This is a genomic window from Variovorax gracilis, from assembly GCF_030317115.1.
GTDB lineage: Bacteria > Pseudomonadota > Gammaproteobacteria > Burkholderiales > Burkholderiaceae_C > Variovorax > Variovorax gracilis.
The window spans coordinates 56,277-171,619 of the sequence record NZ_JASZYF010000004.1 but is presented as its reverse complement, the minus strand read 5'-3'; the positions used below and the strand labels follow the sequence as shown (position 1 = coordinate 171,619).

Here is a 115,343-nt window from a genome sequence, read left to right as displayed (position 1 = left end):
CGCGAGGGCGGAAACTGGCAGATGTCGACCAGCGTGGCATGCGAGAGGCTGCTGATGGGATTGAAGGTCAGGTTGCCCCACAGCTTGAGCCAGATCTCGGAGCGGATGTCGTCGAGCACCGGCGCCTTGAAGCCGGCGCCTGTCAGGCAGGCAGAGACGCGATTCACGCGCTCGCTCGACGAGCCGTCGAGTTCGCCCACAGGAAAGCGATCGCCCTCGATGTGCCTGACGATGCCGGGCGCCACCAGTTCCGAAGCCGGATAGACGACACACCCGATGACCCGCTCGGCCGGGATCCTCGCGGCGACCAGACCGTCGGGGTCGACGCTGCGAACCGGCGAGCCTTCGAGCGCGCCGCCATGTTTGTGGAAGTACCAGAAAGGGATGCCGTTCTGCATGGTGACGACCACCGTGTCCGGGCCGAAGAGCTTCGGCACGTCATGGGCCACCGCCTCGACCTGATGCGCCTTCATGGCGAGGATGACGATGTCCTGCGGACCGACCTCGTCATAGCGGTCGGTAGCCTTGACCTTGCGCGCCACTTCCTCTGCTCCATCATGCGCGATGAGCTTGAAGCCGTCGCGCGCGATGGCCTCCAGGTTCGCGCCGCGCACGACGAAGGTGACGTCCTCGCCGGCGAGTGCGAGCCTCGCGCCGACGAGTCCTCCGATGGCGCCCGCGCCAATCACAGCAATCTTCATGTCGATTCCCAGTAGTTGAATCTCTCGGGCGGGCTCACTCGAAATGGTTGCCCAGCCTGCCGATGCCGGCGATCTCGACCTCGACCAGGCTGCCGGACTTCATCGAACCGACGCCGATCGATGTGCCGCACAGGATCACGTCCCCGGGATAGAGCGTCATGTCGTAGGAGATCAGGCTGACCAGTCGCGGCACCGGGAAGCGCATGTCGCTGATCGGGTAGTCCTGGCGGACTTCGCCGTTGAGCCGGGTCGTGACGGTGAGCGTCGATGGGTCCAGCCCGGTCGCCACCACCGGGCCCATGGGGCAGAAGGTGTCGAAGCCCTTGGCACGAACCCATTGGGGAAAGGACGCATCGCGGTGCAGGATGTCGGCCGCCGTCACGTCGTTCGAGCAGGTGTAGCCGAACACGTGGCTCAGTGCGTCCGCTTCGGCGACCGCCGTGCAGGTCTTGCCGATCACGATGCCGAGTTCGCCCTCGAACACGATCTTGCGCTCGCCCTGCGGCTTGCGGATGAGTTCGCCGTGCGCCAGGTACGAGTTGGGCGCCTTCAGCAGATACAGTGGTTCCAGCGGCACCGGCAGGCCCAGCTTCTCACCCAGAGCATGGAAGTTGTTCCACAAGGCGATGACCTTTCCAGGCTCTGTGGGTGTGCGCAGCCTGAGCTCGGCAAGGGCCAGCACGCGGCCCGTGGGTTCGCAAGCGCCGAACATGTCGCCCCGGTGCTCCCGGACCTCATCGCCGTGAAGTGTGCCGAAGCCTGTCTTGCCGTCGTGATCGAAGCGGAGCCATTGGTGATGCATGTCGCGCTTTCAGTCAAAGGGGAGGTAGTCCGGCATGACGAGCGATGCCAGCAGCTTTCCGATCTCAGCCGGGTTGTGCGCGACGTGAATGCCGCACTGCTTCATCAGCGCCATCTTTTCTTCCGCGCTTGCGTTGACGCTGGTAGCGATGGCACCCGCGTCGCCCGCGCGCCAGTGCGCCGGCGCGGAAGCGCCGGCGACGAAGCCGACGACCGGCTTGCGCATGTGTTCGCGAATCCAGCACGCGCACTGCTCCTCGGTGTCGCCGCCGATCTCGCCGACCATGATCACCGCGTCGGTGCGAGGGTCGTCGTTGAACATCTTCAGCACATCGACGAGCTGGAGGCCGCCGGGCAGGTCGCCCCCGATGCCGACCACGGTCGACTGCCCGATGCCGAAGCTCCGGAGCTGGCTGGCAACTTCATGGGCCAGCGTGCCCGAGCGCGACACCACGCCGATGCGGCCTCTCTGGTGGATGTCGCTCGGCATGATGCCGATCTTGATTTCGTCCGGTGTGATGAGGCCCGGGCAGTTCGGACCGAGCAGCAGCGTGCGGCTGCCCTTGAGCCGCCCCAGCGTTCGGATCATGTCGCGGACCGGGACCCCTTCGGTGACGCAGATGACCAGATCCAGCTCGGCATCGATCGCTTCGTCGATCGCGGCGGCAGCCAGCGCCGGAGGCGCGTAGATGACCGAGACGCTGGCACCGGTCGCGGCGCGGGCATCCCTGACCGTAGCGAAGACCGGCACACCATCGAAGGACTCGCCAGCGTGGTCCGCGCTCACGCCGGCGACGAAGCACTTTCGGCCGTTTCCGTAGGCCCGGCATTGGGTCGTGTGGAAGCGCCCCGCTTCGCCGTCAATGCCCTGGGTCATGACCCTCGTATGCTTGTTGACGAGAATCGACATCTCAGGTCTTTCGCCGTGCCGCGGTCACGGCCAGTTCCGCCGCCTCCGCCATGCCGTTCGCGTTCATGATTGCGAGGCCCGAATCCGCGAGGATGGCCCTGCCGAGCCTTTCATCCGTGCCCCTCATGTGCACCACCAACGGCACGGCCGGTTCGGCCCTCCGGATCGCGGCGATCACGCCATGGGCCATCGCGTCGCACGACGTGACACCGCCGAAGATGCTGACGAGGATGGCCTGCACCTTGGGATTGCCCGACATCAGCCTGAATGCCTCGGACAGTTTCTCGTCGGTCGCTGCGCTGCCCACGTCGTGAAAGCCGGCCGGCGCTCCACCGTAGAACCGGAGCATGTCCATCGTCGCCATCGACGAGCCCGGGCCATTGACCAGGCAGCCGACGCTGCCGCTCGACGCTTCGAACCCCGTCGGGTCTTCCTCGTCGCAGTCGCGCATCGCGGCGATATCGGGCTGACGGAACAGCGCGTTCGAATCGAAGTCGAAGCTGGCATCCAGCGCGATCAGGCGGCCGTCGCGAGTCAACACGAGCGGATCGATCTCGAGCAGCGACGCATCGCTGGCATCGAAGGCTTGATAGAGCTTCCGCATGAGGACATTCGCCTCTGCGACCGACTTGCCTGCAAGCCCGATGCCACGCGCGAGCGCGTCCGCTTCGGCGGGCTTCAGTCCCGTGGCGGGATCGATCAGCAGTTTGTGGACCTTCTGCGGGGGGGCCGGTTTCTCGCGGAGTTCGATGCCCGGCTGTGCCGATGCCATCAACGCGACGCAACGGGACTCGCGGTCCACCGCCATGCCGAGGTAGAGCTTCTTCTCGATCTCGACGCCCTCCTCGACCAGCAGGCGTTTCACCACGCGGCCTTCGGGGCCCGTCTGCCGGGTCCTCAGCGCCGAGCCCAGCAGGCCCTCCGCGTGCCGCCGAACATCGGCGACCGACCATGCCTGCTTCACGCCGCCTGCCTTGCCGCGGCCACGCACATGCGTTTGCGCCTTGACGACCCAGGCCCTGCCGCCGAGTCGGGTGGCGGCTTCCGCCGCTTCGTCGGCCGAAGCGCACGGAAGGCCGCGCGGCGTGGCGACGCCGTATGTCCGCAGCAGTTCCTTCGCCTGGTATTCGTGGATGGTCATGACCTTCCGGAACGGGCGACCAGGAGTCGCCATGCGAAAGGCTTCAGATGACACCGCGGATTCCTGAACTGTCACTACCGTCTCCTTCGAGTCGAACGTTGCCAAGTCAATCAATCGGGACTACGCGGTCAACTGTAGGAATCTGCAGAAATAATTGATAGTTAAAGAATTCTTTGCAGAGCATTACGCATGAGTTATGCATGAGTGGTCATTGCTCTGCCCGATGGCGGATGACTCAGATCACGCGCTCTTCGCGCAATGCCTCGATCTGCGACTGGCTGTAGCCCAGTTGCGCGAGCACTTCCACCGTGTGCTCGCCCAGCAGCGGCGAGCGCTTCACCTGTGTCGGGCTGTCGGACATCTTGATCGGGTTGCCCACCGTCAGGTAGCGGCCGCGCGTCGGATGGTCGACCTCCACGATGGTTCCGCTTTCGCGCAAGGACGGGTCCTCCGCGATCTCCTTCATCGACAGGATGGGGCCGCACGGAATGTCGTAGGCGTTGAGGATGTCCATGGCCTCGAGCTTGTCCTTCGTCATCGTCCACTTCTCGATGCGCGCGAAGATGGGCTTCAAGTGCAGCAGCCGCGCCGCCGGCGTGGCATAGGCCTCGTCGGTGATCCAGCCCTCCTCGCCGATGACCTTGCACACCGCGGGCCACACGGCCGCCTGCGTGATGAAGTAGATGTACGCGTTGGGGTCGGTCTCCCAGCCCTTGCACTTGAGAATCGAGCCCGGCTGGCCGCCGCCCGAAGCATTGCCGGCCCGCGGCACGGCTTCGCCGAAGGTGCCGTCCGGGTACTGCGGGTACTCGTGCATCGTCCCGGTGCGCTCCAGTCGCTGTTGGTCGCGCAGTTTGACCCGGCACAGGTTCAGCACGGCATCCTGCATCGGCGCCAGCACCTTCTGCCCGCGCCCCGTGTTGTGCCGCTGCAGCAGCGCCGCGAGGATCCCGAGTGCCAGGTGAAGGCCGGTGCCGCTGTCGCCGATCTGGGCGCCGGTGACCATCGGCGGGCCGTCGTCGAAGCCCGAGGTCGATGCCGAACCGCCCGCGCACTGCGCGACGTTCTCGTACACCTTGCAGTCCTGGTACTTGCCCGGGCCGAAGCCCTTCACCGAGGCCACCACCATCCTCGGATTGAGTTCGTGGATGCGCTCCCAGGTGAACCCCATCCGGTCGAGCGCGCCGGGCGCGAAGTTCTCCACCAGCACATCGCAATGCTTGATCAGCGTCTCCAGCACTTCCCTGCCCTTGGGCTTCTTGGTGTCGACCGTGATCGAGCGCTTGTTGTGATTGAGCATCGTGAAGTAGAGGCTGTCCACGTCCGGGATGTCGCGCAGTTGTCCGCGAGTGGCATCGCCCTCGCCGGCGCGCTCGACCTTGATCACGTCGGCGCCGAACCAGGCCAGGAGTTGCGTGCAGGTCGGGCCCGACTGGACATGGGTGAAATCAAGGATTCGATAGCCTTCCAGCGCTTTGCTCATAACGGGTGTCTCCGGTCTCGGTCTGTGATTGCTTGCTTACTGATCCGCGGCCGCCAATCCTTCGAGTTCCGCCAGGCGTTTGCGAAGCGTGCGCTCGTCTTGGAAGCGTTGGGTCTCGTCACGAATGACGGCCACGACCGCGCTCACCGCCCCCTCGGGCGTGAAGAGCATGGCCACCGTGAAAGCGATGGACATCGAGCGCCCGTCCTTGTGGGTGGCCGGTACGCGCAGGAGGTCATTGCCGTATTTCGTGGTGCCAGTATCCATGGCCTTGTGGTAGCCGTCCCAATGGCGCTGTCGCAGACGTTCCGGCGTGATGAGGTCGAGCGAGCGGCCGAGGGCCTCGCTCTCCGTGTAGCCGAACATCCGCTCGGCACCCGCATTCCACAGGGTGATGGCGCCCGAGGCGTCGGACGCGATGATCGCGTCGCCCACCGCCGCGATGAGTGCCTGGCAGTCGATGCTCGTGTTCATGGGGCTGCTCCTTCTTCTTCGTCCAAACAAAAACGGCACCCATCGCGGGTGCCGCCCAAGGACACATCGACTGTGACGACGTGCCCCCGGCGGTCACACCGCCTTCGCTGTGCGCAACTCGCTGATCTGCGCGCTGCTGTATCCCAGTTCGGCGAGGACCTCGTCGGTGTGCTCGCCCAGCAGCGGAGAGGCGGTGATCTCGGGCTTGAGATCCGAGAACTTGATCGGGCTGCCCACGGTGTAGTAGCTCCCGCGTTCCTTGTGCGGCACTTCGACGATCGAGCCGCTGGCGCGCAGCGACGGGTCGTGCAGGAGTTCCTTCATCGTCAGCACCGGCGCGCAGGGAATGTCGAACTTGCGCAGGATGTCGACTGCCTCGAACTTGGTCTTGTCGGCCAGCCATGACTCGATCGTCGCGAAGATGTCGGTGATGTGAGGCTGGCGCGCCTTCGGTGTCATGTAGTCAGGGTCGGTCTTCCACTCAGGCTTGCCGATCGCATCGCAGATCGGCGCCCAGGCGTGGCCTTGCACGGTGAAGTAGATGTATGCGTTGGGGTCGGTCTCCCAGCCCTTGCACTTGAGGACCCAGCCCGGCTGGCCGCCGCCGCCGGCATTGCCGCCGCGCGGCACCACATCGCTGAAGGTGCCGTGGGGGTACTGCGGATACTCTTCCAGGTAGCCGAGCCGGTCCAGGCGCAGCTGGTCGCGCATCTTCACGCGGCAGAGGTTCAGCACGGCGTCCTGCATCGCGCAGGCCACGCGCTGGCCCTTGCCGGTCTGCTGGCGGCCGATGATCGCGGTCAGGATGCCGATGGCGAGATGCATGCCCGTGTTGCTGTCGCCCAGGGCGGCGGCGCTCACGGTCGGCGGACCATCCCAGAAGCCGGTGGTCGAGGCAGCGCCCCCGGCGCACTGCGCGACGTTTTCGTAGACCTTCAGGTCGTCGTAGTGGTGCCCGTCGCTGAAGCCCTTCACCGAGGCGACGATCATCTTGGGATTGAGCTCCTGGATGCGCTCCCAGGTGAAGCCCATGCGGTCCAGGGCGCCGGGGCCAAAGTTCTCCACGAGCACGTCGGATTCGCGGATCAGCTTCTCCAGCACGAGTTTTCCTTCCGGCTGCTTGGTGTCCAGCGTCAGCGAACGCTTGTTGCTGTTGAGCATGGTGAAGTACAGCGCGTCGACGTCGGGGATATCGCGCAGTTGCGAACGTGTGACATCGCCGGCGCCGGGGCGCTCGACCTTGATGACATCTGCACCGAACCAGGCGAGCATCTGGGTGCATGCCGGGCCGGCCTGCACGTGAGTGAAGTCGATGATCTTGATGTTGCTCAGTGGTTTGCTATTGCTGCTCATGTTGACGATCTCCTGGGTTAACTTGAATCACTTCTTCTTCGCCGCGCTCGGGTTCAGGCTGGTGATGCGGCCGCTCTCGGTGCCGGCGGTCTCATCGATCACGGCGTTGATCAGCGTCGGCCTGCCGGACGCGATGGCCTCGGCCAGGCCCCGCTGCAATTCGTCCGCCGTCGTGGCGTTCACGCCCACGCCGCCGAAGGCTTCCATCAGCTTGTCGTAGCGCGCGTTCTTGACGAACACGGTCGGCGCCACGTCGGCGCCGCCGCTGCCGTTGACGTCGGTGCCCCGGTAGACGCCGTTGTTGTTGAAGACGACGACGCAAACCGGCAGGTTGTAGCGGCAGATCGTTTCCACCTCCATGCCGCTGAAGCCGAAGGCGCTGTCGCCCTCGATGGCGATCACCGGCTTGCCGGTCACCACCGCCGCGGCCACGGAGAAGCCCATGCCGATGCCCATGATTCCCCAGGTGCCCACGTCGAGACGCTTGCGCGGCTCGTACATGTCGACGATGCTGCGGGCGAAGTCCAGCGTGTTGGCACCTTCGTTGACGACGATGGCGTCAGGCCGCGCCTTCACCGCATCGCGGATCACGCTCAGGGCACTCTGGAAGTTCATCGGCGAGGGCCGCGCCGCCAGGGTGACGGCCATCTTCGACAGGTTCTTGTCCTTGCGCTCGTCGATCGCGGCGGTCCATTCGGCCGGAGGCTTGGCCCAGCCGCTGCCCATGCCCGCCAGCAGGGCCGACACGCAGGAGCCGATGTCGCCGATCACCGGAGCGGCAATGGCCACGTTGCTGTCGATCTCCGTTGGCGCGATGTCGATCTGGATGAACTGCTTCGGCCCGCCCCAGGTCTTGCCCTTGCCGTGCGACAGGAGCCAGTTGAGCCTCGCGCCGATCAGCATCACGACGTCGGCTTCCTGCAGCACATAGGAACGCGCTGCCGCGGCGGATTGCGCGTGGGTGTCGGGAAGCAGGCCCTTGGCCATCGACATCGGAAGGTAGGGAATGCCGGTCTGCTCGACCAGTGCACGGATGTCGGCATCGGCCTGCGCGTAGGCGGCGCCCTTGCCCAGCAGGATCAACGGCTTCTTCGCACCCTTGAGCAGGTCGAGCGCGCGTCGTACCGCGTCGGTGGCCGGAATCTGCCGCGGCGCGGGGTCGACCACGCGGATCAACGACTTCTTGCCGGCGGCGGCCTCCATGGTCTGGGCGAACAGCTTCGCCGGCAGGTCGAGATAGACGCCGCCCGGCCGGCCCGACAGCGCAGCGCGGATGGCCCGCGCTATGCCGACGCCGATGTCCTGCGCGTGCAGCACTCTGAAGGCGGCCTTGCACAGCGGCTTGGCGATCGCGAGCTGGTCCATCTCCTCGTAGTCTCCCTGCTGCAGGTCGACGATCTCTCGCTCGCTCGATCCGCTGATCAGGATCATCGGGAAGCAATTGGTGGTGGCGTTGGCCAGCGCAGTCAGGCCGTTGAGGAAGCCGGGGGCCGATACGGTCAGGCAGATGCCGGGCTTCTGCGTGAGGAAACCGGCGGCCGCGGCCGCATTGCCTGCATGCTGCTCATGGCGAAACGAGATGACCCGGATGCCCTCGGCCTGCGCCATGCGCGTCAGGTCCGTGATCGGGATGCCGGGCAGTCCGAAGATCGTGTCGATGCCGTTGAGCTTGAGCGCATCGATGACCAGGTGGAACCCGTCGATCGTTGTCGGTTCTTCTTGTTCTTGCGAGGTTGCCGGCGGGGTAGCCAGGACAGCGGACATCTTGTCTCCTTGAGTTCAAAACCGTGTGTCGTGGCAGGACTATCATTCGGCGTCCCCTCTCCGGCCGTTGACCTCGGTCAACTTTCGGAAAATCAGAACGCGGGGAAAACCCCACGAGAGCGAAGTGACCCTTCTTTCGAATCATCCAGAACACAACGTCATTCGTGTCCAGCTTCGGCAGAACGTCCTGCTCAAGGATTTGAGCGACAGCGACCGCGCCGAGCTGGAGGCCCATCTCACCATCGTGGACGGCAACAAGGGCGAGTTCCTTCTCAGTCAGGGCGTGCGCGAGATGGAGCAGTACTTCATCCTCGACGGCATCCTCAAGCGGGTCGTGAGCAATGCGCAAGGCAAGGAGATGATCCTGCGCTTCGCCAACGAGCACGACATGGAGACCAGCTACGCCGCCTTTCGGCTGGGCACGCCGACCCCGTACGGCATCGTCTGCGTGACCAAGGCCCGCGTGGCGAGCCTGCCCCTGCAGGAATGGGTCGAGTTCCTGAAGAAGCGCCCGCACGCGAAGGAACTCTTCGAGTTCACGGTGATGCGAGGGATGAGCGAGATCATGGCGCACACCATCACGCTGCACCTGCTGGACGCACCCGGGCGCGTGCACCGCTTCATCCGCAAGCATGCGGAGCTGATGGATCGCATCCCGAGCAAGGAACTGGCCTCGTACCTCAATCTCTCGGCCGAGACGCTGAGCCGGCTCAAGAAGCGCGGCAAGATCTGATTCGCGGCGCTCGCGTCAGGTCTGCTTGGAGGAGGCAAAGCGCCTCGTGCTCGCCATCAGCTTGAGCTGGTTGTCGACACCGGTGGCGCCGGCGACGTCCGCGGCCACGCTCTCGGCCTGCGTGCGCTCTTCATCGTCGAGCACGATGCCGCGCAAGTTGATTCGCCCCTTGTTCGCCTCGACGGTGATGTTGATGGCCCGCGTCGCCGGATGGTCCTTCAATGCCACCCGCACGCGCGCCGCAAGGGCCATGCCGGACAGCAGCGCGTGCGACTCGGCGGTTTCGGCGAACTCGGGGCGACACACCAGCGCACTGATCTGCTCCACGCAGCTTTGCACCGAGATCCGATCGGTGTTGAGGACCAGGTCGTAGAGGAGCGGGTCGCCCCAGGTGACGCCGAACTGCTCGTGCATGCGCGACGCGTGGGCCTGGTCGCTGCGACGGATCTCGGCTTCGGCGAATTCGGCGTCATCGGTCTCGAGATCGCGCATCAGCCATTCCACGCGCTTGCGCAGGGAGCGTGTGATCCGCACCGACACGACATGCGGAACCGGGCGCAGAAGACAGGTTGCGCCCCAGCCCCGCAGGACGACGTTGCCCTGGTCGGCCAGGTCGTAGAGCTCTTCCGCGGTGTACAGGGCCACGCTGCGCTGGTCGGTGGTCAGGCGCTCGACCAACCCGGCCTTGCCTTCGCGCAGGCGGCCGATGAGGCTTTGCGGCACGTGCATGCGGCTGGCGACGTGCTCGGCAATCTCGTGGCGCACGATCCTCAGTCCGAGGGACTGTGCGAGCTCGACCGCCACGTCCTTGGCGAGCGAGCCCATCTCCTGTGTCATTGCGATGACTGGCATGTCGGCTTCCTGTTCAATCCAGCGGGCGCTCGGCGGCCAACTCGTCCACCTTCACGGGCCTGACCAGCGCCCAGGCCTTCGAGATCAGGGGCCAGAACAACAACGTCAGCGCGAGCGTCGTGATGGTGCCGACCAGCGGGTTCGAGAACATGATCATGACGTCGCCCTGCGAGACCAGCATCGCTTGCCGGAACGAGTCCTCGGCCTTGTCGCCCAACACCAGTGCGAGGACCAGCGGGGCCAATGGGAAGTCGAGCTTCTTGAACAGGTAGCCCACGATGCCGAAGCCCAGCATGAACCAGATGTCGAGCATCGCGTTGTGCACGGTGTACGCGCCGATGGCACAGATGACGATGATGACCGGCGCGATGATGGAGAAGGGGATGCGCAGGATGGATGCGAACAGCGGCACTGTGCTCAGGACCACGATGAGCCCGACGATGTTGCCCAGGTACATGCTGGCAATCAGGCCCCAGACGAAGTCCTTCTGCTCGACGAACAGCAACGGTCCGGGCTGCAGGCCCCAGATCAGCAACCCGCCCAGCAGCACGGCGGCCGTCGGCGAACCGGGGATCCCGAGTGCCAGCATCGGCAGCAGCGCGCTGGTTCCGGCCGCGTGGGCCGCGGTCTCCGGCGCCACGACGCCTTCCATCTCGCCCGTGCCGAACTTGGAGCCCTTGCGCGACATCTTCTTTGCCAGCCCGTAGCTCATGAACGAAGCCGGCGTGGCGCCGCCCGGGGTGATGCCCATCCAGATACCGACCACCGCGCTGCGAATGGAGGTGACCCAGTACTGCGGGAGCTGCTTCCAGGTCTCGAGCACGACCTTGGGGTCGATCTTGGCGGTCTTGCCGGAGAACTTCAGACCCTCTTCCATCGACAGCAGGATCTCGCCGATGCCGAAGAGGCCGATCACGGCGATCAGGAAGTCGAAGCCGCGCATCAGCTCGGCCTGCCCGAACGTGAGCCGCAACTGGCCCGTCACGGTGTCCATGCCGACACTGGCCAATGCGAAGCCGAGCGCCATCGACGCCAGGATCTTGAAGGGCGACCCCTTGCCCATTCCGACGAAGCTGCAGAAGGTCAGGAGGTACACGGCAAAGAATTCGGGCGAGCCGAACTTGAGCGCGAACTTGGCCACCAGCGGCGCCATGAACGTGATCATGACGACCGCGAGGAAGGCGCCCACGAACGACGAGGTGAACGCAGTCGTGAGCGCAGCCCCGGCACGTCCGTTCTGGGCCATCGGATAGCCGTCGAAGGTGGTCGCCACGGACCACGGCTCACCGGGGATGTTGAACAGGATCGAGGTGATGGCCCCGCCGAACAACGCACCCCAGTAGATGCACGACAGCATGATGATGGCCGAGGTCGGCGACATCGTGAATGTGAGCGGCAGCAGGATGGCCACCCCGTTGGCGCCGCCCAGGCCGGGCAGCACGCCGATGAGCACTCCGAGAATGATCCCGACGAACATCAGCAGGATGTTCATGGGGGTGAGGATCACCGAAAAGCCCTGCATCAGGGCACTGACTTCTTCCATGGTGTGCGTTCTCCTAGGAACTCAGTAGCCGAGAAAACGAAGGGGGTCGAGCGAGCCTTTGAAGAGCGGCACCTTGAACCACACTTCGAACATCAGGAAGAAGACCACGTTGACGGCCACCGCCACCAGGGTGCTCTTCAGGGGCGAGTAGTTGCCCAGGAAGATCATGAACAGCGCGATATAGATCGCCGATGCAACGTACAGCCCCAGGAAGGTGACAGCGAGTACGTACACCGTGGCCGGCACCAGCACCGACATCACCCGCTTCAACTGCACCGGGTCCACGAAGACCTCGGTGTTCCTGTTCTTGCCGAACAGCGCCTGGTAGAGGATGCCCAAGGCCGACACGACCACGACCACGCCGATCCAGAAGGGGAAGTAGCCCGAGCCCGGCCCATCGCTGGTCCAGCCGGCGCCCAGCCTGCGACTCTCGACGATCACCACGATGCCGATGGCCAGCAGGACGAGCGCGACGATGGCGTCGACGACATAGGTCGCGATGCCTGTGCGCGGGGCGGCGACGGAATCTTCGCTGTGCTCCATGGAGCCTCCAATTGATTGGGGGGGGAAGACGGGCGAGTGACTTTTGACACCCGCCCCTGTGGACGGCGGCGCGGACCGGGCGCTACTTGCTCGCGCCCGCCATGAATCCGGCTTCGGTCATGAGCGTGCGGTGGGCGGCCTCGGCCTCGCCGAGCCACTTGGTGAAGGCGTCGCCGGTCATGAAGGTCGGATTGAAGGCGCCCTTCTCCATGTATTCCTTCCAGTCGGGCGTCGCGGTGATCTTCGTGAGCAGGTCCACGTAGAAGGCCCGCTGGTCGGCCGTCACGCCGGAAGGCATGAAGATGCCGCGCAGCATCGTGTAGTCGGTCGGCACGCCGGCTTCCTTGCAGGTCGGGATGTCATTCCAGGATTGGGTCTCGGTGACCTTGCCCTTGTACGGCATGCGCTGGGCGTCGAAGACGCACAGCGGACGGAGTTGGCCCGCTCGCCACTGGGCCACCGCCTCGATCGGATTGTTCACGGTCGAATTGACGTGATTGCCCACCAACTGGACTGCGACCTCGCCGCCGCCCTTGAAGGGGACGTAGATGAACTTGGTGCCGGTCGCCTTTTCGAGCGCGACGGTGATGATCTGGTCTTCCTGCTTGGAACCCGTGCCGCCCATCTTGAACTTGTTCGGCCCTCCCGCCTTGACCGCCGCGATGTACTCGCTCGCGCTCTTGTAGGGCTCGCTGGCGTTCGTCCACAGGACGAACTGGTCGAGCGCCATCATCGCGACCGGGTTCATGTCCTTCCAGTTGAAGGGCACGCCGGTCGCCATGGGCGTGGTGAACAGGTTCGACAGGGAGATGATGATCTTGTGCGGATCGCCCTTGGCCTCCTTCACCGCCAGGAAGCCTTCGGCGCCGGCGCCGCCCGACTTGTTGACGACGATGAGCGGCTCCTTCATCAGCTTGTGCTTGACGATGATGCCCTGCATCAGTCGCGCCATCTGGTCGGCCCCGCCGCCGGTCCCGGCGGGAACGATGAACTCGACGGGCTTGGAGGGTTCCCACGCCAGGGCGGGCGCGGATACCGCAAGCAATGCGGCCAGGACCGAGACTGCGACGGCGGAAGTCCTTGCGGCGCGAAACTGCGGGCGCGAGAAGAGGCTCTTGATCATGTTGTCTCCTGTAAGTCGTGGAATCACGTTGTTCTTTTTCGCGGAACCTGATTGCAAGTTCCGATGGGTGCTGATGCTGCGACGCCAATGCGGAAATGCGGCTTGACCGTGGTCAATTTTCCGAAGAATCGGTATCGGGGTTACCCGCAGCGAGGCGGGTCGGCCGTGTAGAGCGAAAGCTCGCGGGCGAAGCGATCGGCGAAGCGAACGGCGTGAAGAGCCTAGGTGGCCGACGGGCTCAGCACGCGCTCGACGCGCTTGTCGAGCTGATCCAGATGCGAGAGCTCGCCCAGCCGGGCGTCGACCTGCGCGTCGGGCTGGCGCTTCGCAAGGAAGTGGGACAGCGTGACGAGGCAGTTGCGCTCCAGGACCGGAAATCCCATGCGCTGGGCTGCCGCGACGGCGAGGCGAAGCTTTTCTTCGGCCTCATCGCCGTGAGGACTCACCTCCGCTGCAATGAGGCCCGCCACGCGCAGCACCTCCGGCTCCTGCCATTGACCGCCTTCCGTCACGAGCTCGATGGCGCGCGCCCCGCTCGATGCCGCTTCGCGAAGACGCCCGAAGCGCCGCTGCGCATCGGCCAGGTTGGCGAGATGGCCCGCTTCGGACAAGCGGAACGACACCGAGTCGAATGCCGCCACGGCCTGCTCGATGGCCGCGATGCCTTGCGCGAGCTGGCCGCGCTGGCACAGGGCCCATCCGAAGAATCCCATGCCGTGCGCGCGAAAGCCACGGAGCCGATGCTCCTCGGCCAGTTGCAGCAGGCGCCTGGACTCAGCTCGCATCGCTTCGGTCGCGCCGCACATGCCGAACACCCAGCCGCCCACATAGACGAGCGGGATGGCGGTGGAGTGCGGATGGCGAAGCGCGTCGGCTGTCCGCAGCGCGTCGACGCCCACGACCAGTGCCTGATCGACGTCCCCGAGGCAGAAGAGCGTGAAGCTCAGGAGCGACTTGCTGTGGACCTCGGTGTTCTGGCCGAACATGCGCGTGGTCGCCGCGTCGCGCTCCGGAACGTAAAGCGCCAGCGACCGGTCGATCTCCGCGCGCGCTTCGACTGCCCTGGCCTGCACCATCAGGCTCATGCCGAGCATCCGGTGGCCGATCACCCGCCCGGAGTCGAAGCCGTTGCGCTCGGACAGGTGAAGGAACATGCGGGCGAGTTGCTCGGACTCCACGGCACGGCCAAGGCAGTTGACGTGGGTGAACTTGCCGAACGCAAGAGGGAAGATCAGCGGCGACGGCTCGCCCTCTGCGCACAGGGCAAGGCCGCGCTCGCAGCACGCCTGCAACTCCGGCGACGTCGCGCTTTGAGCGGCCAGGATGGAGCCCATCATGGTCACCTGCATCTTGAGTTCGAGCTCGCGCCTTTGCTTGGCGTCCTGGACCTTGTCCAGCAACGCGATGCCCCTGCGCAAGTGGTCGATGGCCTCTACATTGGCCGAGCGCCCCGCCGCGCTGGCGCCGGCCTCCAGCCAGGCCTGGGCGGCATCGACCGTGCGACCCGCCTCCGTGAGATGGTGGGCGATGAGCTCCTGGGGAATCGGCCGGTTCGCGAAGTGCTGCCGGAGCACGTCCACGATGCGGCCGTGCATCGCCTGGCGCTCGTCCTGCAGCATCGATTCATACGCCATGCGCTGCAGGAGTGCATGACAGAACTGGTAGCGGATCTCCACGCCGAATCTCTTGGGCTCCAGGATCTCGGCCGTGACCAGTTCCTCCAGCGGGCGTGCCACCTGATCGGCGCCCTGCTCCAGGATCGTCAGGAGAAACTCCGGAACGAAGGAGCGCCCGATGCAGGCGGCCGCCTGAACGATGCGCCGGCCGCCTGGCAGCCTGTCGAGACGTTCGGAGAGCATCTCGGCGAGCATCAGCGGCACGCCGCCAAGGCGGCGATTTCGCTGGTTGCCCTGCACGCGCTCGTCCAGCAGCGCCATCACCAGTTGCTCGACGAAGAGCGGAAGTCCATCGGACGAACGCACGGCCTGCTCGATGACATCGGCCGGCAGCATCTCCGCGCCGGGTATGGCCATTGCAATCTGCCGGCAATCGCTTTCCCCGAGCTTTTCGAGGTGCATGATTTCGTCAGCGGGAGGAAGGGCGGGACCCGGCGGGAAGGACCGCATGGTCAACAGCACGAGTGCCGGCGCGTCCTTCAAGATCGTCACGACCTCCTGCAGGAGTTCCGCCGTCGACGGATCGAGCCAGTGCGTGTCCTCGACCCAGAGCACCACGCTTTCCCGCGCACTCAGTGACTTGAAGGCGGAGGTCACGAACTCGTATTGCATGCGCCGAAGGATCTGGGGCGACGGTGCGATCGCCTCGGTGGCGCCTGGCGCGGCAAGACCCAGCAGGCTCATGGCGATCGCCGAGTTCTCTTCATCGCTCAGCCCCAGCGTGGCAAGCACCGCGGACACCTTCAAGGCGCTGTCGGCCGGGCTGTCTTCGACGGACAGGCCGGCCCGGGACCAGAGGAAATGGGCCACCGGGTACAGCGGAGTGCGCGAAAAAATCTCGTGGCAACTCACCTTCAGCACCATCGCGTCGGCAAGCTCGGCCCGGTTGGAGAACTCGAGGCCGAGTCGGGACTTGCCGGAGCCGGCTTCGGCCACGACCGCGATGGTCCTGCACTGCCTGCTGGAGCGCACGGCGTCCCAGTGTCCGAGCAGCAAGGTCAGCGGCTCGGCTCGACCCACCATCAGCGCGGAGCCACGTTGAAAGCTGGATGGAGGACGGCCGGCGGCGGAGCGTATGCCCCTGACCTTGTAGACCTCGATCTCCTTCGACAAGCCCTTGAAGCGACGGGGCCCCAGAGGCTCGCAGTCGGCCAGGCCCTCCACGAGGTCGAGCGTATCGCTGCTGATCAGGATGCCGCCGGGCGGCGCGTCGGCCTGCAGGCGCGCCGCCAGGTTGGCCGCCTCTCCGACGATGCCGGGTGCGCTGGCGCCGGCGCTCATGAGCTCCTGCGCCACGACGACCAGTCCCGAATGAATGCCGATGCGGGTGTCCAGCGCAGCGGGCTCGACAAGGCCCGGCTTCAACTCATTGAGCCGGCGGACCAGTTCGAGCGCGGCGCGAACCGCACGCTCCGCATCCCGTTCATGGGCGCGTGGGTAGCCGAAATAGACCAGGATGCCGTCCCCCACGAAGCGGGCCACGAAGCCTTCGTACCGCTCCATGGTCTGGAGGGCTGCCATCTGGTAGGTGCGCTGCAGCTTGCTCAGTTCCTCCGGGTCCAGCCGCTCGGAGAGGGCCGTGTAGCCAATCAGGTCGATGAAGACGATCGTGAGGAAGCGACGTTCGGGAGGTTCCAGAACCGGATTCGCAGTTGAAGGCGAAAGCATTTCAGGGTCCCCACAAGCAGGTTCACGAATAGCCGGCGTGCCAAGCCGATCTCATCGGCCCGGACCGGGGGCGCGGACATTCATGTCGTACTTTTGTTTCTTCTTGATGGTCGCGCTTGGGTTCGAGCGTATCATCGGCCGGCAAAACATTGCAGAAAATTGCGCAACGCAGGCGGGTGTTTCCGCTCGGGCGGCAGCCGCTGGACCTGGAGGGGAAATGTCGCCGCAGCCTCTTTCGCAGCAGTCCGTCTCAGCATCGCCTGCTGTCGAGGGCGCCGACCGTCCTCCCAGGCGACGAGCCCTCGTCATTTGCACCCACCTGCGTCCAGGCAGGGACAAGCGACGCTCCAACTACTACATGCAACCCATCACGGGGCTGCACATCGGCTCCCTGCTCGACCAGACGCTCTTCGAGGTCCGTCTCTATCACGAGGACTGGCATGGCCCCTTCGATCCGGCCGACAGCCCGGGCTATGACCTGGTGTTCCTCACCGGGCTTCAGCCGGACTTCGATCGCATGCGCCAGTTGTCGTACTACTTCCGCGCCCAAGGGGCGGTGGTGGTGGGCGGCGGAAGCATCTGCACCGCGTTTCCCGAGTTCGCGACGGAATTCTTCGATGTGGTCTGCGCAGGCGGGGTCGATTGCGTTCGGGATGTGGCGTCGGATTTCCTGAGAGGCTCTCTCCAAAAGATCTACCGCTCGCCGGCCGCGAGCATCTCCGACTATCCGGTGGACTACAGCCTCTTCACCCGGCACGGCATCAACCCGATGCTGCACCTGATGGAGACCTCCCGCGGGTGCAGCTTCAAGTGCTCCTTCTGCGTGATGCCCAACGAGGTGGGCGGGCATGCCACCTACAGCATCGATCACTTCAAGACGGGCCTGCAGGACACCCTGGCGAGCAGCGCACCGTGGAGCTTCAAGCGCTGGTACCCGCTCGTGATGCTGCTCGACAACAATTTCTCGGACGACCCGGCCCACATGCTGAAGGTGGCCGCGATCCTCGCCGCCAACCCGAAGGTCCGGGGCTGGGCCGCCCTGGTGACCCAGAATGTCCTGCAGGACCGCGATCTCATCGCCCACCTGGCGAGGTCCAAGTGCATCCTGCTGTTCGCGGGCGTCGAGTCGCTCGATCGCGAGATGCTCCGGCGCTACAACAAGAAGCAGAACCTCAGCCGCCGCCACAGCGTCGTCGATGACATCGCGTTCGCGGAGGGCCAGGGCATCGCCATCTGCTACGGCTACCTGTTCGACCATCGCCACCAGACCGCGGCGGAGATGGAAGAGCAGATTCGCGCGCTGGCCCGGAATCCCCTCATGCCGATGCCTGTCTACCTCAGCGTCATCGCCCCGCTGGCGGGCACGGCGACCTTCTGGGACGACCTGCGCCTGGGGCACCTGCGGCCGAACCTTCGGATGCGGGATCTCGATGGCGAGACCATGGCACACGTGCAGTTGGGGGATCGGCCGGAGGTGCTGGTCGACTTCATCGAACGCATGTTCAGGCGCCCCTGGACGGTGGTCTCGCGCCTGCTCATCCTCGCCAAGACGATCCGCCGCATCGTGCATGCGAAGACGCTCAACCCGATTCGCTGGTACGTGATCGCGTCGGCGAACTTCCACTGCTTCATCTGGTCGCGCGCAACGCCGGCGCAGCCGCGCACCTACCTGGCCGGCACCGATACCCTGGATCCCCAGTACTTCGAGCGGCCGGCCGACCTCTCGGACGAGGACGAACGCCGCTATTTCGATCCGATCGAACTGACGGACGACGACGGAAAGCCCTCCGCATGGCTCACCCCGTACATCCCATCCTCCGCCGGCCGTCAAGAACGGCCGATCTTTTTTGCGCCTCCCCCGATCGAAGCGGAGGAACAGCAACCATGAGCTATGAATCCACCCGCGACGCCGAGCAACTGCGCATGCTGGGTCCGTCCATCGAGGCCTTCATCGATCGCTACAACAACAACACCAACTGGCAGGCCAACGGCGTGCGGCACACCGTGTTCGTGCTTCCTGGTGGCATGGGATGCCGGCTGCGGCGCGCGAAGACGCCTTATGTCGATGGACTCGGCGGGACACAGACCTTCGACTACGACCTGGCATGGATCGACGCGGGCACCCTGCTCTTCGGGAACTCCGCGAAGCTCATGCTCGGCAAGGGGCCCGAGTACCGCGACAAGGGCGACCGGATCATCATTGCCGACGGAAGCATCGGCTTCCTGGGCTGCACTCCCTACTCGGGATTCACCGACTGGTGCGAGGAGGCAGGGCTGGACTATTTCGTCTACGGCTGGGACTGGCGCAGAAGGATCGAGCACGGAGGGCGGTTCTTCGTCGAGAAGTTCCTGCCTTTCTTCCGGGACCGGGTGAAGTCGGGATGCAACAACGCCGATCCGCTGCAAAAGTTCTCCGTGATCGGCCACAGCGCCGGCGGCATGGTGGTGAACTGGATCTTCCGCCGGAATCACGCCATCACGGCGACCATGTACCGCGCGATCACCGTCGCGACGCCGTTCTATGGCTACGCGTCGCAGTTGCATCGCTGGTTCACGGGGGAGCCCTACCTCAACAGCGGCGACCTCTACAGGGCAAAGATCATTCAGGCGATCTGCTCCATGCCGGCATGCTATGCGTGGCTCTACCTCGATGGAAAAACCTTCATCAAGTACGAGACCTTGCTCAAGAACGACCCGCAGTACCCGCTGAAGAGCTACCCCTGCGTCGACGCCACGGATCCAACCGTCTGGGCCGACCCGTACCGTCCGAAGACCAACGGCAGCCAGGTGCGCTACCCCGAGGGAAACTCGGGCTTCAGTCACGAGGAACTGCACCATGCGTGCAAGCTGGTGAGGCGTCTGGCATCGGATTTCGCCAGCGACCTGCCGCTGGACAAGTTCTACAACGTGCGATGCGACACGGGCCGGGACGATACCGCCGGCAGTTCGACGTGGAAGTGGACGCCGCCGACGCTCCCTTCCCCGATCGACGATGTGTCGAAGGTTCCGGGCGACGATACCCAGCCGGGCTGGTCCGCACGGCATGTCGGCCTTGCGAGCATTCGGCCCCTTCAGGTCGTGAGAGTGTTGGACCCGCATGCGGAACACGCGTTCACGATGAACTGCCATGCGACGATCGTGGAGCTTGCAAAGATTCTCGGCGCCCAGGTGCCGGCCGTGGCCGCCTCCTTGCCTGTGGAGATTGCCTCTTCCGAAGAGGCGTTCGCGTTCGTGCAGATGCTGCAGCGCAAGTTCTCGAAAAGAATCAGCGCCGCCGAGGCCAGGGTGCGGCTTCGCGCCCTGATCGCAAAGAAGCTGAGCATCGAGAAGCAGAGGGCCATCGCCAGGCGCATCTATGTCGACCTGCTGGGACCGCCCTTGCCCACGAAGTCCAGGCCGAAGTCGGCCAGGAAAGCGGCCCGAGCCAAGTGAACGCCTGGCCCCGATGCTCGACAGGATGGGGGACCGGAACCGCCATCGTCCATGGACAGGCAACGCCTGCGCGGGAAGAATGAAGGCCAAGGCCGGGCAGCGACCCAAGCGCAGTGATGGAGATCCAGCATGAGCTACGACGCGACCAGGGATGCGGAGCAACTTCGACGGCTCGATGCCGCGATCACAGCCTTCATAGCAACTCGCAACAACCTTCCGGCGCCTGCTGGCGGCAGGCAGACCATCTTCCTCTTCCCCGGCGGGATGGGCAGCAAGCTCGTGCGAGCCACCCAGGCCTATGACGAGAACCAGCCCCAGCCACAGCAGTTCGTGTACGAACCGGTCTGGCTCGCGCACGACACCTTTCTGGGCGGCGCAGCCCAACTCGAGATGACCAGGACAGGACCGGAGGAATACCGGGACCAGGACGACTGCATCGTCATCGCCGATGGCCTCGTGGACCTGGAGGGGATCTCGCCCTATTCCGGCTTCACCCGCTGGTGCACCACGAAGCAACTGGACTGCTTCGTGCTCGGCTACGACTGGCGTCGCAAGATGCAGCACGTGGGGAATTTCTTCGTCGATACCTTTCTCCCGCACTTTCAGCAAAGGGTTCGCGCCGAATCGAACGACGGATCGGACCCGCTCGCCAACTTCTCGTTGGTCGGACACAGCGCCGGAGGCATGGTCGTCAACTGGATCCTGCGCAAGAACGATGCGATCCTGAACGGGATGACGCGGGCCATCACCGTCGCGACGCCCTTCTACGGCTATGCGGGCCAGGTGCATCGCTGGTTCGAGGGAGAGGCATCTCTCAACGGACTGGACGATGAGCACAAGGCCGACATCATCCGCACGATCTGCTCGCTGCCGGCTTGCTACGCATGGCAGTTCATCGATGACCCCACCTACACGGCCAACAGCGCCGCGTTCGTGGCGGACGCACCATTCGGGCTCGCGTCCTATCCCAGCGTGGACAGCGGCGATGGGGCGGTGGCCGATCCGTACAACCCGCAGACCAGGGTCGTCAATGGCGTGACGCTCACTCGCTATCCGACCGCGGGATTCGACTCCCAGGAGCTTGCCGATGCGCGGGTGTTCGTCAACCAGCTCGTCGGCCCCCTGACGCCCGGCCAGGCGGCGAAGTTCTTCAACATCCGGGGCGTTCGCGGCTTGGAGGCGCTCGGAATCGTCGCACCCATACCGAGCACGACGGGCAGCGTGCGCTGGGGCTGGCTGCCGACCAATGGACCGAGCCCCGTATCGGATGGCCCTCGCGTTGCGGGCGACGGCACGCAGCCCGCATGGACGGCTCGTCACCTTGCGCTCCCGAAGGCCAACGTCCGCACGGTCACTGGGCTGGAGATGGAGCACGCCATCCTGATGAGCGTGCCCAGGATCCAGAACGCCATCGGCAACATTCTTGGAGTCTGAGGAGACCGACATGGAATCCAAACCAGGTGATGCGTATCCGGATCCGAAAGAGCCCGAGCCGCAGCCCTTCGTGGAAGAGCCGACGGCGTCATCGGAGGAAGCCATGGCCTTCGTCCGCGAGATGCAGCGTGAATGCGGCCACTATCGGCGCACGGACGATGACAAGCTGCGGCTGCAGGCGTTCCTGAGCAAGCACGACGAGGAGAAGCGCCGACAGATCGCCAGGCGCCTGCTGAAAGATCTGATGCAGGGAAGACCGCCGCCGGGGGACAAGGCAGCGGAGCCGGACCCCCAGAAATGACGCCCGCCGCGCGCACTGCGAGTCCCGCTGAGGGCCGCCAGGACGGCGATCCATCGACCGCTTCGGCGCAGGCATGGGAAACAGAAGGCCTGGAGACCATGGGAAGGCCCGGGCTGGCCACGCGCTGGTTCATGCGCGGCGTGTCCTTCGTCGAGAACCTCAATCGGCGCCGCGCGCTGCTCGGGACCCCTTGTGTCTACCCGAACGAGGTCTTTCCGTGGGCGACGAAGCTCGAGAGTGAATGGCGCACCATCCGATCGGAACTCGACGAGGTGCTGCTGCGCAGAGACGACCTGCCCAATGTGCAGGACATCACGCCGGACGCGCGGTCCATCACCACGGATGCGCGTTGGAAGGTGTTCGTCTTCACCGCCTACGGTGTCCACTCGCCGCTCAATTGCAAACTGTGCCCGCAGACCTGGAAGCTGGTCCGGCAGATTCCAGGCTTGCGCACGGCAATGTTCTCGATCCTCGCGGAAGGCAAGCACATTCCGCCGCATCGGGGGCCGTACAACGGCGTCCTCCGCCTGCATCTGGCCCTGAAGGTGCCGGAGCCCCGGACCGCGCTCGGCATTCGCATCGGGCACGAGCGATGCCACTGGCAGGAGGGCAAGGCGCTCATCTTCGACGATGCCTACGAACACGAGGTCTGGAACGATTCGACCGGCGAGCGTGTCGTGCTGTTCATCGACTTCGAGCGGCCCCTGCCGTTTCCGGCAGCCCTGCTCAATCGTGCCCTCCTCCGGCTTGCCGTCTACACACCGTTCCTGCGCGAGGGTGGCGAGAATCTGCGCCGCTGGGAGCGCGACTTCCACGGCCGGTAGGAACTCAATGCCCTGAGCCTGCGCCGAGGAATCGGCGGCGATGAGGTTGCGGAAGCGCATCGAGCGTCAGCAGCATGGGAAGGTCCGCGGTCTGAAAGGCCGTATCCCACGCGGGCAGGCCCAGCAGTTCGGCGCCGCAGCGCAGGTAGCCCTTGATGAGAGGCGGCGTGGCGACATCCAGGTCATCCCTCAGGCTTGCGAGCGGCAGCGGCTTCAACGGGCTGACTCTCCATGGCTCCGACGCGCAGTGCCGCTCCGACAAGCGGCGCCACAGGCTCGCCGCCCGGTGGCCGCCATCCCGAAGGTCCACGCTCGCGCACCCGAAGGCGACTTCGAGCCGGCGGGAGCTCAGGAACTCCCCGAGCGCACCCCAGAGCGCAAGGATCGCGCCGCCCGTTCGCCACGCCGGATGGATGCACGATCGCCCCAGCTCGGCCATCCGCGGGCGCATGCCTGCCAGTTGCTGCAAGTCGAACTCGGTTTCGCTGTAGTAGCCGCCTGCACGACGAGCGGCGGACGGCGTCAGGACACGGTAAGTGCCGACGACTTCGGGAACGCCATCGGACAACGGGACGGCGCGAACGAGCACGTGCTCGCAGAAATCATCGAAGCGATCAACGTCGAGGCCAGGCGGCGTCCCCGGAGGGACGACCAGGCGAGCGCCCATTTCGAGCGCGAAGACGCGGTAGCGCAAGCGCTGCGCCTCGCGCACGTCATCGAGGTGTCGCGCCCAGGCGGTTTCAAGGCGATGTGAAGAGCGGGCCCAGGAGGCAGTGGCGGGAGTCGCAGCGTCGTCTTGCGACCGGGACGACTGCGACTCGACGCGGTCCAGCATGGTCAGGCGGGGATCACGACGGGCATGCAGGCGAAGGGCAATGGCCAACACACGCCCCCCGGCACGAGGCTGTCGACCCGTGCCGGATCGGTCCGCAACTTCGCCATCAGAAGCCCTCCTGTCATTGCGTTGCCGGATTGTGCGCCAGCCTCGAGACGAGATCAACGCGAGGGCGCGCTGCGGGGGCTGTATGAGCATGCAGTACTCCATCCCGCATATCGCTTCAGGCGCCTTCCCAATTTTCACTGCGGTCCTAAACTGGCCTCCAATGAAATGAGTACCTATTCAGTACAAGGAGGCCATCATGGACCCGTTTGACGATGATGCAGCCCAGTTGAGGGCAGCGGCGACAAAAGCAGATGCTTTGGCCCGAAGGGCGCAGCGCGCAGCCAACGAGGCATTCAGGGTGTTCTTGAAGGACGACGGCGCCGCGGCGCCTGACCAGGCCATCGAAGCGGCGAAGACCAGCGCACGCGCCGCACAAGAGGCCTGGCGCAAATACGTGCAATACATCGCGCTGAACGGCGGGCACCTGCACCTCTGCTAGATGTCGCGTCGGCGGCGTGCCGGCGACCCTGCTTCCCATTACAGTCGGCGTCCAACAAGGAATCGAAAAAGCGCGGAACGGGAAACATGGCCCGCCCACCGTGCGCAGCACGACATTGAAGAAGCTTCGGATCACAGGCCCCGCAGGGGTGAACTACAGACTCGGCGATCCGATGCTCGTGCACGATGGCTCGACGCTGCTTTGCACAGTGGACCCGGTGCCGGTCAGCCAGTCGGGGACCGAGATTCGCGTCGAGCATTTCACGCCCTCCCTGGGAGAGTTCGAGCAGAGCCGCCATCTGGGCCGGCTCGTCTTCCTGGAAATCTGCGCTTTCGTCGTCGAGCGCTTTCACCAGGTGCAGGCGGTGAGCTTCGCTTTCTCGCGGCCCGTGACGCTGCTCGCCGGAGGGTCTCGACACGCGGCCGATCGGGCGGAGATCATGCATCGCATCGGTATCGACAACGTCCAGGTGGCGCCCCGGCCGTCAGCCACGCCGGGACATTTCGTCGTCACCGGCGTCTGGATCTACAGCGAACGAAACATGCTTGCCCTCAACGAGGTCCTGGGCGAGTTGCGCGAGCTGTATCGTGATCGGCCGATCGGCACAGACCCCAAGGGCGGCATCGGGGTGTTGCAGCGCATCGCATCGCGCTGGCGCAAACCGTAGCAGGGCTACGCTTTCGCACCGGCCGCTTGCTGGGTGAAGGAAAGCGCCAGGAAATCGACAAAGGCGCGCACCCTCGCCGCCAGCTGGTGGCGCTGCGGATACACCGCGTAGATGTCCGCGTCGGGAGTGAAGTACTGCGGCAGGACCTGCACCAGGCGCCCGTTGCGCAGGTAGCGTTCGATGTCCCACTCGGCCCGCATGAGAATTCCGTGGCCGTCCAGGGCCCAGTTCACGGCGATCTCGCCATCGTTGGTGGCGAGGTTGCCGCGCGTCTTCACTGCCTCGGTACTCGCGTTGCGGCCTCTTCCGCTCGCCAGGCGCCACACGCCATAGGCCTCCTCGCCTTGACGGATGCCGATGCAGTTGTGCTTCGTCAGGTCGTTCGGAACCTTCGGGATGCCCCGCTTCGCCAGATAGGCCGGCGCCGCGCACAGCAGGCGGCGGTTGGCCGCGATGTTCCTGGCGATGACCCGGCTGTCCGGCGGAGCGCCGAAGCGCACGCACACGTCGAACAAGTCCTCGGTCGGCGATGGCGGATTCACCGACAACTGCAACTGGACTTCCACTTGCGGGTACTTGCGAACGAACCTGGAGATCAATGGCGCCACATGGCTGCGGCCGAAGCCCAGCGTGGCGTTCACCCTGAGCAGGCCCTTCGGCGTCGCCTTGGAGAGGCCGAGCAGCTCCTCCATGCCGTCGATCTCGCCGAGGATTCGCCGCGCATGCTCAAGATACGTCTCGCCTTCGGGGGTGAGGCTCATCCGGCGCGTCGACCGGTTGACCAGCAGCACACCGACGCGTGATTCCATCAGCGCAAGATGCTTGCTCACCGCCGGGGTCGTGATGCCGAGCTCGCGCGCCGCTGCGCTCAGGCTGCCCGCGCTGGCAAGCGTCGAAAAGAAGCCGAGGTCTGCCGGCTGTATACCGTTGCTCATGCGCGCTCCACTGTTGAACTCAGGTTAACAATGGATTCACTTTAGCGCCGTGCCAAAAGGACGTCGAGTTTTTACAGTACCCATACCCCTTCACCACCACCCAACGGAGACATATTCATGAAGACGTACAAGATCGCGACCATTCCCGGCGACGGCATCGGCAAGGAAGTCGTTCCCGCCGGACAGCAGGTCCTCGAGGCCCTGGCATCGGCCAGCAGCAGTTTCAAGTTCGAGTTCGAGAACTTCGACTGGGGCGGCGACTACTTCCGCGAGCACGGCGTGATGATGCCGGACGACGGCCTGAACGCCCTGCGCGACAAGGACGCGATCCTCTTCGGCTCGGCCGGCGATCCGCACATCCCCGACCACATCACGCTCTGGGGCCTGCGCCTCAAGATCTGCCAGGGCTTCGACCAGTACGCCAACGTGCGGCCCACGCGCATCCTGCCGGGCATCGACGGCCCGCTCAAGCGCTGCGGCCCGGACGACCTCAACTGGGTCATCGTTCGCGAGAACTCCGAAGGCGAATACTCCGGCGTCGGCGGCCGCGTGCATCAAGGCCACCCGATCGAAGCCGCGACCGACGTGTCGATGATGACCCGCGCGGGCGTCGAGCGCATCATGCGCTTCGCATTCAAGCTGGCGCAGTCCCGCCCCCGCAAGCTGCTGACGGTCATCACCAAGAGCAACGCCCAACGGCATGCGATGGTGATGTGGGACGAGATCGCGCTGCAGGTCTCCAAGGAGTTTCCGGACGTCACCTGGGACAAGGAACTGGTCGATGCATCGACGGCCCGCATGATCAACCGCCCGGCCTCGCTCGACACCATCGTCGCGACCAACCTGCACGCCGACATCCTGAGCGACCTGGCGGCCGCGCTGGCCGGCAGCCTGGGTATTGCGCCCACCGGCAACATCGACCCCGAGCACCGCTATCCGTCGATGTTCGAACCGATCCACGGTTCGGCCTTCGACATCATGGGCAAGGGCCTCGCCAATCCGGTCGGCACCTTCTGGTCGGTCGTGATGCTGCTGGAGCACCTTGGCGAGACGGAGGCCGCCCGACGCGTCATGAAGGCCGTCGAAGCGGTGACGGCCGATGTGTCGCTGCACACCCGCGATCTCGGCGGCACCGCCACCACCGCACAGGTCACCGAAGCCGTGTGCGCACAGGTCACCGGCAGCACGCAGCGCAAGGCGGCCTGACAGCCCCATACCCCGGCCACCACGCGGCGGCCGGGTTTTCTTCCTTCCTGTACTGAGAGCCGCGCGGGCACGCGCCGCCTCTCAACCCAAAGCAGCCGCCAAGCGCTGCGGGGGCGAACTCGTGCCCACACATCCATTCAGGAGACAAACCATGCGCCGCTTCTTCGGAAAGCTGTACGTCCAGGTGCTCGTCGGCGTGTTCGCCGGCGCGGCCCTCGGCTTCTTCATGCCCAACACCGGCAGCGATTTCAAGCCCTTGGGCGACATCTTCATCAAGCTGATCAAGATGGTGTTCGCACCGATCATCTTCGCCACCGTGGTGCTCGGCATCGCCCGGATGGAAAACATGAAGGAGCTCGGGCGCGTCGGCGTCCGGGCTCTCGTCTATTTCGAGATCCTCTCGACCTTTGCCCTCGCACTGGGGCTTGTCGTGGTCAACGTGGTGGGCCCGGGCAGGGGCATGAACATCGACCCGACGCAGCTCGACACCAAGGCGATCGCGAGCTACACGGCGGCCAGCGCCAAGCCCGAGGGCTTCGTCGACTTCGTCCTGCACCTGGTGCCGACCAGCGTCATCGACGCATTGGCCCGCAACGACATCCTGCAGATCCTCGTGTTCGCGACGATGTTCGGCATCGCGCTCTCCCACATCGGCCCGCGCGCCAAGCCGGTGGTGGACTTCCTCGACTCGTTCACGCATGGCGTGTTCGCGATCGTCGGAATGATCATGCGGGTGGCTCCCCTGGCAGCGTTCGGCGCCATGGCCTTCACGGTGGGCAAGTACGGCCTCGGCTCCGTCGTCTCGCTCGGCAAGCTGATGGGCACGATGTACCTCACCTGCTTCCTGTTCATCGCACTCGTGCTCGGAGCAATCTCGCGGCTGTCGGGATTCAGCCTGTGGAAGTTCCTGAAGTACATCAAGGACGAACTCTTCACAGTGCTGGGCACCAGCTCTTCGGAATCCGTGGTGCCGCAGTTGATGCGCAAGCTGGAGCACGCCGGCGTCTCGAAGCCGGTGGTCGGCCTGGTCGTTCCTTCGGGCCTGACCTTCAACCCCGACGGCCAGTGCATCTACTACACGATGGCGGCCATCTTCATTGCCCAGGCCACCAACACGCCTCTCACACTGACCGACCAGCTCGTGGTGCTGGGCGTGCTGATGCTGACGTCCAAGGGGTCTGCCGGGGTCACCGGCTCCGGATTCATCACCCTGGCGGCCACGCTTGCATCGATGGGCAAGATTCCCGTCGCCGGCATGGTGCTGCTGCTCGGCGTGGACCGCTTCATGTCGGAAGCGCGCGCAATCACCAACACCATCGGCAACGCAGTGGGCACCATCGCGATCGGCCGCTGGGTCGGCGCAGTCGACCGTCAGCGCCTCGCGGAAGTGCTCGACGGCAAGACCGATCCGGAGGATCTGGACGAGCTGTATGAAGGCGACGACGAGGCGGCCAACGACGTGAAGCCGGTCCACCCGGTGGGCGGCGTTCGGATCGCGGCTTGATCTCGGCGAGTGCTGCCATGAATCCGAACGCCTCCCGCACCGTGCTGCGCGCCATGTTCGACGCCGCGATCGCCGCTGCCCAACCCGCACTGTGCGTCCCGCCCCATCTGCCGCAGCCGCCCAAAGGCAGGCTGGTGGTGATCGGCGCGGGCAAGGCTTCCGCGGCGATGGCCAGGGCGGTCGAGGACCACTGGCGCGGTCCGATCACCGGGCTGGTGGTGACACGGTACGGCTACGCGGTGCCATGCGAACGCATCGAGATCGTCGAGGCGGCACACCCGGTGCCCGATGCGGCCGGGGAAGCCGCAGCCCGCCGCATGCTGGAGGTCGTTCGAGGCCTCGGCAGCGACGACCTGGTGCTGTGCCTGATCTCGGGCGGCGGCTCATCGCTCCTCCCGCTGGCGCTGCCGGGCCTCACGCTGGAAGACAAGCAGGCGCTCAACCGGGCATTGCTGGCGAGCGGCGCCAGCATCAGCGAGATGAACTGCGTGCGGCGCCACCTGTCTGCCGTCAAGGGCGGGCGACTGGCAGCAGCGTGCCATCCCGCGCGGGTGCTGAACCTGCTGCTGTCGGATGTGCCGGGCGACGACCCGATCGACATCGCGTCCGGACCGACGGTGCCCGACCACACCACCTGCGCCGATGCGCTGGAGATTCTTCGCCGCTACGAGATCGACGTGCCGCCGCGGGCGCTGGCTCTGCTCGAGACCGGCGAAGGGGAGACGCTGAAGGCGAACGACCCACGCCTTCCTCCCATCGAGACACGTTTCATCGCGACGCCGCAAATGGCGCTGGAAGCCGCCGCGGCGGTCGCACGCGACGCGGGACTGACGACCTGCATTCTCGGCAACGCGATCGAAGGCGAGGCGCGCGAGGTCGCCCGGACCATGGCCGGCATTGCGCGGCAGGTGGCGCGCCACGGTCAGCCGGTGGCAGCGCCGTGCGTGTTGCTGTCCGGCGGTGAGACCACCGTCACGCTGCGCGGTCGCGGCCGGGGCGGACGCAACGTCGAGTTCCTGTTGGCCCTGGGCATCGCGTTGAACGGCGAGCCCGGCATCCACGCCCTGGCCGGCGACACCGACGGCGTCGACGGGCAGGAAGAAATCGCCGGTGCGCTGCTGACGCCCGACACGCTGGCCCGCGCCCGTGCGCAAGGCCTGAGGCCGCGCGAGCGCCTCGATGACAACGACGGCCACGGCTTCTTCGAGGCGCTCGGCGACTCGGTGGTGACCGGCCCGACGCTGACCAATGTGAACGACTTTCGCGCGATCGTGATCGCTGCCGAACCCGGCAGCACCGATCGCGCCACCAGGAGAAACTGAGATGCGAAGAAACAAGCACGCGAAGATCGTCGCGACGCTGGGTCCGGCGAGCGACGAGCGGCAGACCATCCAGGCGCTGTTCGACGCCGGCGCCGATGTGTTCCGGCTCAACTTCAGCCACGGAACGCACGAGGACCACAAGCGCCGGCTCGACCTGATCCGCGAAGTCGAGCGCGAGAGCGGGCGGCCCATCGGCGTGCTGCTCGACCTGCAAGGACCGAAGCTGCGCATCGGCACCTTTGCCGATGGCCCCGTGAACCTCATCGAAGGCAAGGCCTTCCGGCTCGACCTGGACGCGAAGACGCCTGGCATTGCGACTCGCGTGGCGCTGCCGCATCCCGAGATCTTCGCCGCGCTCGAAACGGGCACCGACCTGCTGCTCGACGATGGCCGGCTGCGGCTGCGGGTGGAGAAGTTCGGCAAGGACTTCGCCGAGACACGGGTGGTGAACGGCGGCAAGCTGTCGGACCGCAAGGGCGTGAACGTGCCCGGCGTGGTGCTGCCGCTCTCGGCGCTGACCGAGAAGGATCGCGCTGACCTGGCCTATGGGCTGCAGCTCGGTATCGACTGGGTGGCCCTGTCCTTCGTCCAGCGCCCGGAGGACATCATCGAGGTCAGGACCATCGTCGATGGCCGTGCGGGCATCGTCGCCAAGCTGGAGAAGCCGGCGGCCATCGCGTCGCTCGACGCCATCGTCGTCGAGACGGATGCGGTGATGGTTGCCCGGGGCGACCTCGGCGTCGAGATGCCTGCCGAGCAGGTGCCCTCGATCCAGAAGCGGATCATTCGCGCCTGCCGGCGGGCCGGCAAGCCGGTGATCGTCGCGACCCAGATGCTGGAGTCGATGGTCACCGCACCGGTGCCCACGCGAGCCGAGGCGTCGGACGTCGCGACCGCGATCTACGAAGGCGCCGACGCGGTCATGCTGTCGGCCGAATCGGCCAGCGGGCGCTATCCGGTGGAAGCCGTGAAGATGATGAGCAGCATCATCGCGCACACCGAGAGCGATCCGAACTACCGCGCCGCGATCGATTCCTCGCGCGCAGAGCCGCTGGCTCGCACCGCCGACGCCATCGGCTCGGCCATGCGCGACATCACCGGCCTGCTCAACGCGGCCGCCACCGTGGCCTATACGAGCTCGGGCTATTCGGCGCTGCGCATGGCGCGCGAACGGCCGCGCGCACCCATCATCGGAATGACCCCCCGGCTCGCCACGGCGCGCCGCCTGGCGCTCGCCTGGGGCGTCCACGCCGTGCTCTGCCACGAGGTCGTGGACGTGCCCGAGATGAGCGATCTCGCCAGCCGCACGGCTCTCAAGGAAGGCTTCGGCGCGGCGGGCCAGACCATCGTGATCTCGGCCGGAATGCCCTTCGGCACTTCGGGCACCACCAACCTGCTGCGCATCGCGCAGATCTGAGGAGAGCCGACATGGCATCGATTCAACAAGTGCGCGGCTTCGAGATCCTGGACTCGCGCGGCAATCCCACGGTCGCCGCCGAAGTCCTGTTGTCCGACGGCTCCACGGGCCTGGCCGCGTCGCCCTCCGGCGCTTCGACGGGCGCCCGTGAAGCCATCGAACTGCGCGACGCGGACCCGAAACGCTACCTCGGCAAAGGCGTCACCAAGGCGGTGGGCCACGTCAACGGCGAACTGAACAAGGCGCTGGCCGGGCGCGCCGCAGAAGACCAGGGCGCGCTCGACCGGCTGATGATCGAACTGGACGGAACATCGACCAAGTCGCGCCTCGGTGCGAACGCGATCCTTGCGGTGTCGCTCGCGGCGGCCAAGGCGGCTGCCGCCTCCGGAGGCAAGGCGCTGTATCGCCACATCGGCGGCGACCGCAAGCCGGTGCTCCCGCTGCCGATGATGAACATCATCAACGGCGGCGCGCATGCGGACAACAACGTCGACATGCAGGAGTTCATGATCGTCCCGGTCGGCGCTCCCAGATTCTCCGAGGCCATGCGCTGGGGCGTCGAGGTCTTCCACCCGCTCAAGGGCCTGCTCAAGGGCCGAGGCATGTCGACCGCCGTGGGCGACGAGGGAGGTTTCGCGCCGAACCTGCCGTCGAACGAAGCAGCCATCGAGGTCATCCTTGCCGCGATCGAACAGGCGGGGTTCAAGGCCGGCGCGGACATCGCCCTGGGCCTCGACGTTGCAAGCTCCGAGTTCCACCATGGCGGGCGGTACGAGCTGGCGTCCGAGTCCAGGCACTTCGACTCCGCACAGTTCGTGGACTACCTGGCTCGCTGGGTGGATGCCTACCCCATCGTGACGATCGAGGATGGCATGGCCGAAGACGACTGGGATGGCTGGGAACTCCTCACGGCGAAGCTCGGCCGCAAGGTGCAACTGGTCGGCGACGACCTCTTCGTCACCAACACCGAGATCCTGCAGCGCGGCATCTCACGCGGCGCGGCGAACTCGATCCTCATCAAGCCGAACCAGATCGGCACCTTGACCGAGACGCTCGCCGCCATCGCGATGGCCGACAAGGCCGGGTACTCCGCGGTGGTCTCGCACCGCTCCGGTGAAACGGAAGACACCACCATCGCCGACCTCAGCGTGTGCACGGCCGCGGCGCAGATCAAGACCGGCTCACTGTGCCGTTCGGACCGCATGGCCAAGTACAACCGCCTGCTCCTCATCGAGGCCGAACTCGGCCGCGATGCCGTCTTTGCAGGTGGAGCGGCCATCGCGTCCGGCCGCTGAGCGGTGCGATTTCTTTGTTGAATTCAAGTTAACGCCGGATTGACTTTCGACCCTCGTTGAACACCCTCCGGCTGCCTACAGTCGCATCACACCATAAGGAGACAAACCGTGAAGACATCGAATTTCCGCCCCCGCACCGCCCTGACGGCCATCGCTTTCGGCTTCGCCGCATCGCTCGCCGCCGCGCAGGCCTGGCCCGCCAAGCCGATCACCCTGGTCGTGCCGTTTCCGCCCGGCGGCAGCTCGGACGCATTGGCGCGCGCCATCACCACACCGCTGTCGCAAAGCCTCGGACAACCGGTGATCGTCGAGAGCAAGCCGGGCGCTGGCGCGACCGTCGGCGCCGACTATGTTGCCAAGGCCAAGGCGGACGGCTACACGCTGCTCATGGGTGCGGTGCATCACACCATCGCCACCAGCGTCTACAGGAGGCTCCCCTACGATTTCGAGAAGAGCTTTGCGCCGGTCACCACCGTCGCGATGGTGCCCAATGTGCTGGTCGTCAACGCCAAGTCGCCGGCGACCGACGTGAAGAGCCTGATCGCGCAGGCGAAGGCTTCGCCGGGCAAACTGTCGTACGGCTCGAACGGCAACGGCACCGTCCAGCACCTGATTGGCACGCAGTTCTCGAGCCTGGCCGGCGTCGAGTTGCTGCACGTCCCTTACAAGGGCAGCGCACCGCTCACGACCGACCTGCTGGGTGGCCAGGTCGACATGTCCTTCGACACGCTGACGCCACTGGTGCAGCACATCAAGGGCGGCAAGCTGCGTGCGCTGGCCGTGACCACGGCGAAGCGTTCCACCACCCTGCCGGATGTGCCGACGCTGGCCGAAGCGGGCATCAAGGACTTCAACCAGGGCACCTGGTTCGGCATCCTCGCGCCCGCGGCCACGCCCAAGGAAGTGGTCACGAAGCTGAACACCGAGATCGTGAAGATCATCCAGTCGCCGGAGTTCAAGAAGCGCATGGAAGAGATCGGTGCCGAGCCGGTCGGCGACACGCCTGCGCAGATGGCGGCTCAGATCAAGGACGACACGAGCAAGTACGCGAAGCTGGTCAAGGAAGCCAAGGTCGCCATCGATTGAGTCGGGCGCGTCACTCGACCGTGACGCTCTTCGCCAGATTCCGCGGCTTGTCCACATCGGTCCCACGCGCGCATGCCGTGTGATACGCCAGCAGCTGCAGGGGCACCACGTGCAGCAGCGGTGACAACGCCCCATAGTGTTCGGGCATGCGGATCACGTGGATGCCCTCGCTGCTCTCTATGTGCGTGTCGCCATCGGCCAGCACGTAGAGCACGCCGCCGCGCGCGCGAACTTCCTGCAGGTTGCTCTTGAGCTTTTCCAGCAGCGCGTCGTTGGGCGCGACGGCGACCACGGGCATTTCGCTCGTGACCAGGGCGAGCGGGCCATGCTTGAGTTCGCCGGCCGCGTAGGCCTCGGCGTGGATGTAGGTCACTTCCTTGAGCTTGAGCGCACCTTCGAGCGCGATCGGGTAGTGCAGGCCGCGGCCGAGGAACAGGGCGTTCTCCTTGCGCGCGAAATCCTCCGCCCAGCTGATGAGCTGCGGCTCCAGCGCGAGCACGGATTGCAGCGCCACCGGCAGGTGCCGCATCTCCTTCAAGTAGCGCGCTTCGTCGGCCTCAGGCAGGCGCCCCTTGGATTGCGCCAGTGCCAGCGTGAGCAGGAAGAGGCCCGCGAGTTGCGTCGTGAAGGCCTTGGTCGACGCCACGCCGATCTCGACGCCCGCGCGCGTGATGTAGGCCAGCTTGCACTCGCGCACCATCGCGCTGGTCGAGACGTTGCAGATGGTGAGGGTGTGCGCCATGCCCAGCGACGTCGCGTGCTTGAGCGCGGCCAGCGTGTCGGCCGTCTCGCCCGACTGGCTGATGGTCACGACCAGGGTCTTCGGGTTGGGCACGGAATCCCGGTAGCGGTATTCGCTCGCGATCTCGACCTGCGTCGGGATCTTCGCGATGCTTTCGAGCCAGTACTTGGCCGTGCAACCGCTGTAGTAGCTGGTGCCGCAGGCCAGGATCAGCACGTTGTCGATCTCGTTGAACACGCGCCAGGCGGCCGCGCCCGGTGCGCCGTCGACGCCGACGCCATCGAAGAGCTCGGGCACGATGCCTTGCACGCCTTCGAGCGTGTCCGCGACCGCGCGCGGTTGCTCGAAGATTTCCTTCTGCATGTAGTGGCGGTACGGGCCGAGTTCGGCCGCACCGCTGTGCGCGTGCACCGTGCGCACGGCGCGGGTGACAGGCTTGTGCGCGCGATCGACGATCCAGTACTTGCCGGGCTGGATGTCGACCACGTCGCCCTCTTCGAGGTAGACGATCTGGTCGGTCACGCCAGCCAGCGCCATGGCATCGCTGGCGAGGAAGTTCTCGCCCCCTTCCTTGCCGACGCCGAGGATCAGCGGCGAGCCGGCGCGCGCACCGACCACGCGGTGCGGTTCATCGCGGCAGATCGCCGCGATGGCGTAGGCGCCCTGGAGCTGCTTGACGCTCGCCTTCACGGCCTCGAACAGGTCGCCGTCGTAGTGGCTGTCGATCAGGTGGGCGATGACTTCGGTGTCGGTCTGGCTCGTGAACACATAGCCCTTGGCCTGAAGCGCCGCGCGCAGCGATTCATGGTTCTCGATGATGCCGTTGTGCACGAGCGCCACGCGCCCGGGCCGCGCTGCCTCCGCGCCGGGGCCATGGCTGAAATGGGGATGCGCGTTGTGCACCGCCGGCGCGCCATGCGTGGCCCAGCGCGTGTGGGCGATGCCGGTGCTGCCTTCGATGTTGTCGTCCCGCACTTGCGCCAGCAGTTCGGCCACGCGCGAGGTCGTGCGGGCGCGCCGCAAGCCGCCCGCGTGGACCGCCACGCCGCAGGAGTCGTAGCCCCGGTACTCAAGGCGCTGCAAGCCCTGCACGAGGACGGGAACGATGTTGCGACCGGAGACGGCGCCGACGATGCCACACATATTGAATTGCTCCTGCGATTGGACGTTGGGGCGATGGTAGGCCGATCGTTGTGAAATTTTTGATCAGTTTCTGACCATTTTATGTTTCATATTTTCTGACAACGGCATGAATGACCATTTATTCCATTATCATCATATTTGTGAAATTTTCAGACCTAGACGACATTGACTTGCGCCTGCTCGACGCTTTGCAAAGCGACGCATCCCAGAGCAACCAGTCGCTTGCCGAGCGCTTCAGCATCTCGCCGCCTACCTGCCTTCGCCGCGTCCGCCGTTTGCGCGAGGCGGGATGGATCGACAGCCAGGTCGCCATCCTGAGCGTCGACCGCGTCGGCCCTCTGCTCACGGCGGTGGTCGAGGTCTCGCTGGACCGGCAGGACGCCTCCGCGCTCGACGCCTTCGAGCAACGCGTGGCCCCCGACGACGCCGTGCAGCAGTGCTACCGCGTTTCGCCAGGCCCGGATTTCGTGCTGGTCGTCACCGTGCGGGACATGCCGGCCTACCAGGCGCTCGCGCAACGCCTCTTCACGAACGACGCCAACGTGCGCAACGTGAAGGCCTTCTTCAGCATCAAGCGCGCCAAGTTCGCGCCCCGGGTGCCCTTGCCCTCGCCCACCTGACGCGCGTTATTTCTTCGGTCGCTGCCAGTTCGCAAAGCTCACCTGGCGCGCTCGCCCGACCGTCAGCGCACCGGGCTCCGTGCTCTTGCTCACCGTCGAGCCACCGCCGATCGTGCCGCCGGCACCGATCGTGACCGGCGCGACCAGCACGCAGTTGCTTCCCACGTGGACGTCGTCGCCGATGATCGTGCGGTGCTTGAAGGCGCCGTCGTAGTTGGCCGTGATGCTGCCCGCGCCGTAGTTGACGCGCTGGCCGACGGTCGCGTCGCCCAGGTACGCGAGGTGGTTCGCCTTCGCCCCGGCGGCAAGGGTCGAGTTCTTGACCTCGACGAAATTGCCGATATGCACCTCCGCGCCCAGACGCGCGCCGGGCCGCAGCCGCGCGAACGGCCCGACCAGCGAGCCCGCACCCACCGTCACGCCGGCCTTCTCGCCATCGATATGGGTGAAGGGATGGATCACCGCGCCCGTCTCGATGCGCGCATTGGCGATCACGCAGTTGGCGCCGATGCGCGCGCCGGCGCCCAGGGACACCGCGCCCTCGAACACGCAATTGACGTCGATTTCCACATCCGATTCGCAAGCCAGCGTGCCGCGCAAGTCGAAGCGCGCCGGGTCGGCCAGCCGGACGCCCTGCACCATCAGCGCGTCGGCCTGGCGCCGCTGGTAGGCGCGTTCGAGCGCCGCCAGCTGCGTGGGGCTGTTGACGCCGGCCACCTGCAGCGCGTCGTCGGTGCGATGCGCGACGACCGGGACGCCGTCGATGGTCGCGAAGCCCACCACGTCGGTCAGGTAGTACTCACCCTGCGCATTCTTGTTGTCCAGCCGGGCGAGCCAGGACTTGAGGAGTCGGGTCGGCACCGCCATGACACCGCTGTAGACCTCCTGGATGGCGCGCTGGGCCTCGTTCGCGTCCTTCTCTTCGACGATGGCGAGCACTTCGCCCTCGGCCTCGTGTCCCGGCGCGCGCACGATGCGGCCATAGCCGGTCGGCTGGTCGACGCTGATGGTGAGCAGCGCCAGGCGCCGGCCCGCGCTTTCGGCCACCAGCGCGCGCAAGGTGGCATCGCCGATCAGCGGCACGTCGCCCGAGAGCACCACCACCGTGCCGTCGTCCGGCAGGAGCGGCGCGGCCTGCTGCATCGCGTGGCCGGTGCCGAGTTGCGGCACCTGGCGCGCGAACTGGGGCGTCACGCCCGCCACGGCGCCGTCGAGCGCGGTCTCGACATCCGTCGCGCCGTGCCCCGTCACGACGATCACGTTGCGCGCGCCGATGCGTCCCGCCGTGTCGATCACGTGCGCGACAAGTGCGCGCCCGCCCAAACGATGCAACACTTTCGGCAAGCTGCTCTTCATGCGCGTGCCTTTGCCGGCCGCCATGATGACGACGTCGACTGGCCCCTGGTTGTCCTGCGGAGTCTGATTCATGCGTATTTCTCTGATTCGTTGCGCAAAGCTGGCGCGGATTATCGGCGTGCTGGTCCTCGCCAGCGCGCTGGCGGCATGCAGCGCGGTCAAGCTGGCGTACAACAACCTGCCGGAAGTCAGCTATTGGTGGCTCGACGGCTACCTCGATTTCGACGGTGCCCAGACGCCTCGCGTGCGCGACGAACTCGACCAACTGCTGGCCTGGCATCGCCAGAACGAACTGCCCCGGATCGTCGGCCTGCTGCAGAAAGCGCAGGCACTGGCACCCCGGGACGTCACGCCCGGGCAGACCTGCGAGATGGTGAACGAGATCCGCACCCGGCTCCTGGCCCTCGCGGAACGCGCGGAGCCGGCGGGCGCCGAACTCGCGGTGAGCCTGACCGAATCGCAGTTGCAGCAGCTCGAACGCAAGTACACCCGCATCAACGCGGACTACCGCAAGGACTGGCTGGACCGCAGCATCGAGAAGCAGCGCGAGAAGCGCTACGAGAAGTTCCTCGAGCGCAGCGAGGACTTCTATGGCCGACTGGATGCGGAGCAGCGCGACCTGCTCAAGCTGCAGGTGGCCCGGTCGGTGTTCGATCCGCGCGAACTCGATGCGGAGCGCAAGCGGCGCCAGCGGGAGGCGCTGACGCTGCTGCGCCGCTTCAACGCCCAGAAGACCCCGCCGGCGGACGCGCAGGCCGCAATCCATGCCTATGTGCTGCGCATTGCCGATCCGCCCCCAGGGCCCTGGCGCGACCGCCAACAAGCGCTGCAGCAGGAGGCCTGCCACGACATCGCCGAGTTCCACAACCAGACCAGCGCGGCGCAGCGCGACAAGGCGATGCGGCGGCTGCAGTCCTACGAGAACGACGTGCGCGACCTGGCCGCGTCGCAATAGCCGTGGCGAGGTGAGCGCCCGGAATACGCCAAACGGCACATGAAAAGAGCCGCGACAAAGTACAACATTTGTTTACACTTGTCGCGCACTCACTCGTCCATCCATGAACATCACGCTCTGCACGCTCTTCGAGGGGAACTACCATTTCGGCGTCGCCGCCCTGTCGAATTCGCTGATCGCCGCAGGCTATGCGGGCGACCTGTGGGTCGGCTATCGCGGCGCACTGCCGGGCTGGATCGTGGACTCGCCGGCCTTCGACCGCGCCACCGGACAGATGCAGGTCGCGCCGACGCTGAAGCTCTGCATGATCGAACTCGACACGCCGCTGCACTTCACGTACTACAAGCCCACCTTCATCCGCGAGATGTTCGAGAAGCATGCGCCGGCCACGACCATGGTCGCGTACATCGATCCGGACATCGTCGTGAAATGCGACTGGCCCGCCTTCATGGGCTGGTTCACCGAAGACGGCATCTCGCTCGCGGAAGACGTCAACTGGTGCTTCCCGGCTCGGCACCCCAAGCGCCTGCTGTGGAACCGCTTCTTCGAGCCGCACGGCGCAACGCCGCGACGCACGCTGGAGCGCTACTACAACGCCGGCTTCATCGCCGTCTCGCGCCAGCATCTGGATTTCCTGGACTTGTGGCGCCGCCTGTGCGACCTGGTCGTGGCCTACAACGCGAACTCCAAGCAACTGAAGGCCGGGGGGTCGGCCGCCCTGTTCCACTCGACCGATCAGGATGCCCTCAACTTCGCCCTTACGGTCTGCGAGGCGCCTCTCAACACCGCTGGCCCCGAGGCCATGGATTTCGCACCCGGCGGGTACTACCTCTCGCACGCCATCGGCTCGATCAAGCCCTGGCACGGCGGCCACATCGGCCTGGCCCTGCGCGGTCGCCCGCCCACGGCCGCCAGCAAGTGGTACTACCGCTTCGCCAATGCGCCGATCAAGGTGTATTCCGACGGCGAACTCGCCAAGCGCCAGCTCTCGCTCAAGCTCGCCGCCGCCATCGGCCGCGTCTACAAGCGCGGCTAGCCTGCCCCGGGGGGCGAGTCACATTTTTCTTCCGCGCAGGATGAGCAGCGCGTACTGGTAGCCGAAGTTGGCCACGCTGGTCGCGATGGCAAAGCCCAGCACGGAACGCAGGTCGCTCACGCCGACGAGCGCCAGATAGAGGGCCTGCGTCACCAGCGTCACCAGGATGCTGTAGGTCTGACCCGCCGTTGCGCCGCGCACCGTCATCGTCCGGAAGGCGAAGCCCGACGCGTTCTGCAGGATCGACGCGAGGAACACCATCCACACCAGCGGCGTCATGCTGCGGTACTTTTCGCCCAGCAGCAGGATCCAGTACTGCGGAAAGAAGATCGAGGTCAGCAGCACCAGCGTCATGAGGGACAGGTAGATGAGGTGCCCCTGGAGCAGCATCCGGCGCAGCCGTTCACCCTGCGGCGCGCGGGCGATGACGGGGAACAGCAGGACGTTGGTGACGCGATCCACCACGATGAGCACCATGGCGAGCCGGCCGAAGGCCCCCACCTCCGCCACCATGTTCGAGGTGCCGAACATCGAGACGAGGAACACCGTGATCACGCCCTGCACCTGATAGAAGATCGCCGGCAGCACCAGGGGCTTGGCGATCTGGATCACCTGCGCATCCACCCGCCTGGCATCGTCGCCTGCCAGCCGGGTGTTCGCGATCTCGCGGGACCTGAATTCGCTTCGGTAGAGCAACACGCTCACCAGGCTCGCAGCGGCGGAGGCGGCCACGATGCCGGCCACTGACCACGAGGTCATCGGCAGCAGCAGCACGGCACCGACGAAGGCGATCCGCACGGAGTACGACGCGAAACCGATCCGGTTCAAGGTGGAGATGTGGCCCAGGATCAGCAGCACCGTGTTGGCGTAGTGCTCCCGCAAGGACAGGAGCACGATCATGATCACCAACGCCGACGCCAGCAGATAGCCCCCACCGCCCCAGCCGTGTTCGCGGGACGTGAAGAACCAATAAGGCGTGACGATGGCCAATCCCACGCCCAGCAGCACCCAGCGCTTTCGGAAGACCTGCTGGCAGGCGCCGACCACCCAGGAAACCTCGTTCGTGCGCTGCCCGACGACCGGCAGGCAGCAGTGCGCCAAGCCCAGGTCGGTCACGCCCGCGATGAGCGTGATGCAGGCCACAAGGAAGGTGTAGGCGGCGTACTGGTCCTTTGGCAGCACGTTGACGATGAGCAGGCCGGCGATGCCGCCGACGGCCACGCCAAAGGTTTCGACACCGCCAACCATGGCGATCTGGCGCAAACGGGCAAGGAGCTTCACAGGCGGGCGGCGTCGGTCATGGGAATGGCCGGCGGTTGCCGGTCTGGCTGAGCCGCGGTTTTTCCGGGCAAGGCCCCTACGATAAGCGATGGCGTCCGCAAACCCGCGTCAGATCAGCGGCGTCGGTCGCATGGGGCGCTCGAAATAGTCGCCCAGCCGCTCCAGCGAACGCGGCTCCATGATGCGCAGCCATCCGCTGTCGAGCTTGTGCAGCCCGAGGCGCTCGAGGCGGCGCAATGTCTTGTTGGTGTGCACCAGCGACAGGCCCAGCGCGTCCGCGATGTGCTGCTGGTTGAACGGAAACTCCGCCCAGCCGTCGCGCACCATGCCGACACGCTCCGCCCGGCGATACAGGTGCATCAGCAGCATCGCCACGCGCTCGCTGGCGTTGCGCCGGCCGGCGGTGACGAGGTTGTCGTCCACCATTTTCTCCTCGCGCGCCGCGAGCCAGGTGATGTCGTAGCCCAGCTTGGGGTGCGAGTGGAACAGGTCCCAGAGCTTGTCGCGGTCGAAGGCGCAGAGCGTGACGCCGGTCACGGCCTCGACGCCATGGGTCTGGCCGTCGGCAAACTCGTCCTGCAAGCCGATGAAATCGCCCGGCAGCAGGAAACCGAGGATCTGCCTGCGGCCGTCGCTGAGTGTCTTGTAGCGAAAGGCCCAGCCGGAATAGAGCGTGAAGAGATGGGCGCTGGCGCGTTGCTCGTCGATGACGGGTCGGCCGGCTTCGACGACGCGCGTACCGCTGCGAAACGATTCGATGGTGCGCACTTCCGCGGCGGACACGGGCAGGAAGGCGGGGTTCGTGCGCAGCCCGCATTCGTCGCACGGATGCGCACAGCGAGGCGGGTAAACCGGAGCCGGATAGTCCTCGAACTTCACCTGAACACTATAGGCCACACGCCTGTGTCTTTTGACATTTCCGGCCGCATTGCGCGCTCCTAAACTGCCGACGCTCCCCTTGAACGTCGAATGCCACTCCAAGAAATCCTGTATTCCAGCCTGCTTGCTCCCGACCAGCCCACCACGGTGGTCGGCCAGATCGTGACCCGGGCGAGGGCCCGCAATGCGGAGACCGGGATCACGGGCTTGCTGGTGTTCGACGGTGCGCGCTTCTGCCAGCACTTCGAGGGGCCGAGCGAACAGGTGCTCTCGCTGATGAGCCGCCTCCAGGCCGATCCGCGCCATGCGGACGTGCGCGTGCTGTACGAGGGTTCGCTTCTGCAGCGCCGCTACCAGCGCTTCGAGATGGGCTTTGCGGAGGTGGAGGAACGCGACGACCTGGCCGATGTCCACGCCATGCAAGGGGCCGAGGCTCTGCAGCGCTTCCTGGCGCTGCGGCCCCGGTTCGACATCGCAGGCTGAATTCAGGCCGCGCGGGCGACCGCGACGGCATCCCACGTGTAGGTCGCGCCGTTGCCGTCCCACGGCTCCATCACGATGCGTTCGCCGGCAGCAACGACCAGCGATTCACCCGGGGCCAGGACGAGATCCTCGCTGCCCGAGTTCGCGGTCGCATCGCGGGTGACCCACACCCGGCCCTGCCGGATGCGCATGACGCTGGCGCTGGAAGCCCTGAGACTGATCGCGTGACCGGCGTCGAGCTGCCATGCACCGCGGCGCACTGCCGGCGGCACGGCGGCCGGACGGGCCAGTGCAACGGAGGGAAGCGAGGAAGTGGTGCAGACGGCTGACATGGTGGACTCCTGGGAGGGATTTGAAAGTGCGCAAATGGCGCGCTTCGGGAATGAATGATCCGCCCGGCCTCGTTGGCAGTCCAATGAAAACGCGGTAGCCTACTGATTCCGGTTTCGCATCAATCGCCTGGCCGCTCCAGTCCCTCCGACATGCTCCATTCGCAAACCCACCTCCGTTCTCGACCGATCTCCGCCGGCCATCTGCGTGCGTTCGAGGCGGTCGCCCGCCACCTGAACTTTCGGGCGGCTGCAGAGGAAATGGCTCTCACGCAATCCGCCGTCAGTCGCCAGATCCAGTCCCTGGAAGAAGAAGTCGGCGTGCCGCTGTTCCTGCGCCACACGCGGGCGGTCGAGGTGACGAGCGCCGGTGCGCAGCTGCTGCTGGCGGTCCAGCAGTCGCTGCCGCGCATCGACGGCGCGGTGCGCCTGATCCGCCAGAACGCGGGGCGCAAGAGCGTGTCGCTGACCACCTTCGCTTCCTTCGCCTCGATGTGGCTGATCCCGCGGCTGGAGGCCTTCCAGCGCGACAACCCCGAGATCGACATCCGCATCGACGCCAGCGACGCGGCGCTGGACCTGGACATCGCGGACGTCGACATCGCCCTGCGCTACGGCCCGCGCGAGAACATGCCGCCCGGGGCGATGCGGCTCTTCGGCGAGACGATCACGCCGGTGGCCAGCCCGTGGCTGATCAAGAGCAACCCGCAGATCAAGGGGCCGGCAGACATCGCCGGCTTCACGCTGATCGAGGCCGGCGACGCGCATCGCACGCATCTCGAATGGCTGACCTGGCGCCGCTGGTTCGAGGTGAACAACCTGTCGCGCGCCCAGCCGCGGCGCTGGCTGTATTTCAACTACGCCTACCAGATGGTCCAGGCCGCGCTCACCGGCCAGGGCGTCGTGCTCGCGCGCAGTTCGCTCATCGCGGAAAGCCTGGCCAATGGCGACCTGGTGGAAGTGCTGCCGCACTACCGCATGGATTCACCCATGGCCTACTGGCTCATCACCGGCCCGCGCAGCGCCCAGCGCCCCGAAATCCAGGCCTTCAACGAATGGCTGCTGAGCCAGGCCATGACGACGCGGGAGACCATCGGCGAGGTGCCCGATCCCGACACCATCGACCAGATGGATTGAAGCCCCCGCAGCACCGGAGCCCATTCGGGGGTGTTGCCCCCGGCAGGGGGTAGGCGGCTACACGAAGTGAGCAAGCCTGGGGGCGAGTTTGCTCACCCCCTCGGCCAGACGACGCCGTCGTCGTTGAGGATGGCGTCCAGCGGCACGTCATGCGCCTCCGGCTCGAAGTCGTGGACGAGCCCGTTCGCGAAGCCCAGCCCCACCGTGAAAGGCCGCGGCTCCAGCGCCGCGAGCGTGCGGTCGTAGAAACCGCCGCCGTAGCCGAGCCGATACCCCCCCGCGCTGTAGCCCAGGCAGGGCACGAACAGCAGCGTCGGCACGATCAGTTCCGTGTCCTTCGGCTTCGGGATGTCGAAGGCGTCGTTTTCCATCGGGCATCCGGGATACCAGGAGTGGAAGGTCAGGGTCTTGTGCACCCGGTCGACCACCGGCAGTCCGATGCGCCGGCGGTGCGGCTCGTCGAGCAGTTCGCCGTCCTCTTTCCAGCGGTGCAGCGCGGGCAGCGGATCGAATTCACCCTTGATCGGCCAGTAGGCGCCGATCACCGTGTCCGGACGCCCGACCAGCCAGATGCGCATCACGCGCTGCAGCAGGTCGGCGCGCGCGAGACGGTCGGGCATGGCGAGCCGCTGTTCGATCAGCGCGGCACGCACTTGGCCCTTGAGAAATGTGGCAGTTGCCGAGGTGTCGGCACCCTTTGACTTGTCCATAATCCCCCGATGCAGTTCGCAAGCATTTTGGCACCCGCGCGCCACCAGCCCCGCGCCTCCTTTTCCACCCTGTCTCTTTCGCTCGTTCTGGCGGCTGCAGCCATGCTCCAGCCTGCCCGCGCGCAGAACGGCAACGACGACGTGCTGCTGCAGATGAAGCAGGCCGCCCAGCGCGGCGACAAGGCCCGTCTCACAGCCCTGCTGCCGCAAGCACGCGGCCACACGCTCGAACCCTGGGCCGCTTACTGGGAACTGAAGGCCCGGCTGGCGGAGACGAGCCCCCAGGAGGTGCAGGAATTCCTCGCGCGCTACGCCGGCACCTACCAGGAAGACCGCCTGCGCAACGACTGGCTGCTGCTCGCTGGCCAGCGCCGCGACTGGGACAGCTTCATGACCCTGCACCCGGCGTATCGCATGAACGACGACGTGCAGGTGCGCTGCTACGCGATCCTGATCGACACGCTGCGCAACGGCAGCGCCACCCAGGCGCAGGCCGACGAGGTGCGCCGCAACTGGCTCGGCCAGCGCGAGCTCGACGACGGCTGCCTGACCGCCGCCGACCGCATGATCGGCGCGCGCCTGATGTCGCCCAACGACGCCTGGAAGAAGGCGCGCCTCTCCATCGAGGCCAACCGCCCGCAGGCCGCCCGCGCGGCGGTGATGCTCGTGGCGCCGGATTCGATCCCGATGTTCGACGAGATGAACGCCAGTCCCGCCAAGTTCCTGGCCGGCCGTGGCTTTGCCGTCGCCAAGTCGCGCCGGGAGCTGGTGGTGCTCGCGCTCATCAAGATGACCGTCGCCGATCCGGAGATGGCCGCCTCCCAGCTCGAAAGCAAATGGGGCACGATGCTCTCCGCCGAGGAGCGCAACTGGCTCTGGGGCGCCATCGGCCGGCAGTTCGCCACCAAGCTCTCGCCGATGGCCAACACCTACTTCGCGAATGTGACGAAGATCGGCGATCTGTCGGACGACATGCTCTCCTGGAAGGCGCGTGCCGCCCTGCGCGCCGGTGCATGGAAGCAGGTGCTGGCCGCCATCGACGCGATGAGCGAAGTCCAGCAGCTCGATCCCACCTGGGTCTACTGGCGGGGCCGCGCACTGACGGCCGTCGGCGGTGACGATCGCCGCGCCGAAGCCCGCACGCTGTACGAAGGCATTGCAGGCACGCGCGGCTTCTACGAATTGCTGGCCCTCGAGGAACTGGGCCAGCGCGCCGCCGTGCCGACCCGCCCCGATCCGCTCACGCCCGAGGAGAAGGCGGCCGCACGCAACAACCCGTCGTTGCAGCGCGCGCTGTACGCCATCTCCATCGGCCTGCGGCCCGAAGGCACGCGCGAGTGGAACTACTCGACCAACCTGCACGACAAGGGCGGCATGGGCGACCGCGAACTGCTCGCCGCCGCCGACCTCGCCTGCCAGCGCGAGGTGTGGGACCGCTGCATCAATACCAGCGAACGCACCAAGGGCGTGATCGACATCGACCAGCGCTTCCCGATGCCCTTCCGGGACACCGTGGTGCGCAAGAGCCAGGAGATCGGGCTCGACCCGGCCTACGTCTACGGCCTGATCCGCCAGGAAAGTCGCTTCATCATGGACGCGCGCTCCGGCGTCGGCGCTTCCGGGCTCATGCAGGTGATGCCCGCCACCGCGCGCTGGACCGCCAAGAAGATCGGCATGGCCGACTTCACGCCCGGCCAGATCAATGACCGCGAAACCAACATCACCATCGGCACCAATTACCTGAAGCTCGCGCTCGACGATTTCGACGGCTCGATGGCGCTGGCCGCCGCCGCCTACAACGCCGGCCCGGGCCGGCCGCGCAACTGGCGCAACGGGCCGGTGATGGACGCGGCGATCTGGGCCGAGAACGTGCCCTTCACCGAGACGCGCGACTACGTCAAGAAGGTGCTCGCGAACACGACCAACTATGCAGCGCTGATCTCGGGCCGGCCGCAGTCGCTCAAGGACCGCCTGGGACGCGTGGGCCCGCGTGACTCCGCGGAGCCGGAACCCAACAAGGACCTGCCCTGAGCCGCATCCTGCAGAACCTGCGCGCCCGGCTGCCCGACTGGGCCAACGAAACGCTGGACATCGCCATCCCCTTGGCACAGGTGGCGCTGATCCTGCTGGCGGCCTGGCTGGTGTATCGCTTCGTCCGCCGCCTGATCCTGCGCGTGACCGCGGGCTACGCCATGCCCGGCAACGTCGCCCAGATCACACGCCGCACGGCCGCCTTCCTGATCTATGGCGGCGCAGTGCTGTGGGGCCTGGAACGGCTGGGCGTCTCGGGCGGCGTGCTGTGGACCGCCTTCACGAGCTTTGCCGCTGTCGGCGCGGTGGCCTTCTTCGCCGCCTGGAGCGTGCTGTCGAACATCTTCTGCGCCATGCTGATCTACACCACGCGAATGTTCTGGCCCGGCGACACGGTCGAAGTGCTCGAAAACGGAGATAAGCCCGGCCTCAAGGGCCGCGTGCTGGACATCAACCTCGTCTACACCACGCTGGAGGAAAGCGGCAGCGCCCAGGAAGGCACGACGCTGAAGATCCCCAACAGCATGTTCTTCCAGCGCGCCGTGCGCCGCTGGCACGGCAGCCGCCCCGCGCTGCCGCGTACGTTGGACCTGGCCGGACCGCCCTCCGCCGACGCCCCGCCCCGCTGATCGTCCGCAGCCGGCGTCCTTGTCCTACAGTCGGCCGCGCGGTGCACGGGCCACACTGCTGCCCTCCTCACTTCCCGCCCAAGCATGGCCGCATCAGTCTGGGCCGCGACCACCGAGGTGCTCGCTGCCGAGTTCTCCGACGTTCCCGACCTCCCGCAAGTGCTGCGCATCCTCGTGCGCCTGCTGCTGGCCGCGATCCTGGGCTTCATGCTCGGCTTCGAGCGCGAGCATCAGGGCAAGGCTGCGGGCGTGCGCACCCACATGCTGGTCGCGATCGGCTCGGCCCTCTTCGTGCTCGTGCCGCAGCAAGCCGGCATCCAGCCGGCCGACATGAGCCGGGTCATCCAGGGCCTCGTGGCAGGCGTGGGCTTCCTGTGTGCCGGCACCATCCTCAAGCAGGGCAAGGACGAGCAGAACGTGCAGGGCCTGACCACCGCCGCCGGCCTCTGGATGACCGCAGCGATCGGCATGGCCTGCGGACTCGGGCGCGAAGTGACTGCTGTGCTCAGCGCCCTGCTGGCTCTGGCGGTCCTGGCGCTCGTGCCTCGGCTGGTGTCGCTCATCGAGCGGCTGGTCGGCCCGCCAGCACCGGAAGCGCCGCCGCAGCGGGTGATCACCCACCCGGACGACGCCCCTCCGCGCTGAGCATCAATTCCGGTCCCCGATCGCATCAATCGCCCGGGTCGCCGCCGCTAGGATCGAAGGCTTTGCATCACTTCCGAGAGGCCCGCATGATCAAGCTCTACATCGGCAACAAGAACTACTCGTCCTGGTCGATGCGACCCTGGGTGCTCCTGAAGCAGGCCGGCATCTCCTTCGAGGAAGTGATGGTGCGCTTCGACTCCTTCGACGAGCACTCGAAGTTCAAGCACACCATCCTGCCGATCAATCCGACGGGCACGGTGCCGGTGCTGCAGGACGGCGACATCGTCGTCTATGACACGCTCGCCATCTGCGAATACCTTGCCGAGACGCATCCCGACAAGAAGCTCTGGCCCGCCGACAAGGCCCGGCGCGCGCAGGCACGCAGCGCATGCGCCGAGATGCACGCGGGCTTCCGCGCGCTGCGCAGCCACTGCGGCATGAACCTCGAAGCCGACCTGAGCCAGCAAGGCCGGCTGATCCTCCGGGACCAGCCCGCCGTGCGCGCCGACCTCGACCGCATCGTGCAGTTGTGGAGCGGCCTGCTCGATGCCCATGGCGGGCCGATGCTCTTCGGCGAATTCAGCATCGCCGACGCCTACTTTGCGCCTGTCTGCACGCGCATCAAGACCTTCGCCCTGCCGGTGCCTGCCGCGATCTCGGCCTATATCGAGCGCGTGCTGGCATTGCCGGGCGTCAAGGCCTGGATTGCCGAAGCACTGGTGGAGAAGGACTTCGTCCTCATGGACGAACCGTACCGGCTGGAGCGCTGAGCCGGCCCCGGGCGCAGGAGCTGCGGCGACGTCTCGCCGCCCTACACTGCGCCCATGCAAACCTATCTCGTCGGCGGCGCGATCCGCGATGTGCTGCTGGGACTGCCGGGCAGCGACCACGACTGGGTCGTGGTCGGCGCCACACCCGAACAGATGGTGGCGCGCGGCTTCCTCCCCGTGGGGCGCGACTTCCCCGTCTTCCTGCACCCCGAAACCCGCGAGGAGTACGCGCTGGCGCGCACCGAGCGCAAGAGCGCGCCGGGCTACCGCGGCTTCATCGTCCATGCGGCGCCGGACGTCACGCTCGAACAGGACCTCGCCCGGCGCGATCTGACCATCAACGCCATCGCGCTGCCCGAGGCACGGATCAACGCGTCCGACCGCCTCGACCTGGACCCGGCCGACCTGATCGACCCCTTCCACGGCCAGCGTGACCTGCAGCAGAGGCAGCTGCGCCACGTGACCGACGCTTTCCGCGAAGACCCGGTGCGCATCCTCCGCGTGGCGCGTTTCGCCGCGCGCTTCGCCGACTTCCAGGTCGCGCCCGAAACGATGGTGCTGATGCGCGAGATGGTCGAGGCCGGCGAAGCCGATGCGCTGGTACCCGAGCGCGTCTGGCAGGAACTCGCGCGCGGCCTGATGGAAGTCAAGCCCTCGCGCATGTTCGACCTGCTGCGCCAATGCGGCGCGCTGGCCGTGCTGCTGCCCGAGGTCGACCGCCTCTGGGGCGTGCCCCAGCCGGAAGCCCATCACCCCGAAGTCGATACCGGCGTACACCTGATGATGGTGCTCGACATGGCAGCGCACCTTCACGCGCCGCTGGCGGTGCGCTTCGCCTGCCTGGTGCACGACCTGGGCAAGGGCACGACGCCGGCCGACGTACTGCCGCGCCACATCGGCCACGAGCAGCGCAGCGCGAAGCTGCTGCGCGCACTGTGCGACCGCTGGCGCGTGCCCGTCGATGTCCGCGAGCTCGCCGACGTGGTGGCACGCGAGCACGGCAACATCCACCGCAGCAGCGAGCTCAACGCCGCGGCGGTCGTCCGCCTGCTGGAGCGCTGCGATGCCTTCCGCAAGCCGGAGCGATTCGACGAGGCGCTGCTGGCCTGCGAATGCGATGCTCGGGGCCGCCTCGGCCTCGAAGATGCGCCTTATCCGCAGCGCACGCGCCTGCTCTCGGCCCTGGCCGCCGCGCAGTCCGTCGCCACCGAACCCATCGCTCGCGAGGCGAAAGAGGCCGGCGCGTCAGGACCGAAGATCGGCGAGGCCATCGCCCGCGCGCGCGTTGCCGCGGTGAACGCAGCCTTGCAACCCTCCTCTTGAAGGTGGATTGACGGCTTTGGCCGACGCGCCGCGCGGCGCGAGTCTGCTATGGTTTTCCCTCCATGCTGCAGACGCCCCCCCGACTCACGCCCGACGCGGCCCTGTTCCTCGACTTCGACGGCACGCTGGTGGCGATCGCCGAGACGCCGGAGGCCGTCCACGTCCCCGCCGCCATGGTCCCGCTGCTCGGCGACCTGCACGATCTGCTGGGCGGCGCGCTGGCGGTCGTCTCCGGCCGGCAGATCGACGTGCTCGACCGCTTTCTCGCACCCCTGCGCCTGCCGGCCGCCGGCGAGCACGGCGTGCAGCGCCGAGACGCCGAAGGCCGCATGCAGGAGCAGCGCGCACTCGATCTCACGGCGGTGCTTGCAGCTGCGAACGAGCTCGCCCGCGTCTACGAAGGGCTGCTGGTCGAGCGCAAGCACGCCGCCATCGCGCTGCACTACCGGCTTGCGCCGCAACTCGAGGCCGTGTGCCGCGATGCCATGACGCGCGCGATCGACGGCCAGCCGCAGTTCGAGTTGCTGCACGGCAAGTTCGTGTTCGAGGTCAAGCCTGCGGGCATCAACAAGGGCGTCGCCATCGACGCTTTCCTGCGCGAAGCGCCCTTCGCGGGCCGCGTTCCCGTGTTTGCCGGCGACGACACCACCGATGAAAGCGGCTTCGCCATCGTGCAGCCGCGCGGCGGCGTGGCGATCAAGGTGGGCTCCGGGCCCAGCCTGGCGCTGCACCGGCTCGATTCACCGCGTGCGGTGTTCGAATGGCTGGTGGCGGCGCGAGACTTGCTCGCTGCACCGCCGCCCGCAACCCCGAGGAAGCCGGAATGAGCACTGTCCAGAAAGAGGTCGACGCGCCTGAAGACCGCGCCGGCCAGTCCATCGCGGGCGCGGCAAGCGCCAGCGACAAGCCGCGCACGCATCCCGAGGCCATCACCGACCCCTCGGCGCGAACCGGCTTCGGTTCGCCGGCCAAGGCCTCGCTCAACGTCGGCGTCATCGGCAACTGCGCCTACAGCGCCCTGGTCGACGAGCGCGGCCGCGTCGTGTGGAGTTGCCTGCCGCGCTTCGACGGCGACCCCGTCTTCAACGCGCTGCTGCACACGGGCGAGGATGCAAGCGCCTGGGCGATCGAGATCGAGGACTTCGCATCGTCCAGGCAGTGGTACGAGCCGAACACGGCCGTGCTGCGTACCCAGCTCTTCGATTCGGCGGGTCAGGGCATCGAGATCACCGACCTGGCACCACGCTTCCACAGCCGCTCGCGCTACTTCCGGCCGCTCACGATGGTGCGCCGCGTGAAACCGATCAAGGGCACGCCACGCATCCGCGTCACGCTCATGCCGCGCTTCCAGTGGGGCGCCACGGCCCCGACCATCACGCGCGGCAGCAACCATATCCGCTTCGTGGGGCCCGAGTTCACCTTGCGGCTGAACACCGACGCATCGGTTTCGCACATCCTTTCGCACCAGCCCTTCGTCCTCTCGCGCGAATACAACTTCGTGCTGGGTGCGGACGAGACGCTCACCGACGGCATCGCCGACACAGCCAGGCATTTCGAGCAGGAGACCATCGCCTACTGGCGCACCTGGAGCAAGCGGCTCGCGATCCCCTTCGAGTACCAGGAGGCGGTGATCCGCGCGGCCATCACGCTCAAGCTCTCGCTCTACGAAGACACCGGCGCGATCGTCGCCGCGATGACCACCAGCATCCCCGAGGCGCCGGGCAGCCAGCGCAACTGGGACTACCGCTACTGCTGGCTTCGCGATGCCTTCTTCGTGGTGCGCGCGCTCAACAGCCTCTCGGAAGTGGGAACGATGGAGGATTACCTCCGATGGCTGTCCAACGTGGTGATCGGCTCGCGCGGCGAACACATCCAGCCGCTCTACGGCATCGGGCTGGAAGGCGACCTGCCGGAATCCTTGGTCGAAGGGCTCAGCGGCTACCGCGGCATGGGACCCGTGCGCGTGGGCAACCAGGCGCAGGAGCACTTCCAGCATGACGTCTACGGCAACATCGTGCTCGGCGCGGCGCAGGCCTTTCACGATCACCGGTTGCTGAGCCGGGGCGGCGAGGCGGAGTTTCCATACCTGGAGGCCGTCGGGGAGCAGGCGATCCGCGTCTATGGAACGCCGGACGCCGGCATGTGGGAGCTGCGCACACGCGCCCGGGTGCACACCAGCTCGGCGTTGATGAGCTGGGCCGCCTGCGACCGCCTTGCGAAGATCGCCCGCACGCTCGGTCTGGCGGAGCGCGCGGCCTACTGGCACGGGCACTCGTCGCGCATGCGGGAGGAGATCCTCGCCAAGTCCTGGTGCGAGGAGCGCCAGGCCTTCGCCGAGAGCTTCGGCGGCCACGAACTCGACGCGAGCATCCTGCTGATGGTCGAAGTGGGCCTGATCGACGCGCGCGACCCGCGCTTCGTCTCCACCGTCGAGGCGATGGAGAAGTCGCTCTGCGACGGACCGTACATGCGGCGCTACGAAGCCGCCGACGACTTCGGCAAGCCCGAAACGGCCTTCAACATCTGCACCTTCTGGCGCATCGATGCGCTGGCCAAGATCGGCCGCAAGGCCGAGGCGCGGCAGATCTTCGAGACCATGCTCGCGGCGCGCAATCCGCTCGGACTGCTTTCCGAGGACACGCACCCCGTCACCGGCGAGATGTGGGGCAACTTTCCGCAGACCTATTCGATGGTGGGCATCATCAATGCCGCGGTGAGACTTTCCGCGCCCTGGGACTCCTGCATATGAGCCGGCTGGTCGTGGTTTCGAACCGCGTGGCCGATCCGCGGAAGCCCGCTGCGGGCGGACTCGCCGTCGCGCTCGGCGAAAGCCTGCAGCAAAGCGGCGGCCTGTGGTTCGGCTGGAGCGGTGCCATCGTCGAGGAAGGACCCACCGGCGAAGGCGAGATGCACAAGCAGCAGGCCGGCAAGGTCACGCTCGCGACCATCGACCTGAGCCGCGACGACCACGACAGCTACTACCTCGGCTACAGCAACGACGTCCTCTGGCCGGTGTTCCACGACCGGCTGGATCTCGCGCATTTCGAGGCCGCCTTCATCGGCGGCTACCGGCGCGTGAACCAGCTCTTCGCCCGCAAGCTGATGCCGCTGCTCCAGGAAGACGACATCATCTGGGTGCACGACTACCACCTGATCCCGTTGGCGGCCGAACTGCGTGCGATGGGGTGCAGGCAGCGCATCGGCTTCTTCCTGCACATTCCGCTGCCGCCGCAGATCATCATGGCGGCGATCCCGCAGCACGAGTGGCTGATGCGCTCGCTCTTCGCCTATGACCTGATCGGCTTCCAGTCCCGCCAGGACGTGCAGCACTTCGAGCACTACGTGCAGAACGAGGCTCACGGCGAGAGCCTGGGCGACCAGCGCTATCGCGCCTACGGCCAGACGGTGCGCTGCAACGCCTTCCCGATCGGCATCGACGTCGACGAGTTCGCCGCGCTCACGCACGCCAAGGAATCGCGCGACATGTTCGAGACCATGCGGCGCGAATACTCGAGCCGCCGCCTGCTGCTGGGCATCGACCGGCTCGACTATTCAAAGGGCATCCCGCAGCGGGTGCGCTCGTTCCGCGAGCTGCTCGCCAACTACCCCGAGAACCGCCGCAGCGCGACGCTGATCCAGATCGCATCGCCGACGCGCGAGACGGTCGATGCCTATGCAGACATCCGGCGCGAACTCGAATCGCTGTGCGGCGCCATCAACGGCGACTACGGCGAACTCGACTGGATGCCGGTGCGCTACATCCACCGCATGGTGGCGCGCAAACGCGTGCCGGGCCTGTGTCGCGCGGCCGCCGTCGGCCTCGTCACGCCGCTGCGTGACGGCATGAACCTGGTCGCGAAGGAATACATCGCGGCGCAGGACCCCGCGGACCCGGGGGTGTTGGTGCTGTCACGCTTTGCAGGCGCTGCCGAGCAATTGAGGGAGGCGCTGCTGGTGAACCCCTACGACACGCACGGCACGGCGGAGACGGTGCAGCAGGCACTGCAGATGCCGCTGGACGAACGCCGCGAGCGCCACCAGAAGCTGCTGGCGCGCATTCGCGAGCAGGATGTGCACTGGTGGCGGGAAGGCTTTCTGAATGCGCTGCGCGAGGCGGAGAGCGTGCGCGAGCGCTAGGGAGCCTCTGATCAAGTCCACCGCTGTGAGATTTGATGCGCAGTAGGCGACTGCGGATAAAGCAGATCAGGTTGGTTCGCGGTGGGTTCGATCAGTACGGCAAGACGACCAAGCGCGCGGCCTTTCTGGCCGAGATGGATCGCGTTGTGCCGTGGGCGCAGTTGTGTGCGCTGATCGAGCCACACTACCCCAGCGCTGGCCAAGAGCGGCAACCGCCTGTTCGTGGTCGCCAGCTTGATCAACCTCTCATCGTCCGCCGACCACTACTGGATGCCCTTCGGGCCTAGGTGCGCCTGGATGGGCACTATTGCGCGCCCACAGACCCGACCAGAGCCAAATCCACATCGATTGCAGGCCAGAGGGCATGACTCGCGCGCGTTCAGCCTGAAATCAGCGCCTGATCAGAGTCTCCTTAGCCAAGCTCATGAGCGGTTCTCAATGAACGATCGCGACGGCGTGCGAGCACCTGTCGTTCCAGACGGAAGACCCATGGGCGCGCTATTGGGCTAAGAGGCAGTCGTTGAGCGCCGAGAACGCTCGGCTATTCGGCCGCGAATTGATTTAGAGCGGTCACGTCCCAGCGCATGGTGTAAGTCTTCAGCCCGGACAGGGCTGAGATGCACGGTACTCAGCGTGCCACTGCGGACAGCCGAGTGGGTGCAGTATCGCTGAGGGTCTGCAGGCCCTCCAACTGCATGTAGCGCCGGTTGAGCGACCACTCGTCGTTCTGCTCGAGCATCATTGCTCCGACAAGGCGCGTGATCGAGGCGTCGTTGGGGAAGATGCCCACGACGTTCGTGCGCCGCTTGATCTCCGCGTTCAGCCGCTCCAATGGGTTTGTGCTGTAGATCTGCGTCCAGTGCGCTCGCGGGAAGGTCATGAAGGCCAGCACGTCGTTCTCCGCGTCGTCCATCAGGGTGCCGAGCTTGGGGAACTTGTCTCGGAGTTGATCGGCAACAGATCGCCATTGCGTTCGAGCTGCATCGGCCGAGTCCTGAACGAACACGGTTCCGATGGCAGCCGAGACCATGCGCCGCTGCGTCTTGCCGGCGTGCGCCAGAGCGTTTCGCATGAAGTGCACCCGGCAACGCTGCCAGGTGGCCTTGAGCACCTTCGCAGCCGCTGCCTTGATGCCCTCGTGGCTGTCGCTGATCACAAGCTTCACACCGCGAAGGCCCCGGCGGTTCAGGCTGCGCAGGAACTCGGTCCAGAACGGCTCGGCCTCGGAGGCCCCGACCTTCAAGCCCAGCACCTCGCGCTGGCCGTCGGTGTTCACGCCGACAGCCACTATGACGGCCACGCTCACGATGCGCCCGGCTTCGCGCGTCTTCACGTAGGTGGCATCGATCCACAGGTAGGGCCAGTCGCCCTCGATCTGCCTTCCAAGGAAGGCGTTGACGCGCTCGTCGAGCTCCCCGCACAACCGGCTGACCTGGCTCTTGGAGACGCCGCTCATGCCAAGCGACTTGACCAGGTCGTCCACCGAACGGGTGGAGATGCCTTGCACGTAGGCCTCCTGGATGACGGCCGTGAGCGCCTTCTCTGCGGTGCGCCGAGGCTCGAGGAACTCGGGGAAGTAGCTGCCTTGGCGCAACCTGGGAATCTTCAGCTCGACACTGCCGGCTCGGGTGTCCCAGGTGCGCTCGCGGTAGCCATTGCGGCTGTTGAGGCGCTCGGGATTCTTCTCATCGTAGGCGGCGCCACAGCGTCCTTCGACATCGAGTTCCATGAGGCGTTGGGCCATGAACTGCACCATCTGGCGCAGGACGTCGACATCGGCTCCCTTCTCAGCGAGCTCGGCCAATGCCATAGTTGGGTTGGTCATCGTGATTTCCTTCAAGACAAGTTTGGTGGGTCGCACCTCAAACTTATCCGGTCTTCACGATGGCCCCCCCGAAGAGAGCGGTCGCTGCGCGGCAAGCCGCTTCGGGCTACGCCCTACGCGCCTTGCCGCGCAGCGAGTGAAGGAAGACTTACACCACTTGCTGGGACATCAACTTTAGAGCTGGCGAGCTGTCTTCCTCAGATTCTCGCCCTACTTTTCTTCGTAAACACAGGGGTCGCCTAAAAGCGGCCGATCCGCACGCGGTCGATATGCCGTGAAACATCATCCGTCGTAAGTCATTTTCACGAGAAGCTATTGCGCTTAGAAGATGAAATGATGACGGAGGTTGGGATGAGATTGGCACGCGAACGATCTGTCTTCATGCGTCAATTCATCTCCCAATTGATGATTGATTTGACAATTTGATGCTTACTCCTCGGTAGCTCTCCTTTGAGAGGAAAAATCATGACGGCCGATCCGGCTCTCGATCTTCTCAGCACATCTCTGCCTGCGGCACCCCTAGCATCCCACCCGGCCTCGGGGGGCTTCCATTTCGCGATGGACGGTCGCCTTTTCGATGGGGCCCAGTTAATGGCGGCGCTACGCTGCGCAGAGGAGTTGTTTGCCGCCTACGCCAAGCCCGCCGATGGTTCCGATGGTGCGTCAGTGCACGTGCGTTGTGAGTCGGTGGACCGTGCGTATCTCAACAGTCTCGATGCGCTATCCGACGAGCATCGCCGTGCCATAAAGGCTGCGTGCGCGGTCGTGAACGGAAGTTGAATGTTGACGGCTAGCTCTCAGTCAAGCGACGGATGCCCTGGAGGATGACGGGGAACTGTTGCCGGCCTTCAGACCGCAGCGCGCCGTCGCGCGCTAGTCGAAGCGGACTTCCGCAACGGTCGGCGCATCCGGCGACATCGTGTCGGCGTTGGCCAGCGAAGTCGCGGTGCGGAACCAGTAACGGCACACCGTGCGATTCACCATCGTGACGCACATCCGTCCGTCGTCATGGATCACCCAGGTGCCCGATGCCCGTCCGAGCCCCGTACGGCTGGCCTCGACGGTGCCGTCAGAACGAAATTCCCAGTGCGACATCGAGCCGCTCGACAGGTTCTTCGACATCACCGGCTTGCCGACCAGGCCGGCTTCGATGTCGGCCCGGCTCAGGTAGACCCGATCGGCCGCGGCAGCCGCACTCGGGTTCAGCAGCGCCGCGACGGCAGCCACCACGGAGATGAGGTAGATCACGTGAACGAAGAAGCGGGTCATGAGCGGGCTCCACTTGGGTCCGGGGCGCCCGGCAGGTTCACGCGCCCCATGACCCTGAATGTAGGCACTGACCTCGCTGGCGACGAGTAAGCAGTTCGCGTCCCCGATGTGACGCAGTTCACACGCTCCGTCAGGCCGCGTTGCCGACGAGGAGTTGCACGAGCCGCGCGATGCGGGAAGGGGCCGTCGGCGCCACGGTCGCGGCGCGGGGCAGGCCGCGCACCTGCGCGGGCGACAGGGCCGAGACCTCCACCCAGCCGCCATGCTCGGACACGTAGACCTCGCCCTCGTCCAGCGTGGCCCTGGCGGTGAACACCGTCTCGCCGAACCACGAGGGCGGCGACACCACGCTCACGCAGCCTCGCGCGACGAGCAGCGCGGAGCCCGCGTCGACGGCCACGCGCAGGCTCTGGCCCGGTTGAAGGCATGTGATTTCAGGAAGCTCGGTCGTCATCGGAACACCTCTTTGGACTGGTCGGGATGACTTCATCGTAGGCAGTCGACTGTCTTGAAAACAGGCACAACAATGGGCATTTGCAGGCATAACAGTCGCGCCACAGATGCATCTGTTATGGTCTTTTTCCTTCTATCTGCATCTGTTTTCGCCGCTCCGGCTGGGGGAGCATCGACCGCATGGACTCGCCACCGCTCTACCGGCAACTGGCCACGCACTACCTGGACGCGATCCGGGCGGGCTCGCTCAAGCCAGGTGACAAGCTGCCCTCGCTGCGCAGCCTGATGCGCCAGCACGGCATCAGTCTCTCGACCGCGCTGCAGTTCTGCCGCGCCCTGGAAAGCGAAGGCTGGGTGGAAGCGCGCGACCGCTCGGGCTACTTCGTGCGGCGGCCGCGCCGGCTCGCGATCGCGACCATGGACGAACCCGTCGCCGATGTGGCGCCCGACCCGGCGCAGTACGTCGGCATTCACTCCAAGGTCTCGGACTTCGTGGCCCGCCGGCGCCAAGGCGAGGTGCAAGTCGACTTTTCGATGGCACGCGGCGCACCGGAGCTTTATCCCGCAGAAGCCCTGCGCGCCGTCATGGTGCGCATGCTGCGTCAGCGACCCAACCTGCTGACCACGGCGGCGCCTTCGCGCGCCCGCACGCCCTTGCGCGAAGCCGCAGCGCGGCGCGGCCTGCGCGTGGGCATGACCCTCGCGCCTGAAGAAGTGCTGGTGACCAACGGCTGCATCGAGGCCCTGAACCTCGCGTTGCGCGCAGTGGCCCAGCCGGGCGACACGGTGGCCGTCGAATCGCCGACCTTCTACGGCTTGCTCCAGGTGCTCGAAAGCCTGGGCATGCGCGCGCTCGAGATCCCGACCAGCCCGCAGACCGGCCTGTCGGTCGAGGCGCTGGAGATGGCGATCGAGGCCTACGGCCACATCAAGGCGGTGGTCGTCGTGCCGCATCTGCAGAACCCGCTGGGCAGCGTGATGCCCGACGCTCACAAGCAGCGGCTGGTGGAACTGTGCGAGCGGCACGCCATCGCGCTCATCGAGGACGATACCTACAGCGAACTGCTCGATGCCGATGCGCCGCCGCGGGCGGTCAAGTCATGGGACCGCACGGGCAACGTGATCCACTGCGCCTCGCTGCACAAGGTGCTGGCGCCAGGGCTGCGGCTCGGCTGGATCTCGGCCGGCCGCTGGCACGGGCGGGTCGAGATGCTCAAGTACACCCAGACGCGCAGCAACGAGGAACTCGCGCAATGCGCGGCCGGCGAGTACATGGGCACCGGCGCCTACGACCGGCATTTGCGCCGCCTGCGCGAACGGCTTCAGGTGCAGCGCGAGCGCACGGCAGATGCGATTGCGGCGCACTTTCCTGCCGGTACGCGGCTGAACCTGCCGCCCGGCGGCCTGCAACTATGGGTGGAACTGCCGGAGCGGCTGTCATCTGCCACGGTGTTCGATGCCGCCCTGCGCGAGCGGATCCTGGTGGCGCCGGGGACTCTCTTTTCCAACTCCTCGCGCTTCGACCACTTCCTGCGCATCAACTGCGGCTGGCCTTACGACGATGCGATCGATGCGGGCCTGCGAAGGCTGGGGGCGATCGTCGGGGAATGCACCGCGGCGCAGCCCAAGGACACCACGCCGGAACGCAAGGCGGCCTGAGCCGGCCTCAGTCCAGCAGGGCCAGTGCGCCGTAGTCGCCGACCGTGTCGCCCAAACCAGCGGGCACGAGCACCGCGCCACGGGTGAGCGCCGTGAGCTTGCCGTCGATCTGCGCCTGCAGCCGGGGCAGAAGGAAATCGCGGTTGTTCCAGAACACGCTGCCACCGAGGCTGATGCGCTCGAGGTCCAGCGTCGCGATCAGGTTGTAGAGCATGCGGCCCATCACCCGGCACAACGCATCGGTCGTCGCCAGGGCTTCCGGGTCGCCGCGCGCCGCGCCTGCGAACAGGTGGGCCGCGGGATGGCCGAAACGCCGGGCGATCGCATTGCCTGCGGCCAGCCCTTCGACGTCGCCCACGTTGCCGCAGCCGCACAACGCATTGGCATCACCGTCGACGACGAAGCTGTGGCCCGCGTGCCCGGCATTGCCGTTCTTGCCGCGCAGCACCCGCCCTTCGACGCACAGCCCGACGCCGACGCCCGTGCTCCAGGTGACGTAGGCGCAGTGGTCGCTTCCCTGGAGCGCACCCCAGCGCCGCTCGGCTTCGAGCGCGGCGACGGCGTCGTTCTCGACCCGCACATGGGCGAACCGGCGTGCCAGCGGCGCTTCCAGCAGCGCGGTCATCCACTCGTTGGGAAGGCCGCGCGCGGGGCCGGCGATGCCGCCGCAGATGTTGGGGGTGGCGAGTTCGACGAGGCCGTCGCGCAGTTCGAAAGGGCCGGCGGACGACACACCGACGCGATCGATCGTGGCGCTGTCGATGTGCTGCTCCGCACAGATCTCGTCGACCAGCCGCATGATCTGCACCGCGACCGCATCGTTGTCCCCGGTCTTGGCGGTCGGCTCGCTGCGGCGACCGATCAGCGGCGACGCGCTGTCGGCGGAAAGGCTCACGGCCACCTTGGTGCCGCCGATATCGACGCAGGCTCTCATCCGGTCAGATCCATCGTGCAATCAGTGCCGCGATCATGCTGAGCACGACGGTACTCGCGATCGGCAGCTGCCATTCGCGCCCGAAGGCACGAAACTCGAAATCGCCGGGCAGCCGCCCGAAGCCGAAACGCCGCAACCAGGCAGTGAGCCCGCTCATCAGCACCAGGGCCAGAACAACGACGATCAGCCAGCGAATCATGGGTGCAGTTTAGGCCGCAAGAAGGGCCAGCGCCTGTCGGTGAAGTTCGGGGGTTGCGGCCGCGACCACGCGCGCGTTGGCTTCCAGGCCGAGCGGGCGGCCTTCCCAGTCGGTCACGACGCCGCCCGCGGCCTCGATCAAGCCGGTTGGACCGAGGTAGTCGTAGGGCTGCAGGCCGGTCTCGACCACCAGGTCGATGGTGCCGCCGGCCAGTTGGGCGTAGCCGTAGCAGTCGCCGCCGAAACGGCGCATCGCACACTGGCGGCTCAGCCGGTCGAAGGCCTGCCAGTCGGCTGCGTTGAAGATGTCCGGCGAGGTGGTGACGATGCGCGCCTCCGCGATCGTCTTGCAGTCCCGCACGCGCACGGGCTGCCCGTTGCGCTGCGCGCCGATGCCGGCCTGGCCGATCCAACGCTCGCCGAGCACCGGCATGTCGACCATGCCCAGCTCGACACGGCCGCCGCGAACCAGCGCGATCAGCGTGCCCCACAGCGGCGAGCCGGTGATGAAGCTGCGCGTGCCGTCGATGGGGTCGAGCACCCAGATGCGCTCAGAGTCGATGCGCTCCTGGCCATGTTCCTCGCCGAAGATGCCGTCGGCCGGGCGTTCGGCGGTGAGGATCTCGCGCATCGCGGTCTCGGCGGCGCGGTCGGCCTGCGTGACCGGGCTTTCGTCGGCCTTGGCGATGATGTCGAGCGGGGTGCGGAAGAGGCGCAGCGAATGCGCTGCCGCCCCATCGGCCAGCGCGTGGGCGACGCGCAGGTCTTCTTCGGGCGAAAAGTGGAGGCTCATGGGGAGGGATTAGAACCCACCCCCACGGCTCGCCCATGCACTAGCGTTGTTGACCCCAGCGCCGGACGGTCAGGCGCTCCAGGGTGGCAAATCCCAGGTTCTCCACCAGCAGACCGATCAGCACGACCATCGCCAGGCCGGCAAACACACGGTCGGTGTAGAGCTCGTTGCGGTTCTGGAAGATGTACCAGCCCAGCCCGCCCTGCCCCGACGAAGCGCCGAACACGAGTTCGGCCGCGATCAGCGTGCGCCAGGCAAAGGCCCAGCCGATCTTGAGCCCCGACAGGATCGACGGCAGCGCCGCCGGCACGAGGATCTGCAGCACGTAGCGCAGCCCCGTCAGGCCGTAGTTGCGGCCGGCCATGCGCAAGGTCTCCGGTACGCCCTGGAACCCGGCGTAGGTGTTGAGTGCCAGCGGCCACAGCACCGAATGGATCAGCACGAAGACCAGGCTGCCGCGGCCCAGGCCGAACCACAGCAGCGCCAGCGGCAGCAGCGCGATGGCCGGCAGCGGGTTGAACATCGAGGTCAGCGTATCCAGCAGGTCGCGGCCGATGCGCGTCGACACCGCGAGCGTGGTCAGCGCAAAGGCCAGCACCACACCCGCGACATAGCCTTGCAGCAGCACGACCAGCGAGATGCGGACCTTGTCGATCAGCTCACCGCTGGCCAGCCCCTGGACCAGCGCCTGCACGGTGGCGGTAAAGGTGGGCAGCAGGAGATCGTTGTCCTGCCAGCGTGCGGCAAGCTCCCAGAGGGCCGCCAGCACGCACAGGATCAGGCCCTTGCGCAACCAGCCCTGCGCCCAGAGGCGCGAGGCGGCCGGCAGCGGCCTCTCGACGGGCAAGGCGGTGAAGGGCTCGAGCGGCAGTTCGTACTCGGCCCGGATGGGTGGATTGGCGCTCGTCATGCAGTGGTCGCCTCTTGCGCAGGTTCCGCCTCTTCGAACAGCAGGCGGTGGATGCGCTGCGCCGTGGCCTGGAAGTCACCCGCGCCCAGGCTGTCCTGGTTGAAGCCGTGGCTGTTGATCTCGGCACGCATGCGGCCCGGATGCGGCGACAACAGCGCCACGCGGTTGCCGACCACCAGCGCTTCCTCGATCGAATGCGTCACGAACAGGAGCGTGAAGCGCACCTCCTCCCACAGCGCGAGCAGTTCCTCCTGCATCTTGCGGCGGGTGAGCGCGTCGAGCGCGGCGAACGGCTCGTCCATCAGCAGCACGCGCGGCTGCATCGCCAGCGCGCGCGCAATGGCCACGCGCTGCTTCATGCCTCCCGAAAGCTGGTGCGGATGCACGTCGGCGAATTTGGCGAGGCCGACCTTGTCGAGGTAGTGCAAGGCGCGCTCCTCGGCTTCTTTCCGACCGAGCGTGCCGGAGGCGCGCAGCGGAAACATCACGTTCTGCCGCACGGTCTTCCAGGGCGGCAACTGGTCGAACTCCTGGAAGACGACGATGCGGTCCGGCCCCGGCTGTGTCACGCGCCGGCCGTCGAGGCGTATCTCGCCTTCCACCGGAGGGATGAAGCCGGCGACCGCTTTCAGCAGCGTGGACTTGCCGCAGCCCGAGGGGCCGAGCAGCACGAAGCGGTCCGCCTCGTGCACGTCGAAGCTCACGCGGTGCGTGGCTCGCACCAGGCGTTCGGGCGTGCGGTATTCGAGACTGACGCTGTCCACCTGCAGCAAGGGATCGAGCCCACCGTGCTGCCCGGCGGACGCCGATCGGGCGGGCGCCGGATGGCGCAGCGGGGTCTCCGCGAAAGTCCGGCGCAAGGTGATTCCCGCCGAGGTCGACGACACGGCCACGCTCAGTTTCCCGACGTGTTCTGGGCGTCGTCGAAGAAGTAGTCCTTCACCGAAGCCGGCTTGTTCTTGATGGCGCCCACCCGGTGCATGAATTCGGCCAGCACATAGGTGTTCTGCGGCGTGGTCTTGAACTGCACCTCGGGGTTCCTGATGATCTTCAGCAGCAGGTCGCGGTCGATCCTGGCGTTGCCGACCTTGAGGTAGATGTCCGCTGCCTTCTCCGGATTCGCGGTGACGAATTGCGCAGCCTCGTTGAGCGCATCGAGGAAGGCGCGATAGGTCTTCGGGTTCTCGTTGCGGAACTTCTCGGTGGCGTAGAGCACCGTGGCCGAGGCCGGCCCGCCCAGCACCTGGTAGGAGTTGAGCACGATGTGGGCATTCGGATTGCCTGCCAGTTCCTGCTCCTGGAACGGCGGATTCCCGAAGTGCGCGCTGATCTCCGTGCCGCCCTTGATGATGGCCGCCGCCGCGTCCGGATGCGGCACCGCCACGCTGATCTTGTCGAGCTTGTTGAATTCCTTGTCGCCCCAGAGCTTGGCGGAGGCCAGTTGCAGCACGCGCGACTGCACCGAGACGCCGACGGCCGGCAGGGCAATACGGTCCTTGTCGGTGAAGTCTCCCAGCGTCTTCACGTTCGGGTTGTTGCTGACCAGGTAGTACGGAAAGTTGCCGAGCGATGCCACGCCGCGCACGTTCTGCTTGCCGTAGGTGCGGTCCCAGAGCGTCAGCAGCGGCCCGACACCAGCACCGGCGATCTCGATGTTGCCCGAGAGCAGCGCATCGTTGACCGCAGACCCGCCGGAGAGCTTGACCCACTCGACCTTGGCATCGACGCCCGCGGCCTTCGCGTGCTTCTCGATGAGCTTCTGTTCCTGCGCGACGTTGAGCAGCAGATAGACGATGCCGAACTGCTCGGCGATGCGGATGCGGCCTTCGGCATGCGCTGCGATGCTGCCAAGGGTCAGGCCGATGCCGGCGATGAGTGCGGCGGTGTTGCGTGTGAAACGGTTCATGGTTCTTCTTGTTGCGTCTGGCTTGTTGCGATGCGGGTCCGATCAGAACGGCGTGTCGCCTTCGATCGTGGTGCGGTAGAGCTTGCGGCGGAGTTCATCGGGCGTGCCTGCCGCCAGGTGCATCAGCGAGCGGTTGTCCCAGAACACCAGGTCGTGCGGCGCCCACTGATGGCGGTACACGAACTCCGGCTTCACGCTGTGCGCGAACAGCTCGGCGAGCAACGCATCGCTTTCGTCCTGCGGCAGGCCGACGATGCGCGTCGTGAAATGCTCACTGACGAACAGCGCCTTGCGGCCGGTTTCAGGATGGGTGCGCACCACCGGCTGGATGGCAGGCGCGACCTGGTCGATCTGCGCCTGCGAGAGCTTGGGCCGCCAGGGATTCTTGGAACGCAGTTCCTCGTACTTGGCAAGATAGCTGTGTTCCGCCTTCAGCGGCAGGACGCGCTTCTGCAACTCGGGACTGAGCGCCTCCCATGCGAGGTGCTGGTCGGCGAAGAGTGTGTCGCCGCCCTGGCTCGGCAGCTCCTGCGCGTGCAGCAGCGAGCCGAGGCTGGGCTTGGGCTTGTATGAAATGTCGGAGTGCCAGTAGACGCCGGCATCGCCCAGGCCGATGGGCTCGCCGTTCTCCTTGATGTTCGAGACGATCAGGATCTCGGGCTGACCCTTGAGCTGGAACTGGTGGAGCACGTGGATTTCCAGCGGCCCGAATCGGCGGCTGAACGCGACGTGGTCCGCGGGCGTGACCTGCTGGTCGCGGAACACGACCACGTGATGGTCGAGGTGCGCGCGGTGGATGCGCGCGAAATCGGCGTCGTTGATCGGTTTCGAGATATCGAGGCCGACGATTTCGGCCCCCACCGGCGCGTCGAAAGGGCGCACCTCGAAATGCTGGGGCGGCGCGTTGCGCGTACCGGCGTCAGAAGAGAGAACAGCAGTCATCCAAACAATCCATCGTGAGGCTCGCCCGGCCGGATGGCGGGCAGCGACCGGCCACTTTAGAAGCGGGTCCGTGGATTTCCAACGAATTGTTTGTTGCTAGCTTATTCGAGCCTCTTGCGGCCCCAGGGACTCACAGGGTGTGCATGCGGTCGCCTTCGGCGAACCCGATCGCGTCCCAGGGCTCGCCCACGGCAAAGCCGATCACCTTGAACAGTTCGCCCATCTCGTGCTCGTGGATCAGCCGCGCCGCCAGCGTTCGCTCTGCCAGCGACGCCTGCTCCAGCATCGGCAGGATGCCGGCGTTGAGCAGGAACCTCGCCTGGCTGCAGTAGCCCAGAACCTCGAGGCCGGCGTCCTGCCCCGCCACGGCCACGCCGGTGAAGTTCACGTGCGCGGTGATGTCCTTGGCGCCCACGTCCGCCAGCGGGTCGGGGTCCGCCAGATGGCCGCGATGGCACATCACGGTGCCCATGTGGCGCTGCGGGTGGTAGTACTCGGACTCGGGAAAACCGTAGTCGATGAAGAAGGCCGAGCCCTGTTTCAAGCGGTCCGCCAGGGTGGCGATGAAGGCCTCGGCCTGCGGGTGGATCTCGGTCAGGTAGTCGTGCGCGCCCTGTATCTCGACCGGTGGGCGAAGCTCGGTGGGGCGGTCTTCCCACGCGAAGCCGTCACCTTGGCGCACCACGCCGCGCTCGAACCACTCGCCCTTCGTCCGCACCAGCAATTGCACCGGCATCGCGTCGAGTACCTCGTTGCCGACCACCACGCCGCGCATCGTGTCCGGCAGTTCGGCCAGCCATTCGACCTTGCCGGCATGCTTGGCCAGCGTGTGCTGCTGGCGCTCACGCAGGGTGCCGGAGAGGTCGACGATGCGGTAGCGCGCCACGCGGTCGCCCAGCGCGTCGAGCAGCTGGAGAGCGAGTGCGCCCGATCCGGCGCCGAATTCCCAGACCTCCTCCGTGTTGGTCTTTTCCAGTGCCTCGGCCACCTGCACTGCAAGCGTTCGGCCGAACAGCGGCGTGAGTTCGGGCGCGGTCACGAAGTCGCTGCCCGATTCCGGCATCTGCCCGAATTTGCGGCTGGTGTTGGCGTAATAGCCCAGTCCCGGTGCGTACAGAGCCATGGCCATGAAGCGGTCGAACGGCAGCCAGCCACCGGCGCGCTGCAGCGCGGCATCGATAATCCGGGTCAAAGGGGTGGCGCGATCGGCGCCTTGCTCCAGGTTCATTACGGAAATTTATCAGGATGATTGACTCGACCCCGCGTCTCGGCGTGCTCGTGACGGGCGGCGGCCAGCGGCTCGGCGCCGCTGTCTGCGAGGCTTTCGCGCGCGCGGGCTGGGGGGTGTGGTGCCAGTACCGCGAATCGCGGACCCAGGCGCTGGCATTGTGCGCGCGCCTGCGCGACGAAGGCCATGACGCGAACGCCATCGAAGCCGACATCGCCGCCGAGGACAACCGCAGGGCGCTGGTCGAGCAGATTTCGGCCAAGGGCGCGCTGGGGTGCATCGTCAACAACGCCTCTGCCTTCGAACCCGACACCGGCCTCGACTTCGAGGCCGACGCGGCGATGCGCCAGATCGGCGTGAACCTGATCGCGCCGCTTTCCTTCGCGCGGCTGCTCGCGCGCAGCGCGACGGCGGGCGACGGCATCGACCGCTGCGCGATCCACGTGCTGGACCAGAAGGTCTACAACCTGAACCCCGACTATTTCTCGTACACCGTGTCCAAGCTCGCGCTGGAACGTGCGGTTGCCCTGCAAGCACAGTCGCTGGCACCGACGGTGCGCGTGTGCGGCGTCGCGCCGGGCATCCTCTACCGGAGCGGCCCGCAAACCGAGGCCAACTTCGCACAGGCTTCGCGCGCCAACCTGCTGCGCCGCCCCATCGATCCCGCCGACGTCGCGAATGCCTGTGTCTTCCTGGCCGGCACGCCCAGCGTGACCGGCACCACCCTTTGCGTCGACAACGGCCAGCACCTGGTGCCGCTGCCGCGCGACATCATGTTCGTCGTCGACGACCTGCTGAAAGCATCCGCCTCATGACCACTGCCGCCCTCGACCCCCTGCTGCTCTCGTGCCGGCGCGTTTTCCTTCGCGACTACGAGGTGTGGATCAACATCGGCGTGCATGAATTCGAGAAGCGCGCCGAGCAGCGCGTGATCATCAATGTCGACCTCTACGTGCCGCTCGACGTCTCGACGCCGAAGGCGGACGAACTCGACGAGGTCGTGGACTACGACTTCATCCGCCGCACCGTCGCCACGCGCCTGAGCAAGGGCCACATCCACTTGCAGGAAACGCTGTGCGACGACATCCTCACGCAGGTGCTGGCGCATCCAAAGGTCCAGGCCGCGCGCGTGTCGACCGCAAAACCCGACGTCTACCCCGACTGCGACGCAGTGGGCGTCGAAGTATTCAGGAGCAAGTGAATGAGTGCCGTATGGATCGACGAGACGCCCTCGTCCACTTCCACCAATACCTTGAAGATCGAGCGCGAGACCCACAAGCTCGAAAAGCGGCTATGCCGCGAGGTGGGCCGTGCGATCGTCGACTACAACATGATCGAGGAAGGCGACAAGGTCATGGTGTGCGTCTCCGGCGGGAAGGACAGCTACGGGCTGCTCGACATCCTGCTCAAGCTGCGGGCCCGCGCGCCGATCCACTTCGACATCGTCGCGGTCAACCTCGACCAGAAACAGCCCGGTTTTCCGGAAGACGTGCTGCCGGACTACCTCACGGCGCTGGGCGTGCCCTTCCACATCGAGGAGCAGGACACCTATTCGATCGTCAAGCGCGTCATCCCCGAGGGCAAGACCACCTGTGGCCTGTGTAGCCGGCTGCGCCGCGGCATCCTGTACCGCGTGGCGGATGAACTCGGCGCCACCAAGGTCGCGCTGGGCCATCACCGCGACGACATGCTGCAGACCTTCTTCCTCAACATGTTCTTCGCGGCCAAGCTCAAGTCGATGCCGCCCAAGCTGGTGAGCGACGACGGCAAGCACATCGTGATCCGACCACTCGCCTACGTGGCCGAGAAGGACCTGATCCGCTGGGCGCAGCACCGCGAATTCCCGATCATCCCGTGCACGCTCTGCGGCAGCCAGGAGAACCTGCAGCGCAAGCAGGTCGGCGAGATGCTGCGCGAGTGGGACCGGAAGTTCCCGGGCCGCATCGAGAACATGTTCAGCGCGCTGCAGAACGTCGTGCCCTCGCACCTGCTGGACGGAACATCGTTCGACTTCAAGGGTCTGAAGACGACGGGCATCGCCAACGCGGACGGGGACAAGGCGTTCGACGCGCCCGAATTCCCGGCGACGCCCTCGCCGCTGCGCATCGTGCAACTCTGACGCCATGAAACTAGCCTTCGCCGCCGTCGTGCTGGCCGCCAGCCTGACCGGCTGCGCGACCCGCTGGGTGGTGGACAGCGACGTGAGGACCTTCTCGAAGATGGAGACGGTCCCGGCCACCTCCACCTATCGCTTCGAGCGCCTGCCTTCGCAGCAGTACGAGGAGGCGATGCAGCAGCAACTCGAAGCGATGGCGGGCGCCGCGCTCGACGGTGCGGGCCTGCGGCGCGACGACGCGAATCCGCGCTACAGCGCTCTGATCAACGCGCGCGTGACGACCGAACTGTCGCCATGGGCGGACCCCTGGTTCTACGGCGGGCCGTGGTGGGGACCCGGCCCCCGCTTCGGCGGATGGGGCGGCGGACCTTGGGGTGGCGGACCTTGGGGAGGCTGGGGTGGCCGTGGCTGGTACGGCAGCGGCTGGTATGGGCCTGCCTTCCCGCCGCCCTCCCCTTGGTACGCACGCGAAGTCAGCATCGTGCTGCGCGAGCTGCCATCCAACCGCGTCGTGTACGAAACGCATGCGCGCAATGACGGCCCCTACACATCGAGCGAGGCCGTGTTGCCCGTCATGTTCCAGGCGGCACTGCAGGGCTTCCCGAATCCGCCGCAGGGGCTGCGGCGGGTCAACATCGAGATCCCGACGGCGAAGCAGTAAGGGGACGCCCCGTCCCCCCGCTGCTCGCGGCCCTCTTCTATCAGAGGAGAACGAACGCACCCTTTTCCTCGAACAGCGGCACCGTGTGGCTGCCGAGGTTCGAATAGACGCTGCTGCTCGGCGCGGGCGCGGCTTGCGCAGCCGAATCGGCGCCCGGTGCCGACGGGGCAGGCGCCAGCAGAGCGATCGGCATTTCTCCGCCACCGAACAGGACGGGTTCGACCGTCGGACTGTCCACCGTGAAACTGAACGGTTCGGTCGGCCCGGCCGCCCAGCCGTTCCAGTCCGTTGCGACAGCCGTGAGATGGTGCTGGCCGTCGGCCAGATCGCTTGCCGGCAGGAATGTCCAGTTGCCTTCGGCATCCACCGTGGTGCTGCCCAGCATCACCCCGGCGTCATACACCGTGATAGTGCTGCCGGGCTTGCCGGTGCCCAGCACCTCGGGACGCCTCTCGTCCGAGATGCCATCGCGCGCGATGTTGCCCCGGATGTCGCCCGCAAAGTCCAGCACCGCATGGAGCGCCAGATGCATCTCGCCGGTCTCGCGTGCGGCGGCAGCTTCGGCGTGCTCGGGCGTGAGGGACTCCGCTCCCGAACCGGATGGCGCTGCCGTCGGTTCGGGCTGCGGCGCCGGGGCAAGGTAGGGCGCTGAAGAGCTGGAGCCTGAAGAACTCGCGGCGAGCCCGATCGCTGCCACACCGCCCAGCAGCATCAGCGGCGTGAACCCGATGCCGCCTTCCGGGCTGTTCCCGGGCGAAGAATCGGCGGCCACCTCCGGCGCAACGCCAGCCGGGTTGGACATGATGGGCGCAGGTTCCTCGGGAGGACTGCCAGCCTTTTCACTGGCCGCATCGGCCGTCAATTCGCTGCTGCTTGCGTCCGGACTGGGGGCCGCACCCGGGGTCGGACCCAAACTCGCACCAGAGCGCTGTGCCGAGACACGCAGGGCCTCTTCCGGCGTCATCTGCGCCGTGTCGTCATCCACGACCTTGCGCAGCTTTCTGCCGCGGTCGGCGATTCCGCCTTTGGCCGATGCAGCATCCGCTTTTTTCAATTGCGCATTTCGACCTGCTTTTGCTCCGCCTGCACCATTGGAAGCCTTGTTTGAAGACATGAATACCTCGAGTAGTTAAGAAAGGGATGGAGACTGGATGCACCAGGCAACCAGACACGGTTTTGGAGTTTCGACAGGCTTGGAATTGATCCGCCGGACGAGGCGGCGGAAAAACCGCGAACGAGACGTCAGCTCAGGCAGCGGGCTGGTCCACCCGGCCTGAGGGCACGGCAGCCATGCCTCTGACATGGGAGACGCCCATCTACTGCGCGGCCAAGGCTGCCGTCGGCGATTTTTGAAGCGCACAGCCGCGCGGATTCCGACGCAGCAAGCAGCTTGAACCCCGCCGCCAAGCGCTCAAGAAATCCTCACCCAGTCGTTTCTTTTCTTTTTTCTTTTGCATTGCAATTTCAAAAAATCGTCAATCCTCCATCGAAATCAGAAGAAAATTCTACAAGGCCATAATTTCATCAATCCCAAAACAATTCTCCATTTTTTGGGCGAATTTTCTCGACGCAGATCAGATTTCGGCAAGGCCGATGGGCGACAGTCCTAAAATCCCCCGGATGCAGCTCACCCGCGTCATCGCCGTCCGCCATGGAGAAACCGCCTGGAACGTCGACAGCCGCATTCAGGGCCAGCTCGACATCTCGCTCAACGACACCGGCCTGTGGCAGGCCCGGCGAGTGGCACAGGCCCTGCAGGACGAGCCCCTCACCGCCATCTATGCCAGCGATCTCGCCCGGGCCCGGCAGACAGCCGAGGAGATCGCGCGGAGCCACGGCATCGAGGTGACGGTGGATACCGGCTTGCGCGAGCGCTCGTTCGGCCTCTTCGAGGGCCGCACCTTTGCCGACATCGACGCGGCGCTGCCGGACCAGGCACGCCTGTGGCGAACCCGCGATCCCGAATTCGCGCCCGAGGGAGGTGAGTCCTTGCTCGCCTTCCGCGAACGCGTGACGAGCACCGCGGCCACGCTCGCGGCCCGGCATCCGGGCGAACTCGTCGTCATGGTTGCGCACGGCGGGGTCATGGACGTGCTCTACCGCGCCGCCACAAGACAGGAGCTGCAGGCGCCACGCACCTGGCACCTGGGCAACGCGGCCATCAACCGGCTGCTGTGGACGCCGCAGGGCTTCACCCTGGTCGGCTGGGCCGACACCGCCCACCTGCAGGGCGACGGGACGCTGGACGAAGCGACCGCCTGAGCGCGGGCTAGGCAAGCCCGAATCGCGCGAAAAATTACTGCTTTTCTCTACGTTTTCCTCATCTGGACTGAGGATTGACGTCAGTCGTTTGTACTCATTTTGTAAAAATGAGTGCAGAATCGTATCCCTCTCGAGCATCAGGCAGACGAAAACGAAACGAAGTGCGTCGAGTGTTGCAAAGCATCCAAACGACATAGGCTGGCTGACATGGCTTTCGTACGGTGGCGCAAGGGCGCTGTAGAGGGCAATATGGAGCCTCGGCTGAAAAATGAGCGCTTTGTGACTACTCTTCGCTCTGATACATCTGGAGCCGAAAAGAAGTAACGGTTGAAACAAGCAGGGGTCCTGAAGGGCATCGGCCCATTCATTCGCGGAGTCAGCAGTCCATGGAACAACAGCCTCCCCCACCATTGCCCGAGGCAGCGGCGCTCTCGCTGATCGACCTGTTCGTTCGTCCGTCCGGCAGCACGCCGCAGGCCCGTCAATCGCTGAGCGCCGCGTTGCCCACGACCCTCGCCGCGAAATGGTCGGAGGAAGCCCAGACATCCGGATGGCTGCCGGACACGCTTTTCGTCGCCGCGTGGTGCCTCCTGCAATCGCGCTGGCTGGGCAGTACGGCCGTGGCGCTCCATGAGTCCATGGCGCCCGCCGGGATGATCAGCGTCGCAGTCCATTGCGACGGCGACGCGACCACCGGCCGCTGGCTCTCGGATGTCGACCAGGCCCGTCGCCACGCTGTCACCGTTGCGGCGGGCGATTCGCAACCCTTTGCCCTGTGGCTTCGCGACGGCGCGCCCGCCTTCGGCGACCCGGGCCCGGTGCTTCAGTTAGGCGCGGCTTCGGCCGGCGCCACGCTCCACCTGACGGCCGCGGCCGCCGCCTTCGAAAGCGCAGCAGTCGAAAGCCTGCTGGCCGCACTCATAGATACAGCATCCGATCTGCTGGAACGGCCCACGGCGAGGCTGCGCGAGATCCGCACCCTGCCGGCATCCGACCGGCAACGGCAACTGGACGTCTGGAACGTTCCGCCTACCGACTACGACCCGACGCTCACGGTCCAAGCGATGTTCGACCGGCAGGTCGCCGCACGCGGCGACGCCGTCGCGCTGATCGGCGAGGACGGCCCCCTGAGCTACCGCGAACTGGCCGACCGGGCCGAGCGCATGGCGCGCAGGCTGCAAGCGCGCGGCGTCCGCGCCGGAGACGCAGTGGGCGTGATGCTCGACCGGTCGGGCGCGGCAGTGGTCGTGCTGCTTGGCGTCCTGAAGGCCGGCGCGGTCTACGTTCCGGTGCAGCCGGACTTCCCGGCCGAACGCATCGCGTTCATGCTGTCGCATTCCGATGCCGTGCTGGTCGTGACTCAGGCCGCCCACCGCCAGTTGGTCCCCGCCGGACGGGCGCTGCTGTCGATCGACGAGTCGAGGGACGACGACGCCTCGCCGGCACCGCTCGCACCCGCACCGGCCAGCGGCGACTCGGTCGCCTACGTGATGTACACCTCGGGCTCGACAGGCACGCCGAAGGGCATCGAGATCTGCCATCGCTCGATCCTTCGCCTCGTGGTCGGCGCACGCTTTGTCGAACTCCCGCCCGGCGAAGCCATGCTGCACGCCGCGCCGCTGGGCTTCGATGCCTCCACGCTCGAACTCTGGGGCCCGCTGCTGAATGGCGGCATCTGCGTGGTCCACGACGAACAGGTGCCCACCGGCGCCGGGCTGGCGCGCACCATCGCCCAGCACTCGGTCAAGACTGCATGGCTCACGGCCGCGCTCTTCAATGCGGTGGTCGACGACGATCCCGCGCAACTGGCGGGCCTGCGCCAGTTGCTCACCGGCGGCGAGGCGCTGTCGGTGCCCCACGTGCGCCGCGCGATGGCCGCCCTGCCTGCCCTCACGCTGATCAACGGCTACGGGCCGACCGAATGCACGACCTTCGCGGCCACGCACCGCATTCCGCGCGACCTGCCGGCCGACGCCCGCTCGGTGCCGATCGGGCTGCCCATCAACGACACGGCGCTGCGCGTCCTGAGTCCGACGATGGCAATGCTGCCCGCCGGCCTCGTCGGCGAACTCTGCATCGGCGGACGCGGCCTGGCACGCGGCTACCTGCAGCGGCCCGACCTGAGCGCGGAGCGCTTCGTGCGCGACCCCTTCGGCGGACCTGACGAGCGCCTCTACCGCACCGGCGACCAGGCGCGCTGGCTGCCCGACGGCACCATCGAATACATCGGCCGCATCGACGGGCAGGTCAAGATCCGCGGCCACCGCATCGAGACCGGCGAAGTCGAAGCCGCGCTGCTCGCGCACCCGGGCATCAAGTCCTGCGCGGTCATCGCCCGTGCCGACGCGGCCGGCCGGCTCCGGCTGGTGGCCTACCTGGTGGCGCGTGGCGCCGAAGTGCCGTGGACGGCCCTGCGCCAGCACCTCGCCGAGCGCCTGCCCGAAGCGATGCTCCCCGCGGCGCAGGTGTGGCTCGAGCAGTTGCCGGTCACGACCAACGGCAAGCTCGACCGCCGTGCGCTGCCCGAGCCCCCGAGGCAACGGCCCGAGCTCGCGCAGACCTTCGAGGAAGCGCGCGACGACGCAGAACGCACGGTGTGTGCAGCCTTCGCGCGCGCCCTGGGCATCGACCAGGTCGGCCGCAACGACAACTTCTTCGACCTCGGCGGCGATTCGCTGCTGGTGCTCAAGGTGCTGAAGGACCTCCAGCGCGGCAGCGAACGCCGCCTGTCGACCAACCTGTTCTTCCGCCAGCCCACGCCCGCGGCCCTGGCCGCCGGCATGCAGGACAGCGAGACCGCCATGGCGCCGCGCGAGGCCGCCAGGCCCGCGCCGCAAGCGACGCACGACATGGAACCGGTGGCACTGATCGCCATGGCCGGCCGCTTCCCGGGCGCCGCGGACGTCGAGCAGTTCTGGGACAACCTGATGGCGGGCCGAGAGTCGATCACCTTCTTCGACGATGCGACGCTGGACGCCGGCGTCAGCGCCGCCTTGCGCGCCGACCCCTCCTACGTGCGCGCACGCGGCGTGATCGACGACATCGAGCAGTTCGACGCGGCCTTCTTCGGCATCAACCCGAAGGAAGCGGAACTGATGGACCCGCAGCACCGCGTGTTCCTCGAGATCTGCTGGGAGTGCCTCGAACGCGGCGGCTACGTGCCCGACCAGGCGCCCGGCCCTGTGGGCGTGTACGGCGGCATGTACAACGCGACCTACTTCCAGCGCCATGTGGCGGCACACCCGGACCTGATCGACATGGTCGGCGACTTCCAGGTGATGCTCGGCAACGAGAAGGACTACATCACCACCCGCGTGGCGAACAAGCTGAGCCTGACTGGCCCCGCCGTGAGCGTGCACACCGCCTGCTCCACCTCGCTGGTGGCGGTGGCGCAGGCCTTCCATGCACTGCGCACCGGCCAGTGCCGCATGGCGCTCGCGGGCGGCGCGTCGGTCACCTGCCCGCCACGCAGCGGCTACCTCTACAACGAAGGCTCGATGCTGTCGCCTGACGGCCATACGCGCAGCTTCGACGCCAAGGCCAAGGGCACGGTCTTCAGCGACGGCGCGACGGTCGTGCTGCTCAAGCGCCTGTCCGACGCGATCGCGGACGGCGACACCATCTATGCCGTGCTGCGTGGCGCGGCGATCAACAACGACGGCGGCGCCAAGGCCAGCTTCACCGCGCCGAGCGTGGACGGACAGGCCGCCGTGATCGAGGCCGCGCTGGCATCGGCCGGCGTCGAGGCCCGCAGCATTTCGTATGTCGAGACCCACGGCACGGCCACGCCGATGGGCGACCCGATCGAAGTCGAGGGCCTCACCCGGGCCTATGCAGCGCACACCGCCGATACCGGCTTCTGCACCATCGGTTCGCTGAAGAGCAATGTCGGCCACATGGTCACGGCCGCCGGCGCGGCCGGCCTCATCAAGGCCGCCCTCTCGATGCACGCCGAGGCGATTCCCGCCAGCCTGCATTACGAATCGCCGAATCCGGCCATCGATTTCGACGCCTCGCCCTTCCGGGTCAATCACCAGCTGCGCCCCTGGCCGCGCGAGGCCACGCCGCGGCGCGCGGGTGTCAGCAGCTTCGGTGTCGGCGGCACGAATGCGCACGTCATCATCGAGGAAGCGCCACTGCGCGCGCCCTCCGAACCCGCGACCGGCCCGAAGTTGCTGACCCTGTCGGCCCGATCGCCGGCAGCGCTGGCCGCCGCGGCGACCCGGCTGGCCGATCACCTCGACATGCATCGCGATGCATCGCTGGCCGACGTCGCCCACACGCTGCGCGTCGGCCGCAAGCAGTTCGCGCATCGGGCCTGCGTGGTGGCCGAGTCCTTCGACGGGGCCGTCGCCGCACTGCGCACCGCCGACTCGGCTGCGCGCGCCGGCGGCTCGGTGAGCGCCTGGGTGCCGCAACCCGTCTTCATGTTCCCGGGCCAGGGCGCGCAATACGCCGGCATGGGCCGCACGCTCTACGCGGGCGATGCCGTCTTCCGCGCCGCCTTCGACGACTGCCTGCACGCCTTCGACGGCGTGCTGGGCTTCGATCTCCGCGAACGCATGTTCTCGGACGATGCCGCGGCGCTCACCCCCACGTCGGTGACGCAGCCGGCCACCTTCGCGCTCGAATACTCGCTCGCGCGCCAGCTCATGTCGCTGCAGGTGACGCCGGCGGCCATGATCGGCCACAGCGTGGGCGAATTCGCCGCTGCCGTGCTGGCCGGCGTGATGCGCCTCGAAGACGCGGCGCGGCTCGTGGCGCAGCGCGGCGCACTGATGCAGGCCCTGCCCGCCGGCACGATGCTGTCGGTGCGCCTCGCGGCCTCCGAGCTGCTGCCGCTCCTGCCCGAAGACATTTCGCTGGCAGCCGACAACGGTCCGGCCGTCTGTGTCGCCGCCGGTCCGAGCGACGCGATCGAGAGCCTGCGCGCCGCGCTGGAGGCCAAGGGCATCGTCGCGAAGACGCTGCAGACCTCGCACGCCTTCCACTCCGCCATGATGGATGCGGCCGTCGCCCCCTTCGAGGCGCTGGTGCGCCAGACAGCGCTCGCCACGCCCAGCCTGCCGATCTATTCGACGCTCACGGGCCGCCTGCTGACGGACGAGGAGGCGACCGACCCGCACTACTGGGCACGGCACCTGCGCGAAACCGTGCGCTTCTCGCCCGCCGTGCGCGAAGTGCTGGCCCAGCTCGCGCATCCGCTCTTCATCGAGATCGGCCCTCGCAACACGCTCGCGACGCTGGTGCGCCAGCACGCGACGAAGGCAGTGCCCGCCCCCGCCGCGTCGCTGCTGCCGGACCCGGCGCAAGGCGAAAGCGTCGCATGGCGGCTCGCCGCCGGGCGGCTCTGGGCGCAGGGCGTCGAGATCGATCTCGGCGCACTCGACCCGCGCGAGCGCAAGCATCGCGTGCGCCTGCCGACCTATCCCTTCGAACGCAAGCGCTTCTGGGTCGAGATGGCGACGGCTTCCGCCGCGTCGGCCGTGCCCGAGCCGGTCAGCGTGCCGGCTGCTTCCGCTGCTGCGCCAGCTCTCGACGCTTCCGTCCCTTCTGCTTCTTCCGTCTCCCTTCCCACATCGATTCCGGAGTTGACAATGACTGTCGCTGCTGTCGCCACATCCGCGCCGCCCGCCGCGCGCCGTGCATCCCTCGTCACGCGTCTGCGCGAACTGTTCGAGAACCTGTCCGGCGTCGACATGGCCGACGTCGAAGGCGCCGCGCCCTTCGTCGAGATCGGGCTCGACTCGCTCACGCTCACGCAGGCCGCGCTCCAGGTCAAGAAGAACTTCAAGGTCAATCTCACCTTCCGCCAGTTGATGGAAAGCTATCGCAGCTTCGACGCGCTGGCGGAGTTCCTGGATGCCACGCTGCCCCCCGACCCGGTGGCAGCGGTCGCGGCACCTGTGGCGGTGCCCGCAGCGGCCGCCGTGCCGCAACAGGCAGCTCCCATCGCGATGCCCGCCATGCCGGCGATGCAGCCCGTGGCCGGCTTGGCCGCCGGCAACGGCACCCTGATGCAGCAGGTCATCGCGCAGCAGATGCAATTGATGCAACAGCAGCTCGCATTGCTGTCGGCGGCGCCGTTGGTTCCGGTCAGCCCTGCGCTGCCGGCACCGGTGGCGGAGCAACCCACGCCCATGGCCACCGCCGCGGCCACGGCGTCCATTTCCCCCACGCCGGCTGCTGCCGAGGAGCCGACCGCGCCCCTGCAGAAGTACGACGTCAAGAAGGCCTTCGGCGCCATCGCGCGAATCCACACGCAGAGCAAGGAGCCGACCGAGCGGCAGAAGGCGCGCCTGGCGGCCTTCATGCGCCGCTACGTGGAACGCACGCGCAGCAGCAAGGCCTTCACCGAGCGCAACCGCCCGCACATGGCCGACCCGCGCGTGGTCAACGGCTTCCGCCCCGCGACCAAGGAGATCACCTACCAGATCGTCATCGATCGCTCCAAGGGCTCGCGGCTCTGGGACATCGACGGCAACGAATACGTCGACACGCTCAACGGCTTCGGCATGAACCTCTTCGGCTGGACGCCGGATTTCATCAACGACGCGGTACGCAAGCAGCTCGACCTCGGCTACGAGATCGGCCCGCAGCATCCGCTCGCGGCCGACGTCACGCAATTGCTGTGCGACCTCACGGGCTTCGACCGCGCGGGTCTTTGCAACACTGGCTCCGAGGCCGTGATGGCTGCGCTGCGCATCGCCCGCACCGTCACCGGCCGCAGCACGGTCGTGCTGTTCACCGGTTCCTACCACGGGACCTTCGACGAAGTGCTGGTGCGCGCCGGCCGCAATGCCAAGGGCATGTCGGCGGCGCCCGGCGTTCTGCAGGGCATGTTCGGCGACGTCCGGGTGCTCGACTACGGCACGCCGGAAGCGCTGGAATTCATTCGCGCCAACGCCGACGACCTGGCCGCGGTGCTGGTCGAGCCGGTGCAGAGCCGCCGGCCCGACTTCCAGCCGCGCGAGTTCCTGCGCGAGGTGCGCGCGATCACGGAGAAGTCCGAAACCTGCCTGATCTTCGACGAGGTCATCACCGGCTTCCGCTGCGACCTGGGCGGCGCGCAGGCGGTGTTCGGCATCCGCGCCGATCTCGCGACCTACGGCAAGGTGCTCGGCGGCGGCTTCCCGGTCGGCGTGATCGCCGGCAAGCGCACCTACATGGACGCGCTCGACGGCGGCCCATGGCAGTACGGCGACGACTCGGTGCCCACCGTGGGCGTAACCTATTTCGCCGGCACCTTCGTGCGGCATCCGCTGGCGCTCGCCGCATCCAAGGCCGCCCTTGAATTCCTGAAGAAGGACAACAACAAGCTGCAGACGCAGCTGAACCTGCACACCGCGGCCATGGCCGACGAGCTGTCGGCCTTCTGCCGCGAGGTCGGCGCGCCGGTCGAGATCCGCTACTTCTCGTCGCTATGGCGCGTGAGCTGGCTGGAAGACCACCCGCTGCAGGACCTGCTGTTCGCCATGATGCGCAGCCGCGGCGTGCACATCCTGGACAACTTCCCCTGCTTCATGACGACCGCGCACACGCAGCAGGACATCGCGACCATCAAGTCCGCCTTCAAGGAATCGATTGCCGAGATGCAGGAAGCCGAACTGCTGCCGCGCCGCGCGGCGCCGAAGCCGGCCTTCGACGCGTCCAATCCGCCCGTGCCGAATGCGCGGCTCGGTCGTGACAAGGACGGCCAGCCCGCATGGTTCGTTCCCGATCCAACCGCCCAAGGCAAATTCACGAAGTTCCAAGCATGACCGCAGCCGTCCTCACCCCCTCCGACGACAGCGCCGTGGACGAGTTCGACCCGTTCGCCGCTGGTCTGATCGAGCGCATCGTCGCGACGACCGAAGCGCAGCGCGAAGTCTGGCTCGGCGACCGGCTGAGCCCCGAGGCATCGCTGGCCTACAACGAGTCGCTGCGACTTCGCCTCAGGGGCAGGCTGGACACGCCCGCCCTGGGCGCGGCGCTGGACCAGCTGGTCGCACGCCACGAATCCCTGCGCTCGACGATCTCGCCCGATGGCACCCAGTTGCTGATCGGCGAGGCCGCCCCGATGCAGATGCGCCAGCATGACCTGCGGCATCTCGACGCGGCGGCCCAGCAGCGCCGGCTGGAGGAAGACGGGCTGGCCGCCGTGCAGGACCCCTTCCTACTGGAGAAGGGCCCGCTCTTCCGGGCCGCCCTGTACCAGCTCTCGCCGACGGACCACATGCTGGTGATGACCGCGCACCACGCGATCTGCGACGGCTGGTCCTGGGGCGTCATCAGCCGGGATCTCGGCCTGCTCTATGCGGAGCAGACCGGCGCCGGCCCGGCGCTCGACCCGGCCGCGCGCTACTCCGACTACGCCGCGTGGGAGGCCGACGAAGCGTCGAGGCCCGACATGCAGACGCATATCGACTACTGGCTCTCGCGGTACGCCGGAGGCAGCCTCCCGGTGCTGGAGCTGCCGCTCGACCATCCGCGGCCCGCCGTGCGCACTTTCAGCTCGCGCCGCATCGACCACGTGCTCGACCAGTCCCTGATCGACGGCCTGCGCAAGGTCGGCTCGGGGATGGGCACCAGCCTTTTCGCGACGATGTTCAGCGCCTTTGCCGCAACGCTCCACCGGCTGACGGCTCAGGATGACCTCGTGATCGGCATCGCCGCCGCAGGCCAGATGCCGAGCGACATGCCGGAACTCGTGGGCCACTGCGTGAACCTGCTGCCGATCCGCCTGGCGGTCGATGCACAGACATCCTTCGACCAGCTGGCGCGCCAGTCGGGCGGCGTGCTGCTCGATGCCTTCGAGCACCAGACGCTGACCTACGGCGCACTGCTCAGGAAGCTGCCGGTGCCGCGAGACCCGAGCCGCCTTCCGCTCGTGAACGTGCTGTTCAACCTCGACAGCGGCGCACTGGCGACGAGCACCTTCCCCGGACTCGAATCCGAACAGAGCTCGATCGCGCGCCGCTACGAGAACTTCGAGCTGTTCGTCAACATGGCGCCGGTCGCCAAGGGCATGCAGATCGAGGCGCAATACAACGCCGACCTGTACGACGATGCCACGATCAAGCGCTGGCTCGGCATGTACGAGTGCCTCCTTCGCGCCGCCGTCTCCGATCCGAATCAGCCCGTCGGCCAGCTCAATGTGCTTTCCGACGCAGAGGCGCGGGCGATCGAGGCGCTGCAGCCGGCGCCGACGCCGCTCGTCGGGGAGCAGCTGATGCACGCCGGTTTCGTCGAACGCGCGGCGCTCAGTCCGGATCGGATCGCCCTGCGCGACGGAGACCGCCGCTGGAGCTACCGCGAGCTCGACGAACAATCGAACCGCCTGGCGCACGCCCTTCGCGAGCGCGGCGTGGGCCGCGGCCAGCGCGTGGGCCTGTGCCTGGAGCGCAATGCGGACATGATGGTCGCCTTGCTGGCCGTGCTCAAGGCGGGCGCCGCCTACGTCCCGCTCGACCCGGCCTTCCCGCAGGCGCGTCTCGACTACTACGCCGAAGACGCCCAGCTGGGCCTGCTGCTGACCGCGTCGACGGTCGAAGCGGCCCCCGCGAACTGGTGCCCCGACGCGGCGCAGCGCGTGTTCGCGCTCGACAGTGACACCGCATGGCCAACCAAGCCCGCCACGCCGCTCGCACGCTCTGCGCAGGACGCCCAGCCGGGCGATGCCGCCTACGTCATCTACACCTCGGGATCGACCGGCAAACCCAAGGGCGTGTGCGTGCCGCACGGCGCGGTCGCGAACTTCCTGCAGAGCATGTGCGAAGCGCCCGGCATCACCGCCGACGATCGCCTGGCCGCCGTGACCACGCTGTCGTTCGACATCGCCGTGCTCGAACTGATGTTGCCGCTGACGGTCGGCGCCGAAGTGATCCTGGTGTCGCGCGACACGACCATGGACGGCAATGCGCTGCGCAGGCTGATCGAAGAAAGCGGCGCGACCATGATGCAGGCGACGCCGGGCGGCTGGCGCCTGCTGCTCGATGCGCAGTGGACCGGCTCGCCCCAATTCAAGGCACTGGTCGGCGGCGAGGGCCTGCCCGCGCATCTGGCCCATTCGCTGCTGGAGCGCTGCGGCGAACTCTGGAACATGTACGGGCCGACCGAAACGACGATCTGGTCGACGCTCTGGCGCGTCGAGCCGACGCGGTTCGCGAAGCGCGGCGTTTCGATCGGGCAACCCATCGCCAACACGACCGTGTGGATCGTCGACTCCCGCAACCAGCGCTGCCCCATCGGCGTGCCGGGCGAGATCGTCATCGGCGGCACCGGCGTGACCCTGGGCTACCTGGAACGCCCCGAGCTGACGGCCGACCGCTTCATCCCCGATCCGTGGGGTGCAGCGGGCGCCCGGATGTACCGCACGGGCGATCGCGGCCGCTGGGGCAACGACGGCCTGCTGGAACACATGGGCCGTTTCGACTTCCAGGTCAAGGTGCGCGGCTACCGGATCGAACTCGGCGAGATCGAAGCGTCGTGCAACGAGGTGCCGGGCGTCGGGAGCAGCGTCGTCGTCACGCGCGAGGACCAGCCGGGCGACGTGCGCCTCGTGGCCTATCTCGCCATGACACCCGGCGCCGTGCTCGACCGGACCGCCATGGGCGAGCATCTGCGCGCACGGCTGCCGCACTACATGCTGCCGCAGCATGTCATCGCCCTGCCTGCACTGCCGATGCTGCCCAACGGGAAGGTGGACCGCAAGTCGCTGCCATCGCCTCACGCCGGCGCCGCCTCAGGCGAAACCAGGGCGCGGCTGGCACCGCGCAGCGAACACGAACGCACCGTGCTGAGCGCCATGGAAGAGCTGCTGCATCTGCCCGCCATGAGCGTCCTGGATGATTTCTTCGAGATGGGAGGGCATTCGCTGCTCGCGGCACGCCTGACCACACAGCTCAACAAGACGCTCGGCATCCAGATGCCTCTGAGCAAGCTGTTCGAAGCGCCGACGGCCGAGCGCCTGGCGATCGAGATCGCGCGGGCGCAGAACGCCGGCGCGCCGGTGGTCATTCCGCGGCGGCTGGACCGCACTACCGCCCCCATCACCCTCGAGCAGCGGCGCATGCGTTTTGCCGAAGACCTGCATCCCGAGAACACGGCCTTCAACACGCCGTCGGCACACCGCCTGACCGGCCCCATGGACCGACCGAAGTTCGAGCAGGCCTTTCGCGAAATCGTGCGGCGCCAGGATGTCCTGAGGACCTCGATCGTGCCGGCACCCGACGGCTCGGGCTGGGTCCAGTTCATCGCGGATGATCTCGAGTTCACCCTTCCCTTCGAAGACTTGCGCGAGATACCCGCCGAGGCCCGCGAAGCAGAGCTTCTTCGGCGGATGCAGGCCATCGTCGACGAGCCGATTCATGCCGCGCCTGCTCCGCTGTTCCGCTGCGCCCTGTATCAACTGGGCGACCGGGAGCACGTTTTCCTGTTCATGGCGCACCACCTGATCTGGGACGGCTATTCCTTCGACATCCTCTACCGCGAGATGGCCGCCGGATACGAGGCGCTGCTCGACAGCGGCAAGCAGCCTCTTCCGAAGCTGGCGATCAGCTATGGCGACTACGCGCAGTGGTATGGCCAGTGGCTTGAAGGCTCGGAAGCAGAGAAGCAGCGCGCCTACTGGAAGCAGCGCTTCCTCCAGGCGCCCGTCCTGGCACCCGTGCCCCGCGACAGGACGGCGCTGCCCGGCGTCCCGGGCCAGGGCATGCACGAGGAGGTCCGCATCGATGGCGCGCTGGCAGAAAAGTTGCGCGGCATAGGCCAGCAGCATCGGGTCACGCTCAACATGCTTCTCATGGCCGCCTTTGCGGCAACCGTCTCCGGCGCAGTAGGGCAACCCGCCGTTTCACTCGGCATGCCGGTGCGCGGCCGGATGATTCCCGAGCTCGAACACATCATGGGCCTCTTCATCGGGCTGGCGCCGGTGATGCTCGACGCGAAGAAGGAGCTCCGATTCCTCGACTTCGCCCTCGGAGTCAAGCAGGAGTTGATCGGCGTGCTGGCACACCAGGACCTGCCGTTCGAGCAGGTGATGGAGCAGGCCAGTCCGGAGCAACGGCGCGCCGGGGGATACCAGGCCGCCTTCTCCTTCCAGGATACGCACGAGCGCCAAAGGAAGTGGGGGCCGCTCATGCACGAGATGATCCCCTTGCTCCAAAAGGGGCTGACAGACAACCTCGGCCTGTGGCTGCTCGACCGCCCGTCCGGAGTGGAGGGCGCATTCGTCTACAACAGCTCCCTCTATGCCCGCGAAACGGCGTTGGCGCTGCGGCAGGCCTTCCTGGACACGCTCGCTGCAGTCGCCAACCATCCGAACGCCACACTCGCGGATCTCTCCTCGGGTTGGGCACGCACCACGCTTGCACAGAAGAACCAGGCCCCGGCGGCGCCCATGGCGCTCCTGCCGCCCGAACAGGCGCGCCTCGCCCAGATCTGGGCCAGTGCCCTCGGCATCGATGTCGATGACATTCGCGCCCGCGACAATTTCTTCGATCTCGGGGGCGATTCGCTGCGCGTGATGGGCGTGATCGAACAGGCGGCGCAGACGTTCGGCTTTCGCGTGCAGCCGCGCCGCTACGTGTTCGAAACCCTTGCGCAACTCGTGTCCGCTCCGGCGGCCGCCGAAGACGACGTGCAGGCCGCAATGCCGAGCAATCGACCTGGCCTGTTGCGCCGGGTGTTCTCGGGCTGGGGTCGCAGAACCTGAGCGCGCCATGACGATCTCGCAACTTCCCGCTTCCTCGTCTCACTGGCGCCTGTGGCAGGTCGACCTCGATTCCACCCCGGCGCCGCAAGCGGTCGCGGCCCTGTCGGAAGCGGAGTGGGAACGAGCCAGGCGCTTCGTCTTCAAACGCGATCGCAACCGTTTCGTTGCCGCCCATGCCGCCCTGCGCGAGACGCTTTCCGCGCAATGCGGCATACCCGCCTCCATGTTGGATTTCGCGCTGGGCCCGTTCGGCAAGCCGACGCTGGCCGAGGACATCGGGCTGCGCTTCAACCTCAGCCACAGTCAGTCGCTGGCCCTGATCGCCGTTTGCGAGAACGCCGAAGTGGGCGTCGACATCGAGTTGCTGCGGCCGATGCCCGATGCCTGGGCGCTCGCTGACAACCACTTCAGTGCGGCCGAGCGGCGCGCGCTGGCCGCGCTGCCGCCCGAGGAGCGCGACCGCGGCTTCCTCTGCTGCTGGACCCGCAAGGAAGCCTGCCTCAAGGCCACAGGCCTGGGGCTGTCAGTGGACACCCGCAGCTTCGAAGTGGGCGTGTTGCCGAACGTGCGCGAGGTGAAAATCGACTCCGAAGACGGCATCGTGTACCTCACGCTAAGCTCTTTCCTCGGCGTCCAGGGTGCCCTGTGCGCCGTGGCGCACGTGCTGGACCGCGAGGCGATCCCGGTCCCCAGCAGGCTGCGGGTCAACAACGAGATGTTCGCATGACACCGATGCACTTTGGTCCGCCCTCCAGGCAGCTGTTCGGGGTCTTCCACGCGCCCGAGCGCGAGGGCGACCTCGCCGTGCTGATATGCATGCCCCTGGGTCAGGAGGCCGTGCGTGCACACCGGCTGTTCCGCGTGGTGTCCGACCGTCTCGCACGCGCCGGCGTGGCCGTGTTGCGCTTCGACTACCACGGCAGCGGCGACTCGCCCGGCGAGGACACCGACGCCGATCTCGAAGGCTGGCGGCGCGATGTCTGCACTGCGCATGAGGAACTGCGGCGCCGTGCCGGCGGCCGGCGCATCTTCTGGATCGGCTCCCGCCTGGGCGCAGCGCTGGCGGTGACGGCAGCCAAGAGCGGGCGATGCGATCCGATGCGGCTGATCCTGTGGGATCCGATCGTGGACGGCGCGCGCTACATGGAGGCGCTGCGCGTCTGTCACGTGGATGCACTGGAACGCTCCTTCTGCGTGCCCGACCCCGGCTGGCGTCGCCAGTTGGCCCGGGACCCGGATGCCTTTACCGAGGAGCTCTTCGGCTTTGGCATGTCCCCGCTGATGCGCCAGCAATTGCGTGCGCTGACACCGGAATCCCTGCAGCTCACCGCGCTGCACGAGACGGTGGTCCTCGCCGATGACGAGTCAGCCCATCAGTGGGCGGAAAGGGAAAGCGCGCGACAAATGCCCCTGCGGATCTCGTCATTCCGGCATCCCTTGGTCTGGACGTCCGATCCGCATCCCAACAACGCGATGGTCCCCACCGAGGCGCTGCAACGATTGCTGGCGGAAGTACATGAGTGACTACAAGGAGACACCCGTTCAGTTCGGGCCCGACGGGTCGCTGATCGGCATCATCACGACTCCGGCCGAGGGTCCGCTGGCGCCCGTGGCCTGCCTCATGCTCAACATGGGCGCCAACTACCGGATCGGGCCGCGGCGCATCAATGTCAAGCTCGCGCGCCAGATGGCGGCAAGGGGTATCAGTTCGGTCCGCCTCGACCTCGCCGGCCTGGGCGACAGCGGCCCGGCCGCCGGCTCCGAGAACTTCCTGACGCAGGCGGTGCTGGACATGCAGGCAGCCATGAACCTGATCCAGACCATGCTCGGCGTTCGCCGCTTCATCGTGATCGGGTTGTGCTCGGGCGCGGTCAACGGCATGTCGCTCACCGTGGTCGATTCGCGGGTGGTGGGCCTTCTGATGTTTGACGGTCACGCCTTCCCCAGCCGGCGTGCGCTCGTGGAGCGCGCCATTCGCCGCGCGCTGGCGGTTCCGACCAACCCGGCGGTGATCGGCAAGACGATCCGCTGGCTGCAGCGCAAGTTCTCCTCCAAGGCCGCTGCCGCGGCTGCGCCGAGCATCTATGAGCCAGAATCGCCGAAAGTCGTGGCCGCGTTTTTCCGACGCTCGATGAAGCAGATCGCGGAACGCAACGTCTCGGTGCTGATGCTCTACACCGGCACCATGCACGTGACCGATCGCCGCCGCGACCAGCTGGGGCCCTTCGCGAATGAGCCCTTCATGCAGCGCGTCGAGTACCAGTTCATCGGCAACATCGATCACAGCCTTACCTCGATGGCTTCGCAGCAGACCTTCATGGAGGTGGTGTGCGACTGGGCGCTGCGCGTGACGCAAGGTGCGACGGCGGCGTCCCCGGTTCATGCCACGACCACGCTCGGGCGTTCCGAAGCGTTCACCAGCAGCCGCCTCGCGGCGGCGCTGCAGCGCGATTCGGTGGCCTGAGGTCCACCCGGGCGCGATCCCTCCGCTTCTCAGCCGGCCGTGCCAGGCGCCGCATGCGCCAGCTTTTCTCCGGGCAGTTCCTGCATCGGCCCGCTGCCGCTGTAGCGGTCGAGCGCGAGGTAGATCGCGGGCGTGATGTAGAGCGTGATCACCTGCGAGAAGATCAGGCCGCCGACCACGGCCACGCCCAGCGGCTGGCGCAGTTCGGCGCCCGCGCCCAGGCCCAGCGCGAGCGGCAGCGCGCCCATCATCGCGGCCAGCGTGGTCATCAGGATCGGGCGGAAGCGCAGGCGGCAGGCCTCTCGGATGGCGTCGATCGGCTTCATGCCCTCGGTGCGCTGCGCTTCGAGGGCGAAGTCGATCATCATGATCGCGTTCTTCTTCACGATGCCGATCAGCAGCAGGATGCCGATGGTCGCGATCAGCGTGAGGTCGAAGCCGAAGAGCTTGAGCGACAGCAGCGCGCCCACCGCCGCCGAAGGCAGGCCGGCAAGGATGGTCAGCGGATGGATGTAGCTCTCGTAGAGCACGCCCAGCAGCACGTAGATCACCAGCACCGCCAGCACGAGCAGCACCGCCTGGCTCGATTGCGAACTCTGGAACACGGCTGCATCGCCGCCGTAGCTGGTGATGATCGAGGGCGGCATCTTCAGCTCGGCCTTGAACTGGTCGATCTTGCCTGTGGCGTTGCCCAGCGGCACGTCGGGCGCGAGGTTGAAAGACACGGTCACGGCCTGGAGCTGGCCCTGGTGGTTGACCGAGGTCGGCCCCACGGTGCGCTTCACTGTCGAGAAGGCCGAGAGGGGCACCAACTGCCCCGCCTTGTTGCGCACGGACAGGCGCGACATGTCTTCCTCGAACTGGCGGTCGTTGTCGGCCGCCGAGAGGATCACCTGGTAGGTGTTGCTCGCGCCGTAGATGCTGCCGATCTGGCGGTCGCCATAGGCGTTGTAGAGCGCGGTGCGCAGGTCGCCAACCGCAACGCCGAGCACGCCGGCCTTGTCGCGGTCGATGTCGAGCGTGGCCTGCAGGCCGCGGTTTTGCGAGTCGCTCGTGACGTCGCGGAAGATCGGGTCGGCACGCATGCGCTCCATCAGCTTGTCGGCCCACACGTTCATGGTGCCGGCATTCACGCTCTGCAGGGTGTACTGGAAGCGCGCCTTGCTCTGGCGGCCGCCCAGGCGCAGGTTCTGCACGGGCTGCATGTAGACCGCGATGCCCGGGATCTCGCGGAAGCGCTTGCGCAGGGATTCGAGCACCTGCGGCATGGGCGGGCGCTCCTTGCGGGACTTGAGCACAGCGAACAGCCGGCCCGAGTTCTGCGTGGCGGTGGGACCCCCGACGCCGATGAAGGAATTGACGTAGTCGACGCTCGGATCGGCCTGGAGCGCGTCGGCCACGCGGTCCTGCAGCGCCTTCATCGCGGGGAAGGAGATGTCCTCGGCCGCTTCGGTCGTGATCTGGATCTGCCCGATGTCCTCCTCGGGGAAGAAGCCTTTCGGGATGGTGATGAACATCCACGCCGTGAGCGCGAAGGTGGAGGCAGCGACAACCAGCATGACCGGCCGGTGTCGCAGCGTCCAGTCGAGCGTACGCATGTAGTTGCTGTGCACCCAGCGGTAGCCGCGCTCGAAAGCCCGACCGATGGCGGTGCCGGGCTCGGGATGCTCTTCCTCATGATCGACCGCGCCGTCCTCGCGCGGCGTGTGCTTGAGCAGCCGGCTCGCGAGCATCGGCACCAGCGTGAGCGAGACGATGGCCGACACCATCACCGCCAACCCCACCACCACGGCGAATTCGTGGAACAGCAGGCCGATGACGCCAGGCATGAAGAAGATGGGAATGAACACCGCCACCAGCGAGATCGAGATCGAGATGATGGTGAAGCCCACTTCGCGCGCGCCGCGCAAAGCGGCCGCAAAGGGCTCCATGCCCTTCTCGACGTAGCGCATGATGTTTTCGAGCACGACGATGGCGTCGTCCACCACCAGACCCACGGCCAGCGTGATGCCGAGCAGCGACACGTTGTCCAGGCTGTAGCCGAAGGCATAGAGCAGCGCCACCGCGCCGATCAGCGAGATCGGGATCGTCAGCGCCGGGATCAGGGTGGCCACCAGCCGGTGCAGGAACAGGAAGATCACCAGCACCACCAGCAGGATGGTGCCCAGCAGCGTGAGTTGCACGTCGTGCACGGCCTCGCGGATGGACAGCGAGCGGTCGTTGACCATGTTGATCTCGACCGACTGCGGCAGTTCCTCCTTGAAGCGCGGCATCAGCGCCCGCACCGCATCGACCACCTGCACCGTATTGGCGTTGGGCTGGCGCTGCACGGCCAGCTGGATCGAACTCTGGCCATTGAAGCTGCTCGCGGTCTTGACGGACTCGAAGCTGTCCTCGATGGTCGCGACCTCGTCGAGCCGCACCGGCGCGCCGTTGCGCTGGCCGACGATGACCTTGGCGAAGTCCGCCGCCTTCAGCATCTGCTCGTTGGCCTGGATCGTGAGCGTCTGGCGCGGGCCGTCCAGCACGCCGACCGGCGTGTTCGCGTTGGCCTGCCGTACGGCGTTGGCGAGCTCGTCGAGCGTGATGTTGCGAGCGTTGAGCAGGTCGGCATCGGCCTTCACGCGGACCGCGAAGCGCTTCTGCCCGTATACGCCCACCTGCGCCACGCCGTCGATGGTCGACAGGCTCGGCGAGATCAGGTTCTCGGCGTAGTCGTTCAGTTCCGCCGGGGTCATCGAGTTCGAGACCATCGCGATGAACAGCACCGGCGCGTCCGCCGGATTGACCTTGCGATACGAAGGCAGCTGCGTCAGCTCCTGCGGCAGTTGCCGCTGCGCGCGCAGCAGCGCGGCCTGCACGTCGACGGCGGCCGCGTCGATGTCGCGCGAGCTCACGAATTCGAGCGTGACCGAGGTCACGCCCTGCGTATTGACCGAGCTGATCGTCTGCAGGCCCGGAATGGTCGAGAACTGCTTCTCCAGCGGCAGCGCGACCGACGAGGCCATGGTGTCCGGGCTGGCGCCCGGCAACTGCGCCGAGACGTTGATGACCGGCGTGTTGTAGCTGGGCAGCGCCGCGACGGGAATCTGGAAATAGGCAAAGATGCCGATCACCACCACCGCGGCGGAGAGCAGCACCGTCATCGCAGGACGACGGATGCACAGCTCGGAGATGTTCATGTGCGCTCCCGCTCCGCGACGATGCTCGCGTTGGAGGGCGCGACCGATGCCGCGCTGCCGGGCCCGGGCGCCGCGTCTCCCGGCCGTTGTTGCGGCTGGGCCGGCGCATCGAGGCGCACCTTGCCGCCGGGTCGCACGTTCTGCTTGCCCTCGATGACCACCTGCTCGCCCGGCTGGACGCCGCGCACGACGACCTGCGTGCCGAAGGTGTAGATGGATTCGACCTTGCGTCGCGCCGCCTTCTTGTCGGCATCGACCACGTAGACCGAGACGCCGTCCGCCAGCATCATCAGCGCGGAAGCCGGCAGCACGGTGGCGTCGTTGATCGTGCGGACCGTGACACGGGTCTCGACGAACTGGCCGGGCCAGAGGCTCTGGTCGGCGTTGTCGAACACGGCCTTGGCGCGCACGGTGCCGATCAGCGGATCGACCGTGTTGTCCACGAAGCTCAGCGAGCCTTTCAGCGGTTCCTTGCGCCCGGTCACGAGCGCCTCGACCGGCGTGTGCGAGCGCGCCGCCGCCAGCAGGTCCTGCAGCTTGCCTTCAGGCACCGGGAAGCTCACCGCGATCGGATCGAGCTGGGTGATGGTCACCAGCGACAGGCTGGGCTGTACCAGCGTGCCCGGATAGATGTTGACCGCGCCGATGCGCCCCGCAATGGGTGCGCGCAAGGTGGCGTAGCCCAGCGCGACCTGCGCCGACTGCACCGCCGCACGATCCGCCGCGACCGCCGCGCGCTGCGCTTCGAGTTGCGACAGCGTGGCGTCGGCGGCGCTTTTGGCGATGAAGTTCTGCGCCACGAGATCCTGGCTGCGCTTGTATTGACGCTCCAGGTCGGCCAGCATGGCCTCGTCGCGCTGCTGCTGCGCCTTGGCCTTGGCGAGGTTGGCCTGGTCGGGGCGGTCGTCGAGCGTGAAGAGCAACTGGCCGGCCTTGACGAACTGGCCTTCCTTCACGTGCACTTCCCGCACCGTGTTCGTCACCTGGGGCCGCAGGTCCACACTATTAAGAGATACCACGCTGCCGTTGACCTGGACCGTGACCGGAACGTCCTGCTTCTTCGCGGCGGCCAGAGTCACCAGCGCCGGCGCCGCGGCCCCCGCTGCACCCGTGCCGGACTTGCCACTGCCGGCCTCGACTGCGGCGCCGCCTTGTGCCGCGCCACGCGTCTTGGCACCGGACCACCACCAGGTGCCCGCGACGGCGGCAACGACCAGCACACCCGACAGGGTGAGAACGAGATTCTTCTTCATGGGGCCTTGCTATTGGATCGAAGGGGTTCGCCGGGCCTGCGCGCAGGCACTATTTTCACGGCGGCAACTATTGGAGCAGCGAGAGCGAAAAAGAGCCCCTGGCTGCCGTAAAGATAAGTAAAGCGTTCATGCACGATGGCACGTTCCGCGGCTTCGTCTGGTGGAATGCGGCCGCTAGAATCGCCGCTCCCACAGCCTCTGGATGTACCCCATGAATCGCTGCAAAAACTCCCTGAACGCTCTCATTTTAATAGCGCTGAGCACAGCGCTGGTGCCTGCTGCCGCTCTATTTTCGGCAAGTGCAGCCGCGCAGCTCGTCGATCCTTCCGCCACGCAGAACGAGGCGGCCAATGGTGGCCGCAACTTTCCGGCGGGCACGCTGCGCGGCAAGTTCATGGTGGTGAACGCGCCCGAGATCCAGCTTGACGGCCAGGCCGAACGTCTCTCGCCAGGCGCACGCATCCTCGGACCCAACCGCATGCTCGTGATGCCGGCTTCCATCACCGGCCAGAACCTGCTCGTGAACTACACCCGCGACGCCGCGGGCCTGGTGCGCGAAGTGTGGATCCTCACTCCTGACGAAGCCCGGGCCAAGCGCGCATCGGCCGAGAAGCCGCTGCTGAACTTCTGGCCCTTCGTGGCCGACAGCGGACCGCGCGACGACGGCAAGACGCCGTTCGACCAACTGCCCAAGTACGGCCAGTAGAGCTCGCCCCCAGGCTTGCTCACTTCGTGTAGCCGCCGACCCCCTGCCGGGGGCGACACCCAGCGGCCTGGCGGAGCCAGTTCCGCGGTGTCTCGCGAACACGCCGGCCTTCCGTCGGCGATATCTGAATTTCCGGGAGAGAACCATGACCCCCAAAGTTTTCATCAAGACCTTCGGCTGCCAGATGAACGAGTACGACTCGGACAAGATGGCCGACGTGCTGCGCGCCGCCGAAGGCTATGAGCCGACCACCAATGTCGACGAAGCCGACCTGATCCTCTTCAACACCTGCTCCGTGCGCGAGAAGGCCCAGGAGAAGGTGTTCTCCGATCTCGGTCGCGTGAAGCACCTCAAGGCCAAGGGCGTGAAGATCGGCGTCGGCGGCTGCGTCGCGAGCCAGGAAGGCGCGGCCATCATCGCGCGCGCGCCCTACGTGGACGTGGTGTTCGGTCCGCAGACGCTGCACCGCCTGCCCGACATGCTGAACCAGCGCGACCGCGAAGGCCGGCCGCAGGTGGACATCAGCTTTCCCGAGATCGAGAAGTTCGACCACCTGCCGCCGGCGCGGGTGGAAGGCGCCACCGCCTTCGTCTCGATCATGGAAGGCTGCTCCAAGTACTGCAGCTACTGCGTGGTGCCGTACACGCGCGGCGAGGAAATCAATCGCCCGCTCGACGACGTGCTGGTCGAGGTCGCCGGGCTGGCCGACCAGGGCGTGCGCGAAGTCACGCTGCTGGGGCAGAACGTGAACGCCTACCGCGGGCGTATGGGCGACACGGCCGAGATCGCCGACTTCGCGCTCCTCATCGAATACATCGCCGAGATCCCCGGCATCGAGCGCATCCGCTACACGACCAGCCATCCCAACGAGTTCACGCCGCGGCTGATCGAGGCGTACGCCAAGGTGCCGCAGCTGGTGAGCCACCTGCACCTGCCGGTCCAGCACGGCAGCGACCGCATCCTCATGGCGATGAAGCGCGGCTACACCGCGATGGAATACAAGAGCACGGTGCGCAAGCTGCGTGCGATCCGCCCCGGGCTGGCGCTCAGCAGCGACTTCATCGTCGGCTTCCCGGGCGAGACCGACGAGGACTTCGCCAAGATGATGAAGCTCATCGACGACCTGGAATTCGACGCGAGCTTCAGCTTCATCTTCAGCCCGCGCCCCGGCACGCCCGCGGCGGCGCTGCACGACGATACGCCGCATGCGGTCAAGCTCGCGCGGCTGCAGAAGTTGCAGGCTGTCATCGACGGCAACGTCAAGCGCTTCGGCGAAAGCCGCGTCGGCACCGTGCAGCGCGTGCTGGTCGAGGGCGCCTCCCGCAAGAACGCCCGCGAGCTGATGGGCCGCACCGAGTGCAACCGCGTCGTCAACTTCGAAGGCGACACGCGGCTGGTCGGCCAGATGATCGACCTGCGGATCACGCGCTCGCTCGCCTACACCTTGCGCGGCGAGGTCGTGACCGCCGAATCGACGCACGTGGCCGGTCGGCCCGCACCGGCGCCCGTCGCCTGATGGCGAAGCTGACCTCGGCGCGCGGTTCATTCCAGCAGCTGCTGCTGTTCGCCTTTCTCCTGATCACCGCGCTGCTGGTGGGCGTCGCGCTGCGCGCCGTCTTCCAGTACGACCTCCTGATGACCGAAAGCCGCGACGCGGCGGCGCGCGCCCTCACGCTGTCGGGGGCCGCGCAGTCGCTGGCCGAGCGCAGTGCCGCGATGGAGCGGGCCGGTCGCCAGTCGCTGGTGCTCAACGACGCCGTGCTGCGCCGCCGCTTCGACGACGCCGCGCGCGATGCCCGCCAGGTGCTCGAACGCCTGGTCGCGAACGGGCTGGCGACCGACGGTCCCGACAAATGGCGCGAGCAGCTCGAAGTGATCCAGGGCCTGATGAGCGGCGCCCCCGAGACGGCGCTGGCGCGCGAAAGCTCCATGGCGATGCAGTTTCGCGACCTCGATGCGCTCAACACCAACATCGCACAGCAGGTGCAGTTCCTGATCGAGACGCAGAACAAGGCGCTTGCGGAGCGCATCGAGACGGCGCGCACGCGGCTGATGCGGCTCGTGGTGGCCGCCAGCGCCCTGGCAGCCGCGCTGGCGCTGGCTTTCGGCGTGTGGCTGGCGCGGCCGTTCAAGCGGCTGGAGCGGGCCATCGTGGGGCTGGGCGAAAACCGCCTCGACGAGCCGATCGACATCCATGGTCCCTCCGACGTGCGCCGCGTGTCGCAGCAGCTCGAATGGTTGCGCCTGCGCCTCACCGAGCTGGACGCGGACAAGGCACGTTTCCTGCGGCACGTTTCGCATGAACTCAAGACACCGCTGGCGGCCCTGCGCGAGGGGGTCTCGCTGCTGGAAGACGGCGTGACCGGCGCACTCAACCCCGCGCAGCGCGAGGTCGCCCAGATCCTGCAGCAGAACACCGTGTCGCTTCAGAACCAGATCGAGGCACTGCTGCGCTTCAACGCCGCGGCCTTCGAGGCACGCCAGTTGCACCGCGAACGCACGCCGCTGCTGCCGCTGATCGAGGACCAGATCGAGGCGCAGCGGCTCCAGTGGCAGGCCAACGGGCTGACCGTGCGGGCCGAGGGCGAACCGATCGCCGTCGTGGTGGACCCGGTCAAGCTCGGGACCGCGCTCGCCAACCTGCTGTCGAACGCGATCCGGTTCTCGGCGCGCGGCGGCACCATCACCATGGCGGTCTCGAGCACGGCCGACAAGGCGTACATCGACATCAGCGACGCCGGCCCCGGCATCGCGGAAGGCGATCGCGACCGCATCTTCGAACCCTTCTTCCGCGGCGAGAAGCAACCCCAGCACTCGGTCAAGGGAACGGGCATCGGCTTGTCCATCGTGCAGGAGTACATTGCAGCCCATGGTGGCCGCATCACGCTGCTGCCGGGTGGGCCGGGTGCGCAATTCCGCGTCGAACTGCCGCGTTCCACCTGAAGCCCACCGACCCACGCGCGATTTTCCGACCCATGTGTTTTTCGATCTTTCGCAGATCCGTCCTCGCCATGACGATCGTCATGACGCTGCTGGCCGGCTGCACCACGCCACGGAAGCCGCCGGCCGAGCCGGTGACGGTGGCGGTCGTCCCACCGCCGCCCCCGCCCGTCACGCCGGTCGAGGCTGAACCGGTTGCGCCGGCGACGCAGCCCGGCGGCATCTTCGCGCAACAACCGCAGGGTCCGGTCGGCACCATGCTCACCTACGCCGACAAGGTGCGCCAGCTCGGCCCGCCCGAACTCGCGAACGAGTTGTCCCGCCTCGGCGATCTCGTCGAGACGCCCACGACGCAGATGCAGACCGCGATCGTCCTGGCGCAGACCCGTGCGCCGGCCGACCTCGTCAAGGCGCAGGGACTGCTGCAGCGCGTGGCCACGAACCCCTCGGCCGATGCGCTGCCGCTGCAGCCGCTCGCCCGGGTGCTCGGGGCGCGCTATGCGGAACAGCGGCGGGTCGAAGACGACCGCGACAAGCAGGCGCAGCAACTGCGCGACAGCCAGCGCCGCATCGACCAGCTCAACGATCGCATCGAGGCGCTGCGGGCCATCGAGCGCAGCTTCACGCGCCCCAATCCGCCACCGGCGGCCCCGGCGACCAACAGCACCAAACCCGCACCGTGAACAATCCGGCACCACCCTCGCCCGCCAAGGAGCCCGCCGTCGCAGGCGTCGGCGAGGCGCGTGGCGCGCGCCTGCTGGTGGTCGACGACGATCCGGACATGCTGCGGCTGCTGTCGATGCGGCTGACCTCGTCGGGCTACCAGGTCACGGCCGTGACCTCAGCGGAATCGGCGCTCACGCAACTGGAGATCGAGCATCCGCAACTGGTGCTGAGCGATGTCCGGCTACCGGGGCGCGACGGGCTCGCGCTGTTCGACGAGATCCGCAAGCGCCACCCGACGCTGCCGGTGATCCTGCTGACCGCGCACGGCACGATCCCCGACGCGGTCGAAGCCACGGCGCGCGGCGTCTTCACCTACCTGACCAAGCCCTACGACGGGCGTGAGCTGCTCGAAAAGATCGCGCAGGCGCTGGCTTTGGGCGCCCCCGCGGCGGCGCCCGGCAAGGGCGGGGACGAAAGCTGGCGGGCGGAGATCGTCAGCCGCAGCAACCGCATGTCCGAACTGCTGGCCGAGGCCCGCATGGTCGCCAAGTCCGACGCCAGCGTGCTGCTGCGCGGGGACAGCGGCGCCGGCAAGGAACTCCTGGCCCGCGCGATCCACCGCGCCAGCGCCCGGGCCGACAAGCCCTTCGTGGCCGTCAATTGCGGCGCCATTCCGGAAGCCTTGCTGGAGTCGGAGCTGTTCGGCCACATGAAGGGGGCCTTCACCGATGCGGTCGCCAACCACAAGGGGCTGTTCCAGCAGGCCGACGGCGGCACGCTGCTGCTCGACGAGATCGGGGACATGCCACCGGCGCTGCAGGTCAAGCTGCTGCGGGTGCTGCAGGAACGCGCGGTGCGACCGCTGGGCGCCAGCCAGTCCATCGCGGTCGACGTGCGGATCATCTCCGCCACCCACCGTGACCTGGATGCGGCGATGGAGGCCGGCCAGTTCCGCGAGGACCTGTACTACCGTCTCAACGTCGTGACACTGAGCCTTCCGCCCCTTTCGGCGCGTCGGGAGGACATTCCGTTGCTGGCAAACCACTTCCTGCAGCGACTGTCGACCAAGTACGGCAAGCGGCTGTCCGGCTTCGCGCCCGAGGCGTTGAAGGCCCTGACCACTGCCTCGTGGCCGGGCAATGTGCGCCAACTGTTCAACGTGGTCGAGCAGGTGTGCGCGCTCTCGAGCTCACCCCTGATCCCACTGGCGCTGGTGCAGCGCGCGCTGCGCGTGCCGAGCGTCGAAGTGCAGACCTATGCCGAGGCCAAGCAGCGCTTCGAGCGCGACTACCTCGTCGGCCTGCTCAAGCTGACCGACGGGAATGTCGCCGATGCGGCACGCCTGGCCGACCGCAACCGGACCGAGTTCTACCGGCTGTTGCAAAAGCACGAACTCACGCCCGGCCACTTCAAAGCCGAAGGCGTGTCGCCGGGTCCTGAAACCGGTCGCTGACCAGCGACACCCCTAAGTCGTTGATTTCATTGGATTTTGGTAGTCAGGCTCGACGGCTTGTCGGGATTCGGCGACAGATTCGGGGGTTTCGGGGCCAATTCCGGCCTCTCGCCTCGCCCAACCCCCTTCGAATCGATCCAAGTGCTTGATTTGAAATAGTTTTTTCGTGCTGGCACAGGGTTTGCCCCTGTTAAGGCATGACAGCACTTACCAGCCCCTCTTTCGCGATGCGTCCGCAGCGCGACGGCCTGCGTCAAAAGCAGTTTTCCCTCTCGCGGCCCCGCGCCGCGGGACATTCGCTGGCTGCGCTCGAAGCCTCCAGCGGCATCGCGCCGGATTGCGTGTTCAAGCGCTTTCCGGCTATTGGCGACACGCCCTCCGTCCAGAAGCAACGTTGAGCCGACACATGAAGCCCAATGAATTCTCCCAAATGAAGGTCCTGACGGAAGGCGATTTCTCGCACCGGAGCCTCCTTCGTGAAGAGCGCCATCCCAACTCGGTGACCGCTCCCCCCATCAACCGCGGCTCGATGATGCCCCGCCCGTGGCGTGGCTTCTGGAACAGCATCGGCACGGCCCTGCTGGTCAAGCTCGGCGCCGGCGGCGCCGCGAAGGCCTCGAAGCAAGGCGCGGCACCCAAGGCCGAGCAACCGTGGCAGCGCGCGGCAACGCAGCGCCGCTGCGCCTTCATGGCGCTGGCACTGCTCAGCACCGTGATCGCCTCGACGCTGTTTGCGCGCGTGCAGCCCGACTACGACAACCTCTGGCTCGAATACAGCCAGATCGCCCTGTACGGCCTGCTGTCCGGCTGGGTCGTGACCGGCTTCGTGACCGCGCTGATGGGCTTCTACGTCTCGGTGCGCGGGGACAAGCACGCACTGTCTGCCAAGCAGGTGGCCAACCACCCGATGAACCCCGAGGCGCGGACGGCGATCATCATGCCGATCTGCAACGAGGACGTGTCCACCGTGTTCGCCGGCCTGCGCGCAACGTGCGAATCGGTCGCCGCGACCGGCCATGCCAAGCAGTTCGACGTATTCGTTCTGTCGGACAGCTACACGCCCGAGATCGCCGCCGCCGAGCGTGCCGCCTGGGAAGACCTGCGCGCCGCCCTGGCCAGCAGCCCCAACCAGCCGCAAGTCGAGGTGTACTACCGCCTGCGCACCCGCCGCACGCACCGCAAGGCCGGCAACGTTGCCGACTTCTGCCGCCGCTGGGGCAAGGATTACCGCTACATGGTCGTGCTCGACGCCGACAGCGTCATGAGCGGCGACTGCCTGACCTCGATGGTCAAGCTGATGGAAGCCAACCCGACGGCCGGCATCATCCAGACCGCGACGCAGGCCATCGGCCATGTCACGCTGCACGCCCGCGCCCAGCAGTTCGCCTCGCGCATGACGGGCCGCCTGTTCACGCTCGGCATGCAGTTCTGGCAGCTCGGCGAATCGCACTACTGGGGCCACAACGCGATCATCCGCGTCCAGCCCTTCATGGACCACTGCGCGCTGGCGCCCATCAAGGGCAAGGGCGGCATGTCCGGCGGCATCATGTCGCACGACTTCGTCGAGGCCGCGCTGATGCGCCGCGCTGGTTATCACGTGTGGCTGGTGGCCGATCTGGTCGGCAGCTACGAGCAGCAACCGCCGGATCTGCTGGCCGAGCTGCAGCGCGACCGCCGCTGGTGCCAGGGCAACCTGCAGAACGCCCGCCTGATGGCCGAGCCCGGCCTGCACTCGGTGCACCGCGCGATGTTCGTCACCGGCACGATGGCCTATGTGTCCGCACCCCTGTGGCTGGCGTTCCTGACGCTGGGCACCGCCCTGTGGCTCACCGGTTCGAGCGTGGTCGAGCATTGGCTCGCGATGCCGATGGAACTGGCCGGCCTGTGGCTGTGGACCTTGTGCCTGCTGTTCCTGCCGCGCGTGCTGGGGATCATCGCCGTGATGATTCGCGGCGAGCAGCGCCAGTTCGGCGGCGTGGGTGGCCTTCTGAAGAGCGCCGCCCTCGAAAGCGCCCTCGCCATCGTGCAGGCGCCGGTTCGCATGCTGGCCCACTCGCTGTTCGTGGTGGTGGCCCTGACCGGCATCAAGCTGGACTGGAAGTCGCCTCCGCGTGAAGCCGCTGCCGTGCCGTGGCGCATTGCCGTCGCCCAACTGGCGCCGATGACGCTGGTGATTGCCGCGCTCGCCGTGGGCATCGCACTGATCGACGCCAGCGCGCTGGCGTGGCTGATGCCGGTGGGTCTTCCGCTGCTGCTGGCGATCCCGCTGACGGTGCTGACCAGCCAGATCGCGCTGGGCAACTCGCTGCGCGACAAGGGCTTCCTGCTGATTCCGGAAGAATCGCGTTCGCCGGCCGTGCTGCGGCGTGCATGGATGCACGCAGTGCGACTGGCCCGCGCCTAAGCCATCTCACCACCAAGAAAAAGCCCGCATCCGCGGGCTTTTTTCTTTTCCTGGAATACCGCGGAACCGGCTGTGCCGGGCCGCCGGTATTGGAGAGCGACACGAAGTGCGCGAGCCTGGGGGTGACTCAGAACCTCGGCATCCCGCCGCCACCGCCCATGCCCGGCATGCCCTTCATGCCGCCCATGCGCTTCATCATCTTCATGAGGCCGCCGCCCTTCATCTTCTTCATCATCCCCTGCATCTGCTCGAACTCGTTGAGCAGGCGGTTCACTTCCTGAACCTGCACCCCGGCACCGGCCGCGATGCGCCGCTTGCGCGTGGCCTTGAGGAGTTCGGGCTTGCGACGCTCCAGCGGCGTCATGCTGTTGATGATCCCTTCCTTGCGGCGAATGTCGCGTTCGGCGCGGGTCATGTCGGCCTCGGTGGCCTTGGCGGCCATCTGCGCGGGCAGCTTGTCCATGATGCTGGAGAGGCCGCCCATCTGCTTCATCTGCTGCAACTGGCCGAGGAAGTCGTTGAGGTCGAAACCGGCGCCGCTCTTGACCTTGGCCGCGAGCTTCTGCGCCGCGGCGACATCGACGCCGGCCGTGACCTGTTCGACCAGCGCGACGATGTCGCCCATGCCCAGGATGCGGCCGGCATGGCGCTCGGCATCGAATACTTCCAGGCCGTCGATCTTCTCGCTGACACCCGCGAACTTGATCGGCACGCCCGTGACCTGCCGCACCGACAGGGCCGCGCCGCCGCGCGAGTCGCCGTCGGTCTTGGTCAGGATGATGCCGGTCAACGGCAGCGCTTCCTTGAAGGCCTTGGCGGTGTTGATCGCATCCTGCCCCTGCATCGCATCGACCACGAACAGCGTCTCGATCGGATTGAGCGCAGCGTGCAATTGCTGGATCTCGTTCATCAGCACTTCGTCGATCGCGAGCCGGCCGGCCGTGTCGACCAGCAGCACGTCGAAGAAGTGGCGCTTGGCATGGTCGAGCGCGGCGCGGGCAATGTCGAGCGGCTTCTGGTCCGGGCTGCTCGGGAACCATTCGGCCCCGGCCTGCCTGGTGACGGTCTTGAGCTGCTCGATGGCCGCGGGACGGTAGACGTCGCCAGAGACGGTGAGCACCTTCTTCTTGCGCTTCTCTATCAGGTGCTTGGCCAGCTTGGCGGTCGTGGTGGTCTTGCCGGCGCCTTGCAGGCCGGCCATCAGGATCACCGCCGGAGGCTGCGCAACGAGGTTGATATCCGCCACGCCCTCGCCCATCGTCGCGGCGAGTTCGCGGTTGACGATGCCGACCAGCGCCTGCCCGGGCTTCAGCGAACCGAGCACCTCCTGGCCGAGCGCCTTCTCCTTGACGCGCGCGACGAAGTCGCGCACCACCGGCAGCGCCACGTCGGCTTCGAGCAGGGCCATGCGCACCTCGCGCAGCATGTCCTGCACGTTGCTTTCGGTGATCCGGGCCTGGCCGCTCATCGTCTTGACGAGGCGGGAGAACTTTTCTGTGAGCGCGGTGGCCATGAAGAGGTACCTTGTTGCTCCGCTGAGGCAGAGCGAAAGAAAGTCGTTGAACACCGCGGATCCGGCTCCGCCGGTCCGCCGGTGTTGCCCCCGGCAGGAGGTTGGCGAAGCGACACGAAGTGCGCGAAGCCTGGGGGCAAGCCATTAAACTCGACCGATGATTTTAGCGATCCCCTCCCCACTCGGCGTGGCACTGGGCATCGCCACCGCCGCAGCCTATGGCTTCACCGCGGCAGCATCCTCCTGGCTCAGCCGCTCGTCCACACAGTCGCTGCTGGCGCTGGCGTGGCTGCTGCATGCGTTTGCGCTGGGCTGCGGGCTGGTCGGCGGCACCCCGCGCTTCGGCTTCGCGCCGGCGATCTCGGTCACGGCCTGGCTCGTGCTGACGGTCTACGCCATCGAGAGCCGGATGTATCCCCAACTCCAGGTGCGCCGCGCGCTCGCAGCGCTGGGCGCGGCTGCCGTGCTGCTGGCCGTGCTGTTCCCGGGCACACCGCTGCACGTCACCGCTTCGCCCTGGTTGCCGCTGCACTTGGCGCTCGGCATCGCCTCCTACGGCCTGTTCGGCGCGGCGGTGATCCACGCGTGGCTCATGACCCGCGCCGAAAAGCAGATCCGCCTCGCTGCCGAACCGCAGGGCGGCGTGCCGCTTCTCACGATGGAGCGTCTGACCTTCCGCTTCGTGGCTGCGGGCTTCGTGCTCCTTTCGGCCACGCTCCTCGCAGGACTCCTGTTCAGCGAGACCCTCTACGGCACCGCCGTTCGCGGCTGGAAGTGGGACCACAAGACCGTCTTCTCTGTCCTTGCCTGGCTCGCCTTCGCTGTCCTGCTGATCGGACGCGCCCGCTTCGGCTGGCGCGGGCGCACCGCGCGCCGCGTGCTCTACGCGGGTTCCGCCCTGTTGGTGCTGGCCTATGTGGGTTCGCGCTTCGTCCTGGAAGTCGTCCTCTCGCGCGCCCCCGCATGAAATACCTTCTCGTCCTCGCCGTCGTCTTCATCGCGATCTGGATCTGGCGCAAGAACCGCCGCGAAGAAATGCAATCGCGCCCACCGCCCCCCGCCAAGCCACCGGCCGTCGGCGCCCCCCAGGCGATGGTCCGCTGCGCCCATTGCGGGCTCCACTTGCCTGCGGCCGACGCAATCACCGGTCCAGCAGGCGTGTACTGCAGCGCGGCCCACCGCCAAGCCGCGGGAGGGAAATGACTCCCGCCCAGCGCGAAGCCTGGGCGCGAACCTCGTGACCACTTTGTGGTCGCGAGGCGATCCAGCCACGGACTGGAGTTCGCTCGAACATTTCAGCGGAGAAAGCACGGCGTTGCAGCGCCTGTGGCGCGGCTTCATGGCCGGGCGATGCTTCGTTGCGGCGGTGCTGCTGCTGTTGCAGGCCGTGACCATGGCGCTGGGGCAGCCGACTCAGCCGGTTGCCGTTGCGCTGTCGGCCGGCTACGTGGCCGCCGCGCTGCTGGCGGCGCGTTTCGCGCCATTCAAGACGATACGGGGCGTGGACGCTGCGTGGCTCTCGACCATCGGGGTCGATCTCGTCACCTTCACGGCGCTGCAAGTGATGCAGGTCGGCAGCATCAACTACACACCGCTGTTCGCCCTGCCCGTGTTGATGGGCGCGGTGCTGGGCACGAGCGCGGTGGGCCTCGGCACCACCGCGGTCGCCACCTTGCTGCTGCTGGGCCATGCGGTGTGGTTCTGGCTCGAACAGCCCACCGACACCTCGCCCCGATTCGTCCAGGCCGCGCTGACGGGCACCGGACTCTTCGTGGTGGCCTTGATCGCACACGAACTGGCGCGTCGGCTGACCCGCGAGGAAGCGGTGGCACAGCGCAACCGAAGCGCCGCGCAGATGCACGCGCTGGTCAACGACCTCGTGATCGAAACGCTGAGCGAAGGCGTCCTGGTGATCGATGCCGAGGGCCGGGTGCATGCCGCCAACCCGGCCGCCGATGCCATCCTCGGACAGGGTCTCGCGGAACTCGCACTGCCGTTTGCGCTGAATGCGCATCCGGCATGGGCTCCGCTCGCGGCGCTCGCGCGCCAGACCTTCACGCGGCGCTCGCCGCAGTCGAAGGAAATTCCCGTTGCTCAAGCGCAGGGCGCGCCACGCGAAGTCCGTGTGCGCACAAGGCTGACGCAAACGAGGGATCGCCAAACCGAAAGCCTGTGCGTGATGTTCCTGCAGGACCTGCGCGAACTCGAAGCGCGCATCCGCACCGAGAAGCTGGCCGCCATGGGCCGCATGTCGGCAGCGGTCGCGCACGAGATCCGCAACCCGCTCGCCGCCATCACCCAGGCCAGCGCGCTGCTCAGCGAGGACCTGGTCGACCCCGCGCATCGCCAGCTCACGACCATGGTCCAGCAGAACGCGCAACGCCTGTCCCGCATCGTCGATGACGTATTGGATGTGGCGCGGGCCCGGCAACAGCGCGTGCTCCCGCTGGGCGAACAGGTCGCCCTCGACCCGACCGTGCGCACGCTCGCCGAAGAATGGGTGCAGCATGCGCAGCGGCAGGGCGTCCTGCTCGCGCTGGACGCGACCGGCAGCGACGTGCGATTCGACATCGAACACCTGCGCCGCATCCTCGTCAACCTGCTCGACAACGCGGCGCGCTATGCGGGGGATCGCGAGGGTTCGATCCAGGTGACCACGCGAATCAACTCGGCCGGGCGCCCCTGTCTCCAGATCTGGAGCGACGGTGCGCCGCTCGAACCCGCGGTGCAGCGCCATCTGTTCGAGCCCTTCTTCTCCTCCGAAAGCCGATCAAGCGGCCTTGGCCTCTTCCTGTGCCGCGAGTTGTGCGAGCGCCACGGCGCGACCATCGGCTACGAGCGCCGCGCCCTCTCGCCAGGGGGGCCGGAGGGCAACGAGTTCTTCGTGGCATTTGCCGCTGCCGAAAGCCGGCTGACACAATAGCGGCGTGAGCACCCTCCATCCGTCCGCGCCGCGCCCCGCCCAGATCCTGGTCGTCGACGACGAACCCGATCTGCGCACTCTGTATGAACTCACGCTGCTTCGAGAGGGCTACCGCGTCGAAGCCGCCGGCAGCGTGTCCGAGGCCTGGCAGCACCTGGAGGCCGGCCGCTTCGATGCGGTGATCACCGACATGCGGCTGCCCGACGGCCTCGGCATGGAGATCCTCCAGCGCATCCAGCAGGACCAGCGCAGCGAGCGCTGCGTCGTGATGACGGCCTACGGCTCGGCTGAGAACGCGGTCGAGGCCCTCAAGGCGGGCGCCTTCGACTACCTCACCAAACCGGTCGACCTGAAGCAGTTCCGCTCGGTCGTCGCGTCCGCCGTGCTGGCGACGGCGCAGCCCGCCACGGCGAAGGCGGTTCGCGCGGCCGATGACAGCGGCAAGGCCGCATCGGCGATCGGCAGCAGCGGCGTGGCCGCGCTCGAGCGGCTGGTGGGCGAATCCGAACCCATGCGCCTCGTCAAGGCCCGCATCGCCAAGGTGGCGCGCGGCATGGCCCCGGTGCTGGTGCGCGGCGAGTCCGGCACCGGCAAGGAACTGGTCGCGCGCGCGGTGCATGCATGCAGTCAGCGCAGCGACGGGCCCTTCGTCGCGGTCAATTGCGGCGCCATTCCCGAGAATCTTCTCGAAGCCGAATTCTTCGGCGCCCGCAAGGGTTCGTACACCGGCTCGTCGCAGGACCGCGACGGCTACTTTCAGGCGGCACGCGGCGGCACTTTGTTTCTCGACGAGATCGGCGACCTGCCGCTCGCGATGCAGTCCAAGCTGCTGCGCGCCATCCAGGAACGCAGCGTGCGCCCCATCGGCTCGACACAGGAAGATTCGGTCGACGTCCGGATCGTGAGCGCCACGCACAAGGACCTGCATGCGGAGGTCCATGCCAGCCGCTTCCGGCAGGATCTGTTCTACCGCCTCAACGTGATCGAGATCGCCGTGCCGGCCTTGCGCGAGCGCCGCGGCGACCTGCCCGCGCTGTGCACCGCACTGCTCGAACGCATCGCGCGCGACGCCGGCATGCCGGTGCCGACGCTGTCGGCCGATGTGCTGCAGCGCCTGTCCGAGCATCCGCTGCGCGGCAATGTCCGCGAGCTGGAAAACCTCCTGCATCGCGCCGTGGCGTTGAGCGACGGCGACATGCTGCATCTCGATTTCGTGGACAGCGCGGTGATGCCCGCGGAACCCGTGCTGGCGGAGCCCGTGATGCTCGCGGAACCCGGCCCGGCGACCGCGCCCCCGTTGCCCACGCGCCAGGCGTCGGCGATGCCGACCGATCTGCAAGGCTATCTCGATCAACAAGAACGCCAGATTCTCGTTCGCGCGCTGCAGGAAACCGGCTTCAATCGCACGGCGGCCGCGGCGCGGCTTGGATTGAGTCTTCGACAGATCCGCTATCGCATCGCGCGCCTGGGTATCGCGACGCCGAATGGCGACGACGGCAATGCCGGTGCCGATGAATGAAGCCGGCGCCGGACTCTGGGAGTCCGGCTGGTACCGCTTCGCCCGGCAGTTGCGCTCCCCCAATTTCGGGCCGCGCCCGGACGGCGCGAAGATCGACCTCATCGTCCTGCATTCGATCAGCCTGCCGCCAGGGCGCTATGGAGGCGACGAGGTGCAGCAGCTCTTCACGAATCGCCTCGACTGGGACGCGCATCCCTATTTCGCCGCCATCCGCGGCCTGGAGGTTTCGGCTCACTTCTATATAAGACGCAACGGCGAGCTGTGGCAGTTCGTGAGCTGCGACGAGCGCGCGTGGCACGCCGGCGCATCGTCGTGGCGCGGCCGCGCGAATTGCAACGACGATTCCATCGGCATCGAGCTGGAAGGAATGGAGGGCGACCCCTTCGAAAGCGCGCAATACGAAAGCCTGGCCAGCCTGTGCCCGGCGCTTGCGCAGCGCTACGCGATCGCCTTCGTCGCCGGCCACGAGCATATTGCGCCGGGCCGAAAAGAAGACCCGGGCGCCGGCTTCGACTGGCCCCTTCTTCGCGAGGAACTCGGGTGGGATCCGGCGATGTTTCCTCCGGGCGTCGCGACCCGCTGAAATTTTTCAATCGCAAAGCAACGGGCGATGCGTCCCTGGTGCATCGCCGCAAATGATCCCTGCGGGTGGTGCAAGCGCAGCAACCATGCGCTTTTCAGGCCCAAATCCCTCGGAAACCCCCGTGGATCGCGGCCCCCGCTAAGGTGGGGCACTGGTGATGCGGGATAAATGTGCCTTCAGCGTTCATCAACAAGATTCACAGTCGTTGTAGATTGTCGAAAACACTATATCTAGTGGCTTGTTGCCCCCTTGGACCCCAGATATAGTGTGCCCTGCCCGGCGCTTACCGCCCGGAATATTGGCCAACACGGCACCGGCCGTCCCAACAAGAATTGCCAACGAGGATCGAATGCAAACTGCCCTGACCCCCCCTACCACTGCCCGCGCCGTTCCCTCGACGCCGCAAAACCGCGACGTCGCCGGCTCGCCCGCCGGCAACGCGCTCGCCCACTACCAGATCATTCGCCGCAACGGCGCGGTCGTGCCTTTCGAGCCGAACAAGATCGCCATCGCGATGATGAAAGCCTTCCTCGCGGTGCATGGCACGCAAGGCGCGGCTTCCGCCAGCGTGCGCGAAACGGTCGACAACCTGACCCAGGGCGTAGTGCGCGCCATGGTCCGCTCGCGTCCGGGCGGCGGCACCTTCCACATCGAGGACGTGCAGGACCAGGTCGAGCTCGGCCTGATGCGCGGCGGCCACCACGAGATCGCCCGCGCCTACGTGCTCTACCGCGAACGCCGTTCTCAAGAACGCACGAAGCAAGGCGATGCGGACACGCCGGTGACCGTCTCCACCTTGCACGTGCTGGACCGCGGCGAGCGCGTGGCGCTTGACCTGAACGAGCTCAAGGAACTGATCGAATCCGCCTGCACCGGCCTGGGCGACAACATCACCGCCGGCCCGATCGTGGCCGAGACGATGCGCAATCTGTACGACGGCGTTCCGCTCGACGAGGTCTACAAGGCCTCGATCCTCGCCGCCCGCACGCTGATCGAGAAGGACCCCGACTACACCTTCGCGACCGCCCGCCTGCTGCTGCACACGATCTTCAAGGAAGTGATCGGCCGCGAAGTGCCGCCGGCCGAACGGGCCCAGGCCTATGCCGACTACTTCCCGCAGTTCATCAAGAAGGGCGTCGACAACGAGTTGCTCGACGAGAAGCTGCTGCAGTTCGACCTGGCCCGCCTGGGCGCCGCGCTCAAGCCCGAGCGCGACATGCAGTTCGACTACCTCGGCCTGCAGACGCTCTACGACCGCTACTTCCTGCACGTGCGCAAGACCCGCATCGAGCTGCCGCAAGCCTTCTTCATGCGCGTCGCGATGGGCCTCTCGCTCAACGAGATCGACCGCGAAGCCCGCGCGATCGAGTTCTACGAGGTGCTGTCCTCCTTCGACTTCATGTCCAGCACGCCGACGCTGTTCAACAGCGGCACGCTGCGCTCGCAGCTGTCGAGCTGCTACCTGACGACCGTGCCCGACGACCTCGACGGCATCTACGAGTCGATCAAGGAAAACGCGCTGCTCTCCAAGTTCGCCGGCGGACTGGGCAACGACTGGACGCGCGTGCGCGCCCTCGGCAGCCACATCAAGGGCACCAACGGCGAATCGCAGGGCGTCGTGCCCTTCCTCAAGGTGGTCAACGACACCGCCGTCGCGGTGAACCAGGGCGGCAAGCGCAAGGGCGCGGTCTGCACCTACCTGGAAAGCTGGCACCTCGACATCGAGGAATTCCTGGAACTGCGCAAGAACACCGGCGACGACCGCCGCCGCACGCACGACATGAACACGGCGAACTGGATTCCCGACCTGTTCATGCGCCGTGTGATGGAAAACGGCAACTGGACGCTGTTCTCGCCTTCCAACGTGCCCGACCTGCACGACAAGTTCGGCGCGGACTTCGAGGCCGCGTACGTTGCCTATGAAGAGAAGGCCGCGCGCGGCGACCTGAAGCCGAGCCGTACGCTGCCGGCCACCGACCTGTGGCGCAAGATGCTCACGATGCTGTTCGAGACCGGGCATCCGTGGATCACCTTCAAGGACGCCTGCAACGTGCGCTCGCCCCAGCAGCACGCCGGCGTGGTTCACTCGTCGAACCTCTGCACCGAGATCACGCTGAACACCAGCGACACCGAGACCGCCGTCTGCAACCTCGGCTCGGTCAACCTGCTGCAGCACCTGAAGGACGGCAAGGTCGACCAGGAAAAGCTTAAGCGCACCATCTCGACCGCGATGCGCATGCTCGACAACGTGATCGACATCAACTACTACGCGGTCAAGAAGGCGCGCGACTCGAACCTGCGCCATCGCCCGGTCGGGCTCGGCCTGATGGGCTTCCAGGACGCGCTGTATGAACTGCGCATTCCCTACGCCTCGCAGGAAGCCGTGCAGTTCGCCGACGAATCGATGGAAGCAATCTGCTATCACGCCTACTGGGCATCGACCGACCTGGCGCGCGAACGCGGCAAGTACTCGAGCTACAAGGGCTCGCTGTGGGACAAGGGCGTGCTGCCGCCCGACACGCTCGAACTGCTCGAGAAGGCACGCGGCGGCTACGTCGAAGTCGACCGCTCCGCCACGCTCGACTGGGACGCGCTGCGCCAGAAGATCAAGGCCGACGGCATGCGCAATTCGAACTGCGTCGCCATCGCACCGACCGCGACCATCTCGAACATCATCGGCGTGGATGCCTCGATCGAGCCCTGCTTCGGCAACCTGTCGGTCAAGTCCAACCTGTCCGGCGAGTTCACCGTCATCAACCACTACCTGGTGCGCGACCTCAAGCGCCTGGGCCTGTGGGACGACGTGATGGTGATGGACCTGAAGCACTTCGACGGTTCGCTGCGTCCCATCGACCGCGTGCCGCAAGACGTGAAGGCGCTCTACGCCACCGCGTTCGAGATCGAGACCACGTGGCTCGTCGAGGCCGCTGCGCGTCGCCAGAAGTGGATCGACCAGGCGCAGTCGCTCAACATCTACATGGCCGGCGCGTCAGGCAAGAAGCTCGACGACACCTACAAGCTCGCATGGCTGCGCGGCTTGAAGACCACCTACTACCTGCGCACGCAGAGCGCCACGCATGCCGAGAAGTCCACTGTTCAATCGGGTCGGCTCAATGCCGTGTCCTCGGGCGGCAGCGATGCATCGCAAGGCATGAGCGCACTCGAAGCCGCAGCACGCGCAGCGCAAGCGCAGCTGAATGCGATCCCCGCAACCGACATCGCGTTCTGCGGCGTCGACGATCCGACGTGCGAAGCATGCCAATGATGTCGGCATGAAGTGGAGGTCGTTCGCGGCATTGCCTGACAAATTGCGATGCATGCGAACAACATAACGACAACATAATTGGAGCGCGATGTGAAGGAGCACTTTGCAACTCACATCGTTGCTCACATAATTTGAGCATTGGATTTTTCTATGTTGACCTGGGACGAAGAAGTCAAGCCCTCCTTGCCAAAGGATCTGCAACAAGGATTGCGGCACACATCGAACAGCGGCACGCAAGTCGGCCGCTCGACGGAGTTTCCGACTTCGCAAATTGCCTCCCCCTTCTCATCTGCTTCTTCCGCTTCGCCCGTCGCGCGCACGCTCGATGACGGCGCAGCAGTGCGGCCTGCGCAAGCAGCAACGGCCGTCGCACCCGTGGCGCATCGCGTCAAGGCTGCCGACAAGCGCATCATCAATGGCCAGACCGACGTCAACCAGCTGGTGCCGTTCAAGTACAAGTGGGCGTGGGAAAAATACCTCGCCACCTGCGCCAACCACTGGATGCCGCAGGAAGTGAACATGACGCGCGACATCGCGCTCTGGAAAGACCCCAACGGCCTGACCGACGACGAGCGCCGCATCGTCAAGCGCAACCTCGGCTTCTTCGTGACGGCCGACTCGCTGGCCGCCAACAACATCGTGCTGGGCACCTACCGCCACATCACGGCGCCCGAATGCCGCCAGTTCCTGCTGCGCCAGGCCTTCGAGGAAGCGATCCACACGCACGCGTACCAGTACATCGTCGAGTCGCTCGGCCTGGACGAGAGCGAAATCTTCAACGCCTACAACGAAGTGCCGTCGATCCGCGAGAAGGACCAGTTCCTGATCCCGTTCATCGACGCCATCAGCGACCCGAACTTCCACACCGGCACGCACGAGAACGACCAGACCCTGCTCAAGTCGCTGATCGTCTTCGCCTGCCTGATGGAGGGGCTCTTCTTCTACGTCGGCTTCACGCAGATCCTCGCGCTGGGCCGCCAGAACAAGATGACCGGCGCCGCCGAGCAGTACCAGTACATCCTGCGCGACGAGTCGATGCACTGCAATTTCGGCATCGACCTGATCAACCAGCTCAAGCTCGAGAACCCGCATCTGTGGACGGCCGAGTTCAAGGCCGAGATCAAGGCCCTCTTCATGAAGGCCGTCGAGCTCGAATACCGCTATGCCGAAGACACCATGCCACGCGGCGTGCTCGGCATGAATGCCTCCATGTTCAAGGGCTACCTGCGCTACATCGCCAACCGGCGCGCGCAGCAGATTGGCCTCGAAACGCTCTTCCCGAACGAGGAAAACCCGTTCCCCTGGATGAGCGAAATGATTGACCTGAAGAAGGAGCGCAACTTCTTCGAAACCCGCGTGATCGAGTACCAGTCGGGTGGTGCGCTCTCCTGGGATTGAATCGTTCCGACAAGAATAAAAGTGAATTCAAGAATAGTCCTCGCCGACGAACTGCGCCAGAGAGCGCGGCATCGGTGAGGGCACAGGTGTTCATGGTGCTGGGGCTTGCTCCAACGCCATGAATCGCTTCACGCTGACCAACATGCGTGGAGTGCTTCAAAAGGTTGATTTTTCAACTTGATCAAGGAGAAATAGAAATGGCAACTGCAAAGAAAGCGCCGGCTAAGAAAGCCGCTGCAAAGAAGGCCCCGGCGAAGAAGGCTCCGGCAAAGAAGGCCGCTGCCAAGAAGGCGCCGGCCAAGAAGGTCGTAGCCAAGAAGGCGCCGGCGAAGAAGGTTGCAGCCAAGAAGGTTGCTGCCAAGAAGGCCCCGGCGAAGAAGGCTCCTGCCAAGAAGGTAGCCGCCAAGAAGGCGCCGGCGAAGAAGGCCGCAGCCAAGAAGGCTCCTGCGAAGAAGGCGCCGGCGAAGAAGGCTGCCGCCAAGAAGGCCCCTGCGAAGAAGGCTGCGGCGAAGAAGCCCGCTGCCAAGAAAGCAGCGAAGAAGCCCGCTGCCAAGAAGGCCGCCAAGGCGCCCGCGAAGGCTGCCGTCGCCCCTGCCCCTGCTCCCGCAGCGCAGACCACGTTGAACCCGCAGGCAGCTTGGCCGTTCCCCACGGCCAGCAAGCCCTGAGTCGTTCAGCGGCCTTGAAGGCAAAAGCCCGGCACCGCAAGGTGCCGGGCTTTCTTGTTTGTGGCGCGCGCCTCGTCAGAGTCCGACGGCCTTCAGGTCCACCTTGTAGTTCTGCGGCCCGCGCTGCGCGATCTTGAGCGCGCCCAACTGGTTGCCCAGCGCCGCGCAACGCGCAAGCGGCCACCCCTGTTCCAGCCCGAACAGCAACGCGCCGCGCCACGCGTCGCCGCAGCCGGTCGGCTCGACCACGGCTGTCGGCGTCACCGCGGGCACGTGCTCGCGCTCGCCGTGGGTCCAGACCTCGCAGCCTTCGGCGGCCTGGGTCACGACCAGACCGCGCACGCGTTTCGAGATCTCGGCAAGGCTCCAACCGGTGCGCTGCGAAAGCATCTTTCCTTCGTAGTCGTTCACCACCACCCAGCTGGCCTGGTCGACGAAGTGGGCGAGTTCCTTGCCGTCGAACATCGGCAGGCCCTGGCCCGGATCGAACACGAAGGGAATACCGGCCGCCTTGAATTGCTCCGCGTGCTGCAGCATCGCGTCACGGCCGTCCGGCGCCACGATGCCCAGCTTGATGTCCTCGCGCGCTGCAACGCGCGTGATGTGAGCCTGCTGCATCGCGCCAGGATGGAACGCCGTGATCTGGTTGTTGTCCCGATCGTTCATGATCATGGCTTGCGCCGTGAAGGTGTCATTCACCTGCCGCACGAACTCGGTGCTGATGCCCAGCGAGCGCAGGCGCTCGAGATAGTCGCCGCCATCGCTGCCGACCGTCGCCATCGGCAGTGCCGTGCCGCCGAGCGCATTGAGGCTGTAGGCGATGTTGCCCGCGCAGCCGCCGAAGTCGCGGCGCAGGCCAGGCACCAGGAAGGACACATTCAGGATGTGCAACTGGTCCGGAAGGATCTGGTCCGCGAAGCGGCCCTCGAAAGTCATGATCGTGTCGAACGCGAGGGAACCGCAAATTACTGCTGCCATGGATGATCCGTTGAACCGTTGGTTGGATGGAAAGCAAGGCGCCGCTACCGCTCAGGGGTAGAGCGTCTCGACACGAAAGCCCGCGACCGGCGGCATCATCGCCGCCTCGGGTCCGGTGAGCTTGAGCGACAACGACGCCGCGCGTTCCGCGCGTGCCGGCAGGATCGACGGCGCTCCGAATTCCGAAGGCATGATCACGCGCCGCACCACGGCCCGCTCCTGCGTGTCGAGCAGGGACAACTCGACGGCGGGCATCGCGAGCGGCACGTCGGCGGAGTTGCGCAAGGTGAAGCTGAGATGGAAACCTTCGTCGCTCTTCTCGCGCGAGAAGGAGGCGCCGTCGACCTTGATATCGTTGATCTGCCGAAGCGCGGAGAGTTCGCAGCCCAGCGCCCGGCACATCGACGCCACCGCCGGCCGCCATCCCGGCTGACGCGCGACGATAAGATCGCGCTCCTGGTAGACCACCTGCCCGATCAGAAGCAGTGCGGCGAGGACGGCCACCGCCACCATCGAGCGCCGAACCGCGGGACGCAGCCAGAAGTCCGATCCCGCCGCACCCATGAAAGAAGGCGCGCCACGAACAATTTCGACCGGCAGCGGCTCCGGCTCGCTGGCCGCCACGACGAGCGGCGCCGTCTCGACCGTAGCGGCTTTCTGTTCACGGGCCTTGGCCTTGGCGATCTTGGCCGACTTGACGCGTGCACGACGCAGTGCCTTCTGCAGCTGCGCATTGCTCGTGTCATCTGCACTTGGCTCGGCCTCGGAGGCGCTCGGAGGAGGCGTGGGCACGGACGCCGGCAAGGACAGATCGATGTCCGGGAACGACAGTGGCGGCGGCACAGGCGGACGCACGGCGGTGCGGCCTTCATCGTCCAGGTTCAGCAGGTCCGCATCAGGCCATGGTTCGTTCGCGACGACGCCGGCGAAAGACAGCGTCGCGTTCTCTGCAGGCTCAGGAGGTGGGACGTCTGAGGGATTCTCCTCGTCGCTCGCCGGCACCGCATGATGGTCGTCTCCGAGAAAGTCAAGCTCCGCGACGTCATCCGCGCGGACGTCGGTATCCGGCGCCGCCGCGCGTTCCGGCACCTGCTCCCGTTCGACAGGGGATTGCTCGATCGAGGGGCCGTCTTCGACAGGCGTCGATGCAGGGACAGGGACGGGGACGGTCGCAGACGGCGCCGAGCCGGGACTCTCCCGAAGATCGAGGGTTGCATCGAAGACCTGGCTGCAGCGACCGCAGCGCACCCAGCCATCCGAGATGCGAAGCTGGTCCTTCACCACCTTGAAAGTGGTTTCGCAGGCGGGGCAGCGCGTGACCAGGCTCATGTGGCGGCGATTGTAAAAGCTGGTTGCGCGCGGCCTCGCGCCAACTAGATCTTTGCGGTCATCAGGATCCAGCCGTCCTCGCTGTCGCTCACTTCCAGCGAGGCGTACTGCGCATAGGCGAGTTTCAACTCATCTGCCTGGCGCTCGAGAATGCCGGCGAGCACCAGCGCGCCGCCCGGAGCGACGTAGTCGCACAGCAGGGGCGCCAGCACCTTGAGCGGCGTCGCAAGGATGTTCGCGAGCACGACGTCATAGCGTCCGTTCGCCGCATCGGGCAGGCCCGCATTCAACTGCACGCCATTCGCCTCGGCATTGAGCCGCGTCGACTCGACTGCTGCGTCGTCGATATCCACCGCATCGATCTCGCTAGCGCCGAACTTCGCCGCGCCGATCGCCAGAATGCCGGAGCCGCAACCATAGTCGAGCACGCGTTGCCCCATCGGATGCCCGCGCCTGGCGATCCATCGCAGGCACATGCGCGTGGTCGGATGCGTCCCGGTCCCGAACGCGAGTCCCGGATCGAGCCGGATGATCTGCCGCGCCTGCGCAGGTGGCTCATGCCAGGTCGGCACGATCCAGAATTCCGGCGTGACCTCGACCGGCGCGAACTGCGACTGCGTCAGCCGCACCCAGTCCTGCTCCGGCACGTCCGCCAGCCCCAGAAGGCGGCAATCGGCAAAGAAGTCCTGCGCTTCCAGCAGCGCAGCCGCCTCACGAGCAAGCTGCTCCGTGGAGAACAGGGCGATCACGCGCGACCGTTGCCAGCCCTCCTTGGGCGGCGGCATGCCCGGCTCGCCGAACAGCGCCTGCTCCGCATCGGTCTGCGCATCTGCATCCTCGACCGAAACGCTCAAGGCATCGAGCGCATCCAGCGCATCGCTGACGGTTTCGACCAGTTCCTCAGGCGCCATCAGACGAAGTTCGAACATAGAAGTCCCTCTTTCTTCATAGTCAGAGGCCAACGCCCCGGAAAGCAATGCCCGCCCCAAAACACCGCGAGCCGGCTCGGCCGGCTCGCTGGTGTACCCCCCGGCGAGGGGGCGGGCGTAGCGACACGCAGTGCGCGAAGCCTCGCGAGCTCAACGCTTATGCGCGGCCAGCCACTCTTCCAGGTAGTGAATGTTCGTGCCACCGCCCATGAACTTGGCATCGACCATCAACTCGCGATGCAGCGGCATGTTGGTCTGGATGCCTTCCACCACCGTCTCGTTCAGCGCCGTGCGCATGCGCGCCAGCGCCTGCTCGCGGGTGTCGCCGTGCACGATGATCTTGCCGATCATGGAGTCGTAGTTGGGCGGCACGAAGTAGTTGGTATAGATGTGCGAATCCACGCGCACGCCCGGTCCGCCCGGCGGGTGCCACATCGTGATGCGGCCCGGCGACGGCGTGAACTTGTACGGATCCTCCGCATTGATGCGGCACTCGATCGCGTGGCCCCGCATCTCGATCTGGCGCTGGGTGAAGGGCAGCTTCTCGCCCGCCGCCACCATGATCTGCGTCTTCACGATGTCGATGCCGGTCGTGAACTCCGTGACCGGATGCTCCACCTGCACGCGCGTGTTCATCTCGATGAAATAGAACTCGCCGTTCTCGTAGAGGAACTCGAAGGTGCCCGCACCGCGGTAGCCCAGCTTCTTGCAGGCTGCGGCGCAACGCTCGCCGATCTTCTCGATGAGCTTGCGCGGAATGCCCGGCGCCGGCGATTCCTCGATCACCTTCTGGTGACGCCGCTGCATCGAGCAATCGCGCTCGCCCAGGTAGACGGCGTTCTTGTGCTTGTCGGCGAGGATCTGGATCTCGATGTGGCGCGGGTCCTGGAGAAACTTCTCCATGTACACGGCCGGATTGTTGAAGGCTGCGCCCGCCTCTGCCTTCGTCATCTGGATGGCATTGACCAGTGCGGCCTCGGTGTGGACCACGCGCATGCCGCGCCCGCCGCCACCGCCCGCCGCCTTGATGATGACCGGATAGCCGATGGCCCGGGCGATGCGCTTGTTGGTGGCCGCGTCGTCCGACAGTTCGCCCTCGGAGCCGGGCACGCAAGGCACGCCCGCCTTGATCATGGCCTGCTTGGCCGACACCTTGTCGCCCATGATGCGGATCGACTCGGGCGTGGGGCCGATGAACTGGAAGCCGCTCTGCTCCACGCGTTCGGCGAAGTTGGCGTTCTCGCTCAGGAAGCCGTAGCCCGGATGGATGGCTTCGGAGTCAGTCACCTCGGCGGCCGAGATGATCGCCGGCATGTTGAGGTAGCTCTGCGAAGAAGGCGCGGGACCGATGCACACGGCCTCCTCCGCCAGCTTGACGTATTTGGCCTCGCGGTCGGCCTCGGAATAGACCATCACGGCCTTGATGCCGAGTTCGCTGCAGGCGCGCTGGATTCTTAAGGCAATCTCACCACGATTGGCGACCAGTATCTTCTTGAACATGGTCACTCGATGATGAACAGCGGCTGTCCGTATTCGACCGCCTG

Annotated in this window: 95 protein-coding genes and 1 pseudogene (2 of these 96 cut by a window edge); 55 read left to right on the top strand and 41 right to left on the bottom strand. The window is 66.6% G+C overall.

All coding sequences use genetic code 11. The features are described 5' to 3' along the window. The 8 genes from QTH97_RS10660 to oxc form a co-directional block, all read right to left on the bottom strand. Positions 1-701 carry the 5' portion of a 2-dehydropantoate 2-reductase gene (locus QTH97_RS10660; RefSeq protein WP_286568109.1) on the bottom strand. 310 nt of this gene lie to the left of the window's left edge, so 701 of the gene's 1,011 nt are visible here — the first part of the coding sequence; the start codon lies at positions 699-701; its stop codon lies off the left edge, out of view. Between the two features lie 34 nt (positions 702-735). Further along, the gene (locus QTH97_RS10655) at positions 736-1,503 is read right to left on the bottom strand and encodes a fumarylacetoacetate hydrolase family protein (protein WP_286568108.1); all 768 of its coding nucleotides are present in this window, start codon (positions 1,501-1,503) and stop codon (positions 736-738) included. A gap of 9 nt (positions 1,504-1,512) precedes the next feature. Then, complete coding sequence (gene sucD, locus QTH97_RS10650) at positions 1,513-2,412, bottom strand: succinate--CoA ligase subunit alpha (protein WP_286568107.1); 900 nt, start codon at positions 2,410-2,412, stop codon at positions 1,513-1,515. Position 2,413: 1 nt separating this feature from the next. Then, complete coding sequence (sucC, locus tag QTH97_RS10645) at positions 2,414-3,553, bottom strand: ADP-forming succinate--CoA ligase subunit beta (protein WP_286568106.1); 1,140 nt, start codon at positions 3,551-3,553, stop codon at positions 2,414-2,416. Positions 3,554-3,788: 235 nt separating this feature from the next. After that, complete coding sequence (gene frc, locus QTH97_RS10640) at positions 3,789-5,036, bottom strand: formyl-CoA transferase (protein ID WP_286568105.1); 1,248 nt, start codon at positions 5,034-5,036, stop codon at positions 3,789-3,791. A gap of 36 nt (positions 5,037-5,072) precedes the next feature. Then, positions 5,073-5,510, bottom strand: coding sequence for a PAS domain-containing protein (locus QTH97_RS10635; protein ID WP_286568104.1), 438 nt, complete (start codon positions 5,508-5,510; stop codon positions 5,073-5,075). Positions 5,511-5,603: 93 nt separating this feature from the next. Continuing rightward, the gene (gene frc / locus QTH97_RS10630; RefSeq protein ID WP_286568103.1) at positions 5,604-6,863 is read right to left on the bottom strand and encodes a formyl-CoA transferase; all 1,260 of its coding nucleotides are present in this window, start codon (positions 6,861-6,863) and stop codon (positions 5,604-5,606) included. 27 nt (positions 6,864-6,890) lie between these two features. Further along, the gene (gene oxc, locus QTH97_RS10625; RefSeq protein ID WP_286568102.1) at positions 6,891-8,627 is read right to left on the bottom strand and encodes an oxalyl-CoA decarboxylase; all 1,737 of its coding nucleotides are present in this window, start codon (positions 8,625-8,627) and stop codon (positions 6,891-6,893) included. A 124-nt stretch (positions 8,628-8,751) separates the two neighbouring features. Here oxc and QTH97_RS10620 point away from each other — a divergent pair, with 124 nt between their 5' ends. Beyond that, a complete protein-coding gene (locus QTH97_RS10620; RefSeq protein WP_286568101.1) occupies positions 8,752-9,360 on the top strand; it encodes a Crp/Fnr family transcriptional regulator in 609 nt (202 codons plus the stop codon). 15 nt (positions 9,361-9,375) lie between these two features. On the opposite strand, the gene QTH97_RS10615 is transcribed toward QTH97_RS10620, so the two are convergent. The 5 genes from QTH97_RS10615 to QTH97_RS10595 form a co-directional block, all read right to left on the bottom strand. Continuing rightward, a complete protein-coding gene (locus QTH97_RS10615) occupies positions 9,376-10,212 on the bottom strand; it encodes a cytidylate kinase family protein (protein ID WP_286568100.1) in 837 nt (278 codons plus the stop codon). 13 nt (positions 10,213-10,225) lie between these two features. Next, the gene (locus tag QTH97_RS10610) at positions 10,226-11,755 is read right to left on the bottom strand and encodes a tripartite tricarboxylate transporter permease (RefSeq protein WP_286568099.1); all 1,530 of its coding nucleotides are present in this window, start codon (positions 11,753-11,755) and stop codon (positions 10,226-10,228) included. A 21-nt stretch (positions 11,756-11,776) separates the two neighbouring features. Beyond that, positions 11,777-12,298 carry a tripartite tricarboxylate transporter TctB family protein gene (locus QTH97_RS10605; RefSeq protein WP_286568098.1) on the bottom strand — a complete coding sequence of 174 codons (522 nt, stop codon included), beginning with the start codon at positions 12,296-12,298 and terminating at the stop codon, positions 11,777-11,779. A gap of 82 nt (positions 12,299-12,380) precedes the next feature. Beyond that, on the bottom strand, positions 12,381-13,421 hold the full coding sequence (locus QTH97_RS10600; protein WP_286568097.1) for a Bug family tripartite tricarboxylate transporter substrate binding protein: 1,041 nt from the start codon (positions 13,419-13,421) through the stop codon (positions 12,381-12,383). Positions 13,422-13,642: 221 nt separating this feature from the next. Continuing rightward, positions 13,643-16,765 carry an ATP-binding protein gene (locus tag QTH97_RS10595; protein WP_286568096.1) on the bottom strand — a complete coding sequence of 1,041 codons (3,123 nt, stop codon included), beginning with the start codon at positions 16,763-16,765 and terminating at the stop codon, positions 13,643-13,645. Between the two features lie 358 nt (positions 16,766-17,123). Between QTH97_RS10595 and QTH97_RS10590 the strand changes: the two genes are divergently transcribed. The 5 genes from QTH97_RS10590 to QTH97_RS10570 all read left to right on the top strand — a co-directional run bounded on the left by QTH97_RS10590 (position 17,124) and on the right by QTH97_RS10570 (position 22,756). Next, complete coding sequence (locus QTH97_RS10590) at positions 17,124-18,653, top strand: B12-binding domain-containing radical SAM protein (RefSeq protein ID WP_286568095.1); 1,530 nt, start codon at positions 17,124-17,126, stop codon at positions 18,651-18,653. After that, positions 18,650-20,197 carry a lipase family protein gene (locus QTH97_RS10585; RefSeq protein WP_286568094.1) on the top strand — a complete coding sequence of 516 codons (1,548 nt, stop codon included), beginning with the start codon at positions 18,650-18,652 and terminating at the stop codon, positions 20,195-20,197. The genes QTH97_RS10590 and QTH97_RS10585 overlap by 4 nt, the downstream gene beginning before the upstream one ends. A gap of 129 nt (positions 20,198-20,326) precedes the next feature. Then, positions 20,327-21,631 (top strand): hypothetical protein, encoded by a 1,305-nt coding sequence (locus QTH97_RS10580; protein WP_286568093.1) that lies wholly within the window; start codon positions 20,327-20,329, stop codon positions 21,629-21,631. Between the two features lie 10 nt (positions 21,632-21,641). Then, complete coding sequence (locus tag QTH97_RS10575) at positions 21,642-21,932, top strand: hypothetical protein (RefSeq protein WP_286568092.1); 291 nt, start codon at positions 21,642-21,644, stop codon at positions 21,930-21,932. Next, complete coding sequence (locus QTH97_RS10570; RefSeq protein WP_286568091.1) at positions 21,929-22,756, top strand: aspartyl/asparaginyl beta-hydroxylase domain-containing protein; 828 nt, start codon at positions 21,929-21,931, stop codon at positions 22,754-22,756. Before QTH97_RS10575 ends, QTH97_RS10570 begins: the two co-directional genes overlap by 4 nt. A gap of 4 nt (positions 22,757-22,760) precedes the next feature. On the opposite strand, the gene QTH97_RS10565 is transcribed toward QTH97_RS10570, so the two are convergent. Beyond that, complete coding sequence (locus QTH97_RS10565) at positions 22,761-23,591, bottom strand: GNAT family N-acetyltransferase (protein ID WP_444813421.1); 831 nt, start codon at positions 23,589-23,591, stop codon at positions 22,761-22,763. 304 nt (positions 23,592-23,895) lie between these two features. Here QTH97_RS10565 and QTH97_RS10560 point away from each other — a divergent pair, with 304 nt between their 5' ends. Both QTH97_RS10560 and QTH97_RS10555 read left to right on the top strand, forming a co-directional pair. Beyond that, a complete protein-coding gene (locus tag QTH97_RS10560) occupies positions 23,896-24,138 on the top strand; it encodes a hypothetical protein (protein WP_286568089.1) in 243 nt (80 codons plus the stop codon). 16 nt (positions 24,139-24,154) lie between these two features. Continuing rightward, positions 24,155-24,805, top strand: a complete 651-nt coding sequence (locus QTH97_RS10555; protein WP_286568088.1) for a hypothetical protein — start codon at positions 24,155-24,157, stop codon at positions 24,803-24,805. Between the two features lie 5 nt (positions 24,806-24,810). On the opposite strand, the gene QTH97_RS10550 is transcribed toward QTH97_RS10555, so the two are convergent. Continuing rightward, positions 24,811-25,740 (bottom strand): LysR family transcriptional regulator, encoded by a 930-nt coding sequence (locus tag QTH97_RS10550; RefSeq protein ID WP_286568087.1) that lies wholly within the window; start codon positions 25,738-25,740, stop codon positions 24,811-24,813. 117 nt (positions 25,741-25,857) lie between these two features. Between QTH97_RS10550 and QTH97_RS10545 the strand changes: the two genes are divergently transcribed. From QTH97_RS10545 to QTH97_RS10520, 6 genes are all read left to right on the top strand, one after another. Then, positions 25,858-26,946 (top strand): tartrate dehydrogenase, encoded by a 1,089-nt coding sequence (locus QTH97_RS10545; protein WP_286568086.1) that lies wholly within the window; start codon positions 25,858-25,860, stop codon positions 26,944-26,946. A 151-nt stretch (positions 26,947-27,097) separates the two neighbouring features. Next, complete coding sequence (locus QTH97_RS10540) at positions 27,098-28,450, top strand: dicarboxylate/amino acid:cation symporter (protein ID WP_286568085.1); 1,353 nt, start codon at positions 27,098-27,100, stop codon at positions 28,448-28,450. Between the two features lie 17 nt (positions 28,451-28,467). Then, complete coding sequence (locus QTH97_RS10535) at positions 28,468-29,772, top strand: glycerate kinase type-2 family protein (RefSeq protein ID WP_286568084.1); 1,305 nt, start codon at positions 28,468-28,470, stop codon at positions 29,770-29,772. Position 29,773: 1 nt separating this feature from the next. Continuing rightward, on the top strand, positions 29,774-31,189 hold the full coding sequence (gene pyk, locus QTH97_RS10530) for a pyruvate kinase (protein ID WP_286568083.1): 1,416 nt from the start codon (positions 29,774-29,776) through the stop codon (positions 31,187-31,189). An 11-nt stretch (positions 31,190-31,200) separates the two neighbouring features. After that, positions 31,201-32,484, top strand: coding sequence for a phosphopyruvate hydratase (eno, locus tag QTH97_RS10525; protein ID WP_286568082.1), 1,284 nt, complete (start codon positions 31,201-31,203; stop codon positions 32,482-32,484). A gap of 108 nt (positions 32,485-32,592) precedes the next feature. Further along, complete coding sequence (locus QTH97_RS10520) at positions 32,593-33,570, top strand: Bug family tripartite tricarboxylate transporter substrate binding protein (RefSeq protein WP_286568081.1); 978 nt, start codon at positions 32,593-32,595, stop codon at positions 33,568-33,570. Positions 33,571-33,580: 10 nt separating this feature from the next. Here QTH97_RS10520 and glmS read toward each other — a convergent pair whose 3' ends face one another. Further along, positions 33,581-35,455, bottom strand: a complete 1,875-nt coding sequence (glmS, locus tag QTH97_RS10515; RefSeq protein WP_286568080.1) for a glutamine--fructose-6-phosphate transaminase (isomerizing) — start codon at positions 35,453-35,455, stop codon at positions 33,581-33,583. Positions 35,456-35,565: 110 nt separating this feature from the next. Here glmS and QTH97_RS10510 point away from each other — a divergent pair, with 110 nt between their 5' ends. Beyond that, complete coding sequence (locus tag QTH97_RS10510; protein ID WP_444813415.1) at positions 35,566-36,075, top strand: Lrp/AsnC family transcriptional regulator; 510 nt, start codon at positions 35,566-35,568, stop codon at positions 36,073-36,075. Positions 36,076-36,081: 6 nt separating this feature from the next. Here the strand turns inward: QTH97_RS10510 and glmU are convergent, their stop codons facing one another. Then, positions 36,082-37,503 carry a bifunctional UDP-N-acetylglucosamine diphosphorylase/glucosamine-1-phosphate N-acetyltransferase GlmU gene (glmU, locus tag QTH97_RS10505; RefSeq protein ID WP_286568078.1) on the bottom strand — a complete coding sequence of 474 codons (1,422 nt, stop codon included), beginning with the start codon at positions 37,501-37,503 and terminating at the stop codon, positions 36,082-36,084. On the opposite strand from glmU, the gene QTH97_RS10500 reads away from it, so the two are divergent. Together QTH97_RS10500 and QTH97_RS10495 are read left to right on the top strand one after the other, a co-directional pair. After that, positions 37,502-38,386 (top strand): DUF6279 family lipoprotein, encoded by an 885-nt coding sequence (locus tag QTH97_RS10500; protein WP_286568077.1) that lies wholly within the window; start codon positions 37,502-37,504, stop codon positions 38,384-38,386. The two genes, glmU and QTH97_RS10500, sit on opposite strands and share 2 nt — an antisense overlap. 103 nt (positions 38,387-38,489) lie before the next feature. After that, entirely contained in the window at positions 38,490-39,422 is a 933-nt protein-coding gene (locus tag QTH97_RS10495; RefSeq protein ID WP_286568076.1) for a hypothetical protein, read from the top strand. An 18-nt stretch (positions 39,423-39,440) separates the two neighbouring features. Here the strand turns inward: QTH97_RS10495 and QTH97_RS10490 are convergent, their stop codons facing one another. Both QTH97_RS10490 and QTH97_RS10485 read right to left on the bottom strand, forming a co-directional pair. Beyond that, positions 39,441-40,703, bottom strand: coding sequence for a polysaccharide biosynthesis protein (locus QTH97_RS10490; protein ID WP_286568075.1), 1,263 nt, complete (start codon positions 40,701-40,703; stop codon positions 39,441-39,443). A gap of 108 nt (positions 40,704-40,811) precedes the next feature. Then, on the bottom strand, positions 40,812-41,582 hold the full coding sequence (locus tag QTH97_RS10485) for a Crp/Fnr family transcriptional regulator (protein WP_444813420.1): 771 nt from the start codon (positions 41,580-41,582) through the stop codon (positions 40,812-40,814). A gap of 90 nt (positions 41,583-41,672) precedes the next feature. Between QTH97_RS10485 and QTH97_RS10480 the strand changes: the two genes are divergently transcribed. Then, positions 41,673-42,065 (top strand): BLUF domain-containing protein, encoded by a 393-nt coding sequence (locus tag QTH97_RS10480; RefSeq protein ID WP_286568074.1) that lies wholly within the window; start codon positions 41,673-41,675, stop codon positions 42,063-42,065. Positions 42,066-42,067: 2 nt separating this feature from the next. On the opposite strand, the gene QTH97_RS10475 is transcribed toward QTH97_RS10480, so the two are convergent. Further along, complete coding sequence (locus QTH97_RS10475) at positions 42,068-42,397, bottom strand: DUF2917 domain-containing protein (RefSeq protein ID WP_286568073.1); 330 nt, start codon at positions 42,395-42,397, stop codon at positions 42,068-42,070. A 150-nt stretch (positions 42,398-42,547) separates the two neighbouring features. On the opposite strand from QTH97_RS10475, the gene QTH97_RS10470 reads away from it, so the two are divergent. Beyond that, positions 42,548-43,531 (top strand): LysR substrate-binding domain-containing protein, encoded by a 984-nt coding sequence (locus QTH97_RS10470; protein ID WP_286568072.1) that lies wholly within the window; start codon positions 42,548-42,550, stop codon positions 43,529-43,531. Positions 43,532-43,623: 92 nt separating this feature from the next. Here the strand turns inward: QTH97_RS10470 and QTH97_RS10465 are convergent, their stop codons facing one another. Continuing rightward, entirely contained in the window at positions 43,624-44,241 is a 618-nt protein-coding gene (locus QTH97_RS10465) for a 5-formyltetrahydrofolate cyclo-ligase (RefSeq protein WP_286568071.1), read from the bottom strand. A 102-nt stretch (positions 44,242-44,343) separates the two neighbouring features. Here QTH97_RS10465 and QTH97_RS10460 point away from each other — a divergent pair, with 102 nt between their 5' ends. The 9 genes and pseudogenes from QTH97_RS10460 to QTH97_RS10420 form a co-directional block, all read left to right on the top strand. After that, complete coding sequence (locus tag QTH97_RS10460; RefSeq protein ID WP_286568070.1) at positions 44,344-46,272, top strand: lytic transglycosylase domain-containing protein; 1,929 nt, start codon at positions 44,344-44,346, stop codon at positions 46,270-46,272. Between the two features lie 80 nt (positions 46,273-46,352). After that, a complete protein-coding gene (locus QTH97_RS10455; RefSeq protein ID WP_286568312.1) occupies positions 46,353-46,901 on the top strand; it encodes a mechanosensitive ion channel family protein in 549 nt (182 codons plus the stop codon). Positions 46,902-46,985: 84 nt separating this feature from the next. After that, positions 46,986-47,546, top strand: a complete 561-nt coding sequence (locus tag QTH97_RS10450; RefSeq protein WP_286568069.1) for an MgtC/SapB family protein — start codon at positions 46,986-46,988, stop codon at positions 47,544-47,546. Positions 47,547-47,632: 86 nt separating this feature from the next. After that, positions 47,633-48,316, top strand: coding sequence for a glutathione S-transferase family protein (locus QTH97_RS10445; RefSeq protein ID WP_286568068.1), 684 nt, complete (start codon positions 47,633-47,635; stop codon positions 48,314-48,316). 54 nt (positions 48,317-48,370) lie between these two features. Next, positions 48,371-49,639: a multifunctional CCA addition/repair protein gene (locus tag QTH97_RS10440; RefSeq protein ID WP_286568067.1), complete on the top strand. Its 1,269-nt coding sequence runs from the start codon at positions 48,371-48,373 to the stop codon at positions 49,637-49,639. Positions 49,640-49,701: 62 nt separating this feature from the next. Then, positions 49,702-50,466: a trehalose-phosphatase gene (otsB, locus tag QTH97_RS10435; RefSeq protein WP_286568066.1), complete on the top strand. Its 765-nt coding sequence runs from the start codon at positions 49,702-49,704 to the stop codon at positions 50,464-50,466. Beyond that, positions 50,463-52,388 (top strand): glycoside hydrolase family 15 protein, encoded by a 1,926-nt coding sequence (locus tag QTH97_RS10430; RefSeq protein WP_286568065.1) that lies wholly within the window; start codon positions 50,463-50,465, stop codon positions 52,386-52,388. Before otsB ends, QTH97_RS10430 begins: the two co-directional genes overlap by 4 nt. After that, positions 52,385-53,776 (top strand): alpha,alpha-trehalose-phosphate synthase (UDP-forming), encoded by a 1,392-nt coding sequence (gene otsA / locus QTH97_RS10425; protein WP_286568064.1) that lies wholly within the window; start codon positions 52,385-52,387, stop codon positions 53,774-53,776. The genes QTH97_RS10430 and otsA overlap by 4 nt, the downstream gene beginning before the upstream one ends. A gap of 56 nt (positions 53,777-53,832) precedes the next feature. Continuing rightward, a pseudogene (locus tag QTH97_RS10420) lies at positions 53,833-53,991 on the top strand (IS5-like element ISCARN107 family transposase); the annotation flags it as partial. Between the two features lie 413 nt (positions 53,992-54,404). Here QTH97_RS10420 and QTH97_RS10415 read toward each other — a convergent pair. Continuing rightward, on the bottom strand, positions 54,405-55,601 hold the full coding sequence (locus QTH97_RS10415; RefSeq protein ID WP_286568063.1) for an IS256 family transposase: 1,197 nt from the start codon (positions 55,599-55,601) through the stop codon (positions 54,405-54,407). Positions 55,602-56,066: 465 nt separating this feature from the next. Between QTH97_RS10415 and QTH97_RS10410 the strand changes: the two genes are divergently transcribed. Next, positions 56,067-56,381: a hypothetical protein gene (locus QTH97_RS10410; RefSeq protein ID WP_286568062.1), complete on the top strand. Its 315-nt coding sequence runs from the start codon at positions 56,067-56,069 to the stop codon at positions 56,379-56,381. Positions 56,382-56,474: 93 nt separating this feature from the next. Here the strand turns inward: QTH97_RS10410 and QTH97_RS10405 are convergent, their stop codons facing one another. Next, positions 56,475-56,870 (bottom strand): hypothetical protein, encoded by a 396-nt coding sequence (locus QTH97_RS10405; protein WP_286568061.1) that lies wholly within the window; start codon positions 56,868-56,870, stop codon positions 56,475-56,477. A 130-nt stretch (positions 56,871-57,000) separates the two neighbouring features. Next, positions 57,001-57,324 (bottom strand): hypothetical protein, encoded by a 324-nt coding sequence (locus QTH97_RS10400; RefSeq protein ID WP_286568060.1) that lies wholly within the window; start codon positions 57,322-57,324, stop codon positions 57,001-57,003. A gap of 179 nt (positions 57,325-57,503) precedes the next feature. Here QTH97_RS10400 and QTH97_RS10395 point away from each other — a divergent pair, with 179 nt between their 5' ends. Continuing rightward, entirely contained in the window at positions 57,504-58,982 is a 1,479-nt protein-coding gene (locus QTH97_RS10395) for an aminotransferase-like domain-containing protein (protein ID WP_286568059.1), read from the top strand. A 7-nt stretch (positions 58,983-58,989) separates the two neighbouring features. On the opposite strand, the gene QTH97_RS10390 is transcribed toward QTH97_RS10395, so the two are convergent. The 8 genes from QTH97_RS10390 to QTH97_RS10355 all read right to left on the bottom strand — a co-directional run bounded on the left by QTH97_RS10390 (position 58,990) and on the right by QTH97_RS10355 (position 65,893). Continuing rightward, positions 58,990-59,916, bottom strand: coding sequence for an ROK family protein (locus tag QTH97_RS10390; protein ID WP_286568058.1), 927 nt, complete (start codon positions 59,914-59,916; stop codon positions 58,990-58,992). A gap of 4 nt (positions 59,917-59,920) precedes the next feature. Beyond that, complete coding sequence (locus tag QTH97_RS10385; RefSeq protein WP_028251900.1) at positions 59,921-60,115, bottom strand: DUF2905 domain-containing protein; 195 nt, start codon at positions 60,113-60,115, stop codon at positions 59,921-59,923. A 9-nt stretch (positions 60,116-60,124) separates the two neighbouring features. Next, positions 60,125-60,907 carry a histidinol-phosphatase gene (hisN, locus tag QTH97_RS10380; RefSeq protein WP_286568057.1) on the bottom strand — a complete coding sequence of 261 codons (783 nt, stop codon included), beginning with the start codon at positions 60,905-60,907 and terminating at the stop codon, positions 60,125-60,127. A gap of 40 nt (positions 60,908-60,947) precedes the next feature. Continuing rightward, positions 60,948-61,817 (bottom strand): ABC transporter permease, encoded by an 870-nt coding sequence (locus QTH97_RS10375; protein WP_286568056.1) that lies wholly within the window; start codon positions 61,815-61,817, stop codon positions 60,948-60,950. Continuing rightward, positions 61,814-62,650 carry an ABC transporter ATP-binding protein gene (locus QTH97_RS10370; RefSeq protein WP_286568311.1) on the bottom strand — a complete coding sequence of 279 codons (837 nt, stop codon included), beginning with the start codon at positions 62,648-62,650 and terminating at the stop codon, positions 61,814-61,816. Before QTH97_RS10370 ends, QTH97_RS10375 begins: the two co-directional genes overlap by 4 nt. A gap of 62 nt (positions 62,651-62,712) precedes the next feature. Beyond that, the gene (locus QTH97_RS10365) at positions 62,713-63,723 is read right to left on the bottom strand and encodes an ABC transporter substrate-binding protein (RefSeq protein WP_286568055.1); all 1,011 of its coding nucleotides are present in this window, start codon (positions 63,721-63,723) and stop codon (positions 62,713-62,715) included. Between the two features lie 42 nt (positions 63,724-63,765). Further along, positions 63,766-64,665: a TauD/TfdA dioxygenase family protein gene (locus tag QTH97_RS10360; protein WP_286568054.1), complete on the bottom strand. Its 900-nt coding sequence runs from the start codon at positions 64,663-64,665 to the stop codon at positions 63,766-63,768. 130 nt (positions 64,666-64,795) lie between these two features. Further along, on the bottom strand, positions 64,796-65,893 hold the full coding sequence (locus tag QTH97_RS10355; protein WP_286568053.1) for a class I SAM-dependent methyltransferase: 1,098 nt from the start codon (positions 65,891-65,893) through the stop codon (positions 64,796-64,798). Between the two features lie 17 nt (positions 65,894-65,910). Here QTH97_RS10355 and QTH97_RS10350 point away from each other — a divergent pair, with 17 nt between their 5' ends. The 4 genes from QTH97_RS10350 to QTH97_RS10335 are packed head-to-tail and all read left to right on the top strand — an operon-like array spanning position 65,911 to position 68,670. After that, the gene (locus QTH97_RS10350; protein WP_286568052.1) at positions 65,911-66,708 is read left to right on the top strand and encodes an SDR family oxidoreductase; all 798 of its coding nucleotides are present in this window, start codon (positions 65,911-65,913) and stop codon (positions 66,706-66,708) included. After that, the gene (locus QTH97_RS10345) at positions 66,705-67,094 is read left to right on the top strand and encodes a dihydroneopterin aldolase (protein ID WP_028251904.1); all 390 of its coding nucleotides are present in this window, start codon (positions 66,705-66,707) and stop codon (positions 67,092-67,094) included. The genes QTH97_RS10350 and QTH97_RS10345 overlap by 4 nt, the downstream gene beginning before the upstream one ends. Beyond that, a complete protein-coding gene (gene ttcA, locus QTH97_RS10340) occupies positions 67,095-68,012 on the top strand; it encodes a tRNA 2-thiocytidine(32) synthetase TtcA (protein WP_286568051.1) in 918 nt (305 codons plus the stop codon). 4 nt (positions 68,013-68,016) lie between these two features. Next, the gene (locus QTH97_RS10335) at positions 68,017-68,670 is read left to right on the top strand and encodes a DUF4136 domain-containing protein (RefSeq protein WP_286568050.1); all 654 of its coding nucleotides are present in this window, start codon (positions 68,017-68,019) and stop codon (positions 68,668-68,670) included. A 40-nt stretch (positions 68,671-68,710) separates the two neighbouring features. Here QTH97_RS10335 and QTH97_RS10330 read toward each other — a convergent pair whose 3' ends face one another. Further along, positions 68,711-69,724, bottom strand: coding sequence for an Ig-like domain-containing protein (locus QTH97_RS10330; RefSeq protein ID WP_286568049.1), 1,014 nt, complete (start codon positions 69,722-69,724; stop codon positions 68,711-68,713). Between the two features lie 566 nt (positions 69,725-70,290). On the opposite strand from QTH97_RS10330, the gene QTH97_RS10325 reads away from it, so the two are divergent. The 6 genes from QTH97_RS10325 (at position 70,291) to QTH97_RS10300 (ending at position 86,090) form a co-directional block, all read left to right on the top strand. Beyond that, complete coding sequence (locus tag QTH97_RS10325) at positions 70,291-70,932, top strand: histidine phosphatase family protein (protein ID WP_286568048.1); 642 nt, start codon at positions 70,291-70,293, stop codon at positions 70,930-70,932. A gap of 386 nt (positions 70,933-71,318) precedes the next feature. Next, complete coding sequence (locus QTH97_RS10320) at positions 71,319-78,692, top strand: polyketide synthase (protein ID WP_286568047.1); 7,374 nt, start codon at positions 71,319-71,321, stop codon at positions 78,690-78,692. Continuing rightward, a complete protein-coding gene (locus QTH97_RS10315) occupies positions 78,689-83,626 on the top strand; it encodes a non-ribosomal peptide synthetase (RefSeq protein WP_286568046.1) in 4,938 nt (1,645 codons plus the stop codon). Before QTH97_RS10320 ends, QTH97_RS10315 begins: the two co-directional genes overlap by 4 nt. Positions 83,627-83,633: 7 nt before the next feature. Continuing rightward, positions 83,634-84,353, top strand: a complete 720-nt coding sequence (locus tag QTH97_RS10310) for a 4'-phosphopantetheinyl transferase family protein (protein ID WP_286568045.1) — start codon at positions 83,634-83,636, stop codon at positions 84,351-84,353. Then, the gene (locus QTH97_RS10305; RefSeq protein ID WP_286568044.1) at positions 84,350-85,150 is read left to right on the top strand and encodes an alpha/beta fold hydrolase; all 801 of its coding nucleotides are present in this window, start codon (positions 84,350-84,352) and stop codon (positions 85,148-85,150) included. The genes QTH97_RS10310 and QTH97_RS10305 overlap by 4 nt, the downstream gene beginning before the upstream one ends. Next, positions 85,143-86,090: an alpha/beta fold hydrolase gene (locus tag QTH97_RS10300; RefSeq protein ID WP_286568043.1), complete on the top strand. Its 948-nt coding sequence runs from the start codon at positions 85,143-85,145 to the stop codon at positions 86,088-86,090. The genes QTH97_RS10305 and QTH97_RS10300 overlap by 8 nt, the downstream gene beginning before the upstream one ends. A gap of 29 nt (positions 86,091-86,119) precedes the next feature. Here the strand turns inward: QTH97_RS10300 and QTH97_RS10295 are convergent, their stop codons facing one another. Together QTH97_RS10295 and QTH97_RS10290 are read right to left on the bottom strand one after the other, a co-directional pair. Next, positions 86,120-89,272, bottom strand: coding sequence for an efflux RND transporter permease subunit (locus QTH97_RS10295; RefSeq protein WP_286568042.1), 3,153 nt, complete (start codon positions 89,270-89,272; stop codon positions 86,120-86,122). After that, the gene (locus QTH97_RS10290; RefSeq protein ID WP_286568041.1) at positions 89,269-90,525 is read right to left on the bottom strand and encodes an efflux RND transporter periplasmic adaptor subunit; all 1,257 of its coding nucleotides are present in this window, start codon (positions 90,523-90,525) and stop codon (positions 89,269-89,271) included. The genes QTH97_RS10295 and QTH97_RS10290 overlap by 4 nt, the downstream gene beginning before the upstream one ends. Before the next feature lie 211 nt (positions 90,526-90,736). Here QTH97_RS10290 and QTH97_RS10285 point away from each other — a divergent pair, with 211 nt between their 5' ends. From QTH97_RS10285 to mdoH, 7 genes are all read left to right on the top strand, one after another. Next, positions 90,737-91,231, top strand: a complete 495-nt coding sequence (locus QTH97_RS10285; RefSeq protein WP_286568040.1) for a hypothetical protein — start codon at positions 90,737-90,739, stop codon at positions 91,229-91,231. Between the two features lie 145 nt (positions 91,232-91,376). Continuing rightward, positions 91,377-92,747 (top strand): tRNA (N6-isopentenyl adenosine(37)-C2)-methylthiotransferase MiaB, encoded by a 1,371-nt coding sequence (miaB, locus tag QTH97_RS10280; RefSeq protein ID WP_286568039.1) that lies wholly within the window; start codon positions 91,377-91,379, stop codon positions 92,745-92,747. Beyond that, on the top strand, positions 92,747-94,174 hold the full coding sequence (locus QTH97_RS10275; RefSeq protein WP_286568038.1) for a sensor histidine kinase: 1,428 nt from the start codon (positions 92,747-92,749) through the stop codon (positions 94,172-94,174). The genes miaB and QTH97_RS10275 overlap by 1 nt, the downstream gene beginning before the upstream one ends. A gap of 68 nt (positions 94,175-94,242) precedes the next feature. After that, positions 94,243-94,854: a hypothetical protein gene (locus QTH97_RS10270; protein ID WP_286568037.1), complete on the top strand. Its 612-nt coding sequence runs from the start codon at positions 94,243-94,245 to the stop codon at positions 94,852-94,854. 98 nt (positions 94,855-94,952) lie between these two features. Next, on the top strand, positions 94,953-96,290 hold the full coding sequence (locus tag QTH97_RS10265; protein WP_286568310.1) for a sigma 54-interacting transcriptional regulator: 1,338 nt from the start codon (positions 94,953-94,955) through the stop codon (positions 96,288-96,290). Positions 96,291-96,487: 197 nt separating this feature from the next. After that, positions 96,488-96,688 (top strand): hypothetical protein, encoded by a 201-nt coding sequence (locus QTH97_RS10260; RefSeq protein WP_286568036.1) that lies wholly within the window; start codon positions 96,488-96,490, stop codon positions 96,686-96,688. 8 nt (positions 96,689-96,696) lie between these two features. Further along, positions 96,697-98,694, top strand: coding sequence for a glucans biosynthesis glucosyltransferase MdoH (gene mdoH, locus QTH97_RS10255; protein WP_286568035.1), 1,998 nt, complete (start codon positions 96,697-96,699; stop codon positions 98,692-98,694). 127 nt (positions 98,695-98,821) lie between these two features. Here the strand turns inward: mdoH and ffh are convergent, their stop codons facing one another. Continuing rightward, positions 98,822-100,207 (bottom strand): signal recognition particle protein, encoded by a 1,386-nt coding sequence (gene ffh, locus QTH97_RS10250; protein ID WP_286568034.1) that lies wholly within the window; start codon positions 100,205-100,207, stop codon positions 98,822-98,824. A gap of 157 nt (positions 100,208-100,364) precedes the next feature. Between ffh and QTH97_RS10245 the strand changes: the two genes are divergently transcribed. The 8 genes from QTH97_RS10245 to QTH97_RS10210 all read left to right on the top strand — a co-directional run bounded on the left by QTH97_RS10245 (position 100,365) and on the right by QTH97_RS10210 (position 110,563). Continuing rightward, positions 100,365-101,174: a cytochrome C assembly family protein gene (locus QTH97_RS10245; RefSeq protein ID WP_286568033.1), complete on the top strand. Its 810-nt coding sequence runs from the start codon at positions 100,365-100,367 to the stop codon at positions 101,172-101,174. Next, positions 101,171-101,410, top strand: a complete 240-nt coding sequence (locus tag QTH97_RS10240) for a PP0621 family protein (protein ID WP_286568032.1) — start codon at positions 101,171-101,173, stop codon at positions 101,408-101,410. The genes QTH97_RS10245 and QTH97_RS10240 overlap by 4 nt, the downstream gene beginning before the upstream one ends. A gap of 34 nt (positions 101,411-101,444) precedes the next feature. After that, positions 101,445-103,130, top strand: coding sequence for a sensor histidine kinase (locus tag QTH97_RS10235; RefSeq protein ID WP_286568031.1), 1,686 nt, complete (start codon positions 101,445-101,447; stop codon positions 103,128-103,130). 4 nt (positions 103,131-103,134) lie between these two features. Then, positions 103,135-104,649, top strand: coding sequence for a sigma-54-dependent transcriptional regulator (locus QTH97_RS10230; protein ID WP_286568030.1), 1,515 nt, complete (start codon positions 103,135-103,137; stop codon positions 104,647-104,649). Beyond that, positions 104,615-105,232 (top strand): 1,6-anhydro-N-acetylmuramyl-L-alanine amidase AmpD, encoded by a 618-nt coding sequence (gene ampD / locus QTH97_RS10225; RefSeq protein ID WP_286568029.1) that lies wholly within the window; start codon positions 104,615-104,617, stop codon positions 105,230-105,232. Before QTH97_RS10230 ends, ampD begins: the two co-directional genes overlap by 35 nt. Before the next feature lie 349 nt (positions 105,233-105,581). Then, positions 105,582-108,497, top strand: a complete 2,916-nt coding sequence (locus QTH97_RS10220) for a ribonucleoside-diphosphate reductase subunit alpha (protein ID WP_286568028.1) — start codon at positions 105,582-105,584, stop codon at positions 108,495-108,497. A 150-nt stretch (positions 108,498-108,647) separates the two neighbouring features. Next, positions 108,648-109,895 (top strand): ribonucleotide-diphosphate reductase subunit beta, encoded by a 1,248-nt coding sequence (locus tag QTH97_RS10215; protein ID WP_286568027.1) that lies wholly within the window; start codon positions 108,648-108,650, stop codon positions 109,893-109,895. A gap of 197 nt (positions 109,896-110,092) precedes the next feature. Continuing rightward, positions 110,093-110,563 (top strand): histone H1-like DNA-binding protein, encoded by a 471-nt coding sequence (locus tag QTH97_RS10210; RefSeq protein ID WP_286568026.1) that lies wholly within the window; start codon positions 110,093-110,095, stop codon positions 110,561-110,563. A gap of 75 nt (positions 110,564-110,638) precedes the next feature. Here QTH97_RS10210 and QTH97_RS10205 read toward each other — a convergent pair whose 3' ends face one another. The 5 genes from QTH97_RS10205 to accB form a co-directional block, all read right to left on the bottom strand. Then, entirely contained in the window at positions 110,639-111,541 is a 903-nt protein-coding gene (locus tag QTH97_RS10205; RefSeq protein ID WP_286568025.1) for a carbohydrate kinase family protein, read from the bottom strand. A 51-nt stretch (positions 111,542-111,592) separates the two neighbouring features. After that, positions 111,593-112,870 carry a zinc-ribbon and DUF3426 domain-containing protein gene (locus tag QTH97_RS10200; protein ID WP_286568024.1) on the bottom strand — a complete coding sequence of 426 codons (1,278 nt, stop codon included), beginning with the start codon at positions 112,868-112,870 and terminating at the stop codon, positions 111,593-111,595. A gap of 44 nt (positions 112,871-112,914) precedes the next feature. Next, entirely contained in the window at positions 112,915-113,799 is an 885-nt protein-coding gene (gene prmA / locus QTH97_RS10195) for a 50S ribosomal protein L11 methyltransferase (protein ID WP_286568023.1), read from the bottom strand. A gap of 150 nt (positions 113,800-113,949) precedes the next feature. Further along, positions 113,950-115,299, bottom strand: coding sequence for an acetyl-CoA carboxylase biotin carboxylase subunit (gene accC, locus QTH97_RS10190; protein ID WP_286568022.1), 1,350 nt, complete (start codon positions 115,297-115,299; stop codon positions 113,950-113,952). A 2-nt stretch (positions 115,300-115,301) separates the two neighbouring features. Next, positions 115,302-115,343, bottom strand: partial view of an acetyl-CoA carboxylase biotin carboxyl carrier protein gene (gene accB / locus QTH97_RS10185; protein WP_286568021.1) — the 3' end only. It continues 426 nt past the right edge of the window; only the last 42 of its 468 coding nucleotides appear in the window; its start codon lies off the right edge, out of view; it ends in the stop codon at positions 115,302-115,304.

Excerpts from the sequence above, each read along its gene's own strand:
- QTH97_RS10655 (WP_286568108.1), bottom strand. The coding sequence starts at position 1,503 with ATGCATCACCAATGGCTCCGCTTCGATCACGACGGCAAGACAGGCTTC.
- sucD (WP_286568107.1), bottom strand. The coding sequence starts at position 2,412 with ATGTCGATTCTCGTCAACAAGCATACGAGGGTCATGACCCAGGGCATT.
- sucC (WP_286568106.1), bottom strand. The coding sequence starts at position 3,553 with ATGACCATCCACGAATACCAGGCGAAGGAACTGCTGCGGACATACGGC.
- frc (WP_286568105.1), bottom strand. The coding sequence starts at position 5,036 with ATGAGCAAAGCGCTGGAAGGCTATCGAATCCTTGATTTCACCCATGTC.
- QTH97_RS10635 (WP_286568104.1), bottom strand. The coding sequence starts at position 5,510 with ATGAACACGAGCATCGACTGCCAGGCACTCATCGCGGCGGTGGGCGAC.
- frc (WP_286568103.1), bottom strand. The coding sequence starts at position 6,863 with ATGAGCAGCAATAGCAAACCACTGAGCAACATCAAGATCATCGACTTC.
- oxc (WP_286568102.1), bottom strand. The coding sequence starts at position 8,627 with ATGTCCGCTGTCCTGGCTACCCCGCCGGCAACCTCGCAAGAACAAGAA.
- QTH97_RS10615 (WP_286568100.1), bottom strand. The coding sequence starts at position 10,212 with ATGCCAGTCATCGCAATGACACAGGAGATGGGCTCGCTCGCCAAGGAC.
- QTH97_RS10610 (WP_286568099.1), bottom strand. The coding sequence starts at position 11,755 with ATGGAAGAAGTCAGTGCCCTGATGCAGGGCTTTTCGGTGATCCTCACC.
- QTH97_RS10605 (WP_286568098.1), bottom strand. The coding sequence starts at position 12,298 with ATGGAGCACAGCGAAGATTCCGTCGCCGCCCCGCGCACAGGCATCGCG.
- QTH97_RS10600 (WP_286568097.1), bottom strand. The coding sequence starts at position 13,421 with ATGATCAAGAGCCTCTTCTCGCGCCCGCAGTTTCGCGCCGCAAGGACT.
- QTH97_RS10595 (WP_286568096.1), bottom strand. The coding sequence starts at position 16,765 with ATGCTTTCGCCTTCAACTGCGAATCCGGTTCTGGAACCTCCCGAACGT.
- QTH97_RS10590 (WP_286568095.1), top strand. The coding sequence starts at position 17,124 with ATGCAACCCATCACGGGGCTGCACATCGGCTCCCTGCTCGACCAGACG.
- QTH97_RS10585 (WP_286568094.1), top strand. The coding sequence starts at position 18,650 with ATGAGCTATGAATCCACCCGCGACGCCGAGCAACTGCGCATGCTGGGT.
- QTH97_RS10580 (WP_286568093.1), top strand. The coding sequence starts at position 20,327 with ATGAGCTACGACGCGACCAGGGATGCGGAGCAACTTCGACGGCTCGAT.
- QTH97_RS10575 (WP_286568092.1), top strand. The coding sequence starts at position 21,642 with ATGGAATCCAAACCAGGTGATGCGTATCCGGATCCGAAAGAGCCCGAG.
- QTH97_RS10570 (WP_286568091.1), top strand. The coding sequence starts at position 21,929 with ATGACGCCCGCCGCGCGCACTGCGAGTCCCGCTGAGGGCCGCCAGGAC.
- QTH97_RS10565 (WP_444813421.1), bottom strand. The coding sequence starts at position 23,591 with ATGCTGGACCGCGTCGAGTCGCAGTCGTCCCGGTCGCAAGACGACGCT.
- QTH97_RS10560 (WP_286568089.1), top strand. The coding sequence starts at position 23,896 with ATGGACCCGTTTGACGATGATGCAGCCCAGTTGAGGGCAGCGGCGACA.
- QTH97_RS10550 (WP_286568087.1), bottom strand. The coding sequence starts at position 25,740 with ATGAGCAACGGTATACAGCCGGCAGACCTCGGCTTCTTTTCGACGCTT.
- QTH97_RS10545 (WP_286568086.1), top strand. The coding sequence starts at position 25,858 with ATGAAGACGTACAAGATCGCGACCATTCCCGGCGACGGCATCGGCAAG.
- QTH97_RS10540 (WP_286568085.1), top strand. The coding sequence starts at position 27,098 with ATGCGCCGCTTCTTCGGAAAGCTGTACGTCCAGGTGCTCGTCGGCGTG.
- QTH97_RS10535 (WP_286568084.1), top strand. The coding sequence starts at position 28,468 with ATGAATCCGAACGCCTCCCGCACCGTGCTGCGCGCCATGTTCGACGCC.
- pyk (WP_286568083.1), top strand. The coding sequence starts at position 29,774 with ATGCGAAGAAACAAGCACGCGAAGATCGTCGCGACGCTGGGTCCGGCG.
- eno (WP_286568082.1), top strand. The coding sequence starts at position 31,201 with ATGGCATCGATTCAACAAGTGCGCGGCTTCGAGATCCTGGACTCGCGC.
- glmS (WP_286568080.1), bottom strand. The coding sequence starts at position 35,455 with ATGTGTGGCATCGTCGGCGCCGTCTCCGGTCGCAACATCGTTCCCGTC.
- QTH97_RS10510 (WP_444813415.1), top strand. The coding sequence starts at position 35,566 with ATGACCATTTATTCCATTATCATCATATTTGTGAAATTTTCAGACCTA.
- QTH97_RS10500 (WP_286568077.1), top strand. The coding sequence starts at position 37,502 with ATGCGTATTTCTCTGATTCGTTGCGCAAAGCTGGCGCGGATTATCGGC.
- glmU (WP_286568078.1), bottom strand. The coding sequence starts at position 37,503 with ATGAATCAGACTCCGCAGGACAACCAGGGGCCAGTCGACGTCGTCATC.
- QTH97_RS10495 (WP_286568076.1), top strand. The coding sequence starts at position 38,490 with ATGAACATCACGCTCTGCACGCTCTTCGAGGGGAACTACCATTTCGGC.
- QTH97_RS10480 (WP_286568074.1), top strand. The coding sequence starts at position 41,673 with ATGCCACTCCAAGAAATCCTGTATTCCAGCCTGCTTGCTCCCGACCAG.
- QTH97_RS10475 (WP_286568073.1), bottom strand. The coding sequence starts at position 42,397 with ATGTCAGCCGTCTGCACCACTTCCTCGCTTCCCTCCGTTGCACTGGCC.
- QTH97_RS10470 (WP_286568072.1), top strand. The coding sequence starts at position 42,548 with ATGCTCCATTCGCAAACCCACCTCCGTTCTCGACCGATCTCCGCCGGC.
- QTH97_RS10465 (WP_286568071.1), bottom strand. The coding sequence starts at position 44,241 with ATGGACAAGTCAAAGGGTGCCGACACCTCGGCAACTGCCACATTTCTC.
- QTH97_RS10460 (WP_286568070.1), top strand. The coding sequence starts at position 44,344 with ATGCTCCAGCCTGCCCGCGCGCAGAACGGCAACGACGACGTGCTGCTG.
- QTH97_RS10450 (WP_286568069.1), top strand. The coding sequence starts at position 46,986 with ATGGCCGCATCAGTCTGGGCCGCGACCACCGAGGTGCTCGCTGCCGAG.
- QTH97_RS10445 (WP_286568068.1), top strand. The coding sequence starts at position 47,633 with ATGATCAAGCTCTACATCGGCAACAAGAACTACTCGTCCTGGTCGATG.
- QTH97_RS10440 (WP_286568067.1), top strand. The coding sequence starts at position 48,371 with ATGCAAACCTATCTCGTCGGCGGCGCGATCCGCGATGTGCTGCTGGGA.
- otsB (WP_286568066.1), top strand. The coding sequence starts at position 49,702 with ATGCTGCAGACGCCCCCCCGACTCACGCCCGACGCGGCCCTGTTCCTC.
- QTH97_RS10430 (WP_286568065.1), top strand. The coding sequence starts at position 50,463 with ATGAGCACTGTCCAGAAAGAGGTCGACGCGCCTGAAGACCGCGCCGGC.
- otsA (WP_286568064.1), top strand. The coding sequence starts at position 52,385 with ATGAGCCGGCTGGTCGTGGTTTCGAACCGCGTGGCCGATCCGCGGAAG.
- QTH97_RS10415 (WP_286568063.1), bottom strand. The coding sequence starts at position 55,601 with ATGACCAACCCAACTATGGCATTGGCCGAGCTCGCTGAGAAGGGAGCC.
- QTH97_RS10410 (WP_286568062.1), top strand. The coding sequence starts at position 56,067 with ATGACGGCCGATCCGGCTCTCGATCTTCTCAGCACATCTCTGCCTGCG.
- QTH97_RS10405 (WP_286568061.1), bottom strand. The coding sequence starts at position 56,870 with ATGACCCGCTTCTTCGTTCACGTGATCTACCTCATCTCCGTGGTGGCT.
- QTH97_RS10400 (WP_286568060.1), bottom strand. The coding sequence starts at position 57,324 with ATGACGACCGAGCTTCCTGAAATCACATGCCTTCAACCGGGCCAGAGC.
- QTH97_RS10395 (WP_286568059.1), top strand. The coding sequence starts at position 57,504 with ATGGACTCGCCACCGCTCTACCGGCAACTGGCCACGCACTACCTGGAC.
- QTH97_RS10390 (WP_286568058.1), bottom strand. The coding sequence starts at position 59,916 with ATGAGAGCCTGCGTCGATATCGGCGGCACCAAGGTGGCCGTGAGCCTT.
- QTH97_RS10385 (WP_028251900.1), bottom strand. The coding sequence starts at position 60,115 with ATGATTCGCTGGCTGATCGTCGTTGTTCTGGCCCTGGTGCTGATGAGC.
- hisN (WP_286568057.1), bottom strand. The coding sequence starts at position 60,907 with ATGAGCCTCCACTTTTCGCCCGAAGAAGACCTGCGCGTCGCCCACGCG.
- QTH97_RS10375 (WP_286568056.1), bottom strand. The coding sequence starts at position 61,817 with ATGACGAGCGCCAATCCACCCATCCGGGCCGAGTACGAACTGCCGCTC.
- QTH97_RS10365 (WP_286568055.1), bottom strand. The coding sequence starts at position 63,723 with ATGAACCGTTTCACACGCAACACCGCCGCACTCATCGCCGGCATCGGC.
- QTH97_RS10360 (WP_286568054.1), bottom strand. The coding sequence starts at position 64,665 with ATGACTGCTGTTCTCTCTTCTGACGCCGGTACGCGCAACGCGCCGCCC.
- QTH97_RS10355 (WP_286568053.1), bottom strand. The coding sequence starts at position 65,893 with ATGAACCTGGAGCAAGGCGCCGATCGCGCCACCCCTTTGACCCGGATT.
- QTH97_RS10350 (WP_286568052.1), top strand. The coding sequence starts at position 65,911 with ATGATTGACTCGACCCCGCGTCTCGGCGTGCTCGTGACGGGCGGCGGC.
- QTH97_RS10345 (WP_028251904.1), top strand. The coding sequence starts at position 66,705 with ATGACCACTGCCGCCCTCGACCCCCTGCTGCTCTCGTGCCGGCGCGTT.
- ttcA (WP_286568051.1), top strand. The coding sequence starts at position 67,095 with ATGAGTGCCGTATGGATCGACGAGACGCCCTCGTCCACTTCCACCAAT.
- QTH97_RS10335 (WP_286568050.1), top strand. The coding sequence starts at position 68,017 with ATGAAACTAGCCTTCGCCGCCGTCGTGCTGGCCGCCAGCCTGACCGGC.
- QTH97_RS10325 (WP_286568048.1), top strand. The coding sequence starts at position 70,291 with ATGCAGCTCACCCGCGTCATCGCCGTCCGCCATGGAGAAACCGCCTGG.
- QTH97_RS10320 (WP_286568047.1), top strand. The coding sequence starts at position 71,319 with ATGGAACAACAGCCTCCCCCACCATTGCCCGAGGCAGCGGCGCTCTCG.
- QTH97_RS10315 (WP_286568046.1), top strand. The coding sequence starts at position 78,689 with ATGACCGCAGCCGTCCTCACCCCCTCCGACGACAGCGCCGTGGACGAG.
- QTH97_RS10310 (WP_286568045.1), top strand. The coding sequence starts at position 83,634 with ATGACGATCTCGCAACTTCCCGCTTCCTCGTCTCACTGGCGCCTGTGG.
- QTH97_RS10305 (WP_286568044.1), top strand. The coding sequence starts at position 84,350 with ATGACACCGATGCACTTTGGTCCGCCCTCCAGGCAGCTGTTCGGGGTC.
- QTH97_RS10300 (WP_286568043.1), top strand. The coding sequence starts at position 85,143 with ATGAGTGACTACAAGGAGACACCCGTTCAGTTCGGGCCCGACGGGTCG.
- QTH97_RS10295 (WP_286568042.1), bottom strand. The coding sequence starts at position 89,272 with ATGAACATCTCCGAGCTGTGCATCCGTCGTCCTGCGATGACGGTGCTG.
- QTH97_RS10290 (WP_286568041.1), bottom strand. The coding sequence starts at position 90,525 with ATGAAGAAGAATCTCGTTCTCACCCTGTCGGGTGTGCTGGTCGTTGCC.
- QTH97_RS10285 (WP_286568040.1), top strand. The coding sequence starts at position 90,737 with ATGAATCGCTGCAAAAACTCCCTGAACGCTCTCATTTTAATAGCGCTG.
- miaB (WP_286568039.1), top strand. The coding sequence starts at position 91,377 with ATGACCCCCAAAGTTTTCATCAAGACCTTCGGCTGCCAGATGAACGAG.
- QTH97_RS10275 (WP_286568038.1), top strand. The coding sequence starts at position 92,747 with ATGGCGAAGCTGACCTCGGCGCGCGGTTCATTCCAGCAGCTGCTGCTG.
- QTH97_RS10270 (WP_286568037.1), top strand. The coding sequence starts at position 94,243 with ATGACGATCGTCATGACGCTGCTGGCCGGCTGCACCACGCCACGGAAG.
- QTH97_RS10265 (WP_286568310.1), top strand. The coding sequence starts at position 94,953 with ATGCTGCGGCTGCTGTCGATGCGGCTGACCTCGTCGGGCTACCAGGTC.
- QTH97_RS10260 (WP_286568036.1), top strand. The coding sequence starts at position 96,488 with ATGACAGCACTTACCAGCCCCTCTTTCGCGATGCGTCCGCAGCGCGAC.
- mdoH (WP_286568035.1), top strand. The coding sequence starts at position 96,697 with ATGAAGCCCAATGAATTCTCCCAAATGAAGGTCCTGACGGAAGGCGAT.
- ffh (WP_286568034.1), bottom strand. The coding sequence starts at position 100,207 with ATGGCCACCGCGCTCACAGAAAAGTTCTCCCGCCTCGTCAAGACGATG.
- QTH97_RS10245 (WP_286568033.1), top strand. The coding sequence starts at position 100,365 with ATGATTTTAGCGATCCCCTCCCCACTCGGCGTGGCACTGGGCATCGCC.
- QTH97_RS10240 (WP_286568032.1), top strand. The coding sequence starts at position 101,171 with ATGAAATACCTTCTCGTCCTCGCCGTCGTCTTCATCGCGATCTGGATC.
- ampD (WP_286568029.1), top strand. The coding sequence starts at position 104,615 with ATGGCGACGACGGCAATGCCGGTGCCGATGAATGAAGCCGGCGCCGGA.
- QTH97_RS10220 (WP_286568028.1), top strand. The coding sequence starts at position 105,582 with ATGCAAACTGCCCTGACCCCCCCTACCACTGCCCGCGCCGTTCCCTCG.
- QTH97_RS10215 (WP_286568027.1), top strand. The coding sequence starts at position 108,648 with ATGTTGACCTGGGACGAAGAAGTCAAGCCCTCCTTGCCAAAGGATCTG.
- QTH97_RS10210 (WP_286568026.1), top strand. The coding sequence starts at position 110,093 with ATGGCAACTGCAAAGAAAGCGCCGGCTAAGAAAGCCGCTGCAAAGAAG.
- QTH97_RS10205 (WP_286568025.1), bottom strand. The coding sequence starts at position 111,541 with ATGGCAGCAGTAATTTGCGGTTCCCTCGCGTTCGACACGATCATGACT.
- QTH97_RS10200 (WP_286568024.1), bottom strand. The coding sequence starts at position 112,870 with ATGAGCCTGGTCACGCGCTGCCCCGCCTGCGAAACCACTTTCAAGGTG.
- prmA (WP_286568023.1), bottom strand. The coding sequence starts at position 113,799 with ATGTTCGAACTTCGTCTGATGGCGCCTGAGGAACTGGTCGAAACCGTC.
- accC (WP_286568022.1), bottom strand. The coding sequence starts at position 115,299 with ATGTTCAAGAAGATACTGGTCGCCAATCGTGGTGAGATTGCCTTAAGA.